Consider the following 113452-nt stretch of genomic DNA (forward strand, 5'->3'; position numbering starts at 1 on the left):
GTCGATGTCACCGGGCTTGCGGCCGGCCAGGGGGCAGGGCACGCCCTCGAACAGGCGCACGGGGCGCAGGTTGATGTACTGGTCGAACTCGCGGCGGAACTTGAGCAGCGAGCCCCACAGGGAGATGTGGTCCGGCACGGTGGCAGGCCAGCCGACAGCGCCAAAGAAGATGGCGTCCATGCCCGAGAGCTGCGCTTTCCAGTCGTCGGGCATCATCTGGCCGTGGGAGGCGTAGTAGTCGCAGCTGGCCCATTCGAAGGTGTGGCATTCGAGTTCGAAGCCAAAGCGTGCTGCGGCGGCTTGCACCACGCGCAGGCCTTCGGGCATCACTTCCTTGCCTATGCCGTCTCCGNGGTGTGGCATTCGAGTTCGAAGCCAAAGCGTGCTGCGGCGGCTTGCACCACGCGCAGGCCTTCGGGCATCACTTCCTTGCCTATGCCGTCTCCGGCAATGACTGCAATGCGGAACGCGGGGATCATGGATTTTTCCTTCTTCGTTCTCAATGAAGCATTCAGGCGGCCACAGCCAGGGTGGGTGCCACCACAGGGCGCGGCACGTCGCGCTCTTCCAGCCAGCCCTGGCGCAGCTCAGGCACCGAGGCGGCCAGCAGCTCGTAATACGGATGGTGGGGGCCCCGGTCAAAGTCGGCACGCGCCACCTGGTCCAGCTTGCGGCCGTGCTGCATGACGATGATCTCGTCGCACACCGACCGCACGGTGTGCAGATCGTGGCTGATGAAGAGGTACGACACGCCCAGTTCGCGCCGCAGGTCGGCCATCAGGTCGAGCACGGCCGCGCCCACCACGGTGTCCAGCGCCGACGTCACCTCGTCGCACAGGATCAGGTCGGGCTCGGCCGCCAGGGCACGCGCCAGGTTCACCCGCTGCTTTTGCCCGCCCGACAAGCCGCCAGGCAGGCGTTGTGCCACCGAGTGCGGCAGGCGCACCAGGTCCAGCAGCTCGTGGATGCGGCGCTGGAGTGCAGGTCCTTGCAGCCCCTTGTAGAACTGCAGCGGACGCGCCAGGATGCGTTCAATGGTCTGCGACGGGTTTAGCGCCGTGTCCGCCATCTGGAAGACGATCTGGACCTGCCGCAGCTCTTCCTTGCTGCGCTGGCGCAGGTCAGGCAGCAGCTCACGCCCGTTGAACAGCATGCTGCCCTTGCACGGAGCAATCAGCCCGGCGATGGCACGGGCCAGAGTGGTCTTGCCCGAGCCGGATTCGCCAATCACTCCAACGGCCTGGCCCCGGTAGAGCTTGAAGTTGATGTCCTCCAGGATCAGCGTGGCGGGCTGCCCCTTGGAGTCCACAGTGCCGTAACCGGCGGAAAGCTCGCGCACCTCCAGCAGCAGCTCGCCCTCGCCCTTGCAGTGCTCGGCGGCACGGGGTGCCGGACGGGCGGCCGCCAGCAGGCTCTGGGTGTATTCGTGCGCGGGTTCGGACAGGATGCGTGCCGTGGTGTTGACCTCTTGCGCCTTGCCGCCGCGCAGCACCAGGATGTGGTCGGCCATCTGCGCCACCACGGCCAGGTCATGGCTCACGTACACCGCCGTGGCGCGGCGCTCGCGCACCACGCGGCGAAAGGCGCGCAGCACTTCGATCTGCGTGGTCACGTCGAGCGCCGTGGTGGGCTCGTCCAGAACCACCACCTCGGGGTCGGTGATGAGCGCCATGGCCGCCATGAGCCGCTGCAGCTGCCCGCCCGAGACCTGGTGCGGGTAGCGCTGGCCGATGGTGTCGGGGTCGGGCAGCGCCAGTTCACGAAACAGTTGCACCGCCTTGGCCTCAGCCTCGGCGCGGGACAGGGTGCCATGGATGCGCGCAGGCTCCACCACCTGGTCCATGACGGTGCGCGAGGGGTTGAACGAGGCCGCCGCGCTTTGCGCGATGTACGACACGGTGCGGCCGCGCAAGGCCCGTTGCCCCGCAGCCGAAAGCTTCAGCACATCGGTGTCACCAATGCGCACGCTGCCGCCCGAAATGGCACAGCCGCGCCGGGCATAGCCCATCAAGGCCAGGGCCGTGGTGGTCTTGCCCGAGCCCGACTCGCCAATCAGCGCCAGCACCTCGCCGGGTTGAATGACAAAGCTCAGGTGATCGACCAGAGTCTGATCCCCCGCCGTGATGTGCAGACCTTCTACGATGACCGAAGCACCCATCTATAGCTCCTTATTAACGTTCACGGGCGGCACGGCCCGGCAGGTTGTCGATCACCAGATTGACCGCAATCGTGAGGCTGGCAATGGCCATGGCCGGTGCGATCACCGACGCACTGCCCTCGGGCAAGGCGCCGATGTTTTCGCGCACCAGCGAGCCCCAGTCGGCCTCGGGGGGCTGGATGCCCAGGCCCAGAAAACTCAGGCTGGCCAGCAGCAGCACCACGTACACAAAGCGCAGGCCCAGGTCGGCCAGCATGGGCCCCAGGATGTTGGGCAGGATCTCGCGCAGCATGATGTAGAGCGTGCCCTCACCCCGCGTGCGGGCCACGGTCACATAGTCCAGGGCATTGATGTTCACGGCCAGCGAACGGGCAATGCGAAAAGCGCCAGGCACGTAGATGAGCGCAGCGGTGAACACCAACATGCCAATCGATGACCCAAACCCCGCCACCAGCACCAGCGCAAACATCTTGCTCGGGATGGAAGTCAGGGTATCGAGCAATCGGCTCAGGACAGCATCAAGCACCGTGCCGCTGGCCGCCGCCAGCAGGGCCAGCACCGTGCCCGTGCCGCTCGCGATGAGGGTGGCCACCAAGGCCACGCCCACCGTGTAGCGGGCCCCCTGCACCACGCGCACGAGCATGTCGCGCCCCAGATAGTCGGTGCCCAGCCAGTGCATGCCATCCATGGGCGCATAGACGACCGAGGCCTGCAGGTTGACCAGGTGGGCGGGCAGCAGCGCAGGGCCCGCCAGCGCTGCGAACAGCCAGAACACCAGAATGGCCAGCCCCACCAGGCCGGAGAAACCAAAACCGGCAAACCAGTGCAGCACCCCGCCCCGCAGCGGCGCATGCACCGGCGCGGGGGCGCCAGAAGAAGGAGGAAGCGTATCCATCAGAAAAGTCCCCAGTCGTTGAGCATCAGCGGTGGCGCAGACGCGGGTTGGCCACAATGCCGCACACATCGGCCAACGTGACCAGCAGCAGGTAGCCGGTGCAGAAAATCATGGCGCAGGTCTGCACCAGCGGCATGTCGCGCTGGGTGACACCATCCACCATCAGCTTGGCGATTCCGGGGTAGTTAAAGATGGTCTCGATCACGATCACACCACCCAGCAGGTACGACAGCGACAGCGCCACCGCATTCGCAATGGGGCCCACCGCGTTGGGCAGCGCATGCGCCAGCACCATCCGCAGGGGCGAAGCACCCTTGAGGCGCACCATCTCGATATAGGGGGCTTCGAGCTGGTCGATAACCGCCGCACGCGTCATGCGCATCATCTGCGCCACGATCACGCAGCACAGGCTGAGCACTGGCATGGCAAAGGCGCGCAGCATCTGCCCCACCGATTCGATGTCGCTCACATACGAAAGCGCGGGCAGCCAGCGCAGCTGCACCGCAAACACCAGCACCGCCAGCGTGGCCACCAGAAACTCGGGCACCGACACCACCGCCACCGACAGGCTCGACGCTATGCGGTCCAACCACGAACCCCGCCAGACTGCGGACGAGATACCGAACAACAGGGCGATGGGCACGGAAAACAGCGCGGTCACCGCAGCCAGCAGCAGCGAATTGGGCAACCGGCTGCCCACCAGGTCGGCCACGGGCATCTGTGTGGTCACGGACTGCCCCAGGTCACCGCGCACCGCACCCCAGAGCCACTTGAGGTAGCGCTCGGGGGCGGGCACATCGAGCCCCATCTGCGCACGCAACGCAGCCAGGGCCTCTGGGGTCGCTTCCTGGCCAAGCTGCTCTTGCGCGGCGTCGCCCGGCAAGACGGCAGTGATCGAGAACACGATCACCGACACCGCCAGCAGCGACAACAGCGCAATGAGCAGGCGCTTGGCCAGCAGCGAGAAAATCACGCGGTTCATGCAAAACCTTCCGTTGCAGATTGCCAGCCCGGCGCGTCAAGCATCGAGCCAGACGTGCTCGGCGAAAGCGTAGCCCATCAGGCCGCCCAGCGGAATGGGTGCGAGCCCCTTGAGCTTGGAGCTGTGCCCGTCAATGCTGGCCAGGAACAGCGGGATGCCGATACCGGCTTCGGTGTGGATCATGGTCTGCATGTCGGCATACATCTGCTTGCGTTTGGTCAGGTCCGTTTCGGCGCGGGAAGCGAGCAGCAACTGGTCGAACTGAGCGCTCTTCCAGCGCGACTCGTTCCAGGCGGCGTCCGACTTGAAGAACTGCGTGAGGATGGTGTCGGCACTGGGACGGGGGTTGACGTTGCCAAAGCCGACGGGGCTGTTCAGCCAATGGTTGGACCAGTAGCCATCGGCGGGCATGCGCTTGACATCGATGTCGAGCCCGATTCGCTGCCCGGCTTGTTGCAGCAGCAGCGCAATCTCCACCGAGTACATCGCGGCGGGCGAAGTCACCATGGGCACCTTGCCCGTCACGCCAGACTTTTGCAGATGGAACTTCGCCTTGTCCAGGTCGAAGGGGCGCTGCGGCAGGTCCTTGAAGTAGAAACGGTTGGTGGGGTCGATGGGCTGGTCGTTGCCCAGCACTGCGTAGTCGAGCGCAATGGTCTTCTTCATCTGCTCGCGGTCGAACAGGAACTTCATGGCCTGCGCAAAATCAGGGTTCATGCCGGGGCCCATATCCTTGCGCATGATGAGGTCGGAATACTGGCCCGACTGCGTGGTGAAGATGCCAAAACCGGGTGTGCCCTTGACACGCGCCACCGAGCGCGGATTGACCGATGCCACGAGGTCCATGCCCCCCGAAAGCAACGCATTCACGCGGGCCGTTTCGTCGCCAATGCCCACGAACTCGATTTCATCCAGGTACGGTTTGCCAGGCTTCCAGTAGGCATCGTTGCGCACCACCAGCGAGCGCACGCCCGGTTTGAACTCCTTGAGCTTGTAGGGCCCCGTGCCAATGCCAGCATTGAAGTCGGTGGTGCCCTCCTTGACGATGTGGAAGTGGAAGGTACCCAGGATCACCGGCAGGTCGGAGTTGGGGGCCGACAGCACGACAGTCACTTCGTTGGGGCCGCTGGCGCGCACGGCCTCGATCTGGTCGGCCAGCACCTTGGCCTTGGATGCGGTGGCCGGGTCCTTGTGGCGCAGGATGGAGAACACCACGTCGGCGGGCGACAAGGCCTTGCCATCGTGGAAGACCACGCCCTTGCGCAGGGTGAACACCCAGGTCTTGGCATCCAGCGTGTTGAAAGATTCGGCCAGCGCGGGCTGGGGCGTGAGCGAACCATCCAGCGCGGTCAGGCCGTTGTAGAGCATGTTGCCGCGCGAGTAGTCGGTCTGGTTGGACTGCTTGGCCGGGTCCAGCGTGTCGGTGGCAGCGGCCGTGGCGCCCGCCACGCGAATGCGCCCACCGCGCCGGGGCGTCTGGGCATGGGCCGATGTGGCCAACCCGGCCATGCTGCCAGCCACCGTGGCCTGCATGCCACAAGCGGTCAGCATGGCCAGCACGTCACGCCGGGTAGCCCCCCGCTTGAGCGAGTCCATCACGCGAAGGCTCTCGCTGGGACCGACAAGTTTCTGGAACTGTTTGTGGCTATCGCTCATGGTCATGCTCCTGGTTGAAAAAAAGGGAGGGGGTCGTGGGATCGTTGTCGTCAAAAAATCAAACGGATGTGGGCTCTTTCGGTCGTCTCGCCGTCAAGCCAACCGGTCTTTGAGCCGGAAATACAGGCCCACCGCGGGCAGGAACCAGGGGGGCCCGAAGTGGCCGGGAATGGCAGGCCAGTCGCGGCCCTTCCAGGGGTTGGCCCTGGCATCACCCGCCATCACGTCGGCCATGCACTGACCCATGTGGACGGACATCTGCGTTCCATGGCCGCTGTAGCCCATGGAATAAAACAGGCCATCGCGTTCACCCGCATGTGGCAGGCGGTCCTGGGTCATGTCCACCAGGCCGCCCCAGCAGTAGTCCAGCCGCACCTTGCCCAACTGAGGGAACGTGGCAGCCAGGCCTGCACGCAGGACCTCGCCACTGGCGGCATCGGACTGCGGGCTGGAGATGGCAAACCGTGCACGACCGCCAAATACCAGGCGGTGGTCGGCCGTGAGGCGAAAGTAATGGTGGATGTTCGCAATGGTGGTGTAGGTGCGGCGCTCTGCCAACAAGGCGCTGGCACGGTCGGCACCCAGAGGCTCGGTCACCACGATGAAGCTGCCAATCGGCACGATGCGCCGCCGCAGCCAGCCAAAGCTGCCGTAGCCGCCGTGGCGGGATGCACCTGTGGCCAACAGCACCTGGTTGGCCCGCACCACCCCACGGTCGGTGTGCAGGCGGTGCACCTGCCCCTGCACACGTTCCACGCGGTTCACCCGCGTACCGGTGTAGACCTGCGCCCCATGGCGCTGTGCGGCCTGGGCCAGGCCCTGGGCAAAGCGCCCCATGTGCATCTGCGCGCTGCGCTTGTACAGCAGCCCGCCCATGAAGCGCTCACTCTGCACTTCGGCCTGCACGTGTGCGGCATCGAGCACCTGCACGTCGGTGTCCACACCGTCGGCCACCAGGCGCTCGGCGCTGCGGTGCAGTGCGTCCATCTGGTAGGCCTTGGTGGCCAGCTTGAGCTTGCCGTGGCGCAGAAAGTCGCAGTCAATGCCTTCCTCGCGCACCAGGCGGTCCACGGTATCCACCGCGTCGTCGTAGGCGTGGTACCAGGCGCGGGCCTGGTCGACACCCACCCTGGCGGCCACATCGGCGTAGTCCACCGCCAGGCCATTGTTGACATGGCCGCCATTTCGGCCTGAGGCCTCGGGGGCCACCGTGGCGCCGGCTTCCAGCACCACCACACGGGCACCACGCCGGGCCAGCGCCAGGGCCGCAGACAGCCCCGTGAAGCCGCCACCCACAATGGCCACATCGACCTGCGCAGGCAGCGCCGGGGCCGCCGCGCCAGGCAAAGCGGGCAGCGAGTCGTTCCAGTAGGAGTCGAGCTTCATGGTGTGCCGTGGGTTCGTGGTTTCGCGCCAGGGATCAAAGGCCCACAACACCGGGCAGGCCGCCGATGTCCTGGATCTCGGTGTAGCCGTAGGCTGGGTTGCCGGGGCCGTGGCCACGGTTCACAAACACCTTGTTCTTGATGCCGATGTCGTCGGCCGACATGAGGTCGTAGCGCAGGCTGGAGGACACATGCAGCACGTCCTCGGGGTTGCATCCGAGCGAATCGAGCATGTATTCAAAAGCCTTGAGGCGGGGCTTGTAGGCCTGGGCCTGCTGCGCGGTGTACACACGGTGAAACGGTGCGCCCAGCATGGCCACGTTCTTCTGGATCTGCGCGTCCGCTGCGTTGGAGAGGATGACCAGCGGGATCTCCTTGGCCACCTTGGCCAAACCGGCGGGCACATCGGCATGCGGGTCCCAGGTGGGAACGGCGTCGTAGTATTTTTGGCCGTCGGCGTCGAAGTATTGAATCTTCCATTTCTTGCACAGGCGGCGCACGGCGTTCTTGAGCACCACCTCGTAGGGCTGCCAGTCGCCCAGCACTTCATCAAACCGGTAGGCCGTGAAGTCGGCAATGAACTGCTCCATGCGCTCGGCCGGGATGCGGTCGGCAAACAGCTCGCGCGTCATCTCGCCCATGCGAAAGCGGGTGAGCGTGCCGTAGCAGTCAAAGGTCACGTACTTGGGGCGGAAAGTCATGGTCTCGAATCCTTGTTGGAACGGTCACCGACCGTGGCGGGTCGCATCGTTTAATCACCGTTTGCGACAGAGTTATTACAAATTCATTGGAGCACGCAAGCGCGCAGAACATGTTGGGAAATGGGGGGCGTCCACGCGAGAAAGTTGCGCATTGCGTGGGGGCCTGCGGCATGCCGTGCGGTGTGCACTGCATGCGTGCACCTCCGCACCATTAGTGCGCCGCAGCAAAGTCGATCAGCACACTTTTGAAGCGCAGATTGGCTTCCACCGCCTGGCGCCCCAGGTCCTTGCCAATGCCCGACTGGTGGTACCCGCCCGTCGGAATCACAAAATCCGCGCTGCGGCCATAGCGGTTGATCCACACCGTGCCTGTCGAGAGGCTGCGCATGGCACGCAGGGCACGGCCGAGGTCTGCGGTGTGTACACCCGCTGCCAGACCATAGTGCTCGTGCGCGGCCAGCGACAGGCCCTCCTCTTCGGTGTCAAAGGTCTGCACGGTCAGCACGGGGCCGAAGATTTCCTCCTGCACCGCGGGGTTGGTGGCCGTCACGCCTTCCACCAAGGTGGGCTGAAAATACGCTCCACCGGGACCGCCGTCAAACAGCCCCCCGCCGCAGCGCAGTTGTGCACCCGCATCCCGCGCGCGCTCCACGATGTCCAGAATCCGTGCGGCCTGCGGCGCGGAGATGATGGGCGGCAAGGTGGCCTGCGCATCCCAGGTCGCGCCGGGCCGCAGCGCCGAAAAGCGCTGCGCAATGCGATCAACCAGCGCCTCTGCGATGCCACGCTGCACGATCAGGCGCGAGCCAGCCACACATACCTGACCCGCATTTCCCGTGATAGCCCCCGCCACCATGCCCGCCAGGCGGTCTACATCGGGCGCATCGTCAAACACCAGCTGCGGGCTTTTGCCACCCAGCTCCAAGGTCACAGGCTTGGGGCCCTGCAGGGCACAACTGGCCATGATGGCGGCCCCCGTGCGGGTGGAGCCCGTGAACGTCATCTTGGCGATCAGCGGGTGGCGCGTGAGGGCGTCACCAGTGGTGCGGCCATCGCCCTGCACGATGTTGAAGATGCCAGCGGGCACCCCGGCCTCGATGGCCAGCTCCGCCAGGCGGATGACGGAATACGGCGTCATTTCCGAGGGCTTGAGCACCACGGCGTTGCCTGCTGCCAGGGCCGCGCCCACCTTCCACGACACCATGACCAGGGGGAAATTCCACGGGGTAATGGCACCCACCACGCCATAGGGCTCAGCCACCACCATGCCCAGGTGGTCGTGGCGCGTGGCTGCCACTTCGCCCCCCAGCTTATCCGCGTATTCCGAAAAGAACCGCAGCCCCTCGGCCGTGAACGGCACATCCCACGCCATGGCATCGCGCACAGGACGGGTGGAGCACACGGCCTCCAGCGTGGCCAGATGCTCCCCATTGGCCTCGATCAGGTCGGCCCATCGCCGCATCACCCGGGCCCGCTCGCGCGGGGCACGCCGCGCCCAGTCACTGCTGCGCCAAGCCTGCCAGGCGTTCTGCACAGCGGCATCCACGGTGCTGGCGTCGGCCAGTGGCAGGCCGGCGTGCTCTTGCCCGTCCGAAGGGCGCAGCACGCTCAGGCGCGCGGTGTCGGGCACCACACGGCCACCGATGAAGTGGCCGCTGGTGACGGCAATGGAGCGGGGATCAAATAACTGCATACAGGCACCGAAGAGGAAGATGAGCAAACTTGGAGGCGAAAAACCCGCCGCCAGGCGCGTGAACGCACTGGCGAAAACTGTCATTGATGCTAGGCAGTAAGCCCCAGCATTTGTGGCCGTAAGAGCCTCTTGCGCCGCAGCGAATTGCAAAAGCCACGGGCCACACAGGCAAAGCTTGCAAGTTGCTGGCAAACCCTTATTCGCACTGGTGTGCAGGCGCGTTGTCGTCCAAGATAGACAGCAATTTCAATGACACAAGGTTGCTGTTCATGCGCTTGAAGTCCCCTTTCCCGGCCCTCGAAAACGCCACGGCGACCGACGACGGCGTGCTGCTGCGCCCCATGACCGAAGCCGATCTCCCCCACACCCAGGCGCTGTCGGCAGAACTGCGCTGGCCCCATCGCCCGATCGACTGGGAGCAGGTGTTTGCGCATGCCGAAGGCCTGGTGGCCGAGCGCGACGGGCAGATCATCGCCACAGCCCAGCGCTGGCGCTGGGGCGAGCGGCACGCCACGATGGGCCTGGTCATCGTGACGCCCGCGTGCCAGGGGCGCCGCATCGGCCACCGGCTGATGACGGCCCTGCTCGATGGCCTGGACGATTGCACGGTGCTGCTGCACGCCACGGCCGAGGGCCGGGGCCTGTATGAACGGCTGGGCTTTGTGCGCATTGGGGAAGTCCGCCAGCACCAGGGCGTGGCGCAACCCACGCCGCTGATCGGGCTGCCTGCCGGTTGGCGCCTGCGCCCAGCAGGCCTGAACGAGGCGCATGCCCTGCACCAGCTGGACGCCGAGGCCCGTGGCATGCCGCGTCCCGCCCTCATCGACGACCTGCTGGCGCAGGCAGACGCCTGCGTGGTGCTGGACCACGATGGCACCCAGAAAGGTTTTGCGATGCTGCGCCGCTTTGGTCGCGGGCACGCGATCGGCCCCGTGGTGGCCCCCGATGCCGACAGCGCCAAAGCCCTCATCGCCCACCTGGCGGGCATGAACGCCGGGCACTTCACCCGCATCGACATTGACTTTGACTCCGGCCTGGCCGAATGGCTGGAGAGCATTGGACTGCTGCGTGTAGACGCGCCCACCACCATGGTGCGTGGCACGCCCCTGCAGCACCCGGAAGGTGCCTCCCGGCTCTTTGCCATCGTGACCCAGGCCGTGGGCTGACCGCTCCCGGGCCACATTCCGCCCGCCACACGGCCAGGCCACCTACGCTCCACTCCTTTTTCGCGCATGAGCTCCACAGCCCCCCTCCCTCCGGCCACCTTTCTCTACAAGTCTGACCCGGTGCGTGGTCAGCAGTGGGCGGATGTCTTTCGCGAACGCGCCCCAGAGATCGACTTTCGCATCTGGCCCGACATTGGCGACCCGGCCAAAGTCCGGTTTCTGGCAGCTTGGGAACCGCCCGAGCAACTGGCAGAACGCTTCCCCCACCTGGAGGTGCTGTTCTCTTCAGGCGCAGGAGTGGACCAGTTCAATTTCAATGCACTGCCCACCCACTTGCCCGTTGTGCGCATGGTGGAGCCGGGCATCGTCCAGGGCATGGTCGAGTACGTGACCCGTGCGGTGCTGGACCTGCACCGCGACATGCCCCAGTACCGCCGCCAGCAGCAGCGCGGCGAATGGCGCCCGCTGCCCGTGCGCCCCGCCAGCCAGCGCCGCGTGGGCGTGCTGGGCCTGGGCTCGCTGGGCCAGGCGGTGCTGCAGCAACTCCAGGGCATGGGCTTTGCCTGCGCGGGCTGGAGCCGCTCGCGCCACCACCTCGAGGGCATTGGCTGCTATGCAGGCAATGACGAGCTGCCAGAATTTCTGGAAAAGCTCGACATCCTGGTGTGCCTGCTGCCGCTGACCGATTCGACCCGGGGATTCCTGAACGCCGACCTGTTCAGCCGCCTGCCTCCAGGCACATCGCTCGTGCATGTGGGGCGCGGCCCGCAGCTTGTCACCTCCGACCTGCTGGCCGCCCTGGCCACGGGCCAACTGGCCGAGGCAGTGCTTGACGTGACCGACCCGGAACCCTTGCCCGCGTCGCACCCGATGTGGCTCCACCCCCACGTGCAGATCACCCCACACATCGCCAGCATGACGCAACCGCTGAGTGCAGCCGCGGTGGTCATCGACAACCTGCACCGCTTTCACGCAGGCACGCCCATGACAGGGCTGGTGGACCGCACGCGGGGCTACTGAAAAGGGGGCCACCACACTGCGCATGCAGCAGCTCCGTGCACCACGGCGGTAACCACCAAACGATGTGCTGTACAGCCCCCAACAACCGCAGCGTGCTGTGCGCAAGGCCCCCAAAGCAGCACCACGTTGCCCGGCAATCCCCCTAACCTTGGTCCCATGAACAGGTGCAGCGGCACCTGTGGCCTCCGCCCTTTTTGTCCCTTGCACTTTGCCACCAACGGATACCGCCATGACCCACTCCGAAGCCCTTCCCCAGATTGCCGCGCTGGACGCGCTGGACCGTGCCCACCTCATTCACCCCGTGGCCCCCTGGCGCACGCATGAAGAACGCGGCCCCAACATCCTCACCGCCGCGCAGGGTATCTGGCTGACCGACGGCAAGGGCCACCAGCTGCTCGATGCCTTCGCGGGCCTGTGGTGCGTGAACGTGGGCTATGGACAAGAGAGTGTGGTGCAGGCCGCAGCCGAGCAAATGCGCAAGCTGCCCTACGCCACGGGCTACTTCCACTTCAGCAGCGAACCCGCCATTCGCCTGGCCGACAAGCTGGTGCAGATTTCTCCCGCATCGCTGCAGCACGTGTACCTCACGCTGGGAGGCTCGGAAGCGGTGGACGCTGCGGTGCGCTTTATCGTGCAGTACTACAACGCCATTGGCAAACCCGCCAAGAAGCACTTCATCGCGCTGGAGCGTGGCTACCACGGCTCATCGTCCACCGGCGCAGGCCTCACGGCGCTGCCCGTGTTCCATCGCGGGTTTGACCTTCCGCTGCCCACGCAGCACTACATTCCCTCGCCCAACCCCTACCGCGCCGCCAACCCGGCCGATGGCCAGGCCATCATCGATGCGTCGGTCGCGGCCCTGAAGGCCAAGGTAGCCGAGCTGGGCGCCGAGAACGTGGCGGCCTTCTTCTGCGAGCCCATCCAGGGCTCGGGCGGCGTCATCGTGCCGCCCAAGGGCTGGCTCAAGGCCATGCGTGATGCCACCCGCGCGCTCGACATCCTGTTCGTGGTGGACGAGGTCATCACCGGCTTTGGCCGCACTGGCCCCATGTTTGCGTGCGACGCCGAAGGTGTGGACCCCGACCTGATGACCGTGGCCAAGGGCCTGACCTCCGGCTACGTGCCCATGGGCGCGACGCTGATGAGCGACAAGGTCTATGCCGCCATTGCCGATGGTGCCCCCAAGGGCACGCCCATCGGCCACGGCGCCACCTACTCGGCGCACCCCGTGAGCGCGGCGGTGGCGCTGGAGGTGCTGCGCCTGTATGAAGAAGGGGGCGTGCTGGCCAACGGACAGCGCGTGGCCCGCGCCTTTGGCCAGGGGCTCGACGACCTGCTGACCCATCCGCTGGTGGGCGACTCGCGCCACCGGGGCCTCCTGGGTGCGCTGGAGCTAGTCAGCAACAAGACCACCAAGGCTGGTTTTGACCCCGCACTGGACCTGCCCGGCCGCATGGCAGCCACCAGCTATCGCAACGGTATCGTGTTCCGTGCGTTTGGCGACAACATCCTGGGCTTTGCCCCGGCCCTGACGTTCACCGAAGCGGACTTTGGCCTGATGTTCGAGCGCCTCAAGAAGACGCTGGACGACATGCTGGCCGCACCCGACGTGCGTGCCGCATTGAAGGACTGACCCCGCGCCAATTGGCAGGTGTAAACCACATCGCAACAGCCCCCTGCGCAGCCGCAGAATGGAAGCATTTTCTTCTTCACGCCCCCGCACACCATGATGAACGAAGCCTTCAAGATCGACCGCCTGGATTTGCGCATCCTGGCGCAGCTGCAAAAGAACGGGCGAATGACCAATGTGGACCTGGCCGACGCAGTCGGCCTGTCGCCCAGCCCCTGCCTCATCCGCGTCAAGCGGCTGGAGCAGGCGGGCTACATCGCAGGCTACGGCGCACACCTGCGGCTGGAAAAACTGGGCGACACGCTCACCGTGTTCACCGAGGTGACCCTGTCCGACCACCGCCGCGAGGACTTTGCCCGCTTCGAAGCCGCGCTGCGCGAGGTGGACGAGGTGCTCGAATGCCATCTGGTGAGCGGCGGCTACGACTACCTGCTGCGTTTTCTGACCCGTGGCGTGAACCACTACCAGGAAGTGATCGAAGACCTGCTGGAGCGCAACCTGGGCATCTCCAAGTACTTCAGCTACATCGTCATCAAGTCGCCCTTCATCAAAACGCACTGCCCCATCGAACGCCTGTTTCCGCACCAGCGCTGATGCACTGATTCGTGAATGCACGGATGACCTGAAGCCCTGATCCAGCGCTGCCCCACTGGCACACCTACCCATGTCTGCACCCGCCCACACCCCACCACCGCGCTTTGTGCGGCTGGCCGAGGCCGACCGGCCCGCCATCCCCCTCGCCATTGACGGCCAGCCCTGCACCGCTCTCGAGGGCGACACCCTGCTGGTCGCCCTGATGTGCAATGGCCGCCGTGCCCGCGACAGCGAGTTTGGCGACGGCCCGCGCGCAGGCTTTTGCCTGATGGGCGCTTGCCAGGACTGCTGGGTGTGGACCCCGGGCGGCGAGCGACTGCGCGCCTGCTCCACGCCCGCCACGGCAGGCATGGCCGTGCTGACGCGCCACCCGGCGCTGCACTGGCCCATGACCCAGGACTTGCGGGAATCCCTGGCCCGCCACGGCCAGCCTGTGTCCACCGGGAACACCCCATGACAGCCCCCCGCATCGTCATCGTAGGCACCGGCCCCGCCGGCGTGCGCGCCGCCCAGGCCGTGGTCGAAGCCGGCCTGCGCCCCACCGTGGTGGACGAAAGCCGCCGCGACGGCGGCCAGATCTACCGCCGCCAGCCCGATGGCTTCAAGCGCCCGTACAGCAAACTCTATGGCACCGAGGCCGACAAGGCCCAGGCCCTGCACAGCAGCTTTGATGCCCTGCGCCCCCACATCGACTACCGGCCCGACACCCTGGCCTGGAACCACACGGCAGGCGAGCTGCATGTGGTGAGCAACGGCGAGCCCGCCACGCTGGCGTATGACGCGCTGCTCATCTGCTCCGGCGCCACCGACCGGCTCATGCCCGTGCCCGGCTGGCACCGCGCGGGCTGCTACAGCCTGGGTGCATCGCAAATTGCGCTCAAGGCACAGGCCTGCGCCATTGGCTCACAGGTCGTCTTCATGGGCAGCGGACCGCTGCTGTATCTGGTGGCCTCGCAGTACCTGCAGGCTGGCGCCAAAGTGGCCGCCGTGCTCGACACCGCACCAGCACGCAAGCCCTGGAAAGCCCTCATCGGCCTGTTGGCCCGGCCCACTCTGGCGCTGCGCGGGCTGGGTTTGATCCGCAGCCTGCGCACTGCAGGTGTGCCCGTGCTGCAAGGAGCAACCCCCGTGCGGATCGACGGCGACGACGCCCTGGGCGTACAGGCCGTCACGGTGCGCACCGCCCAGGGTCAGCCACGGCGCTTTGAATGCGATGCCGTGGGCCTGGGCTGGCACCTGCGGCCCGAGACCCAACTGGCCGACCTGGCGCAGTGCGAATTCGCGTTTGAACCCCTCAGCCGCCAGTGGCTGCCCCGCATTGACGAAGATGGCCGCAGCACCACCAAAGGCGTGTACCTGGCGGGAGACGGCACGCGCATCCTGGGCGCCGATGGGGCCGAGGCTGCTGGCCGCCTGGCTGCACTGGCCGCATTGAGCGACGTAGGCCATGCTGCAGGCCAGGCCGCCTTCCGCGCTCAGGCCCCAGGCTTGCGCGGCACGCTGACCACCATGGACCGCTTCCGCCAAGGGCTGATCCACGCCTTTCCGTGGCCGCACCAGCAAGCGGCGGCTCTGCCCGATGACGCCATCGTCTGCCGCTGTGAAGCCGTCACGGCGGGCGAGCTGCGCCGCTGTGTGACCGAATTGGACAGCCAGGAAGTCAACCGCGCGAAGGCCTTCAGCCGCGTGGGCATGGGCCGCTGCCAAGGGCGCTTCTGCGGCCATGCGGCAGCCGAGGTCATCGCTCACACCTGCCGCATTCCCATTGAACAGGTAGGCCGCCTGCGCTCGCAAGCCCCCGTCAAACCCCTGATGATGAACACCCGCGAGGTGCAGCCATGAACAGCGCGTACACCCCTCAGAACACTCAGGAGAGCGACGTGCTGGTGCTGGGAGGCGGCCTCATGGGCACCACCACCGCCTTCTTCCTGCGTCAGCATGGCAAGTCCGTCACGCTGCTGGAGCGCGAGCTGGTGGGCCGGCAGGCCAGCGGCACCAACTTTGGCAACGTGCGCCGCCAGGGCCGCGAGCTGCACCAGCTGCCCCTGGCCAACCGCGCCCGCGCCGTGTGGGGCCGCCTCCGCGAGCTGCTGGGAGAAGACGCCGAGTTTGTGCCCTATGGCCACCTGCGCGTGTGCTACACCGAAAAGCAGGCCGCCATCATCGAAAAGCACACGCACGACGTGAGGCCCTACGGCCTGCACCTGGAGATGGTCACCGCCGAGCAACTGCGCACGCGCTGGGGCATCTTTGCGCCGGGCGTGGTGGCGGGCTCTTACTCGCCCGAAGACGGCCACGCCAACCCGCGCCTGGCGGGCCCCGCTTTTGCCCGCGCCGCCCGCCGCGCCGGGGCGAACATCGTGGAGCATGCCGAGGTAGTGAAGGTGGAACACGATGGCCACGGCTTTACCGCCCACACCGCCGACGGCCGCCGCTACCGCGCAGCGCAAATGCTGGTGGCCTGTGGCGCCTGGTCTAACCGCATGGCCGAGCAGTTTGGCGAAGGCGTCTACCTGGAACCACGCGGCCCCCAGATGGGCGTGACCGAACCTCTGCCCTACGCCATCGGCCCGTCCATCGGCCTGTCGTCACCCATCGAGCACGAAGGCCTGTACTTCCGCCAGATTTCGCGCGGCAACATCGTGTTTGGCGGCGGACTCAAAGGCCCGGCCTATGCCGACCGCATCCGCGCCTACGCCAGGCCGGACAACATCCTGCGCCAGCTGCGCGAACTGCGCCGCTTTGTGCCGGCTTTCGAGCAGGTGCAACTCATCCGCGTGTGGAGCGGCATCGAGGGTTACACCCCCGACTGGCAACCCATCATGGGCCCTAGCTCCAAAGTGCCCGGGCTGCACTACGCGTTCGGCTTCAATGGCGAAGGCTTTGCCATCAGCCCCGGCGTGGGCGAGACCATGGCGGAGTTGATGGCGACGGGGTACACGGAGATTCCGCTCTCGCCGTACTCGATTGGCCGCGCCGGGGCGCAGAGGACAGAGGCCGTGAAAGCAGCTTGAAATTGACGTGGGGGTAGCTCAGCCCCAGCCGTTGCTTCACACCCCGTCCCGCCCATCACTCAGGCCTTGAGCAGCGCAACGCGTGCCTCGTCCAGCACCTCGACAAGTTCTGCAGCAACGAACCCTGCATTTTCACTATCGCACGGTTGGACGTTCTGAAGCACCAGCGCCAACCGATACGCCCGCTCGAGCAGGGCGGCAGCCGCCTGCAAATTCGCAACGGGGCTCATGCCCGCCTCATCCGGCCTGCACGAGGTTGGCCACCCCGAGTGCAGTAAAGACCAAGAACAGCGTTTTCTGGAAAGCCGGCCCCGCGAGCCGGCCCCGCAACACCTCGCCGAATGTCAAACCAGCAAACGCCCCCATCAATGCGCCGCACAGTGCGACCCCCATCGACACCGACCACCATTCGGCCTGCGTTGACGCATGCAACCGCGCCCCCAACGCCAAGGTCGCCACGGTGAATGAAAGACCCAGGGCCTGCACCATTTCGTCCTTCTGCAGACGCAGAGATTGCAGGTAGGGAACCCAGGGCACCACGAAGACGGAGGTTTGCGAAGTGACGAACCCCGTTGCAGCCCCCACCACTGCGCCGGCCCAGCGCCCCCATCCCGAAAGGTCCGGCAAGGTGGGCCGCCACAGGCCCCACAACCCATAACAGACCAGCACGGCGCCCAGCCAACGGCCGGCAGAGCCACCGGCCCCTCCCGCGCCGAGGCCAGGCGTGAAGGCCGTGACCGCCACGATCGCGGCCCATCCCGGCCACAGGCGCCGGGCAAGTGGCCACAGGTGCGGCCCCCGACACTGCGCGATGTTGGTCGCCAGTGATGGAAGCACCAGCAGCGCCGTCGCCTGCGCTGGCGCCATCCACAGCCCCAGCAGACTCACGGCCACCGTCGGCAGTCCCATTCCGGTAATGCCTTTCACACCGCCCGCCAGGGCGAACACCAAGACCACGAGCAGCACCTGATTGGTTTCCATGGCGGCATGGTGTCGGCCGCACGGTGCCTTGTCCATTCAGTAGATCACCGCCTATCCTTCGGCTTTTCAAGAGGAAGACGACGACCATGGTTACCGCCGCCCGCCGCACCACCGACTACCGCGTGGATCCTTTCGACCTGCACCTCTTCTCGGCAGTGGTGGAGCACGGCACCATCACCTCGGCCGCCGAAGCGGTGAATTTGTCACTCGCAGCGGCCAGTGCACGCCTCAAGGCACTGGAGGCGGCCACTGGAGCCCGTCTGCTGGACCGTTCGAAAGCCGGTGCGGTGCCCACCGACGCAGGCCGGGCCTTTGCACGCCACGCCAGCCGGGTGCTGGCGGAGCTGGAGTCCCTGCACGTCGAGATGGCGAGCTTTGGCAACGGCTTGCGCGGCACCGTGCGCCTGCTTTGCAATACCGCAGCGATGTCGGAGGCCCTGCCACGCGTACTCGGGCATTTCCTGGTCAGCAACCCCGAGCTGGATGTCGATGTGCAAGAGCTTTCCAGCGATGCCGCGCTGGATGCGCTGCGCCGTGGAACGGCAGACCTCGGCATCCTGGCGGACTATGTAGACACATCGGGGCTTGTTGTGCAGCCCTGGAAGGACGACCGCCTTGTGGCACTCCTGCCCCGGCGCGGGCCCTGGGGCTCGCAGCGTTCCCTAGCTTTTGGCGAGCTGCTGCAGCATCCGCTGGTGGGCCTGTCCCGCGACAGCGGGCTCAGCCGCTTCCTCGCATCCCAGGCAAGCCGCAGTGGCCGTGTCCCGCGCCACCGCGTAAGGCTTGGCGGCTTTGATGCCATTGCACACATGGTGGCAGCCGGTGTGGGTGCAGCGGTGGTTCCGGAGAGCGCAGCGTCGCGCTTCAGCGATCCAAAGAAAACCCGAATTGTTGCGCTGTCTGACACGTGGGCCCGAAGGAAACTGCTCATCTGCATGACACCGCAGGGCGCCGAGCTCACAGGTGTCAGTGCGCTCGCCGAAGCACTTGCGAGTTCTTGACCCGGATCTCTGCGAGCCAGAAGACGATGTGCATGACGAAAGAAAAACAAGGTTCCAGTGGTGACCAAAAATGCATTTCAAGTGCTCTGCAATATCCAATCACCGCGGTCATTTGCGCCATACTCGAATCCGCTTAGCGAAAGCTCGTACGGATACTGCGGCAATCATTTCGGGTTCATGGACCGGGCCGATTTGATCGAACGGCGCAGGGGACCATAGAGCTTGCTTTTTTCGTCCCTCCGCCAGGCCACACAACACCCACCCTGTCCACATGAAAGCCATGGAACACACCATCAAACACCAGGAGCACGACGCCAAAGGAGCCTTCTATCTGGAGAAGGACAGTCAGCGCCTTGCCGAGATGACTTATAGCCGCACCAACGCAACGATGGTCATCGTGGACCACACCGAGGTGGACCCTTCGCTCAGCGGACAGGGCGTGGGGCGCGCGTTGCTGGGCGCACTGGTCCAGTGGGCCCGGACGACGGGCACGAAGGTGGTTCCGCTGTGCCCGTTTGCCAAAGCACAGTTTGATAAGGACGGGTCTATTCGGGACGTACTGGTCTGAGACGGCAGATGCTATTGAATGAATAGCTTTTGACGCTTTACAGATAAGCGCTGGAGGCCAATGTATTCATATTTTTTAGTGCTGCTTGCTACATGAAAGACAGGGCTCGATTACGCAGTTTGTGGAAAGGATCTGCTCAGGGCCCAACGCAGTCGGTCACAGGTTCTGGCGAGCGGTCATCCGGCGCGCGCAAAAAATGAACGACCAGCCCCAAGACGGAGCTGGGGAAATTGACGCGTCCTCAACCGTCTTGACGAGTGAGAAGCTTGGCCCCGCCGTGGTGCCTAGCCATCAACCGGCATTGCCGGAGATGCCAATAGCAGTTGATAAAAGGCGGCGTCCAACCACTTCCCAAACTTGAACCCGACCTCTTTGAATGTACCGGCATGGGTAAAGCCAAGCCCCTGATGCAGCGCGATGCTGCCTTTGTTGCTTGCGTCGATGCAGCCAACCAATGCGTGCACCATGTCGCTCGCACGCGCACGGTCTATCAACTCAACCATCAGCGTCTTGCCAAGGCCCCGTCCTCTGTGCTCATGGTGCACATACACGCTATGTTCCACCGTGTACTTGTACGCGGGGAAAGCGCGGAAAGTTCCCCAACTTGCAAAGCCGACCAGTTGCCCCGTTGAGTCGATTGCACCGACAACAGGAAAGGCTTTCGCACGCTTTGTCGCGAACCAGGTGCTCATTGCCTCCGGTTGGCGCGGCACGTAGTCGTAGAGTGCGGTGGAGTTGACGATCGCCTCATTCAGGATTTCTAGAATCGCGCCCGCGTGTTCTTCTTCTGAGCAGTCAATCAGCCTCAGGCTTTGGTCCGTGATGGTCATGTCGTTGTCCTTGCTTGTATCAGTAGGATTGGCGCTGGATCACAGATCGCAACGATGTACTCAGCGGCCCGCGTTGTTGGGTTTGCGTAAACGAGCGGTCGATCAAGGCGCATGGCGAGACAGTCTCCGCTTCTGAGGGAAAACAGCTGGTCGCCCAACGTGACCTCGATCTTCCCTTGCATGACCCAAACCTGTTGCTCCTGCGCGGGTTTTCTCGCGCCCGACTCGTAAGTCACTCTGGCACCAGCGGGTAAGTGCACTTCTACGATTTGGATAGGAGTGGGCCAGTTTGGTGGGGTCAAGGCCCGGCGCATGTAGCCAGATTCCGGGTCCTTCCAGATCATTTGATCAGAACGGCGCGAGAGAGGTTCTAACTCGGCAGCAGCGTCATCTGGACCAAAAAGGGCCGCCATCGATACACCGAGTCCAGCGGCCAATTTTTCAAGAGTGGCTGCAGTGGGACTTGCCTCGCCGCGCTCAATCAGCGAAATCATCGATTTGCTGACCCCACATTGCGAGGTCAATGCATCCAACGATGCGCCTCGCAGTGCACGTAGTTCACGTACCCGGCTAGCTATCCGCAAATTAATGTCCGGCTGCTTGGCACTTCCGTTTGGTGATTTTGTGTTCTTCATGCTGGACAAAGTATCCAACATATTGGATTTCATCGTCAAGAGCTTGTGGTGATGAGCGGCACCTCCTGGCCAGGTACAGCCGTTCGATCGAAAAAACGGCACTCTCACCTGCCCATCCACCCCTCGACCTCTCCCATCAAATGCCCCCGAAACACCTCCGCAATCGGTGACAGCTGTTTGCCCTTGGGCCAAACCAGGTGCCATTGCGACTGAATGGGGAAACCCGACACGTTGAGCACGGCCAGCCCTTCATGGTGGGGGCCAAGGCTGTGGCGGGAGACGATGGAGACGCCCAGCTGGCCTTCCACCGATTCCTTGATAGCCTCGTTGCTGCCCAGCTCCAGCACGGCGTTGGGGGTAAAGCGAAGCTGGCGCAGGTGCGCGTCCGTGGCCATGCGGGTGCCGGAGCCTTTTTCGCGCAGGATGAAGCGCTCTTCCTGCAATTGCTCCAGCCGGATACGCTTTTTTACGGCCAGCTTGTGGCCTGCAGGGGCAATGACGACCAGGGGGTTGGGCATGAGGATCTGGTCCTCCAATGGCAAGTCGGCGGGCGGCATGGACATGACGTAGAGGTCGTCCTGGTTGGCGCGCAGGCGCGTGATGACGTGGTCGCGGTTGAGCACTTCGAGCGAGATGTCGATCTGCGGATGCAGCTTGCAGAAGCTGCCCAGCAGGCGGGGCACAAAGTACTTTGCGGTGCTGACCACTGCGACCTTGAGGCGCCCGCTGGTGAGGCCCTTGGCGCCTGAAACCCGCTGCTCAAATGCATCCCACTCGCCCGCAATGGCGCGCGCGGTGCGGGCCAGGGCATGGCCCGCCTCGGTGAGGTGCACGCGGCGCGAGATGACTTCGTACAGCGGCAGGCCCACGGCCTGGGTCACTTCGCGCAGCTGCATGGAGGCGGTGGGCTGGGTGACATGCATGACCCGGGCGGCGGCGCTGACGCTGCCGGTTTCGGCCAGTGCCAGAAAAAGGCGCAGCTGGCGAAAGGTGATGTTCATAGATTTTTATCTATAGATAAGCACAATCAAATCGATTTTACTTTGCACCCAGCCCTGCATAGCATTGCTGCCCAAGGAGTTGAATGATGCAAAGCTTGCTGGACCCGGCGATCCTGTTTTTTGCCCTGGGCGTATTTGCGGGCCTGGTGCGGTCGAACCTGGAGATGCCCGCAGCCATCTCGAAGTTCTTGTCCATCTACCTGCTGATGGCGCTAGGTCTCAAGGGCGGGTTTGCGCTGGCAGCTTCTGGATTCACGCCCAGCGTGGCCAGCAGCCTGGGGCTGGCGGTGCTGCTGGCCGTGGTCGTGCCGCTGATGGGCTTTGTGTTGTTGCGGCGGGTGCTGTCGGGTTTCAACGCGGCGGCGGTGGCGGCCACGTATGGGTCAGTCAGCGCAGTGACGTTTGTGACGGCCACGCAGTACCTGGAGTCGCAACACATTGCCTACGGTGGCTACATGGCGGCGGCGATGGCGCTGATGGAGTCGCCCGCCATCATCCTGGCGGTGCTGCAGGCCAATGCAATGCGGCAAAAGCAGACGGTAGCCGCTAGCGCTCCGCAGGTGGTAGCAATGGCGGCTGCGGGTGCAGCCGCATTGGGCTGCCACAGCCCTGCCAAGGTGGGCCCCAGCCTGTCGGTGGGCAAGATCCTGCACGAGTCGTTTACGGATGGCACGCAGTTGTTGCTGCTGGGCGCGATGGTGATCGGCCTGCTGACGGGCGACGCGGGCAAGGTGGCCATGCAGCCGTTTTCGGGCGACCTGTTCAAGGGCATGCTGTGCCTTTTCTTGCTGGACATGGGTCTGTCGACCGCGCGGAACCTGCCTTCGGTGCGGCAACAGTCGCCTTGGCTGCTGGCGTATGCGGTGCTGGCCCCCATCACGCATGCGGCGCTGGCCCTGGGGCTGGCGTGGCTGGCAAATGTGCCCGCAGGTGACGCAGTGCTGCTGATGGTGCTGGCGGCCAGCGCGTCGTATATCGCCGTGCCTGCGGTGGTGCGCTATGCCATCCCGGAGGCGGACCCGTCGCTGTATGTGAGCCTGTCGCTGGGGGTGACGTTTCCGCTCAACATCGTGCTGGGCATTCCGCTGTACACGCAGATGGTGCAGCGGCTGTGGGTGGGGTAGCGCAGGCTTTGTGGTGCCACGCTCATTTAATATTATTTTTATATCAATTAACGCTTTACCAATAAGCGCTGGAAGCCAATTTCCTTGAATTTCGATACCCCGTAGGTAGCCTACTGCGCCACGATGAAGAACACCTTGCGCAGGGTTTGGGTGATGTGCCATTCGCCCGTGGTGTGGGCGGGGAAGAACAGCGTGTCGCCCGCCTGGATGTGCTGCGGCTCGCCGCCGGTGGGGGTGAAGGTGCAGGCACCGCTGACGATGTGCATGACTTCGGCGTTGGGCAACTGGCGTTCGAACCGGCCAGGGGTGCATTCCCAGATGCCGGTTTGGTGGGCGCCCACACCGGGCAGGTCGATGTCGAGGCCGCTGAAGGCGCACGGTGGCTGGGTGATGGGGCGTGCAGGGCCACCCTGCGTTTGCAGGCCGTTGACGGTGGCGGTGTTTTGAAGAATGGTGATGCTCATGGCGGGTGTCTGAAAAAACTGAGGCTGGCAAACCGTGCAAAGCAGGGTTAGCGGGACGTGGGCTGCGCCGCCAGGGTGCGGGCGGCGATTTCGCAAAACCAGCGCACCCCCAGGGGCAGCGCGTCGTCGTTGAAGTCGTAGCAGGGGTGGTGCAGGGAGCGTTCGCCCTCGGGACCGGGGCTCGCGCGGCCCTGGCCCAGCCACAGGTAGGCACCGGGCTTGCGCTGCAGCATGAAGGCGAAGTCCTCCGATGTGAAGGCAGCGCGGGGCGCCACCTTCGACTGCAGGCCCACGGCCTGGGCAGCCTGCAGCGCCAGCGCGGCCTCGGTGGAGGTATTGATGGTGGCGGGGTAATAGCGCTGGTAGCTGACCTGCACCTCGGTGCCGCTGGCCAAGGCCACGCCCTGGGCGGTGGCGCGCAGGGCGGCTTCGATGCGGTCTTGCGCAGCGGCATCAAAGCTGCGCACGGTGCCGGTGATCTGCACCTCGGCGGGCAGCACGTTGTGGCTGTGGCCACCTTCGATGCGCGTGACGGACAGCACGGCCGATTCGCTGGGGTCGATGCGCCGGGCCACGATGGTGTTGAGCTGCGCCACCAATTGGCTGGCGGCCAGGATGGCGTCGGGTGTGTGGTGGGGCTGGGCCGCATGGCCGCCCTTGCCACGCACGGTGATGTCAAACCGGTCGGCCGCTGCCATGATGGGGCCGGGGCGCGTTTGCGCGTGGCCCAAGGGCAGATCGGGCCAGTTGTGCAAGGCATAGACGCTGTCGCATGCAAAGCGATCGAACAGGCCGTCTTCGATCATGCGGGCGGCCCCCGCCTTGCCCTCTTCGGCAGGCTGGAAGATGAAGTGCACGATGCCACACAAGCCCAGCGCCTGGTGGGTGCGGGCCAGCTGGCGCGCCGCACCGATGAGCATGCTGGTGTGGCCATCGTGCCCGCAGCCGTGGTGTGTGCCAGGGTGGCGACTGGTGTAGGCGTGCTGGCCCAGTTCCACCATGGGCAGGGCGTCCATGTCGGCCCGCAAACCTACGCTGGGGCCCGCACCGGCACCACCGCAATGCAGCGTGCCCACGACGCCGGTGCCGCCCACGCCTTCGGCCACCTGCAGGCCCAGCAGGCGCAGCGACTGCGCCACGATGCCTGCGGTGCGGCGCTCTTCGTAGGCCAGCTCGGGGTGGGCGTGCAGGTCTTGCCGCAGGGCGACCAGATCGGGCAGCAGGTCTGCCACAGGCTCGGCCAGTGCGGCCACATCCAGCGCCTGGGTCATTGGCCCGCTTCCACGGCGTCCGCCAGTTGGGCCAGGGTGTGGAAGTGGTAGTCGGGCACGGTGTGCTCGGATTCGATGGTGCCGCCGGAGCTGGCCAGGCCGTGGCGGCGTTCGATCCAGCAGGTGGTGATACCGAGCTTCTTGGAGATGCCGATGTCGTGGTACTGGCTTTGCGCCACGTGCAAATTGCCGGCCTGGGTGTAGCCCCAGGCACCTTCGTAGCGGCCCCGGGCGTAGGCAAAGTAGCGGGCATCGGGTTTTTCGCACAGGGCGTCGTCGCAGCTGAGCAGCAGGTCAAACGGCGAGCCCAGCGTTTTCTGGAAGTGCTGCAACGCCCAGGTTTGCGCGTTGGTCATGGTCACAAGTTTGAAGTGCTTGTGCAGGCGGGCCAGGGCTTCGATGGAATCGGGGAACGCGGGCCACTGCGCGACCGAGTCGCGAAAGCCTTCGGCCAGCGCGTTGCTGTCGGGCAGGCCCAACTGCGGGGCGATGGCGTGCCAGCAGCGCACCAGGTCGTTGGGGTACCAGTCAGTGTCGGGGCTTTTGCGGGCGGCGCGGTAGGCGGCCAGAAACTGCTCATCGGTCACAGGGCTGGCGGGGACCGCCTGGCGCAGGTAGGCCAGCATGCCACCTTCAAAGTCGATCAGGGTGCCAACCACATCAAAGGTCAGCACTTTGAAATCACGCAAGGCCATGGGTACTCCTCAAATAAGCAAACTTTTGTCGACGCGGCCAGCGCCACATCGGGGTGTAAGAAGCTTAGGAGCGGACGTCCGCCAGCGGGCACTGAACCAGCGGGGTGCCGCAGCAGCGAATTGCGTTTTTGAGGGCCTGCTGCGCAGATTGTGAGAAGGGCACCAGGGCAAGGCGTGGCGTCACCTTGGTGGTGCAGGCCCGGAGAGTCCGGAAGCAGGCTTCTAAAAAAGGCTGCCCTGCCCTCGCAGCAGCCCGGGCCTGAACTGGCCCAGGTCCAGGCCTTCGCGCTCGCGGTTCAGGCCCAGGCGGCGGCAGGTGGTGGCAAAACGCTGGCGCACCAGGTCGGCCCACAGGCCGCTGCCTTTCATGCGGGAGGCAAAGTCGCTGTTGTAGGCCTTGCCTGCGCCACGCTGTGCGTCCGTGAGGTTGTGCAGGTCTTGCACGCGCGCCATCACGCGGGCGGCGCGCTGCGGGTAGTGCACCGTGAGCCATTCGCGAAACAGGGTGTCCAGCTCCCACGGCAGGCGCAGCACGGTGTAGAAGGCGGTGCGCGCTCCCGCATCGCGAGCGGCCTCCAGCACCTGTTCCATGTCTTCGGTGATGAAGGGGATTTGCGGCGCCACACTCACGCCCACGGGCACACCCGCCTCGGCCAGCGCACGGATGGTGCGCAGGCGCCGGTGGGGCGCTGCGGCGCGCGGCTCCATGCGGCGGGCCAGGGCGGCATCGAGCGTGGTGATGGTGACGTACACCGCCGCCAGGCGCTGCGCGGCCAAGGGGGCGAGCAAATCCAGGTCGCGCTCCACGCCGCTGGATTTGGTGATGAGCGAAAACGGGTGGCGTGCGTCGCGCATCACCTCGATGAGGCTGCGGGTGAGCTTCAGTTCGCGCTCCACAGGCTGGTAGCAATCGGTGGCCGAGCCGATGTTGATCAGCCGGGGCACGTAGCGCGGTGCGCTCAGCTCGCTGCGCAGCACCTCGGCAATGTTGTGCTTGGCCACGATCTGCGTTTCAAAGTCGAGCCCTGGCGAGAAATTAAGGTAACTGTGCGTAGGCCGTGCGTAGCAGTAAATGCAGCCGTGCTCGCAGCCCCGGTAAGGATTGACGGACAGCTCGAAAAAGATATCGGGCGAATCGTTGGCGCAGATGGCACTGCGCGCCGTCTCCAGATGCACCGTGGTAGCGGGCACCGGCGCGCAGTCCTCGCCAGCATCATCATCACCATTTCCCTGCCCGCCAGCGTCCTGGCCAACGCGCCCCCAGCCATCGTCCACCACCTCCCGCACATCGCGTGTGAACCGGTGCGGCATGGCTGTGGCAGCGCCCCTGCCACGGATGGCCTGGACCGGTATGCGTATTTCCACCGGCCCTTCTGGCAGGTCAGGATCGGTGGCGGATCTGTGCTTCATAACTGTATAAATATACAGTTATTTGACTCGCCATGCACGCACCGAGCCAGGAAGGGCCGCAGCCCTACTCCCTGAAGAGTTTTTCGATCAACCCGCGCATCCACTGGTTGCCGGGGTCGCTTTCAAAACGGCGGCTCCAGTGCAGCGACACCGTGAAGTCACGCAGCGGCAGCGCGGGCTCGATGATGGTGTAGCCCGCGTCGGCGGCAAAGGTCTGGGCGATGTTGCGGGGCATGACCACAGCCAGGTCCGTGCCGCGCACGATAGAGGGCAGCGCCATGAAATGCTCGGTGGTCAGGCGCAGGCGGTCTTGCAGCTGTTGCATCTCCAGGATGCGCAGGGTGTCCGAGTGGGTGCGCACCGCCACAAACTCCAGTTGCCGCAGGTCCTGGAGCAAGGCGGGCCCGCTGCGCCGGCGCAGGGTGAACGGATGGCCCGCGCGCAGAAGCACGATGTAGCGGTCCCGGAGCAGCTCCACGCGCTGGGTGTCTTTCACGGTGGGCAGAAAACCGAACGCAAAGTCGATGCGGCCGCTGTCGAGCAAGGGCGCAATGTCACTGCGCGGCGCAGGCTGCGTCTCCAGCCGCACACCAGGCGCCTGGGCCTGCAGGGCGGCCATCAGGGCAGGCAGAAATCGCCCCTCGCCGATATCGCTCATGTGGATGCGGAACACCTTGCGCGACTGCAGGGGGTCGAACAGGGCCGACTCGTTGAGGGCCTCTTCCAGCAAACCGAGCGCGCTGCGCACGGCGTCAGCCAGCCGGTCGGCCTTGGGGGTGGGCTGCACGCCGCCGCCCGCGCGCACAAAGAGCGGGTCTTTGATCAGCAACCGCAGCCGCGTCAGCGCCTGGCTGGCGGCTGGCTGGGTCAGGTCCAGCATTTCGGCGGCCCGGCTCACGTTGCGCGTGCGGTAGACCGCATCGAACAGCCGCAGTAGGTTGAGGTCGATGTCCTTGATATGCATTGATTGAATACTGCTTAGTCATTTCATTGTATTGATGGATAGAGCATGCAGGCCGAAGATCAAGGCCTTCATCACGCAACACCCCCGCCATGCACCAGGCCTCTCCTCAAAAAGCCGCAACCGCCACGCGCCCAGCATCCGTCCGCCCTTCGGTACGCGAGGTGGTGCTCGACCTGCTGCGTGGATTCCAGATCAACACCATCTTTGGCAACCCGGGCTCCACCGAGTTGCCGCTGTTCCTCGATTTCCCCAGCGACTTCCGCTACATCCTGGGCCTGCAGGAATCGGTGGTGGTGGGCATGGCCGATGGCTATGCGCAGGCCACCCACAACGCCGCGTTTGTGAACCTGCATTCGGCGGCCGGTGTGGGGCATGCCATGGGCAACATCTTCACGGCGCACAAGAACCGCACGCCCATGGTGATCACCGCCGGCCAGCAGGCCCGGTCCATCCTGCCGTTCGACCCATTCCTGTTCTCGGGCCAGGCCACCGAGTTGCCCAAGCCCTATGTGAAGTGGAGCGTGGAGCCCGCCCGCGCCGAAGACGTGCCGCTGGCCATTGCCCGGGCCTACTACATCGCCATGCAGCAGCCGCGCGGGCCGGTGCTGGTCTCCATCCCTGCCGACGATTGGGACAAGCCTTGCGAGCCGCTGAAGGCCCGCACGGTCAGCACCGAAACGCGACCCGAGCCCCGCGTGCTGGACGCCATTGGCAACGCGCTGGACACCGCACAGCGCCCCGTGCTGGTGGTGGGTGCGGCAGCGGACCGCGACCACGCGTGGGATGCCGTGGTGCAGTTGGCCGAGCGGCACCACGCAGCCGTGTGGATTGCCCCCATGGCGGGCCGATGTGGTTTTCCGCAGGACCACCGTCTGTTCGCCGGGGTGCTGCCCCCCATGCGCGAGAAGATCGTGTCGTTGCTCGCGGGCCATGACCTCGTGTTTGCGCTGGGTGCCGCTGCCTTCACATACCACGTGGAGGGGTTTGGCCCCCATGTGCCACCCGGTGCACAACTTGTGCAACTGATCGAAGACCCCGGCACCGCCGCCTGGACGCCCGAAGGCACCTCGGCCGTGGGCGGCATCCGCCTGGGGGTGCTGGACCTGCTGGCACGCCCGGCACCACCGCCGCGCGCCCTGCCCCCACCCCGCCCGGCGCGACCGCGCGTGGAACCCTTGGGGCCGCTGATGAGCGTTCCGTATGTGATGCAGTCACTGGCCGAGGTGCGCGACGCGGCGTCCATCGTGGTGGAAGAAGCCCCCAGCTCGCGCGCGGCCATGCAGGCCTACCTGCCCATTGTGCAGAGCGAAACCTTCTACACGATGTGCAGCGGTGGCCTGGGCTATGGCATGCCCGCCGCCGTGGGTGTGGCACTGGCCAAACCGGACAAAAAGGTGATCGGGCTGCTGGGCGACGGTTCGGCGATGTACTCCATTCAGGCCCTGTGGAGTGCGGCGCAGCTCAAGCTACCCATCACCTTCATCATCCTCAAGAACCGGCGCTACGCGGCGCTGCAGGAGTTCGCGCCCACCTTCGGATTCCACGAAGGCGACAAGCTCGAAGGCACAGACCTGCCAGACCTCGACTTCCTTGCGCTCGCCCGTGGCCAGGGCTGCGAGGCCGTGCGCGTGAGCGACCCCGCCTTGCTGCACCAGGTGCTGCGCGACGCGCTGGCCAGCCAGCACGCCATCCTGGTCGAGGTGGATGTGGCCTGAAAGCCCCCACACGACCCGACCCTCCCTGCTCACCGCATCACCCCGACACACCAGACCCGGCACACCCGGGCACTCACCTTGACCGGAGACAAACATGCAAACCGTACACAACCCGCCCGCCCCAACCACCCGCCACCTGCTGAGCGCGCTGGCATGCGCCGCCGCCAGCCTGCTGCTCACCACCGCAGCCATGGCAGACACCTGGCCCAGCAAGCCGATCAAGGTCATCGTCAATTTCCCCGCCGGGGGCGCAGCCGACCAGATTGCGCGCGCCGTCACCCAGCCCCTGCAGGCCGCGTTGGGCCAGCCGGTGGTGGTGGAAAACCGTGGCGGTGCGGGCGGCAACATCGGCGGGGAGGCCGTGGCCAAGTCCCCGGCCGATGGCTATACCTTGCTCATGAGCTCGGGCGGCATGGTGTCGGTCAACCCGCACCTGTATCCCAAGATGCCGTTTGATCCGGTCAAGGACCTGACACCCGTGGCCGCCGCAGCGCGGGTGCTGGTGTTTCTGGAGGTGAGGCCCTCGCTGCCGGTCAACACCATCCAGGAGTTTCTGGCCCATTTGAAGGCCAACCCTGGCAAGCTGAGCTTTGGCACCCCGGGCAATGGCAGCTCGCCCCACCTGGCAGCAGAGATGCTCAAGGCCCAGGCCAATCTGTTTGCGGTGCATGTGCCTTACCGGGGCGCGGCACCCGCCATGCAGGACCTGCTGGGGGGTCAGCTGGACTTCATGTTCGACCCCGGCATCGGCCTGCAACACGTGAAGGCGGGCAAGCTCCGGCTGCTGGCCGTGGGCAGCGCCAGGCGTTCGCCCCTGTTCCCCGACGTTCCCACACTGGACGAAGTGGGCCTGAAGGGCTTTGACGCAGACACCTGGTTTGGCTTTTATGCACCCGCGGGCACTCCGCCCGACGTGGTCACACGCCTGAACCGGGAGATCAACAAGGTGCTGGGCACGCAGGCCGTCAAGGACCGCATCGCGGCGCTGGGCGGGGTACCCGCCCCCATGTCGCCCGCCGACTTCAACGCACGGGCCTCCATCGACAGCGCGCGGTTTGGCGCACTGATCAAGGCGCGCAACATCCAGGGAGATTGACCGCGCACGGCAGTGCGAGATTCGCGATGGTCTACAGTCCCGCGCTTTGCAACCACCTACCGAGGTACCGCCATGGCGCGCAAGCCCCAGATCATCCTGTCGTCGCTCGACGTTGACCGCATCGAGGCCCTGCTGGCCGCGATCCCGGCCAGCGTCTTTCCGGGCAAGGCCGAGTTGCAGGCAGAGCTGGACCGGGCAGACGTGGTGGCGCCCGAAGAAATTCCGCCCCATGTGGTCACGATGAACTCCACCGTGCAGTTCTCGATTCTGGAGACCGGCAAGGAGTTCTGCCTGACGCTGGTCTACCCGCGCGACATGGATGGCAGCACGGACAGGCTCTCGATCTTTGCGCCCGTGGGCAGCGCCTTGCTGGGCCTGGCGGTGGGCGATGAACTGGCCTGGCCCGGGCCAGGCGGCAAGTCGATGACGGTGCGGGTGAAAGACATCTTGTACCAGCCTGAAAGTGCGGGCGAGCTGCACCGCTGAATTTGTCCCCTGAGGCCGTACGGACCTTCCCCTCGCTCCCGCATCGCTACGCTGAGCCCAGGGATACGCCGCCCTCGCCGCGGGGCAGCCCTTGCTCGGCGGCCCTGGCCAGGAAAGCGCCGGTTTCGCAGGTGGGGGGTAGCGCGCAGTGCCATGTGCCGCGACAATGGCACCCGCCATGACCACGCCGCCCCCTCCAGATCCCACCGCGCTGCCTGAAACGTTCGATCCGGATTCCACCCTCGCATTCCAGCGGCGGATGGAACGGGCCCCCGAGTGGTTCTGCTCCTTCCTCGCCGGCAACAGCCGCGAAAAAAGCCGTCTCAAACGCGAGATGGCGACAATGAAAGGTTCTGTGGTGTGGCTCGTGCAGCAGCGGCGCCAGGGCAACTGGGACGCCACGGAACGCGCCCATTTGCGCGATGTGATGCGGTCGGCGTCTTCCGTCAGCCCCTACCTGTTCATCTGGGTGATTCCAGGATCGATGCTGTTACTGCCCTTCATGGCCTGGTTTCTGGACCAGCAACGCAAACGCCGCGAGCGCTTGCCGCCTACCTGACGCGTACTCCGGTTTTACCGCCCCTTTGCGGCCCACGGTGTGAACACGTCCAAGGGCCGCCCCGCCGCACTGGCTGCGCCCTCCTTCCCCAATGTCGGAGCCATTCGGGAGAATGGGAGATGGTGCGCAGCGCCTCCGGGGAATGGTCCGAATGCTAGGCCCAGTTGTTCGAGACCGCCACCAACAAACCCGTGCCCACCAGTCCCGCCTGCCAGCGCAGGGCCGTGGCCCACGACGGCACATGCCGCTCCACCCGCAGGTACAAGAGTCGCCCCGCTGCGAGCGAAAGTGCAAAGGCCAGCAGCATGCCCAGCGCATTGAGCACCGGCGAGTCCGGCCACAACTGGCTGACGACTGCGTTGACCAGCAGGCACACCGAGAAATGCACCAGGAAGACCGAGTAGGACATCTGTCCCAGTTGCACCAGTGGCGCAATCCCTGTCCATGACCGCACACGCTCGGAGCGCATGGCGGCGACCAGGCAGAGCGCCGTGACAACGGCCACAGCAATGCGGCCCCGGAAATCCATCGCCAGCGCGGCACCACCCAGCAGCACCATGGCCGCCAGCCAACCCTGCGCCTGGTGCCCATGGGGCGCCCGCACGGCCCAATACGCCAGCATGCCCAGCCCGTAGGCTCCAAAAAAATACAGCGCCCACATGTCAAGGGCCCCCATGCGGTTGAACACCCACAACGAAGCCGCCGTGCCCGCCACCACAAGCACCTGGGCCAGGGCAGCCGCATGCCGCCGCGCCCAGGCCCCTGGCAGCGCCTTGACGCCCGCAAGCAGCAGCACGGTCAACGCAAACAACTGGAAGTCGATGGCCACGTACCAGACCCCTGCGGACAACGCGTCTTCACCCACAATGTCCTGCAGCAGCAAGGCGTTCGCCACCAATTGGGACAGCGTGGGCTGCTCAGGCACCGAAGGGTGCTCCATCCAGTGCCGGACCAGCGCGGACACCACCACCGACAGGAGCAATGCCACGGCATAAGGCACCACCAACCGGACAAACCGTTTGGCAATGGCATTGCCCGCATGGTCAAAACGTGCCACACCCTGTGGCGCCAGGCTGGCGGCGGCCAGGTAGCCGCCCAGCACCAGAAACACCTGCACGGCCATGCGACCGTAGTCATACAGCCAGGCCATCAACGTGGGCGCCAGCGGATGGGCGATGTCTGACATCGGGCCGTAAAAGGCCAAGTGGTGCCAGACGATGGTGGCGCACGCCATGCCTTTGATCATGTCGATCAGCGGTGTGCGGGAGGTGGGGGAAGACATGTTGTTGTGGATGGACTCAACCAGCCAGGGCGCGGCATGACCCTGGGGCAGACCCGGTATTGTCCTCTGTCAGGGGGTTTTTTGCATGCCCTTCGTGTCTCCGCCTTGTCAATGCGATGCACTCCATAATTTACTGAATTTTCAGTAAATACTGAAATTACAGTAAATTGGCGCACAATACGCCTCCATGACCTATGTCAAAACCCTTCCCCCCCTGAACCGCCAGTTCGTGGCCCACTTCGGCGAAATGGGCAGCCGCTGGGGAATCAACCGCACCGTGGGGCAGATGTACGCCCTCATCTTCCTGTCGCCGCGCCCGCTCAATGCGGACGAGATCGCCGAAACTCTGGAGTTCTCGCGCTCCAACGTGAGCATGGGGCTCAAGGAACTGCAGGCCTGGAGGTTGGTAAAACTGAGCCACCAGCCGGGTGACCGGCGCGAATATTTCGAGGCTCCCAAGGATGTGTGGGAGATCTTCCGCGTGCTGGCTGAAGAACGCCGCCGCCGCGAGATCGAACCCACCTTGTCGATGCTGCGCATGGCGCTGCTCGAAGAACCCTCCTCCGATGAGGAACGCCACGCCCAGGAGCGTATGCGCGAGATGCACGAACTCATCGACCGGCTCATGACCTGGTTTAACGATGTACAGCGCCTGGCGCCCGAGACGGCGATGCAGCTCATGGGCATGGGCACAGCCGTGACCCGCGTGCTCGAGTTCAAGGACCGGCTCACCGGCAAGGGCGGCAGCGCGACCGGCAAGGGCGGCTGAGCATGGATGCATTCACACTGTCGCGCATCCAGTTCGCGGCCAACATCAGCTTTCACATCCTGTTCCCCACCATCACGATCGCGCTGTGCTGGTTTCTGGTGTTCTTTCGGCTGCGCCACACGGCCACACGGGGCACACCGGCCGCACAGGGCTGGGAGCAGGCTTACTACTTCTGGACCAAGGTGTTTGCGCTGACCTTTGCCATGGGTGTCGTGTCGGGCATCACGATGAGCTTTCAGTTCGGTACCAACTGGCCGGGCTTCATGGAGCATGTGGGCAATATTGCCGGACCGCTGCTGGGCTATGAGGTGCTCACGGCCTTCTTCCTGGAAGCCACGTTCCTGGGCATCATGCTGTTTGGCCGGGGGCGCGTGTCCGAGCGAGTGCACCTGATTGCCACGCTGATGGTGGCCTTTGGCACCACGCTGTCAGCCTTCTGGATCCTGAGCCTGAACTCATGGATGCAAACGCCCGTGGGCTACCAAATCATCGACGGCAAGTTCCACGCCGTGGACTGGCTGGCGATTGTGTTCAACCCGTCCTTTCCCTACCGGCTGGGCCACCAGCTGCTGGCATCGGCCCTCACTGCGGGATTTCTGATCGCCGGGGTGAGTGCCTGGCAGCTCATCAAGGGCGTGGCCAACGAAGGCACGCGCAAGGCACTGCGCACGGCCATCGCCGCAGTGGCCATGGTGATCCCGCTGCAGATCTTCATGGGCGACCTGCATGGCCTGAACACGCTGGAACACCAGCCGGCCAAGATCGCCGCCATCGAAGGCATCTGGCATACCGAGAAGGGTGCGCCGCTCACGCTGTTTGGCCTGCCCAACGAAAAGGAAGGCCGCACGGACTACGCCCTGCAGATCCCCAAGGCTGCCAGCCTGATCCTGGCGCATGACATCGACGCGGAGCTGAAAGGGTTGAACGAATTCCCCGGCGCCCATCCGCCAGTGGCGCCCGTGTTCTGGGGATTCCGCGTGATGGTGGGCGTGGGCATGCTGATGCTGGCCGTGGCCTGGGTAGGTGCTTTTGTGCTGTATCGCCGCCGAAAGCAAGACCTGGCCACCCTGCCCCGGCCCCTGCTCGTCACGCTGGTGGGTATGGCGTTTTCGGGCTGGGTGGCCACGCTGGCCGGGTGGTACGTGACCGAAATCGGCCGCCAGCCCTATCTGGTCTATGGCCTGTTCAAGACCGCCGACGCCGTGGCCCCACACGCGCCCGCCTTGGTGGCCAGCACGCTGGCCGCCTACCTCATCGTCTATGGACTGCTGCTCGTCGCCTATGTGGGCGTGATCAAGTACATGGCCGAACACCCGGCCATGCCCACGCCTGCAGTGCCCCACCCCGCGCCGGCCCCTCGCACCGCTTAAGGAAGGTCCCCATGGATGCACTGAACTGGGCCACCGCCCTGCCCCTGATCTTCATGGCCGTGATGGGCCTGGCCCTGCTGGCCTATGTGATCCTCGACGGCTACGACCTGGGCGTGGGCATCCTGCTGCCTTTCGCCAGCGACACCGAGAAGGACGTGATGGTGTCCAGCATCGGCCCCTTCTGGGACGCCAATGAGACCTGGCTGGTGCTGGGCGTGGGCGTGCTGCTGATCTGTTTCCCGACAGCGCACGGCGTGGTGCTGTCGGCGCTGTACCTGCCCGTGGCGGTCATGCTGGTGGGCCTGATACTGCGCGGTGTGGCGTTCGACTTTCGCGTGAAAGCCCGCGACACGCACAAGACCACCTGGAACCGCCTGTTTGCGGCAGGCTCGCTAGCGACCACTCTGGCCCAGGGTTGGATGCTGGGGGCGTACATCACCGGTTTTCAGAATGACACCTGGGGCCTGCTGTTTTCAGCTGGCATTGCCATCACCCTGCCTGCGGCCTACGCGATGCTCGGCGCAGGCTGGCTCCTCATGAAGACCGATGGCGATCTGCAGCGCAAGGCCGCCCGGTGGGGCCAGGGGGCACTGTGGCCCATGGGGTTTGCGCTCATGGGCATCTCACTGGCCACACCGCTGGTCAGCCCCACCGTGTTCGCCAAGTGGTTTGTGCTGCCCGAGCTGTTTGCGCTGCTGCCCATCCCGCTGGCCTGCGTGGCGGCCTTCTTTGCCATCCGCCACGTACTGGGCACACCACGGGTAGTGCAGGCGGGCTACGGCTGGATCGTGTTCGGGGCCACCGTGTTGATCTTTGTGCTGGCCTTCCTGGGCTTGGCCTACAGCATCTATCCCTACATCGTGATCGACCGCCTGACCGTTTGGCAAGCCGCCAGCGCCACCGAATCGCTGGTGGTGATCGGCATCGGCATGGCCATCACGCTGCCCGCGATCATTCTCTACACCATCTTCATGTACCGGGTGTTCTGGGGCAAGGCGCGGGAGCTGACATATGGGTTGTGAGCGGCGCGCAATCCGGCTGACACGGTGCCACATCCCGCCCCAGCCTGTGTGACGAGCGCTGCCCGGAGGGTTGGAACGAAATCCCTTGCGAGATCGTGAACAGGCTCCAAGGGGGCTCAATATCTCAAGCTACCCTCGGCATCCACGATCGCCAGCTCCACATAGGTGGAGCCGTTGTGGCTCTTGGGCGAGTATTTGACGTTAAAGCGCCCAAAGGATATTTCGCCGGCATCTTCCATCGTCTTGATAAAGGACTCCGTGGTCAGGTTGCGCCCGGTGCGGCGCAATCCCTCCACCAGCAGCCGGGCATGCACGAATCCCTCGAACTGCGAGGCCGAAGGCTGGGCGCTTGGTGACTTGGCGCGCAGAAGGGCCAGGTATTCTGCCACCACGGGCACCGTGGTGCTGCGCAGCGACGGCATGATCTGCGCCAGGATGATGCCGCGCGCCTTGTCCTTGAGTTCGCGGTGGATCACGTCCATGCTGGCCACGGAGAATCCGTAGTACGCAGGCCGCGCCGCTGTTGATTGCACAGCCTTGATGTAGCTGGTGAACGTGGTTCCTGCGGTCGCCACGATCACTGCCTGGGGCTGGGCAGCTTCGGTGGCCCGGGCCGCGGCGGCAAAGTCGGGCTGCTTGGGGTCTACCTTGATTTCTGCCACGAAGGCCAGTTTTTCCTCGTCGGAGGCTTTCTTGAGCTCTGCCAGCAAGGTCTTGCCCAGCCCGTCATCCTGGTAGAACACGGCCACGCGGCTCATGCCCTGCTGGCGCAGCTGCGAGACGATTTTTCCTGCCTCGCTCGCATAACCTGCACGCACGTGAAAGACATAGGGGTTGAGGGTTTCGCGAAACACCGAGGCCCCGGTGACCGGACCAAACAGCAACGTGCGGTGCTCCTTGATCAGCGGCAGGATGGCCGCTGTTTGCGCCGTGCCGGTGCTGTTGTAGATCATGAAAACCTTGTCGGCTTCCACCAGCTGGCGCGTGTTCTCCACCGCTTTTTGTGGGTCGAAACCGTCGTCGAGTGTGGTGTAGCGGATCATGCGGCCATGCACGCCGCCCTGAGCGTTCACCGCGTCGAACATGAGCCGCGAACCTTCGCCGTATTGGGCAGTCTGGGGCCCCAGCGGGCCCGACAGCACAGCCGATGCCCCGAGGCGAATTTCATCGGCGGTCACGCCCTCGTTGCGGGCCTGCACCCAACCACTGGCGCCAAGGGCCAACAACAGCACCAAAAACGGACGAAACATCACAGGCCCCCAGCTTTCAAAAAGTTGCCCAGCGCCCCACCGATCAGCACAGCCCGGAGTGGATTTCTGGTTATAAACCATCATCATCATCCGCAACCAAACCGTCTATTGGGGGTTTGCCCTGTCGCGCTCAGCCTACAAATGGCTTCGCCCGCAACACGCACATGATGGCGCGATGCGGGCGATGAAGGGGGAAACGCAACGAGCCGTGGGTCAGAGCTTCAGCCGTGCCCGGGCCGCCTCGTATTCGGTGCGCAACTTGGCGACCAGCTCGGCCGTGCTGGTGACGGCATTGACGGCGCCAATGCCCTGGCCGCAGCCCCAGATGTCCTTCCAGGCTTTCTTGGCGTCGCCGCCAAAGTTCATCTTGCTCGGGTCCGATTCGGGCAGGTTGTCGGGGTCCATGCCAGCCGCGCGGATCGATGGGGCCAGGTAGTTGCCGTGCACGCCGGTGAACAGGTTGCTGTAGACGATATCGTCGGAGCTGCCCGCAACGATGGCCTGCTTGTAATCATCGCTGGCACGCGCTTCGTGTGTGGCGATGAAGGCCGAGCCGATGTAGCCAAAGTCCGCACCCATGGCCTGTGCCGCCAGCACCGCATCACCGCTGGCGATGGAGCCACTGAGCGCGATGGGGCCGTCGAACCACTGGCGGATCTCCTGGATCAGCGCGAACGGGCTCTTTACGCCCGCATGGCCCCCTGCACCGGCGGCCACGGCGATCAGGCCGTCGGCGCCCTTCTCGATGGCCTTGTGCGCGAACTTGTTGTTGATGATGTCGTGCAGCACCACGCCGCCCCAAGCGTGCACGGCCTGGTTCACGTCCTCGCGCGCGCCCAGGCTGGTGATGATGATCGGCACCTTGTACTTGGCGCAGACCTGCATGTCGTGCTCGAGGCGGTCATTGCTCTTGTGCACGATCTGGTTGATGGCAAAGGGCGCGGCGGGCTTGTCCGGATTCGCCTTGTTGTAGGCGGCCAGCGTCTCGGTGATCTCGGCCAGCCATTCGTCGAGCAACTCGGCTGGGCGGGCATTGAGCGCGGGCATGGAACCCACCACGCCGGCCTTGCACTGCTCGATCACGAGCTTGGGGTTGCTGATGATGAACAGCGGCGACCCGATGACGGGGAGCGAGAGGTTCTGCAAAACGGGAGGCAGTTTGGACATGGCAACAACTTCCAGGAACAGGTTTTCGATTGAAATAAGCCTCTAGCGCTTATTCAACAAGCGCAAGTAGCTATTATTTTTATAGCAAAAGCCTGTACCCTGTACAGGCCTTGCCTCACTCCTCAACGGCTGGCGGCTGCGGCCCTCAGAACGCTTCCAGCGCCAGCTCGGTCACACTGGCGGCCCCTTCCACAATGCTGTCGCGCAGACCGGGGGCCTTCACCAGGATGTGGTCGGCATAAAACTGGGCCGTGGTGATTTTTGCGCGCATGAAGGCTGCGTCCTGTCCCTTTTGCAACAGTTCCTGCGCCACCAGCAGGCTGCGCGCCAGTTGCCAGCCCGCGACCACATTGCCTGCCAGCATCAGGTAGGGCACGCTGCCCGCGAACACGGCGTTGGGCTGGGCCTTGGTGCCACCGGCCACAAAGTCGATCACGTCGAGCAGCGCCTTGCGTGCGGCAGTCAGGCGCTTGGCCACGGCCAGGGCGGCTGGGGTGCCGCTGGCCAGCAGTTCGCTTTCAGTCTTCTCGATCTGCGCGGCGATGCCCTTGGCCACCTGGCCGCCATCGCGTGCCGTCTTGCGGCCCACCAGGTCGTTGGCCTGGATGGCGGTGGTGCCTTCGTAGATGGTCAAGATCTTGGCATCACGGTAGTACTGCGCGGCGCCGGTTTCTTCAATGAAGCCCATGCCGCCGTGCACCTGCACGCCCAGGCTGGTCACTTCCAGGCTGGTCTCGGTGCTGTAGCCCTTGACCAGCGGCACCATGAATTCATAGAACGCCTGGTTCTGCTTGCGCGTGTCGGCATCCGGGTGGTGGTGCGCGGCGTCGAACGCGGCAGCTGCCACGGTGGCCATGGCGCGGCAGCCTTCCACCGTGGCGCGCATGGTCATGAGCATGCGCTTCACATCGGGGTGGTGAATGATGGCAGCGCTGGCGGCAATGGAGCCGTCCACCGGGCGGCTCTGCACGCGGTCCTTGGCGTACTGCACGGCCTTCTGGTAGGCGCGCTCGGAGATCGCGATGCCCTGCATGCCCACGGCGTAGCGCGCGGCGTTCATCATGATGAACATATATTCGAGGCCGCGGTTTTCCTCGCCGACCAGATAGCCCACCGCACCACCGTGGTCGCCGAACTGCAGCACCGCCGTCGGCGATGCCTTGATGCCCAGCTTGTGCTCGATGCTCACGCAGTGCGCGTCGTTGCGCGCGCCCAGAGTGCCGTCCTGGTTGACCATGAACTTGGGCACGACGAACAGGCTGATGCCCTTCACGCCTTCAGGCGCGCCCGCCACACGGGCCAGCACCAGGTGGACGATGTTCTCGGCCATGTCGTGTTCACCGTAGGTGATGAAGATCTTGGTGCCGAAGACCTTGTAGCTGCCGTCGGCTTGGGGCTCTGCGCGCGTGCGCACCAGGGCCAGGTCCGAGCCCGCCTGGGGTTCGGTCAGGTTCATGGTGCCGGTCCACTCGCCGGTCACCAGCTTTTCAAGGTAGGTGGCCTTGAGCTCGTCGCTGCCGGCCGTGAGCAGCGCCTCGATGGCGCCGTCGGTCAGCAGCGGGCACAGTGCAAAGCTCATGTTGGCGCTGTTGGTCATCTCGATGCAGGCCGCGCCAATGGTCTTGGGCAGGCCTTGGCCGCCAAAGTCGGCCGGGTGCTGCAACCCCTGCCAGCCGCCTTCACCGTACTGGCGGAAGGCTTCCTTGAAACCAGGGGTCGTGGTGACCACGCCGTCTTTCCAGCTCGACGGGTTCTTGTCGCCCTCGAAGTTCAATGGCGCCAGCACGCCCTCGTTGAACTTGGCGCACTCTTCCAGCACGGCGGCGGCCGTGTCGAGGCCCGCGTCTTCAAAGCCGGGGATTTGGGCGATCTGTTCAATGTTGGCCAGGTGCTCGATGGCGAACAGCATGTCCTTGAGGGGTGCGGTGTAACTCATGGATGTCTCCGGGAAATTTCGTCAAAAAAAAGGCATCGCAAGCGATGCCTTTGTATGCACAAGGGTGTTCTTACAGGGCCTTGACCAGCTCTGGCACCGCCGTGAACAGGTCGGCTTCCAGGCCATAGTCGGCCACGCTGAAGATCGGGGCTTCGGGATCCTTGTTGATCGCCACGATCACCTTGGAGTCCTTCATGCCGGCCAAATGCTGGATCGCGCCCGAGATACCCGCTGCGATGTACAGCTGGGGCGCCACGATCTTGCCGGTCTGGCCCACTTGCCAGTCGTTGGGGGCGTAGCCCGCGTCCACTGCCGCGCGGCTGGCGCCCAGGGCGGCACCCAGCTTGTCGGCCAGCGGAGTCATGATTTCGTCGAACTTTTCCTTGCTGCCCAGCGCCCGGCCACCCGAGACAATGATCTTGGCGGCGGTCAGTTCGGGGCGGTCGCTCTTGGCGATTTCGCTGCCCACGAAGGTGCTCTTGCCTGCATCAGCGGTAGCGGCAGCGGTTTCGACGGCGGCAGAGCCACCGGTGGCGGCTGCGGCGTCAAAGCCGGTGGTGCGCACGGTGATGATCTTCACGCTGTCCGCGCTTTGCACGGTGGCGATGGCATTGCCAGCGTAGATGGGGCGCTCGAAGGTGTCGGCAGCAATCACCTTGGTGATGTCGCTTATCTGGGCCACGTCGAGCTTGGCCGCCACGCGGGGGGCGATGTTCTTGCCGCTGGCCGTGGCAGGAAAGAGGATGTGGCTGTAGCTGGAAGCAATGGCCAGCACTTGTGCCGCCACGTTTTCGGCCAGGCCGTGTTCGAGACCAGGCGCGTCTGCATGGATGACTTTGGCAACGCCAGCGATCTGGCCCGCGGCGGCTGCGGCAGCGCCCGCGTTGTGGCCAGCCACCAGCACATGCACGTCGCCACCACAGGCCACGGCAGCCGTCACGGTGTTGAGGGTTGCGCCCTTGATGGAGGCGTTGTCGTGTTCAGCAATAACGAGTACCGACATTTAGATCACCTTCGCTTCGTTCTTGAGTTTCTCGACCAGGGCGGCCACGTCGGCCACCTTGACGCCCGCGCCGCGCTTGGCGGGCTCGGTGACTTTGAGGGTCTTGAGGCGAGGAGCCACATCCACGCCGAGGTCTTCGGGCTTGAAGGTGTCCAGCTGCTTCTTCTTGGCCTTCATGATGTTGGGCAAGGTGACGTAGCGGGGCTCGTTCAAGCGCAAGTCGGTGGTAATGACCGCAGGCAGGGTCAAGGCCAGGGTTTCCAGACCGCCGTCCACTTCGCGGGTCACGTTGACCTTGTCGGCCGACAGTTCCACCTTGTTGGCGAACGTGGCCTGGGGCAGGTCGGCCAGGGCCGCCAGCATCTGGCCGGTCTGGTTGGCGTCGTCATCAATGGCTTGCTTGCCCAGGATCACAAGGCCGGGCTGCTCCTTGTCCACCAGGGCCTTCAGGATCTTCGCCACGGCGAGAGGCTGCAACTCGACGTCGGTTTCCACCAGGATGGCGCGGTCGGCGCCAATGGCCATGGCGGTGCGCAGGGTTTCCTGGCACTGGGCCACACCGCAGGACACAGCGATGACTTCGGTCACCAGGCCTTTTTCTTTCAGGCGCACGGCCTCTTCGACGGCGATTTCGTCAAAGGGGTTCATGCTCATCTTCACGTTGGCGATGTCCACACCCGTGTTGTCCGACTTGACTCGGACTTTCACGTTGTAGTCCACCACGCGCTTGACAGGGACCAAGACCTTCATTGCTGCGGCTCCTAGAGTTGGTTGAATTGACGTTTACGTAAACTAGAACATTCTATGCCGCACTGCAACGAAAGCGCTACGGGGCCAGGACACAGACCACACAATCAAAAAAACGAACGATCGTGCTTTTTGTGGATTATAGGCGAGTGAGCACCGCATCTGTCTAGAGTTTGCTGTCGCCTGGGGCACCCGGCGGGAGCATGGCAAGGGGCGATACGACTTACTCTGTGCCGGATGCCGCCCGGCCCACAGCGGCGCCCTGCATCGCGGCGGGAAACGGCCCTTCGACCTGCACATGCATGACCCGCTGCGGGTACGGGATATCGATCTTGTGGGTGCGCAGCGCACTCAGGATGGCACGGTTGATCTCCGAGCGCAGGCCCAGCGAGCCGTTCTCGGGATCGGCGATCCAGAAACCCACGGTGAACTCCAGCCCGTCGGCACCAAACGCCGACAAGGCCACACTGGGGGCCGGATCGCGCAGCACGCGGCTGCTGGCAAGGGCTGCCTCGCCCAGCAGGCGGATGACTAGGTCTACATCACTTTCATAGCCCACGCTCACCACGGTGGACAGCCACACCCGGGGGTCTGCCAGCGACAGGTTCTCCACCCGCTGGATGATCAGCATCTCGTTGGGCACGATGGACTCGCGCCCCGTGGACGAGCGCACCACGGTGTAGCGCGCGTTGATGTCGGTGATGCGCCCCTCGAAGTTGTCCACCCGCACGTTGTCGCCAATGCGCATGCTGCGCTCGGCCAGAATCACAAAGCCGCTCACGTAGTTGGACGCCAGCTTCTGCAGGCCAAAGCCAATGCCCACGCCCACGGCACCACCCAGCACCGACAGCGCGGTCAGGTCAATGCCCACGGCCGACAGGGCCATGATGAGCCCGACAAAAATCAGCAGCGCCCGCACGGCATTGCTCACCGCCTTGCGCAGTGAAAGCTCGGCCCCGGTGGCAGAGCGCAGCAGGCGCGACTCGATGGCTGCAGAAATCCACAGCGCGATCAGCAACACGGCAGCAGCCGTCAGTGCCCCTTCGATCATGGTGCGCACCGACAGGGTGGCGCCCCCTACCTTCCAGTGGATCTGGTCCAGCTCATCGAGCACCAGCGGCAACAACCCCGTGACCCAAAGCACCATGCCCAGCCAGGCCAGCCAGGAGATAGAGCGCTCGATGGGCCGCACCCAGGCAGCCTCCGGGTATGCCACCTGCAACACCTTCACCCCGATGCGGATGACCACCAGGGACACTAGCACCGGCACGGCAACCTTGAACACGGCCAGCGGAATCCATTGCAGCAGCACGGTTCGCGCCACATAGGCGAGGCTCAGCAGCGCGAGTGGAAACAGTGCGCCATCGACAATCCGCGCGCCGAACAGGATGGAGCGCGGGTCACCCCGGTGCAGTCCACGCTGCAGCAGCGACACCAGCAACCAGGCCAGCCCCAGGCAGGCGGCCAGGGCGGCCAATTCCACCAGCACCGTGGGCCGAAGGAACGCTTCGGCCCAGCGGCCCACATCTTCGAGCATGGAAATTTCTGTCGTCGCCATGGCTCTCAGCGCTTCCAGGTGGGCTGGCGCTTTTCGGCGAAGGCACGCGCGCCCTCCTGCGCGGCGTCGTCCATCATGTTGGTGGCCATGGCCTGGCCTGCCAACTGGTAGGCCGCGTCCATGCCCAGCTCACGCTGCTGGTACACCAGCGCCTTGCCCATGGCCACGGCCACACGGGGCTTTTGCAGGATGGACTCCACCAGCTTTTCGACCTCGGCATCCAGCGCGTCGGCGGGCACCACACGGTTCACCAGGCCCTGCGCCAGCGCGGTGGGCGCATCGATGAAATCGCCGGTGAGCAACATTTCCATCGCCCGCTTGGCGGGCACATTGCGCACGAGCGGCACGCTCGGCGTTGCGCAGAACAGGCCGTAGTGGATGCCACTGGTGGCAAAACTCGCGCTGTCGGCCGCCACGGCCAGGTCGCACTGCGCCACCAGCTGGCAGCCCGCCGCCGTCGCCATGCCTTGCACGCGCGCGATCACGGGCACGGGCAACTTGTGGATGGTCAGCATCATGCGGCTGCATTGCGCAAACAGCTTTTGGTAGTACGCCAGCTCCGGGTTCGCCGCCATGTCCTTGAGGTTGTGCCCCGCACAGAAGGCCTTGCCCGCTGCGGCCAGCACCACCACGCGCACAGATTCGTCGCGGCCCGCTTCGTCCAGCGCCTGTTGCAGGGCTGTCAGCATTTCAGAGCCCAACGCATTGAAGCGTGCAGGGTCGTTCAAAGTGAGGGTGACCACACCGTGCGCATCACGGGTGATCAGCAGCAGCTCGTCAGAATTTGGAATCGTCATGTTGTTTCTCCTGTGCACAGCAATGCGAGGGGCGTTTGAAACAGGCGCGCATGAGGCCAGTGCCACCGTGGAGCTGGCTCCGCCAGGCCACGGGTGGCGTCCCCCTCAGGGGGAAGACGCCGCAGGCGGCTCAGGGGGAGTCAAAGATCAGCCAGGACCCGCAAATGCGCCTCCACACTGCGTGCCAGCGGTCCCATCACATAGCCGCCCTCCAGGCACGACACGATGCGGCCTTGGGAATAGCGGCGCGCCACATCCTTCACGCGCTGGGTGATCCAGGCATAGTCCTGCTCGGTCAGGCCCAGCTGGCCCATGTCGTCCTCGCGGTGGCCATCAAAGCCCGCACTCACAAAAATCATCTCGGGCTTGAAGGCCTCCAGCCGGGGCATCCACATCATCTCGATGATTTCGCGGATGTCCATGCCCCGTGTGTATGCAGGCACGGGCACGTTGACCATGTTGGGCGCGGGATCGTGGTCGCCGCTGTAGGGGTAGAACGGGTGCTGGAAGATGCTGACCATCAGCGCCCGCGGGTCGCCCGCCAGGATGTCCTCGGTGCCATTGCCGTGGTGCACATCAAAGTCCACCACCGCCACGCGCTGCAGGTTGTAGCGCTGCAGCGCGTACTTGGCCGCCACGGCGACGTTGTTGAAGAAGCAGAACCCCATGGCCTTGTCGCGGCAGGCATGGTGGCCGGGGGGGCGCACCGAGCAGAACGCGTTTTCCACCTCGCCCGCCATCACCGCGTCGGTGGCGGCCAGCGCTGCCCCGGCGGCGCGCAGCGATGCCTTCCAGGTGTGGGCATTGATGGAGGTGTCGGTGTCGATCTGCGCGTAGTTGGGGCCACCGGCCATCAGCTCTTCATTGAGCCGGTCGGACATGCCGCGCAGTGCCGCGATGTGCATGCGGCCGTGGGCCAATTCAATATCGGCCAGCGAGGCCTCGGGGGCGTCATAGCGCTCCAAGGCATCGCCCACTCCGGTGATCAGCAAGCGGTCTTCAATCGCATCCAGCCGCTCGGGGCATTCGGGGTGACCCGGGCCCATCTCGTGCTTCCAACAATCCCGATGGGTGAAATAGCCCGTCTTGCTCACAGTCTTGTCCCCGCGTGTCGCATTTTTCTCGGTTTTTCGGATAACGTCGTGCCATGAACGCACAGCACAAAATCAAATCACTTCTGGATCAGCTTAACACGGTGATCGTGGGCAAACAGGCCCAGGTACAGGACTGCGTAGCCTGCCTGCTGGCGGGTGGGCACCTGCTGATCGAAGACGTGCCGGGGGTGGGCAAGACCACCCTGGCCCACGCCCTTTCGCGCACGTTTGGCCTGCAGTTCTCGCGCGTGCAGTTCACGGCCGACCTGATGCCCAGCGACCTGACCGGCGTGTCGGTGTACGAACGCGGCAAGGAGGCCTTCGTGTTCCACCCCGGCCCGGTGTTCGCCCAGGTGTTGCTGGCCGATGAAATCAACCGCGCCAGCCCCAAGACGCAGAGTGCGCTGCTGGAAGCCATGGAAGAAAAACAGGTATCGGTGGAAGGCGAAACACGCGCCCTGCCCCACCCGTTCTTCGTGATCGCCACCCAGAACCCCCACGACCAGCTGGGCACCTTTGCGCTGCCCGAATCGCAGCTGGACCGTTTTTTGATGCGCATCTCCATCGGCTACCCCGACCGCGCGGCCGAACGCGTGCTGCTGGCGGGCGCCGACCGGCGGGACATGGTGGACACCATGCTGCCCTTGTTGTCCGACGAGGAGCTGGCCGAGTTGCAGCGCCAGGTGCAGGCCATCCACACGGCCGACCCGCTGCTCAACTATGTGCAGGACCTGATTGCCGCCACGCGCTCGGGCCGGTGGTTTTTGCAGGGCCTGTCGCCCCGCGCGGGCATTGCGCTGGTGCGTGCTGCCAAGGCGCAGGCCCTCATCAGCGGGCGCGACTATGTGGCCCCCGACGACGTGCAGGCCGTGCTGCCCCAGACCATCGCCCACCGCCTGGTGCCCGTGGGCGACGCCGGGCGCGGCGCGGTGGAGCAAGTCCGAGCGATGGTCGAAGCGGTGCCCTTGCCCTGATCCATGGAATCCGCTGCCCCGCTCTCCCTGTCACCCACTGCCCGCTGGCGCAGCCTGGCTGCCCGGCTGAATCCCTTTGCGCCACTGCGCCGCCGCTTCCAGCGCTGGTGGCAGGCGCGGTTGCCGCTGAGCGACACGCTCGCGCTCACCCAGCGCAATGTCTACATCCTGCCCACGGGCTCGGGCTGGATGCTGGCGTTGACGCTCATCGTGTTGCTGGTCGCATCCATCAACTACCAGCTCAACCTGGGCTACCTGCTGACCTTTTTGCTGGCGGGCAGCGCCGTGGTGGGCATGCACATCTGCCACGCCAACCTGCGCGGCCTCACGCTGCACCTGAAGGCCCCCGAGCCGCACTTCATGGGCACCAGCACGGCGTTTGACATCCAGCTGTCCAGCGAACGCAAGACCCCGCGGTACGGCATTGCGCTGTCGGTGCACGGCACGGGCAAAGAGGCGCACCACTGGGCCTGGACCGACGTGCCTGCGCAGGGGCAGTCCAGCGTGCAGGTGGCCTTCAGGCCGCCGCGCCGTGGCCTGCACCGCGTGCCCACATTGACCGCCGAGACGCGCTTTCCGCTCGGCACTTTCCGCGTCTGGACCTACTGGCGCCCCGCCGCCCAGGTGCTTGTCTACCCTGCGCCCGAGACCCCCGCACCGCCCCTGCCCCCTGGCGAACCCCGCGCGGGCGGCACGGGCAACGCGCAATCCCAGGGCATTGGCGAATTCGACGGCGTGCGCGCCTACCGCCGGGGTGATCCGCTCAAGCTGGTGGTCTGGAAGAAGGCCGCCAAATCGCTGGGCACCGGCACGGACGACCTGGTGAGCCGCGACGCCCAGCAGGCCCAGCGGCACGAGCTGTGGCTGGACCTCGCCCGCGCGGCGCTGCCCGACCATGAAGCCCGCATCTCGCGCCTGACCGCCTGGGTGCTGCAGGCCGACCGGCTGGGGCTGGACTATGGCCTGCGCCTGCCGGGTGTGGAGATCGCCCCGGACACGGGGGCCGCACACCGAAGAAATTGCCTGGAAGCGCTGGCACTGTGCTGATCCTCTCGTCAAAATTCGCATCAAATTGGCACCTAGCTTTTACCAGCAATGCGTCAATAGCTATATTTTCAATAGCACACCAATCCCCACCAGCCGGGCGTGAACCTTTGCCATGAACCTGCGCCAGACCCTTGTTTCCCTGCCGCGCGACGCCCGCGACACGCTTTTTCTGCTGTTCGTGATCGTGTGGGTCATCGCGCCGCAGATGTCCAACCTGCCGGTGTGGACCAGCCTGCTGGCCAGCGGCCTGCTGCTGTGGCGCGGCTGGCTGGCCTGGGTGGGGCGCCCACTGCCCAGCCGCTGGACCGTGGCCGCCCTGCTGATGGTGGCGGTAGCGGGCACGCTGTTCACGCACCGCACCATCCTCGGGCGTGATGCGGGCGTTACCCTGGTCGTCATGCTGCTCGCGCTCAAGATGCTGGAGCTGCGCGCGCGCCGCGACGCGATGGTGGTGTTTTTCCTGGGCTTCTTCACGATGCTCAGCAATTTCTTCTTCTCGCAGTCGCTGCTGACCGCCGCCGCCATGCTGGTGGCGCTGCTGGGCCTGCTCATGGCGCTGGTCAATGCCCACATGCCAGTGGGGCGCCCGCCCCTGGCGCAGACCTTCCGCATGGCGGGCACCATGGCGCTGCTGGGGGCGCCCATCATGGTGGCGCTGTTCATGCTGTTTCCACGCATGTCGCCGCTGTGGGGCATGCCTGGCGAAAACCTCACCGGGCGCAGCGGCCTGTCGGGCACGATGAAGATCGGCGAGATGGCCGAGATCGCGCTCGATGAGCGCGTGGCCATCCGCCTGCGCTTCGAGGGGGCGCCCACCGACGTGCCCCCGCAGTCCACGCTGTACTTTCGCGGCCCCGTCATGACGGCATTCGATGGCCGTCAATGGCAGGCCGAGCCGTTTCGGGAAGACAGCGCCTGGGCCGCGCGCGCAGCCCTGCCCGCCAACCTGCAGGTGAGCGGCCCGGCCGTGCGCTACGAAGTGACGCTCGAACCCCAGCGACAACCCTGGCTGATGGTGCTGGAGGCGACGCCCGAGGCGCCACAGCTGCCCAATCAAATGCAGGCCTACATGACCCAGGACCTGCAGTGGATGACCACACGCCCCATTACCGAGGCGCTGCGCTACCAGGCCGTGAGCTACCCCGAGTACCGCCATGGCCCCCAGCAATCCGTTCGCCAGTTGCGCGTGTACACCGAGCTGCCGCCCGGCTTCAACCCCCGTACCCTGGCGCTGGCCGCGCAGATGCGTGCCGACCCCGCACTGGCCAATGCCAGCACCGGCACGCTCGTCAATGCAGTGCTGGAGCGCCTGCGCACGGGCGGCTACAACTACTCCCTGGATCCCGGCGTTTTTGGCGAACACACCGCCGACGAATTCTGGTTTGACCGCAAGGAGGGCTTCTGCGAGCACATTGCCTCGGCCTTCGTGGTGCTGATGCGCGCCATGGATGTGCCCGCACGCATCGTCACGGGCTACCAGGGGGGTGAGCGCAACCCGGTGGATGGCTATTGGACCGTGCGCAATGCCGATGCCCATGCCTGGGCCGAAGTCTGGATGGAAGGGCGCGGCTGGGTGCGCGTGGACCCCACAGGCGCCGTCTCGCCGGGGCGCGTGGGGCAGTTCCAGCGCCTGCGTGCACCCCAAGGCGCGTTCGCCAGCGCCCTGGGCACCCTCAGCCCCGGCATGGTGCAGAACCTGCGGGCCGTGTGGGAAGCCGTCAACAATGGCTGGAACCAGTGGGTGCTCAATTACACCCAGAGCCGCCAGATGGACCTGCTCAAAGCGCTGGGGTTTGAATCTCCCAGTTGGCAGGACCTCACCACCGTGCTGGGCACCCTGGTCATCGCGGCTGCACTGGGAGGCATGGGCTGGAGCCTGTGGGAGCGCAGCCAGCACGACCCCTGGCTGCGGCTGCTGGCCCGCACGCGCCAACGCCTGGCGCGCGCCGGGCTGCTACTGCCAGAAACCCTGCCCCCACGCGCAATGGCAGAACGGGTGCGTGCACAATTCGGGGCGCCGGCCGCTGAAGTGGCAGACTGGCTGCTGCGGCTGGAGCGACTGCGCTACGCCCCCCACCCCGACTCCGAACTGGGTGCCCTGCGGCGCGAGTTCCGCACCTTGCCCTGGCCAAAGAGATGAATCATCCCCCTGAGCGGCTTCGCCGCTCCGTGCAGCCGTCAGGGATGGCAGCCCTCAGTCCCTTCTCTCGGCTTCGCCGGGAAGGGGGACGCCGCTGGCGCGGCGGGGCTGCCCTTGCGCGGCGGCCCTGGCCTGGGTCGCGCCGGTTTCGAGGCGCAGGGACACAACAAAGTAACGAACACCCGAAATGACGAAGACAGCTCCATGGACCACGGTTGCTATATTTTTAATAGCATTTTGCACAATACCAGTAAGCGCAAGCCCCCAAAAACCCTCTAAAACCGCCACCACAAAGCAAAAACCAGCGGTGCTCTACGCATCGCGCACCGAGGCGCTGCAGTTTGCCGACGATCTGGCCGCACGCCGCGACCTGGACCGCGAGTGGGTGCGCCAGGCCATTGGACAGGCGCACTTCCTGCCACAGGTCCCACGGCTCATGCTGCCGCCGCCCAAAGGCACCGCCAAGAACTGGCGGGTGTACCGCAGCCGCTTCATCGACCCCATCCGCATCCGCGCCGGCCAGCGGTTCTGGCAGGAGAACCAGGCGACGCTGGAGCAGGCCGAGCGCGAGTACGGCGTGCCCGCCGAGATCATCGTCGGCATCATCGGTGTAGAGACCATCTACGGGCAGCAGATGGGCACCTTCCGTGTGATGGACGCGCTGGCCACGCTGGCGTTTGATTTCCCGTCAGCCCATCCGCGCGCCAAAGAGCGCACCGAATTTTTCCGCCGCGAACTGGAGCAGTTCCTGAGCCTCACCAACCGCAGCAACACCGACCCGTTCGAGCCCCGCGGCAGCTACGCCGGTGCCATGGGCCTGGGGCAGTTCATGCCGTCGAGCTGGGTGCGCTATGCCATCGACTTCGATGGCGACGGCCGCGTGGACCTGTTCAAGAGCCCGGCCGACGCCATCGGCTCGGTGGCCAACTACTTTCGCGGCCACGGCTGGACGCCGGGCATGCCCACGCACTTCGGCGTGCAGTTCGACACCGCGCGCCTGCACCTCGATGAGCTGATGGCACCTGACATCCTGCCCACCTTCAGCGTGGCCAGCATGCAGGCCAAGGGCGCCGTGCTGGACGCCGCGGGCGTGCAGCACACCGGCCCGCTGGCCCTGATCGAACTGCAAAACGGCGGTGATGCAGCGAGCTACGTGGCAGGCACCGAAAACTTCTACGCCATCACCCGCTACAACTGGTCGAGCTACTACGCGATGGCCGTGATCGAGCTGGGCCGCGAAGTGGCGGCCGCGCGCGCGGGCCAGTGACCGCCAGGCGCCCCGGGCTCAGCCGCAGCCGGTGACCAGCCGAGTTCCGGCGCGATGTACCGCGCGGTGTCGCTCAGGATCTGCGCATATTCGTCGACGCTGAAGTCGTACGGCAGCTCCAGCCGCAGCGCCTGAACCTGCGGCACGATGGGGTCCTTGCGCAGGCTCTCCAAAATCTCGTCGGACGTGCCCACCAGGTCGCGCGCGAACAGCGTGCGGCGGTCGCCTTGCGGCCCCAGCGTGCGCGGCAGCCGCAATGCAGCCCAGGCACGGTAGCGCGCGCGGGTCGCGGCGTCGGCACCGTCCAGCGGCACGATGACCCGCCCCAGCGCCACGCGCGGTGCGTAAGGCGCCGACCAGTTCGCGTGGAACAGGTCCAGCTGGCTGCGCTGCGCCGCAAAGAAGTCGTCGGTCTGCTCCCCACGGTTGAGGTTGCCGATGAGCAGGTGGTAGCCCTGCGCGCCCGCCCACTGCGCAGACTTCAGCGACCCGCCGCCGTACCACAGGCGCTCCACCAGCCCCGCGGCATGCGGCTGCACCCGCGGGCGCTGGCGGCCTGCGGGCGACTCCACGAAGAAGTCGTCGTCGCCGAAGAAATCACCGCGCAGGTTGCTGCGCAGCCGCTCCACCCGGGCGTGCGAGAAATCGATGGCCTGCGCATCGCCGTCGAACAAGCGCCCGCCCAGCAGCGGCCCGTACTGCGGCGCCCCCGCACTCAGCCCCACCTGCAGGCGCCCGCGCGACAGCACATCCACCGTGGCCAGGTCCTCGGCCAACCGAAAAGGGTTCTCATACCCCATCTGGATCACCGCCGTGCCCAGCACGATGCGCCGCGTGCGCTGCGTGGCGGCAGCCAGCAGCGTGGCCGCGGACGACACCGCCCGCTCCAGATGCCGCTGACGCACCCACGCGCCCTGGTAGCCCAGGGCTTCCCCGTACTTGAACAACCGCAGGGTGTCTTCCAGCCCTTGCAGCGAGCTGTCCTCGGCATAGTTGCCAGGGGTCAAGAATGCGAGATGCGCGATGGCCATGGTCAAAACTTCGGTAGTCCTGGGGGGTTGGTTTCGGACTTGGGCAAAGCCTCCTCCAGCAGGCTCCAGCGCTGCAGCGCCTGCGTGTACTTGCCGTTCTTGATGAGCCCGTTGGTCGCCAGCGTCAGCGCATCGGCCAGACCCGAGCCCTTGCGCGTGGTGATGGCCACGTCGGACTTGAGCGGCCAGCCCGCGTTCACCGTGCCCACGAGCTTGATCTTGCCGTCCTTGGCCGCGTGGTAGGCCTGCGGTGCATTGGGGTTGAAGTTGGCGTCGGCCCGGCCCGACACCACGCCCAGCAGCCGCGCGGCGTCGTCGTCGAAGTACACGGGCTCCACGGGCTTGAGGCCCGCGGCGATGTTCTGCTTGTTCCACTCCAGCAGGATGCGCTCCTGGTTGGTGCCCGATCCGGTGATGACCTTGAGCCCGGCAATGTCCTTGGGCTCCTTGATGGACGTGATCTTGCTGTCGGCGCGCACATAAAAGCCGTGCAGCCCCAGGCGGTAGGTGGAGAAGTCGTACTTCTCCTTGCGCAGCTCCGTCACGCCCACGTTGGAGATCACCGCGTCGTACTTGCCCGACGTGAGCCCGAGCGGCCAGTCGGCCCAGGCAATCGGCAGCAGTTCGAGCTTGAGCCCCAGCGCGTCGGCAATCAGCTGTGCATAGTCCGGATCGAACCCCACCACGGTCTTGGCGTCGCTGGCATAGGTAGCGATGGGCGGCGCAAACGGCGCGATCGCCACGGTGAAGACGCCCTCCTTCACGAACTTGAAATTCTTCGGAATGGCCTGAACGGCCGCCGCGTCTTTCTCGGCGCGGATGCGGCCTTTTGCTCGGGGCTGAAGTCGAACGCGGTGGCAGCACCGGCCACGGTCCACGCGCAGCACAGGGCGCACGCGGAAGCCAGGGCCACGAGGCTGCGGCGCGACAGGGAATGGAGAGTCATGAATAGTCCTTGAAGGCCGCAGCCTTACTTCTTGGGCAGGCCGGGAGGGTTGGTGCGCGAGACCTGGATGGCCTCGGACTGCAGGTTCCAGCGCTCGAGCGCCTTGGCGTAGTTGCCGTTCTTGATCTGCGCATTCAGTGCTGCGGTGATCGCGTCGGCAATGCCCGAGCCCTTGCGCGAGGTCACGGCAATCTCGGCCGCCTGCGGCCATCCGCCCGAGAAGGTGCCCACCAGTTTCGTCTTGCCATCGCGTGCGTTGTGCGCGGCGATGCCGTTGGGTGCCAGGTAGGCGTCGGCACGGCCCGAAGCCAGCGCAAGATACAGCACCACATCGTCGTCGTAGTACTGGATGTCCACGGGCTTGAGGCCCGCGGCGATGTTCTGCTGGTTCCAGCGCAGCAGGATTTGCTCCTGGTTGGTGCTCGCGCCGACCACCACCTTCAATCCCGCCACATCCTTGGGCTCCTTCACGGACGTGATCTTGCTGTCGGCCTTCACGTACACGCCCAGCTGGTCGTTGCGGTAGGTCGAGAAGTCGAACTTCTCCTTGCGCTCTTCGGTCACTGTGACGTTGGAGATCACCACATCGAACTTGCCCGACTGCAGGCCCAGCGGCCAGTCGGCCCAGGCCACCGACACCAGCTCCAGCTTGCGCCCCAGGCTGTCGGCCACCAGCTGCGCGATGTCCGGCGCGTTGCCCACGGGCGTCTTGTTGTCGGTGGCGTAAGCGCCAAACGGCAGGCGGCCGGTGGTGGTGCCCACGGTGAGCACGCCCTCCTTCGCAAACTTGAAATCCTTGGCGACGAGCTTGATCGCCTCGTCCACCTTCTGCGAGCGGGGACGCGTGGGCTGCTCGGGACTGAGGTCGATGGCCTGCGCAGCAGCATGGATGGGCGCCAGTGCGGCGATGGAGGCAGCGGCCAGTGCCAGGGCTGCGAGGGTTCGGTTCACAAGGGTCATGGATCGGCTCCGGGGATGAAATGGATGGGTCAGGAAAACAGGCGATGGAAGGAAGCAAAAAATCGGGTAGATCACAGCGGCGCCCATGCCGCAGCCCGGCCTGGGCTACAGGCCGGTTGACCCAGAAAGGCCACTGCGGGTGGGGGAATGTGAGGCGGGCGGCGGCTCAGAGCACCTTGGCCAGGAACTCCGCCGTGCGGGGGTGGTCGGGCTGGCTGAACACCTTGGCGGGTGTGCCGGTCTCCAGCACGCGGCCCTGCTCCATGAAGACCACCGTGTCGGCCACCTCGCGGGCAAAGCCGATTTCGTGCGTCACGACGATGAGCGTGGTGCCGGTGCGCGCCAGCTCCTTGATCACGTCGAGCACCTCGCCCACCAGCTCGGGGTCGAGCGCAGACGTGGGCTCGTCGAACAGCAGCACCTTGGGCTTGAGCGCCAGCGCCCGGGCAATCGCCACGCGCTGCTGCTGCCCGCCGGAGAGTTGCCGCGGATAGCTGTGTGCCTTGTCGGACAAGCCCACACGCGCCAGCAGCTCCAGCGCCAGGGCTTCAGCTTCTGCACGCGGCAGCTTGCGCACGGTGACCGGCGCTTCGACGATGTTCTCCAGCACCGTGAGGTGCGGGAACAGGTTGAAGTTCTGGAACACCATGCCCACGTCCACTCGGCGTTGGAGGATGTCCTTCTCGCCCAGCTCGTACAGGGTGTCGGCGTCCTGGCGGTAGCCGATCAGCTCGCCATCGATGGCGATAAAGCCATCGTCCACGCGCTCCAGGTGGTTGATGGTGCGCAGCAAGGTCGACTTGCCCGAGCCCGACTGCCCCAGGATCACCGTGACGCTGCCGGGTGGCACCGTCAGCGTCACGTCCTTCAGTACGCGCAAGGCGCCGTAGCTCTTGGACACGCGGTGGATGGTGACCTCGCCACCGCGATTGCGCTCGCCCGTCCAGCGCGGCACTTCGGCAACTGCGGGTTCAGGAGCAGGCACTGCTGCAGGTGCCGCCACTGCAGCATCTGCCTGGACAGCCACGCGCCGCGCAGGCCACAGGCGCTGCGCAACGCCGCTGAAAATCGACGGCGGCGGGCTGCGCAGCGCGCCCTTGGAAAAATGCCGCTCGATGTAGTACTGCAGCAGCGACAGCACCGTAAGGATCACCAGGTACCACACGGTGGCCACCATCAGCAACGGGATCACCTCCAGGTTGCGGCGGTAGATGATCTGGATGGTGTAGAACAGCTCGGGCAGGGCCAGGATGTACACATTGGACGTGCCCTTGGCCAGCCCGATGATGTCGTTGAAGCCCGCGGGCAATATGGACCGCATCGCCTGCGGCAGCACGATGCGAAACGCCTGACGGCGGCGCGGCAAACCCAGGGCGGCCGCCGCTTCCAGCTGCCCCTGGTCCACCGACAAAATGCCGCCGCGCACGATCTCCGACGCAAAGGCTGCCTGGTTCAGCGTGAGGCCGATCAGCGCCGCCACGAACGGGCTGATGAGTTGCGTGGTGGGGTATGAGAAGAATGTCCAGCCGGTGAACGGCACGCCCAGGCTCACGGTCTCGTACAGGTAGCCCAGGTTGTTGATGATGAGCAGCAGCACGATGACCGGGATGGACCGGAAGATCCAGATGAAAGTCCACGACAGCCCCGCCAGCAGCGGCGAGCGCGACACGCGGGCCAGCGCCAGGGCCGTGCCCAGCGTGAAGCCGAACAGCGCCCCCAGTGCGGTCAGCAGCAGCGTGCGGCCCAGGCCCACCAGCACGGGCTCCGAGAAGAAATACTCGCCGAAGATGCTCCATCCCCAGCGCGGGTTGGTGAACACCGAATACAGCACCAGCGCGATGACCACGGCGGCAAACACCGTGCCGGCCGCCCGTGCCCGGTAGCGCGCGGGTACGACTTTGTAGTGTGAATAGTCGCCCTTCACCGGGGCAGGGGCCGGGGAGGACGAGGGTGTGAGGGCAGACGCGCTGGGCCCATGGCTGTGGGCACCAGGGGGTGCGGCATGGCCGGAGCCCAGCGGCAGACCGGCAGCGGCGTCCAGGGTGGTGGAGGTGGACATGGTGATGAGGTCTCGCGGGCTGTCGGGGTTCGTGGAAAAGAGCGGGGGCAGGCGGGGCCGGTGTCCGTGGCGGCTTTCAGGCCGCTTGCGCAACGACCGCGGCGCGCCCTACGCCCAGGGCTTGCGGTGTGGCGGGCGCCGTCGTCAACGTGGCGGTGGACTCCAGGCCCTCCACGGCGCGCAGAGTCTTCTCGAACGGCAGATGGCGGTACGTCTCGTGCGGCAGCGATGTGTCGAACAGCGCCGTGTAACCGTGGCCCAGATACAGCCCGACGGCCTCGGGCTGGCGAAAGCCGGTGGTGAGGTACAGCCGCGCATAGCCCTGGCGCAGCGCCTGGGCTTCGAGCTCCCGCAGCACCTTGGCGGCGAGGCCCTGGCGGCGGTGGGCCGAGTGCGTCCACACGCGCTTGAGCTCCGCCGTGTGCGCATCGCTGTGGCGCTTGAAGGCGCCGCCGCCAATGGCCTGCCCGCCGCGCAGCAGCAGCACGAAGTTGCCGCCGTGCTCCGGCGAGAACAGCTCGGGCGGGTACTTCTCCATCTCGCGCTGCCCACCCTCGCGGTCGTAGAACTCGCCGTAGCGCGACTCGTACTCGTGCGACAGCTCGTCGATGAGCGGGCGGGCCAGGGGATCGGCAGGCGAGGTGTAGATGAAGCTGTCACTCATGGGGAGGGCTTTCTCGTGAAAGGGTCTCAGGCCAGAAACCGCTCGGCCAGCCGCACCCAGTACGTGGCCGAGGGCGCCAGGATGGCGTCGTTGAAGTCGTAGTACGGGCTGTGCAGCGATGCCCCATCGCCATTGCCCACGAACACGTAGCTGCCCGGGCGCTTGAGCAGCATGAAGGCGAAGTCCTCGCTGGCCGTGCGCGGGCGAAAGCCGGCGTCCACGCGGGCTGCGCCAAAGGTGTCCAGCGCCACGCTGCGTGCCAGCTCCGTTTCTGCCTCGTGGTTGAGCACGGCCGGATAGCCGGGCCGGTACAACACATCGGCCGTGGCGCCAAAGCTCTCGGCCTGCGCGCGGGCGATGGCCGGAATGCGCTCTTGCAAGACCGCGCGCACCTCGGGCTTGAAGGCGCGGGCGGTGAGCTTCAGTTCCACACTCTCGGGCACCACGTTGGGCGCGTTGCCGCCATGGATGGAGCCCACGGTGACCACGCCCATGTCCAGCGGATCGACATTGCGCGAGACCACCGTCTGCAGCGCGGTGATGATGTGCGCGCTGGCCACCACCGGGTCCACCGTCTCATGCGGTGCAGCGCCGTGGCCGCCCTTGCCGCGCACGGTGATGGTGATCTGGTCCACCGAGGCCATGGCAGGCCCGGTCACGCAGCCGAAGTGCCCCGCGCCCACGCAGGGCCAGTTGTGCAGGCCGAACACCGCGTCGCACGGAAAGCGCTCGAACAGGCCCTCGCCGATCATGTGCTGTGCACCGCCGCCGTTCTCTTCGGCGGGTTGGAAGATGAGGTTCAGCGTGCCGTCAAAGCGGCCCGACTCGGCCAGGAAGCGCGCGGCCGCCAGCAGCACCGTGGTGTGCCCATCATGTCCGCAGGCGTGCATCACCCCGGCATTGCGGCTGGCATACGGCAGGCCCGTGGCCTCGGTGATGGGCAGTGCATCCATGTCGGCACGGATGCCCAGGGTCTTGGTGCCCTGCCCTTTGCGCAGCGTGCCCACCAGGCCGGTGCCCGCGATGCCGGTGGTTACTTCGTAGCCCCAGGACGCGAGGCGCTCGGCCACAATGGCCGAGGTGCGGTGCTCCTGGAACGACAGCTCGGGGTGCTGGTGCAGGTCCCGGCGCAATGCCTGGAACTCGTGGATGAAGGCGGCAATGCCTTCCTCCACACTTTTCACCCGCTGCACGTCCTGCGCCGAAGCCGCTGCTGGCAATGCTGCGCCCATCACGCGACCTTCTTCTCTGGCGCCGTGGCGGCATCCGCATCGGCCTGCGCATACCGGCTGGCCTTGCGCGGCAAGCCCAGGTGGTCGCGCAGCGTATGGCCCGGCAGCGTGCGCTGGTAGCGGCCGCGCGCCTCCAGCACCGGGATCACATGGGCGATGAAGTCATCAAGCCCCTGCGACAGCACGGGAAAGCCCAGGATGAAGCCATCGGCCGCGCCCTCGTCCACCCAGCGGATGATCTCGTCGGCCACACGCTCGCCGGTGCCGACGAACTGCGAGCGCGGCGTGGCGGCCTCCAGCGCCACCTGGCGCAGCGTCAGGCCGCGCGCCGTGGCATCGGCCTTGATGCGGTCCGTGGTGGAGCGAAAGCTGTTGCGCCCGATCTCGCCCAGGTCCGGGAAGGGCTCGTCCAGCGGGTACTGGCTGAAGTCGTGGTGGTCGAAGTAGCGGCCCAGGTAGGCCAGCGCTTCATCGACCGTGAGCAGCTCGCGGATGGCCTGGTACTTGGCCTCCGCCTCTTCCTGCGTGGCGCCCACCACGGGCCCGATGCCGGGGAAGATCTTCACATCGTCGGCCTGGCGGCCATGCACCACGGCACTGGCCTTGACCTTGCGCAGAAAGCTGCGCGTCCCCTCCACCGACGGCGAGTGGGTGAACACCGCATCGGCGTACTTGCCCGCGAGGCCAATGCCCGCATCCGAAGAACCCGCCTGAAAGATCACCGGCTGCCCCTGCGGCGACCGGCCGATGTTGAGCGGCCCCGCCACCTGGAAGAAGCGACCCTTGTGGTCCAGCGTGTGCAGCTTGGCGGGGTCGAAGAACTGGCCCGTGGCGCGGTTGCGCACCACGGCGTCTTCATCCCAGCTGTCCCACAGGCCTTGCGTCACCTGCAGGTATTCGTCGGCGATCTCGTAGCGCAGCGCATGGTCGGGGTGGTTGCGGCTGTAGTTGCTGGCCGTGCCCTCCAGCGGCGTGGTCACCACGTTCCAGCCGGCGCGGCCCTTGCTGATGAGGTCCAGCGACGCGAACTGCCGCGCTACCGTGAATGGCTCGCTGTACGAGGTGGAGATGGTGCCCGCCAGACCGATCTTCGACGTCGCCACGGCCAACGCCGACAAGATGGAGATGGGCTCGAACCGGTTCAGAAAGTGCGGGATGGACTTCGCATTGATGAACAGCCCGTCGGCCACAAAGGCGAAGGCGATGCCGTTGGCCTCGGCCTTCCGCGTGGTCTCGATGTAGAAGTCGAGGTTGACGCTCGCGTCCGCGGGGCCTGCGGGGTGCTTCCACGAATTCATGTGGCCGCCTGCGCCATGCAGCATGACGCCGAAACGGATGGGGGATGGGGTGTTGCTCATGGTGTCTGTTCCTGGGGAAAGGAGGGGCGGCCGGCGGGTCAGGCCTCGGCGGTGGCGTAGGCACCGGCCAGCAGTTCGACCGAGGCCAGGCGATCGGCAAAACCTGTGACGGGCGTGTCGACCACGAACTCTTCGATGCCGTAGCGCTCGCTGAGCGCATCGAGCTGCTCGCGCACCGTGTCAGGCGAGCCGGCGATCACATGGGGCCGGGTTTCTTCGAGCCGGTAGTCCGCCACGCCGGCCTGGCGCGCAAACTCCGCGGCGGCCTGGGCGCTGGGCAGGTTCACGCTCTGCCCGGTGGACAAATGCAGCTTGAAGACACGCAATGCGCCCACCAGGCTGTCGGCCTGCGCCTGCGTGGGGGCCACCAACGCATAGAGCGCCAGCGAGGGGGCCCGGCCCGCGGCTTCGCGGTACACGCGCACCGTGCGCTCGATGTTCACCGGGTCGCCGTTGAAATGGCCCGCGTACGTGAAGTGCCAGCCGTGGCGCGCCGCCAACGCCGCGCTGTCGGGGCTGCCGCCGAGCAGATGGCGCTCGGGCAGGCTGGGTGGCGCGGGGTAGGCCACAGCGCCCGCCAGCGCGTGGTCCGGGTCCAGCGTTCCGTGCAGGAAGGCGTCCAGCTCCGCAAAGCGCGCGCTGAAGTCGGATGGCCTGGATTTGTCGTGCAGCGCCTGCAGCGCCCGGGTGGACAGCGGCAGGCCGCCGGGCGCCTTGCCTACGCCCAGGTCCACGCGGCCTGGGGCCAGGGATGCGAGCACCTTGAACGCCTCGGCCACCTTGAACGGGCTGTAGTGCTGCAGCATCACGCCGCCGGAGCCGATGCGGATGCGCGAGGTACGCGCCAGCAGGTGGGCCACCAGCACTTCGGGCGCCGAGCCGGCCAGGCCCGGGTTGCCATGGTGCTCGGCCACCCAAAAGCGGCGGTAGCCCAACTGCTCGGCGCGCTGGGCCAGCGCTACGGTGCGCTGCAGCGCCTCGGCCGCCGTGGCCCCTTCGGGGATGGGACTTTTGTCGAGCAGGGAGAGGGCGTAGGACACGGTGGAGGCAGCGATTCGCGCATGGGTGATCAATGCAACAAATTCTGTGGCCCGACGGCCTGCACCGGTTGCGCTAACTTTTCATATCGATATGCGGCGCGCGCTGCGCCGCATACCGCCCACGCCGTGGGTCAGGGCCGCTGCATTGTGCAGCTGTGCGGCTGCTGTGCCTTGGCGGCGGAGATCTGGCGCACCACGCGAAAGCCGTAGCCCGAGCCTTCCACGTCGAACTTCACCCCGGGCGCGCCCTTCTTGTCCATCACGCCCACCACCAGCGCTTGCTGGAACTGGTGGTCCGCCGCGCGCATGCTGCCGCCCTGGCCCGACAGCTGCACGTTGGCGTTCTCCATCTGCCGCGCCACGGCCACGGCGTCGGTGCTGCCCGCGCGTTCGATGGACTGGGCCAGCGCCTCGACCATGAGCTGCATGCGCATGTGCACGTAGTCATCCTGCGGCTTGGGAAAGCGCGTGCGGAACGATTGGTAGAACGCCTCGCTCTGCGCGCCCGGCACGTTGGGCAGCCAGTCGGCTACGGCCACTACCTTGCCGATGCCCGCATCGCCGATGGCAGCCGGCGCACCCAGCGCGTTGCCGTAGAAGGTGTAGAAGCTGCCTTCGTAGCCCACTTCGCGTGCGGCCTTCACCAACAGCGTGAGGTCGTTCCCCCAGTTGCCGGTGACTACGGCCTGCGCGCCGCTGGTCTTGATCTTCACCGCATAGGGTGCGAAGTCCTTCACGCGGCCGATGGGGTGCAGTTCGTCGCCCACCACGGCCACGTCGGGGCGCTGGGCGGCCAGCTGCTTCTTCGCCTCGCGCAGCACGGCCTGGCCGAAGCTGTAGTCCTGGCCGATGAGGTAGACGCTCTTCAAGGCCTTGTCTTCGCGCATCACTTCCATGAGCGCGGCCATGCGCATGTCGGCATGGGCGTCGAAGCGAAAGTGCCAGAAGCTGCATTTCTCGTTGGTGAGGATGGGGTCCACCGCCGAGTAGTTCAAAAAGATCACGCGCTTGTTCGGCTCGCGCTCGTTGTGCTTGTTGATGGCTTCGATCAGCACCGCCGCGGTGGCCGACGAATTGCCCTGCAGGATGACCTGCGCGCCGTCGTCGATGGCTGCGCGCAATGCCGACAAAGCCTCTTCGTTCTGGCCCTTGCTGTCGTAGCGCTCCAGCGCCAGCGGGCGGGGGCCGCCGTTGCTGGCCGGAAGCTGCACGCCGCCGCGTGCGTTCACACGCTCCATGGCCCAGTAGACGTTGCGGTAGACCGCCTCGCCGGTGTTGGCGAACGCGCCGGAGAGACTTTCGATGAGCGCCACCTTCACCGGCCTGGCGGGCGCACTGGCAGGTGTTGAAGCGCTGCCTTGGGCGGCCGCCGGGGTCACCGAGAACAACACCCCGGCGATGCCGACAACTGCGGCAAAAACCGCTGGACGTAATGCCGTGGCGCCTGTTTTCAAGCCCCCGGATCGCAATTTATTCATGCCACTTTTTCCCTTGAAAAGCGATGCGGCCGTACACAACTCCTGTCCATGCGGCGACCACGTCGAGAGCCGCGCAGTGTATAGGAGTACTTTCCATGATCTTCGCCCCCGTCGCCCGCCGTTCCGCCTTCAACGCACCCCGCTCTGCCGACCTGGCGCTGCAACGCTTTTTGCTGGGCAGCTTCACCAATGCAGCCCCTGCAGGCTCTGCCGGCGTGAGCGTGACCCAGGACGAAAAGACCACCACCTTGCAGCTCGATGTGCCCGGCCTGGCCCGCGAGCAGCTGTCCATCCAGATCGAAGGCAACCAGGTTCGCCTGCAAAGCGTGGAAGGCGCGCCCCGCCAAGTGCAGCGCGCCTGGGAGCTGGCCACCGACATCGATGCCGCCAACAGCTCCGCCAAGCTGGAAAACGGCGTGCTGACCCTGACGCTGGCCCGCCTGGAGCCCGTGAGCCGGGCCACGTCGCTGAACATCCAGTAAACGGCTGCGCTTGTTGCACAGTTGCCCGCCCACACAGGGCGGGCAGCCAGCCACCAGCATGACTGCTATTGATTCAATAGCTGAAAGCGCCCTTACCGCAAGCGGTAGGGGCGTTTTTTCTTATGAAACGACCTGCCGACAGGCCTGCGCAGCGGCCCGGGCACGCTCAGTGTGGCAGTGCAGGCACCCGAGCCCGCACACGGTACTCGCTGGGGCTGCAGCCCACGTGGGTGCGGAACACGCGGCTGAAATGCGCGCTGTTCGAAAAGCCCCAGGACAGCGCGATGTCCGTCACCGACCGCTGCGCCTGCGCGCTGCTGCGCAGGTCGCGCAGGCAGGCCTCCAGCCGCCGCCGCTGGATCATGGCGGCCAGCGTTTCCTCGTCGTCGGCCACTGCGTTGTACAGGTGCCGCTTGCTGCAGTTGAGCGCCTGTGCCATGCGGTCGATGGTGAGCTCGGGGTCGCCCAGGTGCCGGTCGATGAACTGGCCGATGCGGTCGCGCAGGGCCTCGCGCTGCGACACGGCGCTGTGCTGGCCATTGCGCTCCAGCAGCGACAGCTGCACCAGGTGCGTGATCACGTCGGCCACGCCGTCGGCAGCGGCGTCGGACATGCTGGGCAGCTCGGTGAACGCCGCGCGCATGGTGTCCCACGCCAGGCGCGACACGCCCGTGGTGCCTGAAAACCGCTGCACCATCAGGTCGTCGAGCTTGAGCTTGCGCTCGGGCAGTTGTTCCTTGGGGATCATCAGCACCATCTGGCGCACGGCTTCGGGGTTGCTCACGGCGTAGGCGCGCGTGGTGTCGTACACGCTCCATTCGCCGGGCGACAGCCACACCTGCCGGCCGTTCTGCTCGAAGCAGGCGCGCCCTTCAAGCTGCGCCACCACCTTGATGTAGGCCCGGTCGCTGCTGCGGATGAGGCTGGGGGTGCGCACCACACGGTGGCGGCTCACGTCCAGCTGGCACAGGTTGATGTAGCCCGCCTGGCCCGACGTGATGTGGCCCGCAAATGCCTCGTCGCCGAAGGCATCGGACTCCAGCCCGCCAATGAGGCGCCACACCGCATCGCCCCACAGGTGCAGGCGGTCGCGCGGTGGCACGGTGTCGGTCGATACCTCGGTCAGAGGGTGGGCCATGGTTGTCTCCAGTCGTCATGCAGACGGTGCCGCCTGTCTCAGCGGGATTATCGGCCGCGCCGCTATTCCTGCGGCGGGCACGGAAATCCGGGTAAACCCCCTGCGCCGTGCACGCTGGGACAAGGCTTTTGTGCACGCTCAGCCCAGCGCACCGGGCAGCGTCTTCCTACGATCCGGGTACGGCCTGCACTGCGCGGGCCTCCCATCCGAGGAGACACACAATGACAACGCATTCACCGTCCCAACCCTCCAAGCGCCAATGGATCAAGGGGGCCGCCGCCACCGTGGGCGCGCTGGCCGTAGCGCCGCAGCTGCTCGCGCAAGGCAGTGGCAGCGGCCCCGTGCGCATCGGCTACGCGATTGCCCGCACGGGCCCCTGGGCCGCAGGCGCACAGGTCAGCCAGGAGCCCAACTACCTGCTGTGGGCCGAACAGGTCAATGCGGCGGGCGGCCTGAGCATCAAGGGCGCCAAGCGCCCCATCGAACTCATCGGCTACGACGACCGCAGCGAGACCGAGACCTGCGTGCGCACCTTCGAGAAACTCATGGGCAGCGACAAGGTGGACCTGATCCTGCCGCCCTGGGGCTCGGGCGCCAACTTCGCCATCGCCCCGCTGGCCAACCGCTTCGGCTACCCGCTGCTGGCGCCCACCGCCCTGTCGCGCAAGCTGATCGACATGAACCTGCCTTACTTCTTCTCCCTGCTGCAGCAGCCCGACAAGATGATGGGCGCGCTGGTGGACATGCTGGTGGCCAACGGCGTGAAGTCGGTGGCCATCGTCTACATGGACGACCTGTTCGGCCTGGAAAACTTCGCGGCGCTGAACAGCGCGCTCAAGAAGACCAGCATCCAGGTGGTGGAGAGGAAGAGCTACCCGCTGGGCGTGAAGGACCTGGCGCCCGTGCTGCGCGGCATCAAGGACCTGAACCCCGATGCCTTCATCGGCATCACCTACCCGCCCGACACCATCCTGGCCAGCCGCCAGGCGCGCGAGGTGGGGCTGAACCCCAAGTTCTTCTACGCCTCGGTGGGCACGGCCTTCCAGTTGTACAAGAACGTGATGCAGGCCAACACCGAAGGCGTGATCGGCATGGGATCGTGGAGCGTGAAGACCAGCCCCGAGGCCACGGCCTACTTCGATGCCCACGTGAAGAAGTTCAACAAGGAGCCCGACCGCTGGGCCAGCGGCCATGCCTGGGCGGGCCTGCAGATCCTGCAGCAGGCCGTGGAGAAGGTGGGCCTCGACCGCAAGGCGCTGCGCGAGCACATCGCCAAGAACGAGTTCAAGACCATCCTGGGCGGCATCCGCTTTGCGGGCAGCGAGAACGCCTCCATCCCCGGCACGGTGAGCCAGTGGCAGGGCAGCGACTTCGAAGTGGTGTGGCCCAAGGACCGCGCCACAGCGCAGTTGAACACCAGCAAACCAGCGTGGAAATAACAAAGTGTCTCTGACTTCCTGGGCCGAACTGGTCGCCAGTGGCCTTATTACCGGCGGCATCTACGCGCTGGTGGCCATGGGCCTGAACCTGCAATACGGGCTGATGCGCATCATGAACATCTCGCATGGCGAGTTTCTGATGCTCGGCGCCTTTCTGACCTGGTGGGCACACACCGCCTGGGGTTGGTCGCCGCTGTTGCTGATGCCCATCGCCTTCATCGCGCTGTTCGTGCTGGGCGTGGCGGTGCATGCGCTGTGCTTCAAGCGCCTGGCGGCGCGCGCGCCGAACGTGGACGTGTTCGAGGCGCGCAGCCTGATGGTGGGCTTCGGCCTGATGTTCCTGGTGCAGAACACCGCCCTGCTGATCTGGGGTGGCGACCTGCGCGGCTACGAGTACCTGGCCGACCCGGTGCAGGTGGCGGGCATGCGCTTCACCGAGAACAAGCTGGTGCTGTTCGGCGTGGCGCTGGCGCTGTCGGCCGCGCTGATCGCCTTGCTCAAGCTCACCTTGCTGGGCAAGGCCGTGCGGGCGCTGATGCAGTCGCCCACGGGGGCGCAGCTGGTGGGCATCAACACCCGGCGTCTGCACCCGATGATGTTCGGCATCGGCCTGGGCCTGTCGGGCGTGGCAGGGGCCCTGCTGTCGATGACCTACGAGATCTCCCCGTCGATGGGCGAGCCCTATACCGTGACGGCGCTGATCGTGATCACGCTGGGCGGCTTCGGCAGCCTGGCGGGCAGCCTGGCCGGTGGCCTGCTGCTGGGTGTGGTCGAAGCCCTGGGCATGCATTTCAGCAGCCCCTCTCTCAAGATGCTGCTGAGCTATGCGGTGTTCATCGGCGTGCTCATCTGGCGCCCCAACGGCCTCTTCTCCAAAAAATGAAATCTTTCCATTCCAACAAGCCCTGGCTTGCGCTCGCCGCGGGCACGGCCGTGGTCGGCACCCTGCCCTGGCTGGTGTCCGAGTTCATGGCCTCGGTGCTGCTCAGCTGCCTGATGTACATCGCGCTGGCCACCAGCTGGTCACTGTTCTGCGGAGCCACGCGCTACCTGTCGCTGGCCACGTCGGCCTTCTTCGGCATCGGGGCGTATGCCAGCGCCACGTTGCTCGGCAGCCTGCCCTGGCCGCTGGTGATCGTGGCCGGCGCGCTGATCGCCGCCGTGGTGGCCATCGTGATGGGTGCGGCCGTGCTGCACCTGCGCGGCACCTATTTCGCGGTGCTGACCTTCGGCATGACGGAGCTGATCCGCCATGCGGTGACCTTTGTCGAGAAGCAGGTGTCGGGCACCGTGGGCCGCGTGCTCACGGTGGTGCCCAGCAACGAGACGGTGTACCTCACGGTACTGCTGATCGCGGCGGCCGCCATCGCCACGGCCATGGCCGTGAAGCACAGCCGCTTCGGACTAGCGCTCTCGGGCATCGGCGCCGACGAGCAGCGCGCCCAGACCCTGGGCGTGGACACGCGCCTGGCCAAGATCGCGGGCTTCGGCATCACGGCCGCGTTTGCGGGCGCCGTGGGCGCGGCCATGGCCGTGCGCTGGACCTACATCGAGCCGGCCGCCGTGTTCAGCCCCTTCATCGGCTTCCAGACGGTGCTGATCGCGCTGATCGGCGGCGCGGCCAGCATCGGCGGGCCGGTGCTCGCGGCCATCGTCTTCAGCCTGCTGGCCGAGACGCTGCGCCTGCAGCTGCCCTATGGCTACATGATGGTGCTGGGCCTGCTGCTGATCCTGTGTGTGATGTACCTGCCCAACGGGCTGGCCACGCTGTGGCAGCGCAAGCGGGCAGCCACGCCTGCAACGGAGGCCGGCCATGTCTGAAGCCCTGCTGACCATCGACAGCGTGACCGTGCGCTTTGGCGGGCTGACCGCCGTGGACGGCGTGAGCGCCACGCTGCATGCCGGCGAGCTCATCGGCATCATCGGCCCCAACGGCGCGGGCAAGACCACCTTCTTCAACGCCATCTCGGGCGTGCAGCCCCCCACCTCGGGCACGCTGCACTGCGCTGCCGACAACCTCACCGGCAAGGGCCCGCACCACTATGCGGCCCACGGCATCGCGCGCACCTTCCAGACGCCGCGCGTATTCCCGGACATGACGATGCGCGACAACGTGCGCTTCGGCATGCAGTTCGCGGGCCGCCACCGCCAGGGGCCTGTGGGCCTGCGCAATGAAGACGAGATCCTGGAGATGCTGGGCCTCGCGGCACTGGCGCAGCGCCCTGCCGCCGACGTCACACCGTCGCAGCAGCGCCTGCTGGAGATCGGCATGGCCTTGGGCACACGCCCCCGTCTGCTGCTGCTCGACGAGGTGGCGGCCGGGCTAACCGAGGCCGAGGTGGACGCCATGGCCCAGCGCATCCGCAGACTGCGCGACGACTATGGCCTGACGGTGGTGTGGATCGAGCACGCGGTGACCACGCTGTTGAAATACGTGGAGCGCGTGCTGGTGCTGCACCAGGGCCGCAAGATCGCCGACGGTACACCCGCAGAGGTCGTGCGCGACCCGCAGGTGATCGAGGCCTATCTGGGTGACGAGATGGCAACGGGCCCGGAACAAGGAGCCACCGTATGAGCGGCGCACACCTGCAAGTGCAGAACCTGACCACGGGCTACCACGGTTTTCAGGTGCTGCAGGACCTGTCGCTCGAAGCAGCGCCCGGCATCACGGTCATCGTCGGCCCCAACGGCGCGGGCAAGACCACGCTGCTCAAGGCGCTCGCAGGCCTGTTGTCACGCGAGGGCACGGTGCTGCTGGATGGCCAGAAGGTGCCTGCCACGAACGCCACCGCTTGTGTGCAACGCGGCCTGGCCCTGGTGGCCGAGGGCCGCCAGTTGTTCCCGCAGATGACGGTGACAGAGAACCTGGAGCTGGGCGGCTGGTTGGTGCCCTCACGGGTGCGCACAGACCGCTTGGCCCAGGCCTTCGAAGACTTTCCGCGCTTGAAGGAACGCGCCCAGCAGTTGGCCGGCACCATGAGCGGCGGCGAACAGCAGATGGTGGCCGTGGCCCGCGCCATGATGAGCGGCCCGCGCCTCTTGATGCTGGACGAGCCCTCGCTGGGCCTGGCCCCGCGCATGGTGGACGAGCTGCTGGCCATCGTGCAGCGCATCGCGGCGCAGGGCATCACCGTGCTCATGGTGGAGCAGAACGTGCGCAAGGCGCTGCAGGTGGCCCAGCGCGGCTATGTGCTGGAGCGCGGACGCATCGTGGCGTCCGGCGATGCCGCGACCTTGTTGCACTCGGATGCAGTGCGGCAGGCGTATCTCGGCGTAGCCTAGCCGCTGCCCTATTCCCCCTCTTTCTTTCTTGATCGAACTTCCTTCGTTCTTGTTGTCCAGGAGACTTTTCCCATGACTGCCATTTCCATGCTGATCCACGGCGAGCGCGTGCAAGCCACCGGCGGCGCGACTTTCGAGCGCCGCAACCCGCTCGACGGCTCCGTGGCCACCACTGCCCCAGCGGCCACCGTGGCCGATGCCAAAGCCGCTGCAGACGCAGCCGCCAAGGCCTTCCCGGCCTGGTCGGCCCTGGGCCCCAACGCCCGCCGTGCACTGCTTCTCAAGGCCGCGCATGCGCTCGAAGCCAAGGGCGAGGCCTTTGCCACCGCCATGGCCGCCGAGACCGGAGCATCAGGCCTGTGGGCCGGCTTCAACGTGCACCTGGCCGCAGGCCTGCTGCAGGAAGCCGCGGCCCTGACCACGCAGATCGCGGGCGAGGTGATCCCGTCCGACGTGCCCGGCAGCCTGGCCATGGGCGTGCGCCAGGCCGCGGGCGTGGTGCTGGGCATCGCGCCGTGGAACGCGCCCATCATCCTCGGCGTGCGCGCCATTGCCACGCCGCTGGCCTGCGGCAACACGGTGATCTTGAAGGGCTCGGAGCTGAGCCCTGCCACGCACGGTCTGATCATCGAGGCCCTGCAGGAAGCCGGCCTGCCCCCGGGCGTGGTGAACTTCGTGACCAATGCCCCGGCCGATGCCGGCGCCGTGGTCGAGGCCATCGTGGCCCACCCGGCCGTGCGCCGCGTGAACTTCACGGGCTCCACCAAGGTCGGCCGCATCATCGCGCAGACGTGTGCCAAGTACCTCAAGCCCGTGGTGCTGGAGCTGGGTGGCAAGGCCCCGCTGCTGGTGCTGGACGATGCGGACGTGGATGCCGCCGTGGCGGGCACCGTGTTCGGATCGTTCGCCAACTCGGGCCAGATCTGCATGTCCACCGAACGCATCATTGTGGACAACGCGGTGGCAGACGAGTTCGTGGCCAAGCTGGGCGAGCGCGCCAAGGCTCTGCCCCTGGGCGACCCGCGCAAGGGCCCGGTGGTGCTGGGCTCGGTGGTGGACATGACCACGGTGCAGCGCTGCAACGCCCTGATCGACGACGCGCTGGCCAAGGGCGCCACGCTGGTGTGCGGCGGCAAGAGCGAGAACACGCTGATGGCCGCCACCATCCTCGACCACGTGACGGCCGACATGGACATCTACCGCGAGGAGTCTTTCGGCCCGGTCAAGCCGGTGGTGCGTGTGAACGGCGTGGAGGAGGCGATCGCGTGTGCCAACGACAACGAGTTCGGTCTGTCCTCCGCCGTGTTCAGCCGCGATGTGGCGAAGGCGTGGAATGTGGCGGCGCGCATTGAGTCGGGGATCTGCCATATCAACGGCCCCACGGTGCACGACGAAGGGCAGATGCCGTTCGGGGGGGTGAAGAGTTCGGGGTACGGGCGGTTTGGGGGGATGGCGGGGGTGCGGGAGTTTACGGAGCTGCGATGGATTACGGTGCAGACGACGGCGCGGCACTATCCGTTCTGATTTTTTGGTAGTTCTTTTGGGCTCTGGCGCTTATTCATCAAGCGCTGGAGGCCATTTTTAATCGCAATTCAGTCACCCAGCAACCGTAATCGCATCCAACGGCCACCGTGGCTTCACATCAAACGCATAGTTGCTGCTGGCCTCCTGCTGCCCCGCCTGCAAACGCATTGCCGCCGCCATGGCAATCATCGCGCCGTTGTCCGTGCACAGATGCAGCTCCGGGTAATGCACCCGCACCTTGGCGGCGGCACAGGCGGCATTCAGCTGCGCCCGCAAGTGCCGATTGGCCCCCACGCCACCCGCCACCACCACCCGCTTCAAGCCCGTCTGCTTCAACGCAGTGAGCGTCTTCTTCACCAGCACATCCACAATCGCCGCCTCGGTGCTGGCCGCCAGGTCGGCCTTGCGCACTTGCAGCTCGTCACCCAGCTTTTTGGCCTGCGTCAGCACAGCCGTCTTGAGCCCGGCAAAAGAGAAATCAAGGTTGCCGCTGTGCAGCAGCGGGCGCGGCAGCTTGAAGGCCGCCGGGTCGCCCTGCTCGGCCAGGCGTGAGAGCGCTGGCCCGCCGGGGTAGCCCAGGCCCATGAGCTTGGCGGACTTGTCAAACGCTTCACCGGCGGCATCGTCGATGGTTTCGCCCAGGATCTCGTAGCGGCCCACGCCATCCACACGCATCAACTGGGTATGCCCGCCAGAGACCAGCAGGGCCACGAAGGGGAACTCGGGCGGGTCCGCGCTCAGGAAGGGCGACAGCAAATGCCCCTCCAGGTGGTGCACGCCCAGCACCGGCTTGTCCAGCGCCGCCCCCAGCGCGCAGGCCACCCCTGCGCCCACCAGGAGCGCACCAGCCAGACCCGGGCCGCGGGTATAGGCCACCACATCCACATCCGCCAGCGTCTGGCCGGATTCGGTGAGCACCTGCGTGGCCAGTGGCAGCACGCGGCGGATGTGGTCGCGGCTGGCCAGCTCGGGCACCACGCCACCGTAGGCCTGGTGCATCTCGATCTGGCTGTGCAGCGCATGCGCCAGCAATGTGGGCACGGCATGGCCCGTCGAACGGACCAGTGCCACGCCCGTTTCGTCGCACGAAGATTCAATACCGAGTATCAGCAAGCTCATGCCCCGAGTGTAAAACCCGGCCTCGCGCAGGGCCTGATGCAAAAACCCCTGCTGGCGCTGGCCAGCAGGGGTTGTTCAAAGCCATGCCGCCTGAAGAACCGGCCGGCTACCAGCGGTCCGAACGCATGCGCAGCTCCCAGCTGCCGCTGCGCAGTTCGTACACGCCCACGGCGCCGTAGCGCTGTTCGCCCTTTTCGTCCCAGCTCATGGTGCCGATCACGGGGGCATAGCCGTTGATGCCGTGCATGGCCTTGGTGATCTCTTTGGGGTCGGCAGACTTGGCCTTCTGGATGGCGGCGGTCAGCACGTAGGTGCTGTCGTAGCTGTAGTGGCCACCATAGGCGGGCGGCTTCTTGTAGGCCTCGATGTACTTTTCAAGGAAGGGCTTGCCGGTGGTGAACTCTTTGGCTTCGAGCACGGGCGACGTTGCATACAGCCCCTCGACAATGCCAGCGCCCTTGGCCATGTCGGTGGTCTTGATGGTGTCGCCGCCCAGCAGGCTGACCTTGGTGTGGCCCACCTTGCGCAGCGACTCCAGCAGTGCCAGGGCCTGGAAGTCGTTGAGGGTGGAGACGATCACCTCCACCTTGGCGGCCTTCAGTTCGCCCGCGAGTTCGTCGAATGCCGTGGTCTTGTCGTCAAACGACTTGCGCACCACCACCTCTTTCTTCTCGGCCTTGAGCTGCGCAGCGGCCCCGTCGGCCAGGCCCTTGCCATAGGGCGTGCCATCGTCCAGCGCGGCGTAGCGGGCGGCGCCCAGCTGCGTCGCAGCAAACGAGCCGATGGCGCGTGCCTGCAGGGTGTCGTTGGCTACCATGCGGAACGTGGTGGGAAAACCCATCTGGGTGAACTTGGGATTGGTCGAGATGGCGATCTGGGGAATGTCCTTGGCCGCATAGATCGGCGCGGTCTCGATGCTCACCCCTGAATTCAGATGCCCGATCACGGCCACCACGCCGGAGTCCACCAGCTGCTGTGCCACGGTCTTGCCGGTGGCGGCGTCGGCCTTGTCATCCACCGACACCACCTCCAGCGTCACGCGTTTGCCGTCCACGCTGTAGCCGCCCTTGTTGAGCTCTGCCACGGCCAGATTCACCCCGTTGAGCAAATCCTGCCCCAGCGCGCCCAGCGGGCCGCTCAACGGCTGGGCCACACCGATCTTGATGGTGTCGGGCACCTTGCTGCAACCTGTCAACACCAGCAGCGCGGATACCGCCACGGTGGTCAGGGCCAAGCCGGCAGAGATATGCCGCCGGTCAATGTGCTTGTTCATGCAAATCCTCTTGAATAGGTCAATGTGAGCAGATGTATATGCGACGCAGCCGGGGAGGTGCTATCGGGTATGCCCTGCCCATCGCCAAACTATTAGCAAGTTTCAGGCCCCGCAAGGTGAAAAAGCCTGCCCTGGGCGAAGAACCCTTGGCGTGCACCGCTTCGATGCACCAATTTATGGCGTAAAAATTGCTTATGCTCCAGGGTATGAACGAGTCTTTGCGCATCGTGGTGGTTGCCCCGGATCTGGCGGTCGCCGACCCCGCCGACGAGCATGCCGTGCTGCAGGCGGATCGGTCGCGGGCGCTGCGCATCGGGCTGCTGGAGAACAATTTCAACCTGGTGGCCACGCTGCCCGCTGACGTTTTTCTGAGCGAGCGCATCGCCCAGCTGCAGCCCGACCTCATCATCGTGGACGCCGAAAGCGAAGCCCGCGACGCCCTCGAACACGTCGTGATGGCCACGCGCAATGAACGCCGCCCCATCGTGATGTTCACCAACGATGAAGACACCTCGCACGTCAAGGATGCGGTGGCGGCGGGCGTGTCGGCCTACATCGTGGCGGGCCTGGCCCCCCAGCGCATCCGCCCCATCCTGGACGTGGCCATGGCGCGGTTCCAGCACGAACAGGCCCTGCGCGCCGAGCTGGCCGACGCCAAGACCGAACTCAAAGACCGCAAGACCATCGACCGCGCCAAGGGCCTGCTGATGCAGCGCCAGGGCCTGACCGAACAGGCCGCCTACGAAAAGCTGCGCAAGACCGCCATGGACAAGGGCCTCAAGCTGGTGGACGTGGCCCAGCGCATGCTCGATGTGATGGACTTGCTGGGCTGAGCAGGCCACATCCCCGTGAGGCGCTGCGGGGCGGCCCTTGCTTGATATCCCTCGTCTGGACCACGCCCAGGCCCTCCGGCTTCTCCCAGATGGTGCGCCGCACAAACGCAGTGCAGTCCGCGTGCACGCACCAGCCCTGACCATCTCAAGCAAAAAAGGCCTCTTGCGCCTATCCAGCAATCCAAGATTGCTATCAAAAACATAGCAAAAGCAGCGCCAAACTGGAGCAACACAGGCTGGCACGCTGCTTGCATAACCCATGGCGAGACCAATGACGGTCCCACCACTGACAGCACTGACCCAATGGCGGGCCGGTGCTGGCTCAAAGCCCCCCAATGGGCTTTGCCATGGACAAAGGCGTCCCTCTCCGCGGCCGGTTTGCAAATGCAACCAGCCCAGGGGAGGACGCCTTTTTTGCTTTGTAACGACGCGAGGAAATGCCCCATGACCGATCTGTTGAAAACCAGTCTCAACCGCCGCACCGTGCTGCAGGCCGCTACCGTTGGCGCCGTGGGCGTGAGCCCCGCCCTGCGGGCACTGGTCCACGCCCAGGGCTCGGACGCCCCCGAGAAAAAGGAGGTCAAGATCGGCTTCATCCCACTGACCGATTGCGCCAGCGTGGTGATGGCCTCGGTGCTGGGCATCGACAAGAAATATGGCGTGACCATCATCCCCACCAAGGAAGCCTCGTGGGCCGGTGTGCGCGACAAGCTGGTGAATGGCGAGCTCGACTTTGCCCACGTGTTGTACGGCCTGGTCTACGGTGTGCACCTGGGCCTGGCTGGCCCCAAGAAGGACATGGCCGTGCTGATGAACTTGAACCAGAACGGCCAGGCCATCACGCTGTCCAAGAAACTCGCCGACAAGGGCGCCGTCAACGGAGCGGGCCTGGCCAAGCTGATGGCCAGCGAGAAGCGCGAATACACCTTTGCGCAGACCTTCCCCACCGGCACACACGCCATGTGGCTGTACTACTGGCTGGCGGCCCATGGCATCGACCCGATGAAAGACGCCAAGGTCATCACCGTGCCGCCGCCACAGATGGTGGCCAACATGCGCGTGGGCAACATGGACGGTTTCTGCGTGGGCGAGCCCTGGAACCACCGCGCCATCATGGACGGCATCGGAGTGACCGCCACCACCACGCAGGACATCTGGAAGGACCACCCCGAAAAGGTGCTGGGCACCACGTCCGAATTCGTGCAGAAGTACCCCAACACGGCGCGCGCCGTGACAGCCGCCATCCTGGAGGCCAGCAAGTGGATCGACGAAGGCCTGGCCAACAAGAACAAGATGGCCGAGACCATTGCCGGCAAGGCCTACGTGAACACGGGTGTCGATGCCATCAACCAGCGCATCCTGGGCCGCTACCAGGACGGCATGGGCAAGACCTGGGACGACCCCAACCACATGAAATTCTTCAACGAAGGCACGGTGAACTTCCCGTACCTCACGGACGGCATGTGGTTCCTCACGCAGCACAAGCGCTGGGGCCTGATGAAGGACCATCCCGACTACCTGGGTGTCGCCAAGGCCGTGAACCGCATCGACGTCTACAAGCAGGCCGCAACGGCCTCCAAGACGCCGTTGCCCAAGACCGAGATGCGCAGCAGCAAGTTCATGGACGGTGTGGTGTGGGACGGCAAAGACCCCGCCAAGTACGCCGACAGCTTCAAGATCAAGGCGTAAGCGCCCTGCCCCGTCCACCCAGCACAGGAGAACACCATGGTCAGTGCCGTCTTTCACTCCCCGTTGGATGCAGCCCCCGTGGTTGCACAGAATGCTATGAATAATGTAGCTACCAGCGCTTCACCTGCAAGCGCCAGAAGCCAAAAACAGCTAAAACCTGCACCGCTGGCGCCCCCCGCACCAGCGGTGGCTGCTGCCGCGGCCCCAGCCAGCCGCGACTGGGCGGCGCTTTCGCGCAGCTTCTGGATGGCGGTGCTGCCGCCGCTGTGTGGCCTGGGCTTGCTGGTGGGTCTGTGGGCCGTGGTGTCAGCCACCACGGGCAACAGCATTCCCGGCCCGGTGGAAACCTGGAAGCAGGCGCTGGAAATCTTCAGCAACCCGTTCTACCGCAACGGCCCCAACGACCAGGGCGTGGGCTGGAACGTGCTGATGTCGCTCGAACGCGTGGCCGTGGGCTTTGGCATGGCGGCGCTGGTGGGCATTCCGGCCGGCTTCGTGATCGGGCGCTTCAACTTCCTGTCGCGCATGTTCAACCCGCTCATCAGCCTGCTGCGCCCCGTGTCGCCCCTGGCTTGGCTGCCCATTGGCCTGCTGGTCTTCAAAGGTGCCAACCCGGCCGCCATCTGGACGATCTTCATCTGCTCCATCTGGCCCATGATCATCAACACCGCCGTGGGCGTGCAGCGTGTGCCGCAGGACTACATGAACGTGGCCCGCGTGCTCAACCTGTCGGAGTGGAAGATTGCCACCAAGATCCTGTTCCCCGCCGTGCTGCCCTACATGCTGACCGGCGTGCGCCTGGCCGTGGGCACGGCATGGCTCGTGATCGTGGCCGCCGAAATGCTGACTGGCGGCGTGGGCATTGGCTTTTGGGTGTGGGACGAGTGGAACAACCTGAACGTCAAGAACATCATCATCGCGATCTTCGTGATCGGCATCGTCGGGCTGGTGCTGGAGTTTGCACTCATCAAGCTGGCCACCGCATTTACGTTTGAAGAGGTGAAAGCATGAATCCCACCGCAGCATCCACACATCCCTCCATGACCACCAAGTTCATCGAGATCCATGGCGTCGAGCAGACCTTCAAGACGGCAAAGGGCCTGTTCCCTGCGCTGCGCGACATCAACCTGACGATTGCCAAGGGCGAATTCGTGGCGCTGATTGGCCACTCGGGCTGCGGCAAGTCCACCCTGCTGAACCTGATCGCGGGCCTGACCACGCCCACCAACGGTGCGCTGCTGTGCGCCAACAAGGAGATCAAGGGCCCGGGGCCAGAGCGCGCCGTGGTGTTCCAGAACCACTCGCTGCTGCCCTGGCTCACCTGCTTCGACAACATCTACCTGGCCGTGGAGCGCGTGTTTGGCGGCAAGGAAACCAAGGCCCAGCTCAAGGCCCGCACCGATGCCGCGCTGGCGCTGGTGGGCCTCACACCGGCAGGGCAAAAGCGCCCGGGCGAGATCTCGGGCGGCATGAAGCAGCGCGTGGGCATTGCCCGTGCGCTGAGCATGGAGCCCCAGGTGTTGCTGATGGACGAGCCCTTTGGCGCGCTGGATGCACTGACCCGCGCCAAGCTGCAAGATGAACTGCTGGAGATCGTGGCACGCACCCAGAGCACCGTGGTGATGGTGACGCACGACGTGGACGAGGCCGTGCTGCTGTCCGACAAGATCGTGATGATGACCAACGGCCCCGCTGCCACGATTGGCGAGGTGCTGGCCGTCAACCTGCCCCGCCCCCGCCGCCGTGTGGAACTGGCCGAAGACCCGCAGTACGTGCACTACCGCAAGGCAGTGATCGACTTCCTCTACACCCGCCAGGGGCACGTCGAAAAAGCCGCTTGAGCAGCCGGGTCGGCCGCGACCCGGACACCCAAAACAAAAGGGCTCTGACCAGATCGGTCAGAGCCCTTTTTTTCAGCGTTGCGCCAAAGAAAGCCGCCCGCAGAACGCGCACAACCCAAGCCAGTGTCCCCGCGCAAGGGCCGCCCCGCCGGGCTGGGGGCGTCCCCCTTCCCGCGCGCAGCGCGAGAGAAGGGGGAAGGCGCGCAGCGCCTCAGGGGGTTGTCCTTAGTGAGTTCCAGTGATGTAGTGCTCCAGCTGCTCGATGATGAATTTCTGCTCGGAAATGATGTCCTTGACCAGATCGCCAATGGAGATCATGCCCACGAGCTTGCCACCCTCGACCACCGGCAGGTGGCGCAGGCGGTTGTTGCTCATGATCTGCATGCACTGCTCGCTGGTCTGGTCGGGCCGCACAAACAGCACAGAGGTTGTCATCACGTCACGGACCTGCGTGACGGCGGAGGTACGCCCCATGAGGGCAATCTTTCGCGCGTAGTCGCGCTCGGTAAAGATGCCGGCGATGGATTCGCCCTCCACCGCCAGCAACGCGCCGATGCCCTTGTCGGCCATGAGCTTGAGCGCCTCAAACACGGAGGCGCCGGGGGCAATGGTGTGGACGATGGCGTCCGGTTTGGACTGAAGAATCTTGGCGACGATGGTCATGGGAACCTCCCTCTGTATACCTGAAACAGGCGTAGAGAGATTTCAGCCCATAAGCCCAACGGGCGCAACCCGCGCAAGCCCGATTTGTCACGCTTTTGGGCCGGGTGTGGCAATGGCGATGCATATGTTTCGGCTCTGTTGCATTCGGCCGGACGCGAAACAAACTGAAAAGAACCGAAACCGCGACGAGACGACGCCGGGGCAGTGGCCGGGCACGATACAGCCCATGTCCAACGCATTTCCAAAGGAATCAACGCCCACCCTTCTTGCCTCGGATCGATCGCTTGCGACCGGCTGCGGGCCTTTGGCCACAGGCAGGAAACAGGCGCCTGGATTGTTTCCAAAACTGGAACAGTTAGTTTGCGACCAGCTGGTTTTTCTTTACCCCCCTGCGGCGTACAGTTCATCCCATCGATGAGCCGAACCCGCAAGGCGACTCACCGAACCCGGTTTGAAGCAGCTTTCATTTTTGTTCTTTGCTCCGGTTTTTTTGAGACGCTTTTTTAACTTCAAGGATTTTCATCATGAACAAGACCGCACGTTTCCTCTCCCTGGCCGCAGTGGCCGCTTTCGCCTCTTTTGGTGCCCAAGCCGACGAAGCCGATGCTTCGCAGTTCGCTACCAAGTTCGACACCAGCCGCACCCGTGCTGAAGTGGTTGCCGAAGCCGCATCCTCAGTCCAGATGCGCAGCCAGGAGCCTGCTGGCTCCCGCGTGGTGACCTACAAGTCCACGGCCGACCGCGCTGCAGTGCGTGCCGAAGCGGCTGCACAAGCCATGCGCACGGGCCGTGTTGGCCCCGCTGAAGGCGGTTGATTCTTTCTGAATCCACGGCTTTTCCCTTTGCGTATTCCAAGTACCTCACCCCATTTTCTGAATTTCACTGGAGTTTCACCATGAACAACACCGCACGTTTCCTCTCCATCGCCGCCGTTGCCGCTTTCGCTTCTTTCGGTGCCCAGGCTGACGAAGCCGATGCTTCGCAATTTGCCACCAAGTTCGACACGAACCGCACCCGTGCCGAAGTGGCTGCTGAAGCCTCTACGGTGGCACTGACCAGCAGCACCATCCCCGTGGGCTCGCGTGTCTTGTCTTTCACCTCCACGGCTGACCGCGCCGCAGTGAGCGCCCAGGCTGTCGATGCCCTGCGCACCGGCAAGATCTCTTCCGGCGAAATCGGCTCCCTGTAATTTGCCGCCCTGCACCGAGGTGCAGGTGGACAATTGCCCATGGAAAAGGCCGGGGCTCCTTTGGGAGCCCCGGCCTTTTTTTGCTTTCGTGCTGAGGGGCTAAGGGATGCACGCGGGCATCACTGCCCTGCAGCCCCCCTTCACCACACAGGTTTATTTACCAGCGCGTGCCTGGGCCACAGCACCCTGCACGTCCTTCCACAGCGCTTCCCCCACATTGGTGGCAATGCTGGCGTTCACGGCACCCAGCTTCTCGCGCATGCGATTGGCCTCGGTGGCAGGCAACTCATTGACCTGCATGCCCTTGGCCTTCAGGTCCGCCAGCGCCTTGTCGGCCTCGGCGCGCGTGTCCTGGCGCTCGAAGTCGCGGCTTTTCTTGGCGGCATCGAGCAGCACCTTCTGCTCAGCCTTCGAGAGGCCGTCCCAGTACTTCTTGCTGACCAGCACGATCCAGGGGCTGTAGACGTGGTTGGTCACCGTCAGGTACTTCTGCACTTCATAGAACTTGCTCGACAGGATGGTGTTGTACGGGTTCTCCTGGCCGTCGACCGTGTTGGTTTCCAGGGCCGTGAACAGCTCCGAGAACGGCAGCGGCACGGCGTTGGCGCCCAGGGTCTTGAAGCTGTCGAGGAACACGTTGTTTTGCATCACCCGCAACTTGATGCCGTTCATGTCCTCCAGCTTGGTCACGGGGCGCTTGCTGTTGGTCAGGTTGCGAAAACCGTTCTCCCAGTACACCAGGCCCACCAGGCCCTTTTCTTGCAGCTTGTCCATGACCTTCTGGCCCACCGGGCCGTCGAGCACCACGTCGGCTTCCTTGGCGTTGTTGAACAGAAAAGGCGTGTCCCAGATGGCCATTTCCTTGGTGATGCCCACCAAGGTGGCGGTGGAGCCCACCATCATCTCCTGCGCGCCGCCGATCAGCGCCTGCTGCATCTGCACGTCCGAGCCCAGCGCGGCGGCGCCGATGGCGCGCACCTTCATCTTGCCGCCCGAAGCTTTTTCGACTTCTTCTGCGAACAGCTTGGTGGCACGCCCCTGGTTGGACACCTCGTTGAGGCCATAGCCGAAGCGGATGATGCGCGGCTTGAAGTCCTGGGCTGCGGCCTGGAACGAGGCAGCAAGGGCGGCCACCGACAGGGCGGCCAGCAGGGTACGGCGGAAAGTCTTCATGGTTGTCTCCATTGGCAAGGGAAAGAAAGGCACGGAAAAACGGGGGCTCATCGGCATCACCGCATCCAGAGGACGGGCGCGGTCACGATCTGCGGGAATGCCACCAGCAGCGCCAGGATCAGCACGTAGGTGAACAGGAAGGGATTGACGCCCTTGATGACGCTGTGCATCGAGATGCGGCCCACGCCGGCCACCACGTTGAGCACGGTGCCCACGGGCGGGGTGATGAGGCCGATGGCACCGTTGAGCACGAACATCAGGCCGAAGTAGACCGGGTCGATCCCCGCCTTCACGGCAATCGGCAGCATCACGGGCGCGAAGATCAGGATGGTGGGCGTGAGGTCGAGCGCCGTACCGATGAGCACCAGCACGATCATCATCACCGCCATCAAGACGCGCGGGTTCTCCACCAGCGGGCCGAGCCAGCCGGTCAGCACGGTGGGCAGGTCGGCCAGCGTGATCATGTAGCTGGCCACCTGGGCGCCAGCGCACAGGAACATCACGATGGCGGTGGTCTTGGCGGCGCGCACCAGCACGCCGTAGATCTCGGGCACCTTCATCTCGCGGTGCACGAACAGGGCCACGGCCAGTGCATAGAAGGCAGCCACCACGGCGGCTTCGGTGGGCGTGAACACGCCCGACTTCATGCCGCCAATGATGATGAGGGGCATCAGCATGGCCCAGAAGGCCTTGACCGTGGCACGCAGACGCTCGCGCAGGGGCAGCGGCGCGCGGCTCGGTGGCAGGTCGATTCCGCGCAGCACCCAGCGCCACGCGAAGATCAGGCCCACACCCATCATGAGGCCCGGCACGATGCCCGAGACGAACAGCGCCGAGATCGAGGTGTTGGTGGTCACGCCGTAGATCACGAAGGGCATGGACGGCGGAATGATGGGCGCGATGATGCCACCCGAGGCGATCAGCCCGGCCGAGGTGTTCATGGGGTAGCCCTGCTGGCGCATCATGGGCAGCAGGATGGTGGCCAGCGCCGCCGTGTCGGCCAGGGCTGATCCGCTCATGCTGGCCATGAGCACCGCCGCGCCGATGGCCACGTAGCCCAGCCCGCCGCGGATGTGGCCCACCCAGGCCTGCGCCATGTCGATGATGCGCCGGCTGATGCCGCCGGAATTCATCAGCTCGCCGGCCAGGATAAAGAAGGGCACGGCCAGCAGCGGGAAGCTGTCGACCCCGGCCACGAGGTTCTGGGCCAGCAGCTGGGTGTCGAAGAAGTCGAGCACCCAGGCCATGCCGGCGCCGGTGAGCACCAGGGCCAGGCCCATGTTCATGCCGGTGCCCATGAACACCAGCATGCCCAGCGAAAAGACGATGAAAGCCTGAGCTTCGGGACCCATGTGCATCACTCCACTTCTGCGCCGTGACCCAGGTCCAGCGGCTTGCGTTGAATCAGTTCGATGAAGGCCATCACACCGATGGCCATCGCGCAGAGGAAGGCCGGTAGCGGCAGCAGCGCGGCCGAGTAGCCGAGCACCACCGAGTGGCTGCCCAGACCCACCACCACCTGCTGCAACGCTCCCCAGGCCAGCATGGCGCAGGCTGCGATCACCAGCAGCCGGATCAGGGCGCTGAGCAGTGCAAAAGCCAGCGGCCGCCGGGCCAGCAACCCGGCCAGGCTGGTAAAGGCCATGTGTTCACCCGCGGGGTAGGCAGCCGCCGCGCCGATGAACACCATCCACACGAACAGCAGGCGCGACAGCTCTTCGCTGGCCACCACGCCGCTGCCAAAGCCATAGCGCAGCACCACGTTGACGAAAACCGCCACGGCCATCACGCCCAGGCAGGCGGCCATCAGGGCCTCGGCCGTCCGGGTGAAGCGGCCCACCGGCCGGGGTGTGGGGGAATCGGGCGGGTGTGGTGTGTTGCTCATGCTGCCTCCGTGGCTGCAATCCAGGCGGACGCCTGTTGTTGAAGGGTTGCCAGGTCCACCGTGGCATCGAGCCGCAGCACCCCGGGCTCGCCCACGGGGGACTCCAGCGTGGCGAACTGGCTGTCCACCAGCGCGGTCGAGAAGAAGTGGGTGCCAGCCCGTGCCGCCACGCGCTGGCCGGCGCTGACACGGTCGATCTCCAGGAACACGAAGCGCAGGCCGGGGCACGCAGCGCGCAGGCGATCGCGGTACGCCTTCTTGAGCGCCGAGCAGGTCAGCACCACGCCCTGCGGGTGCGCCTGCAGCAGCTGGCCCAGGGTGACGAGCCAGCCCTCGCGGTCGGCATCGGTCAGCGCGACGCCTTGGCGCATCTTTTCGCGGCTGGCGGGACTGTGGTGGTCGTCCCCTTCGATCAGGGCCAGGCCCTCGGCCCGCGCCAGGGCGGAACCCAGACTGGACTTGCCGCAGCCTGCCACCCCCATGACCACCAGATAAACCGTTGACGGCAAAACACTCATATTGGTAGCGCTATCCAAACAACCCGTAAAAAAGGCATCCAATCCGGATGCCGCCAAAACTGTGGCAATTGATGTAACTTCGTCCAAAATGGCAAGCATTGCGTTGCTCCATTGCTTGGACAGCGCTATCCTAACCAAATCCACCCCTACATCAACGAGGGTTAACCCTTGAGCAAACCCGAGACAAAACGCCGTTCCAGCGGCCGCATCACGCTGAGCGACGTGGCCAAAGCCGCCGACGTGAGCCCCATCACCGCATCCCGCGCCCTGCGCGGCGAACGCGGCGTGGCCCAGGACCTGGTGCAACGCGTGAAGGACGCCGCCCAGCAACTGGGCTACGTGCCCGACCCTGCCGCCCGCGCACTGGCATCGCAGCGCAGCGTGCAAGTGCCGGTGCTGGTGCCCCTGCTGTCCAACGCGTTGTTCGTGGATGTGCTGGAGGCCGTGCACCGCACGCTGTTCCCCCTTGGCTACCAGGCGCTCATCGGCGTGACCCACTACGACCCCCAGGAAGAGGAACAGCTGCTGCGCACCTACCTGGCCCACCGCCCGGCGGGCCTGCTGGTCACCGGCTTTGACCGCACCGAGGCCGCGCGCCAGATGATTGCCGCCAGCGGCGTGCCCTGCGTGCACCTGATGGAAATGACCTCAGCCACTGGCGTGTACTGCGTCGGCTTTTCGCAGCAGGAGGCGGGCCACAGCATGACGGCCCACCTGCTGGACCGGGGCCACCGGCACATCGCGTTTGTGGCCGCCCAGCTCGACCCGCGCACCATGCAGCGCGCCGAAGGCTACCGCCGCTGCCTCAGGGAAGCAGGCCTGTACGACCCCAAGCTGGAGCTTCTCAGCCCCCAGCCCTCATCCATGCGCCTGGGCGGTGAACTTCTGGACGAGCTGCTGCGCACCCGCCCCGGCGTGGACGCCGTGTTCTTCTGCAACGACGATTTGGCCCAGGGCGGCCTGCTGGCCGCGCAACGGCTGGGCCTGTCGGTGCCCAGTCAGGTGGCGATTGCAGGCTTCAACGACCTGGCGGGAAGCGACCAGATGCTGCCGCCCCTGACCACCGTGCGCACGCCCCGCTCCGCCGTCGGCGAGGCCAGCGCAGGGATGCTGCTGGCGCTGATGCGCGGTGAGGTGCCGGAGCGCAATTCGGTGGATCTGGGGTTTGAATTGACGGTGCGGGGGAGTACGTAAGAACCTGTTCAAGATCTTTTCGGGGTCGCGCAAGCGCCTTGCAGGGAGGGGGTGCAAGGCGCGGTGCGCTGTGGATAGCCCGTGCTATCGGCAAGCGCCGCAACGCCGCAGACCGCCCGGCAAGGCACTTGCCCGAAGGGTTGGGGTGAAATCGGGCCAATGACCTCGGAGCTTTGGCGCCTCGGCTGCCTGCATGGGCATGAGCCCATGCGGCGCATCCAAGGCATCCACTCATCCCGATTGCACTCCAACGCGACCCCCGAAAAGATTTTGAACAGGTTCTTAGGGGGTATCGGGCTGTCACCCGACCGCCTGGAAATTTCTGGATGCCCCCTGGCTCCGGCGCTCAAGAAGCTTGCCCCCCATTTATCGTCAGGGCCGCGCTTGCGCGCGGGCCTGCAGGTAAATGGCGTCCCCTTGGTGTGGCGACTTGGGGGGTAGCACCTCGAGCACGGCAGCATCGCGCTGCAGAACCAGCACCCCCGTGCTGGTCTGAAAGTTTCCATTGCGACGGGAATGAAACACGTACTGAGCCTCTTTGCCCTCGTTGATAAATACCAGGAGATATTTGCCTTCAGGAACCGATGGCGGAGCATCCTTGAGACAGCCCGGCGCCAATCCGCCCAAGTCTTTGCACACAGCCTTCCGGGTGGTGTAAGGCGTGTAGATGCGCAATTGTGTCCACGCAAAGTCCGCGGCTTGGGTCATGTCCACCACACCCGTGCTGCGCGCTTGGGCGCCGATGTGGTCTGACACCGAAGATCCACCACAAGCGGCCAGCACTGACAAAGCCGCAGACACCGCAAACCGCCGCGACACCAGCACCCAAGGCGAATGGAACAAGCCCCGGTATGGCTTGCAGGTTCTAGCAAGCATTTTTCACCCCCAACAGCGAATGCAGCTCTTGGCACTCCACCTTGGAGAGCTCACGCTGGTGCATCCCAGCGACCAACACCTTTTGCATGAGGTTGACGGTGGACGTGGTGCCGTCGGAATGCGTCAGCGAAATCACGACCCCAGGACGGTAAGTGGCGGTGACAGGATGCCACCCCCAACGATGGCTCTGCAGCCATGCGGACCATTGCGCGACTTGTTCCGCCGAGAGTACTTGGGCGTCAGTGTGGGGTGCGCCACCCTGCCAATGGGTCACACGTGCCGAGGCAATCGGAGTGAACGTCTCATAGCATCCTGCAAGCAGGAGGCACAGCGCCGTGATCGGGACATGACGAAAGAACAATCGCATAGTGGGTGAATGAAATTCTCGAAGTCGAACTGTGCTGTGTTTTCAGCTACCCATCCCATCCCGTCTGGCGCCGCTCGCGCCGCGCTTCGAACCAAGAGGGCTCGACAACACCGCCCGGGCTTGGCTGGTACCGAAAGCATCATCTCCCTGGACATCGCCCCCTTTGAGACAGCGGGGCAGAAGAATCCTGATAATTATCTTGCGAGGCGCGAGCGCATACTTTCACAGCGGCGTGACCAGGTGCTGCAAATGTGCGAACCCTGCAGCCCGGGCAAAGCTTGGCAACGTCCAGATCGCGCCATTGACCCCCCAGGAGCCATCGTCGACTTCATGCAGGACGACGGAAGTGGCGAGATGGCGCGTTTCATCCAGCGGCATCGATTGCCTGAACGCTTCGTGCATCAAGCGCACGTAGTCGGCTCGCGACACCTTGTCGAGCACACCCACAGGCAGGTAAATCATCGCCATGCAAGGCAACATCTGAGAACCCACATCAGCGCCACCGCACGTCCAGCTGCTGACGGCGACTTCGCGGATCAACACCCAGCACAGTGCGCGTTTGCGCGGCTCGTCAGGAATTTGCTCGGCATGGGCTGCGGCTTCGTTGACGCGGCGAATCAAAGAGACTCGGGCATCGCCGGAAAAAGAACCTTCTGGCACATGGATCAGGATGGTTGGCATGGTGGGTCGCGGGATCACAGGGTTGTAGAAGACAACCATTGAACCGAATTTCCGAATGCGCTTAAAGTGTCTTTTTTGACATTTTTCACGCCAAATCAGCCATGCTCGATTTCACCATCCTGGTGCTTCCAGGGGCCTACGCAGCCAGCGTCGCCGCAACGCAAGACATGCTGCACGCGGCTTCGGTATTGGCACCCCGCATGGGCGATCGCAAGCCAGCGTGGAAGGTGGTCTCCCCGGATGGCGGCTCCACTGCACTCAGCGGTGGCCTGTGCATTGAAACGCGCCGTGCGCCGCTTCGGGCTGGCCGGGACACTTCCATCTGGGTCGTGCCTGGCCTGGGCCTCGACAGCATCGAAGCTGTTGTGCCGCGCTTGGCACAAGCAGATGCTCAGCGGGCAGCTAGCTTGTTGAGGCAGCACTCTGCCGCTGGGGGTATCGTGGCCGCGTCCTGCTCAGCGGTCTTCCTGCTTGAGCACGCGGGCCTGCTGCAAGGGCGCCGCGCTACGACCTCCTGGTGGCTGGCCACAGAACTACAGCGCATGGCACCAAAATGCTCGGTCAATGCGGATCGCATGATCGTCAGTGACGGCCAGGTGATCACGGCTGGTGCCGCATTTGGGCATTCGGACCTGATTTTGCATTTGCTGGGACTGCGTTTTGGCTCGAGCCTTGCCCAGGCGGTTGGCAAGTTGCTCTTGATCGAAGGGCGCCAAGCCCAAGCGCCGTTTGTGGTGCCGTCGATGCTGGCCAACGGGCATGAGTTGATCGGCCTGCTGATGCGGCGGATCGAATCCTCCCTACTGCACCCACCAAAAATCTCGGAGCTGGCCAGGGAATTTGCCATGTCCGAGCGCACGCTGGCGCGCCGCGTACGTGCGTACACAGGTCATGGCCCGTTGGCACTGGTGCAGAACGCGCGGCTTCAACAGGCGCGCCTGCTGATTGAGAGCAGCCGCATGACCATGGACCAGATTGCCGCATCCGTAGGCTACGAGGACGCTACAGCACTCAGGCGGATGGTGCGCAAGGTGACGGGAGCCAACCCGAGCCAGTTCCGGGGAGCGAGCAAAACAATCACCGACTGAACTGGAGAACCGGCCCAGCGTCACGAAGAACCAACCACCCCGCCCCACAACCACAGCAAAAACCATAGCGGGTAGCGCTTTCTGCAAAAGCGCTGGAGGCCCAAACCACTCCACAAGTTCTTCACACTACACCGCTGCCAGCGCCCGCTCCGACGACACTGCCTTCATCTCCTTGCGCAGCGCCACCGCATCCCGCACCTGCGCAGGCGCCGAGGCATCGACGCGGAACACCTTCACGGTCTCGGTCATCGTCTGGGCTTGGCCGTTCAGCTCCATCGCAGACGCTGCGTTTTCCTCTACCAGCGCGGCGTTCTGCTGGGTAATGGTGTCCAGCTGCGCAACGGCGGCGTTGACCTGCGAGATACCGCTGAGCTGTTCGTCGGACGCACTGTGGATCTCGCCGATCAGCGTGTTCACGCGGCGCACCAGCTCCAGTGACTCGGTCATGGTCTTTTGGGCCGCGTCGGTCTTTTGGTGCCCTTCGCTCACCTTGGCGGCCGAGTCGTCGATGAGCTGGCGGATTTCCTTGGCGGCCGACAACGTGCGGTGCGACAGGCTGCGCACTTCAGACGCCACCACCGCAAAACCCCGGCCCTGCTCGCCGGCGCGCGCGGCCTCCACCGCAGCGTTGAGCGCGAGGATGTTGGTCTGGAACGCGATGGAGTCGATGAGCTGCGTGATCTCGCTGATGCGCCCGGACGCGGCCTGGATCTGCTTCATGGTGCTGGCCACGCCGTCCACGGCCTCGCTGCTGCGCTCGGCCACCTGGGTGGCCTGGGTGGCCAGCACCGTGGCCTGGCGCGCCGATTCAGCCGTCTGCTTGACGGTGCCAGTGATTTGCTCCATCGACGCCGCGGTCTGCTCCAGGTTGCTGGCCTGCGCCTCCGTGCGCGATGAGAGGTCCTGGTTGCCTTGCGCGATCTCGCGCGTGGAGACCTGCATGTGCTCACTCTCCTGGCGCGCGTCCCGCACGATGGACAACAGGTTCACGTTGAGCTGGGCCAGCGCTTTTTGCAGCTGGCCCACGGTGTCGTTGCGGGACGCCGCGATCTTCTGGGTGAGGTCACCCGCCGCCATGCGGTTGGCCCAGCGCAGCATCTGCAGCAGCGGCGCCACGGTGGCGCGGTGCAGGTACACGGCCATGCCCACGGCCAGCAGCACCACCCCCATCCAGGCAGCCCCGCCCGCCAGGGTCATCGTGTGCCCGCCCAGCAGCGCTGCGCACCAGGACGCGACCACCAGCAGCAGTGTGCACAGCATGATCTTGCCCAGGGGCCCCGGTTGCAGCGCCCGGGCGATGCGGCCCGGCAGGCTGCGGGTGATCACCTGCCCTTCGCGCAGGGTGTGCACCAGGGTTCCGGCCTGTTTTTCAGCCTGCATCTGGCGGTAGAGCTGCTCAGCAGCCTGGACCTGTTCACGGGTGGCTTCGGTGCGCACCGACATGAAACCCGTGGGCTGGTCGCCCTGCATGAGCGGCGTGACGTTGGCCATCACCCAATAAAAGCTTCCATCCTTGCGCCGGTTCTTGACGGGGGCCGACCAGGGGTTGCCGCTGGCAATGGTTTCCCACATGTCCCGGAACGCTTCTTCGGGCATGTCGGGGTGGCGGATCATGTTGTGGGGTTGGCCCAGGAGCTCCTGTTTTTCGTACCCGCTGACCTCGATGAACATCGGGTTGCAGTACAGGATGCGGCCCTTGAGATCGGTGGTGGACACCAGGGTCTGGCCTTTGGGAAACGCATATTCCTGCGTGCTGACCGGGAGATTGACGCGCATGGAGAACCCTTTCGTGGAGGTGCCTTGCGCTCGCCCGGAGCACGCGGCCATTCAACTAAAAAAGCCGTTGCCATGCTAGGCCCAGGATTGGCAATAGGGAAACACTGAATGCGCATGGCGGACGCGCCCGCCACATATCACCAACATGGTGCACCGCACCAATACCATGCCCACCCTCCACGCAGCCACGCACCATTCCAGGGGCTTGCTCGCCAATTACTATGATTTATATAGCAAATAATCGATAACAGATAAGCGCTAGGGCCCGTTTCCTTTCAAAAATCCATCCCCACAGGCGCTGGCATAACCATTGCTTGATCACCTGCGCAGCCAACGCAGGCTGCGTGACAGCCCGGTGCAACGGCGGATTGGGCGAACAAGACGTTGGCGTCTTCATGGGGTGTGCTGGGGCTGGCAAACAACCAAGCCCGCAGAGCCCGTGTTGGCGTCTTTTTGTTTTCTGCCCGGCTGCGGGTGTGCTGGCAACAGCACAGCAGCCTCTTTGCGCAAGATCGCCATGCTTCAATTTCGAGACTTTCTCAAGTCAGGCCACGCCCCCACGCTGTGGTCGTCGTTCCTCTATTTCGGCTTCTCGTGCGCAATCTGGGTGATCAACGGCGCGATGGCACCTTTCATCCGCGAGGCCTTCCAGCTCACGCCGACGCAGATGGGCATGATGCTGTCCATCCCCATCTTTGCGGGTGCGCTCATGCGTTTTCCGCTGGGCATCCTGGCGCAGTACATCGGCCGCAAGAACGCCACGTTGGTCGAGATGGCGGGCATCTTCCTGGCCATGGGCTACGGTTTCCTGTTCGTGCACACCTACAACGACCTGCTGGCCATGGGCATTCTGCTGGGCGTGGCGGGAGCCAGCTTTGGTGTGGCGCTGTCGCTGGGCTCGGGCTCGTTTCCGCCGCGCTACAAGGGCCTGGCCATGGGCATCGTGGGTGCCGGCAACGTGGGTACGGCGGTGGCCGCCCTGCTGGCCCCCGCGCTGGCGCAAAAGTTCGGCTGGCAGGCCGTGTATGGTTTTGCCGCCGTGAGCGTGGCCATCCCCGCGCTGGTGATGGCCATCTACGCCAAAGAACCTCCAGACCTTGCGGCCCACAGCAGCTTTCGTGAACACATTGCCTGCCTGTTCGAAAAGGACGGCTGGGCCTTCAGCCTGATCTACGCCGTGACGTTTGGCGGTTTCATCGGCCTCACCGCCTTTTTGCCCAGCTACTTCTACGACCAGTTCAGCGTGAGCAAGGTACAGGCAGGCCAGCTCACGATGATGGCGGCCTTTCTGGGCGCGGCCCTGCGCGTGTTTGGCGGCTGGCTGTCGGACCACTGGGGCGGCGTCAACACACTGACGGGTGTGCTCGCCATCACGGCCGTGAGCATGGTGCTGTGCGGCCTGGCAGAGAACTCACTGCCCATCACCATGCTGCTGTTCCTGGTGTGTTTTGCAGCGCTGGGCGCTGGCAACGGCGCACTGTTCCAGCTGGTGCCGTTGCGCTGGCCACTGACCACGGCGGTGGCGGGCTCGATGATCGGCGAGATCGGCGCGCTGGGCGGTGGCCTTATCCCCAACGGCATGGGCATTTCGCGCCAGTACACCGGCACGTACCTGTGGGGCTTTGTGGGCATCGCAGTGTGTGCACTGGCCATGCTGCTGCTGCTGCGCGTGATGCAGATCCGCTGGACGCGGACCTGGGCCGAACGCGGCGGACGGGCCAGGACTTCTTCCTGAGGCGTTGCGGCTTCCTGCCTGCCCCTCTGGCGTGGGGGCATGGGCCGCGCCGGTTTCAGAGGCCGCGCACCACCTCGGCACTCTGAAATCAAGCAAAAACAGGACCCAGCGCTTATCCCATAAGCGCTAGTAGCTATATTTTCAGTAGCAAATCACCACCACCGGCCCTTACCGGGGCAGGAACAGCAACCAGTAGATCAGCAGCAGATTCACCAGCACGCTCACCGCAAGCGCGATCTTCCACAAGGCGGTGGCGTCGCGCTGCATCAGCGGCTGCGGGCCGGAGGCCGACAAGGGCCGGGAGGCACCGCGCTCCAGGGCCAGCAGCAGCTCCTCCGCCGTTTCGAAGCGCTGCGTGCGGTTGCGGGCCACGGCCTTCAAGGCGATCTGGTCGAGCCAGATGGGAACGCCCGGGTTGTGGCGGCTGGGGGCCACGGGGTCGCGGTGGTAGCGGCCCAGCTGGTACTGCACCACTTCGCCATAAGGCAGGCGCCCCTGGCTGAGCAGCTGGTACAGCGTGACACCCAGCGCAAACAGGTCGCTGCCCGCATCGGGCAACTGGCCGGACGGGTCTCCGTTGCGTTCGTAGCCCGGCCACTGCTCGGGGTTCATGTAGCTGGGGGTGCCCGCGTGCAGGCGGCGTGTGGCCTCGGGTTCGCGGCCGGAGAGGGCCACGCCCAGGTCCAGCACGCGCAGCACACCGTCGTCGCCCAGGTGCAGGTTGTCGGGCTTGATGTCGCGGTGCACCACGCCCTGGCGGTGCAGCCAGCCCAGCACGCGCGCGGCCTGCACGGTCACCGTCACGGCCTGCCCCACGGCCAGGTGCTGGCGGTGGCGCAGGCGCTGCCCCAGCGTGTCGCCAGAATGCCAGTCGTACAGCAGGTAAAACGCGCTGGCCCCCGCGCCGTCGCCCGTGCCGGTGGCGCCCAATGGCCAGTCGTTGAGCCGCGCCAAATGGGCTGCGGCCTGGCCCGACTGCATGCGCCGCGCCACCCAGGCCTCGTGCGCCAGCGTGGCGCGCTCTTCCACGTCGTGGGCACGCGCGGGCAGCAGGGTCTTGAGCGCATACAGCCGCTGCGTGGCCCCGTCGCGCACCTGGTAGATGCGGTGGATGCCACTGTCGGCCACCAGGGCCGTTACCGTGAGGCCATCCACGGTGTCGCCCACCTTGAGCAGGGGCAGCACGGGCAGATCCTGCGCGCGGCGGGATTCGTCCTGCAGTGTGGCCTCCAGCGCGCCCTGCACCCGCACCACCAGCGCAGTCACGTTGTCGCTGCTGCCACGGCGCAGCGCGGCCTGCACCAGCTCGTCGCAGAGCGCCTGGGCCGCCACGTCCTGGCGCAGCAGCTGGCGCAGTTCGCGCTCGGGCAGGCTGCCGTGCACGCCGTCCGACAGCAGCACAAACAGGTCGCCGCTGCGCAGTTCGCCCTGGCTGTAGTCCACCACCACATGGTCATCCAGGCCCATGGCGCGGGTGAGCTGGTGGGCAAAGTCGCGCTGCGACATGACATGGTCGGTGGTCAGCTGCTGCAGGCGGCCGTCGCGCACCAGGTAGGCCCGCGTGTCGCCCACGTGGGCCAGCGTGTACGACTGGCCGCACAGCACCAGCGCGGTCAGCGTGGTCAGCCCCACCGCAGGCTGGCGCCGCCGGTTCATGGAGGCCAGCCAGCCATTGTGGGCGGACAGGATGCGGTCCAGCGCCACCGTGGTGTCCCAGGTGTCGGGCGTGGCGAAGTAGTCGTTCACCAGCGTGTTCACCGAGGTCTGCGCGGCCTCGCGGCCATTGCCTCCGGTGCTCACGCCGTCGGCAATGGCGGCAATCGCGCCGCGCTCGCGGTCGCGTCCCTGGCCCTGCACCAGCGCGGCGAAGTCCTCGTTCAGCTCGTTGCGCCCGGCCTGCGAGGCGTGGCCGAAATCCAGTTCAAAACTCATGCACCAGCTCCATGCAGGTTCCGTGCCCAAGGTGGTGCGCGCCGCGCCAGGCCAGGGCGCACACCCACGGCCGCTGCGCGGCGCCGGGGCAGCCCTGCACCGCCCACCCGCACACAGGCCTCTTCACCCCCCAAAAGCCGCCCCACATCAGTGCAAACCGACTGGCACAAGCATTGCTTAACCCCAGCAACGACCTCACGAGGTCACGCAATTCACCCGTGCAATGGCGCACTGATGGGTTGTACGGACGAAGGCGTCCGCACATGCGGTTTCGAATGAAAGTCGAAGCAGCATCGTGTGGACGCCTTTTTTGTTTTTCGAATCGCCCAGGCGATAGAACCGACGGAGTCACGATGAAAAAGCTCAAGCTGGTGATGGTAGGAAACGGCATGGCCGGTGTGCGCACGCTGGAAGAGCTGCTCAAGATTGCCCCGGATCTTTACGACATCACGGTGTTCGGTGCCGAGCCGCACCCCAACTACAACCGCATCCTGCTCTCGCCCGTGCTGGCCGGCGAGCAGACCATCGACGAGATCATTCTGAACGATTGGTCCTGGTATGCCGACAACCACATCACGCTGCACACCGGCTTCACGGTGACCGACGTGGACCGCGTGCGCCGCGTGGTCAGCGCGACCAGTGCCGCAGGCGACGTGATCACCGCCGAATACGACCGCCTGATCATGGCCACCGGCTCCAACCCGTTCATCCTGCCCGTGCCGGGCAAGGACTTGAAGGGTGTGCTGGCCTACCGCGACATTGCCGACACCCAGGCCATGATCGACGCCGCAGCCACCTACAAACACGCCGTGGTCATTGGCGGCGGCCTCTTGGGCCTGGAGGCTGCCAACGGCCTCATGAAACGCGGCATGCAGGTCACCGTGGTGCACGTGGCGCCGTGGCTCATGGAACGCCAGCTGGACGACGTGGCGGGCAAGATGTTGCAGGATTCGCTGCAGCAGCGCGGCATGCAATTCTTGATCGGCGCGCAGACGCAGGAACTCGTGGGCAACGCCGACGGGCGCGTGGCGGGCATCAAGTTCAAGGATGGCACCGAGGTGCCCGCCGACCTCGTGGTGATGGCCGTGGGCATCCGCCCCAACACCGCGCTGGCTGAAAAGATGCGCCTGCACGTGAACCGCGGCATTGTGGTGAGCGACACGCTGCAGACCACCACCGACGCACGCATCTACGCCGTGGGCGAATGCGCCGCGCACCGGGGCATCGCCTATGGCCTGGTGGCCCCGCTGTTCGAGCAAGGCAAGGTGCTGGCCAACCACCTGGCCGAGTTCGGCATTGGCCGCTACCAGGGCTCGCTGACCTCCACCAAGCTCAAGGTCACCGGCATCGACCTGTTCTCGGCCGGCGACTTCCAGGGCGGCGAGGGCACCGAGGAAATCGTGATGAGCGACCCCTTCGGCGGCGTGTACAAAAAACTGGTGATCAAGGACGACAAGCTGGTGGGCGCCTGCCTGTATGGCGACACGGTGGACGGCAGCTGGTACTTCAAGCTGCTGCGCGACGGACGCAGCGTGATCGACCTGCGCGACAAGCTGATGTTTGGCGAATCGCACCTGGGCGACACGGGCCACCAGGGCCAGAGCAAGGCCGCCGCCATGCAAGACAGCGACGAGGTCTGCGGCTGCAACGGCGTGACCAAGGGCTCCATCTGCAAGGCCATCAAGGAAAAAGGCCTGTTCACGCTGGATGAAGTGCGCAAGCACACCAAGGCCAGCGCATCGTGCGGCTCGTGCACCGGGCTGGTGGAGCAGATCATCATGTTCACGGCGGGCGGCGACTACAGCGCCACGCCCAAGACCAAGGCCATGTGCGGCTGCACCGACCACGGCCACCAGGCCGTGCGCGACGCGATCCGCAGCAGCAAGCTGGTGACCATCGCCGACGTGTTCAAGTTCATGGAATGGAAGACGCCCAACGGCTGCGCCAGCTGCCGCCCCGCGGTCAACTACTACCTCATCAGCACCTGGCCCAAGGAGGCCAAGGACGACCCGCAAAGCCGCTTCATCAACGAACGCAGCCACGCCAACATCCAGAAAGACGGCACCTACAGCGTCATCCCGCGCATGTGGGGCGGGGAGACCACCGCCGACGAACTGCGCCGCATTGCCGATGCGGTGGACAAATACAAGATCCCCACCGTCAAGGTCACGGGCGGCCAGCGCATCGATTTGCTGGGCGTGAAGAAGGAAGACCTGGTCAACGTGTGGAAGGACATCGGCATGCCCAGCGGCCACGCCTACGCCAAGGCGCTGCGCACGGTGAAGACCTGCGTGGGCAGCGAGTGGTGCCGCATGGGCACGCAGGATTCCACCCAGATGGGCAAGGACCTGGAGCGCGCCATGTGGCGCATGTACGCGCCGCACAAGGTGAAGTTCGCGGTGTCGGGCTGCCCGCGCAACTGCGCCGAGGCCGGCATCAAGGACGTGGGCATCATCGGCGTGGACTCGGGCTGGGAGATGTACGTGGCCGGCAACGGCGGCATCAAGACCGAGGTGGCGCACTTCTTTACCAAGCTCAAGACGTCGGAAGAAGTGCTGGAGTACACCGGCGCGTTCTGCGAGCTGTACCGCCAGGAAGGCTGGTACCTGGAGCGCACCGTGCACTACGTGGACCGCGTGGGGCTGGACTACGTGAAAAAGCGCATCCTCGACGACCACGCGGGCCGCAAGGCCCTGTGGGAGCAGCTGCAGTTTGCACTGGATGGCGAGCCCGATCCCTGGTTCGACTTTGACAAGGCGGCGGTGGACACGCGCCAGTTTGCCCCTTTGGGCGCCTGATGGGCACCTGATCGCCCGAGCCCCTAAAGAACCCCACCATGCACCGCAGAACCCTCCTGACCGCCGCCAGCTGCACCGCCGCGTGCAGCGCCCTGGCCCCGCTGGGCAACGCCCACGCCCAGATCAGCGACCTCAACGACGCCATCAACAAGGCCGGGCGCCAGCGCATGCTGAGCCAGCGTGTGGGCAAGGCCTGGCTGGCCCTGTCCCACAAAGCCGACACGCCCACGGCGCGCCAGGTGCTGGACCAGTCCATGGCACTGTTCGAGCGCCAGCTGGCAGAGCTCAAGGCCTTTGCGCCTTCGCCCACCATCCGCGAGACCTATCTGAAGCTGGAGACCGCGTGGGCCGCCCACAAGGTCACGCTGGCGGCCGAAACCTCGTCCACCGACAACGCCAGCGCCATGCTGCAGGCCGATGCCAAGGTGCTGGCCCTGGCCCATCAGGGCACCACGCAGTACGAAGCCGCCCTGGGCAAGCCCGTGGGCCAGCTGGTCAATGTTGCGGGCCGCCAGCGTATGCTGAGCCAGCGCATGGCCAAGTTCTACCTGGCCGCCATGCTGCCCGTGGACGCGGCCACCGCCACCACCGAGATCGCCAAGGCCCGCGGCGAATTCATCGCAGCCACCGAGCTGCTGCGCAACGCCCCCCAGGCCACCAACCGCATCCGCCAGGAACTGCAGCTTGCCGACGGGCAGTGGGTGTTTTTTGACGCCGCGCTGCAGCGCATGCAGGGTGGTGGCAACGTGAACCGCCAAGTGGCCGAGGTGTTCGTGGCCAGCGAGAACCTGCTCTCCAGCATGGACCGCGTGACTGGCATGTACGCGGCGCTGGCGGCCTGAGAAGCTGCCACAAGCCCCAACAAATAACGAGCCGCCCCACGAAAACCCTGGCAGGCTCCCCCACAACATCCAAAGACACCGAAGGAACCGCGATGACCACGACCCACACCCCGCAATGGAAGCTGATCTGCCGCGTGGAGGACATCCCCGAGCTGGGCTCGCGCCGCGTGGCGCGCCCCCAGGGCCTGGATGTGGCCGTGTTCCGCAACGACGCCGGGGGCGTGTTCGCGCTGCTGGACCGCTGCCCGCACAAGGGCGGCCCGCTGTCGCAGGGCATCGTGTTTGGCACCCACGTGGCCTGCCCGCTGCACAACTGGACCATCGGCCTGTGCGACGGGCAGGCGTCCGCGCCCGACGAAGGCTGCACGCCCAAGTTCGCCGTGAAGGTGGAAGATGGCGCGGTGTACCTGGATGCCCTGGAGCTGGATTCGCATGCGCTCGATCTGGCACGGCCCCTGGCAGGGCCGGTGCGGCGCGGCCTGGCGGCCTGAACACCCGCCCCGCCCCCTCTGTCCGCAGGTCCAAAGGCCCATCGACCACCAACGCTATCAAATAAATAGCTTCCAGCGCTTTATCAACAAGCGCTGGAGTCCAAAAATATCTGGAATCCACGCCATGCAAGAAACCAAATCCACCTGCCCCTACTGTGGCGTAGGCTGCGGCGTGATCATCGAAAGCGACGGCCCCCAGATCACTGGCGTGCGGGGCGACCCAAACCACCCCGCCAACTTTGGCCGCCTGTGCACCAAGGGCTCGACCCTGCACCTCACCGCCAGCAGCCCCATCACGCTGCAGACCCGGCTGCTGCAGCCGCAGCAACGTCTGCAACGCAGCGATGCTCCACGCGCCATCTCATGGGACGCGGCCCTGGGCCTGGCCACCGAGAAGTTTGCCCACACCATCCAGCAGCACGGCCCCGACGCCGTGGGCTTTTACGTGAGCGGCCAGTTGCTGACCGAGGACTACTACGTCTTCAACAAGCTCGCCAAGGGCCTGATCGGCACCAACAACATCGACACCAACTCGCGCCTGTGCATGAGCAGCGCCGTGGCGGGCTACAAGCAGACGCTGGGCGCCGACGCGCCCCCCGCCTGCTACGACGACGTAAAACACGCGCAGTGCCTATTCATCGTGGGCAGCAATGCAGCCTGGGCGCACCCCATCTTGTTCCGCCGCATCGAAGACGCACGCGCCGCCAACCCCGGCATGAAGGTCATCGTGGCCGACCCGCGCCGCACCGACACGGCCGGCATGGCTGACCTGTTCCTGCCTATCCAGCCCGGCAGCGACGTGATGCTGTTCAACGGCATGCTGCACATCATGCTGTGGGAAGGCTGGATCGACGCCGCCTACATCGGCGCGCACACCACGGGCTTTGACGAACTCAAGGCCCTGGTGCGCGAAGCCACGCCCGACCGTGTGGCCCAGGTGTGTGGCATTTCGGTGGCCGACCTGACCACGGCCGCCAAGTGGTTTGCCACGTCCAAGGCTACGTTGAGCCTGTACTGCCAGGGCCTCAACCAGAGCAGCAGCGGCACGGCCAAGAACGCAGCGCTCATCAACCTGCACCTGGCCACCGCGCAGATCGGCAAGCCCGGCGCAGGCCCGTTCAGCCTGACGGGCCAGCCCAACGCCATGGGCGGCCGCGAAGTGGGTGGCCTGGCCAATTTGCTGACAGCCCACCGCGACCTGGCCAACCCGCAGCACCGCGCCGAAGTGGCCGCGCTGTGGGGCGTGGCCGATGTGCCCAGCAAGCCCGGCAAGACGGCGGTGGAGATGTTCCAGGCCGCCGCCGATGGTGAGATCAAAGCCCTGTGGATCGCCTGCACCAACCCCGCGCAGAGCATGCCCGACCAGGCCACCGTGCGCCGCGCACTGCAGCGCGCCGAGTTCGTGGTGGTGCAGGAAGCCTTTGCCACCGCCGCCACCTGCGCCTATGCCGACCTGCTGCTGCCCGCCACCACCTGGGGCGAAAAGACCGGCACCGTGACCAACAGCGAGCGCCGCATCTCGCGCGTGCGCTCTGCCGTGTCCGCCCCCGGCGAAACACGCCACGACTGGGCCATCGCGGTGCAGTTTGCGCACCAGCTGGAGGCACGCCTGCGCCCCGGCCAGCCCACGCTGTTCCCCTACACCACCGACCATGCCGACCAGGGCGCCGAAACCGTGTGGAACGAACACCGCGAAAGCACCCGCGGCCGCGACTTGGACATCACCGGCCTGTCATGGGACATGCTCGAATCCCAAGGCCCGCAGCAGTGGCCGCTGCCCGAGGGCGCCAGCACCGGCAAGGCCCGCCTGTACGAAGACGGCGTTTTCCCCACCGCCGATGGCCGCGCACGTTTTACAGCACACGCCTGGTTGCCTACGGCCGAACAACGCGAATCGCGCTACCCCTTCAGCCTGACCACGGGCCGCCTGCGCGACCAGTGGCACGGCATGACCCGCACCGGCACGCTGGGCCGCCTGTTTGGCCATGTGGCCGAGCCCAGCGTGCAGCTGCACCCGCAGGACATGGAGCGGCGCGGCCTGAAGAACGGCGACCTGGTCTATGTGACGAGCAAGCGCGGTACCATCGTGGTGCCCGCGCAGGCCGACACCACCGTGGGCCTGTCGCAGGCCTTCATGGCCATGCACTGGGGCAGCGAGTTCTTGAGCGGCTGCTCGTCCACCGGCGAGCGCTTGGCAGGCGTGAACGCGCTCACCACCTCGGCCTACTGCCCCACGTCCAAGCAGCCCGAGCTCAAGCACGCGGCCGTGAAGGTGCTCAAGGCCGAGCTGCCCTGGACGCTGCTGGCCATGGCCTGGCTGCCCGCCGACAGCGCCCAGGCCACGCGCGAGGCGCTGTCCGCACTGATGGCGCAGTTCCCGTTTGCCAGTTGTGTGCCCTTCAGCAACAACACGCCGCTGGGCGAACCCGGGCGCGAGCGCGTGGGTGTGCTGCTGCGCGCAGCCGCGCACGAAGCCCCGCCGGACGCCATGGTGGAACGCATCGAAGCCCTGATGGGACTGGCCACCACCGACACGCTGCGCTACGCCGACAAAAAACGCGGCCAGCGCCGCGCCGCACGGCTGGCACGCCACGGTGACACCACCACGCTCGAAGGCATCGTGCTGGCAGGCGACACCAGCGCCGAGGGCTGGCTCAAGACCCTGCTGCAGGAAGAACTGCCCGCGCAAACTTATGGCCGCCTGCTGCTGGTCCCCGGCGCCAAGGCACCCGTGGCCGTGCAGTCGCGCGGCAAATCGGTGTGCACCTGCTTCAACGTCACGGACACCGCCATCACCGCCGAGCTGGCGCGCTGCCACGGCACCGACGACGACCGCCTGGCCCAGCTGCAGGGCAAGCTGCGCTGCGGCACCAACTGCGGCTCGTGCCTGCCCGAACTCAAGCGCATGGTGCGCGCTACGGGGCCGCTGGCGTCCAAGCCCCTGGCGCAGGCCGCCATATAACGAAAAGTTCTCTAGGTTGCAGGAAAATAGCGAACATATCCCCCAAGACACCAGGATGGGTGCAACAGGGCTCCAGCTAGGCATCTCGGCGCAGACAGTACTTGCGTACGGCAAGCCGAGATAACGACGCTGGAGCCCTGTTTCACCGATCCGCCAAAAAAAGACCATGGGCATTAGCCAGTACATCAAAGAGATCGGCCGTGGCGCACGCGGCGCCAAGCCGCTCACGCGTGAGCAGGCCACGGATCTGTTCGGCCAGGTGCTGGATGGTCAGGTGAGCGACCTGGAGATCGGCGCCTTTTGCCTGGCCATGCGCATCAAGGGCGAGACCTCGGAGGAGATGTGCGGCTTTCTCGATGCCACGCACCAGCGCCTGGCCCTGCTGCCCGCCACCGACCGCCCGCTCATCGTGCTGCCCAGCTACAACGGTGCGCGCAAGCTGCCGGTGCTGACGCCGCTGCTGGCCCTGCTGCTGGCACGTGAGGGCCTGCCCGTGCTGCTGCACGGCATGCGCACCGAGGCGCGCCGCATTTTGGCATCGGATGTGCTGCTAGCGCTGGATATACCTGCGCTAACAGCTCCTGAAAAGATAGCAAATGGCACAGTGCGCCACATCCACACCCAACACCTGCACGCGGGCCTGGCGCGCCTGCTGTCGGTGCGCGAGGTGGTAGGCCTGCGCAACCCGGGGCACAGCGTGGTCAAGCTGATGAGCCCGTGCGCAGGGCCCTCGGTCGTGGTCACGGCCTACACGCACCCCGAATACTTCGAGATGCTGCAAACCACGTTCGGCACGCTGGGCATGACAGCACTGCTCTCGCGCGGCCTGGAAGGCGAGGTCGCCACCGACCCCCGCCGCACGCCCCGCTACGACGGTTTTGTGCGCGGCGTGCACCAGGTGCTGGAATCCCAGCAGCCTGGCACGGCCAGCGAGGTGCCCGGCCTGCCTGCAGAGATCGATGTAGCCACCACGGCGGCCTACACGCGCCGCGTGATGGCCGGCGAGTTGCCGATCCCGCCGGCCATCAAACGGCAGGTGGAACATATCTTGCGACTTGCCGATCAAACAGTTTCGGAGACATCCCCATGAGCCGCCCCACGCCCACCACCACCCTGCCCCCCTCCACACCCCACCTGGGCACCGGCGGCAGCTGCACGCTGGTCGGCGCAGGCCCGGGCGACCCAGAGCTGCTGACTATCAAGGCGCTCAAGGCCATCCAGGCGGCCACCGTGCTGCTGGTGGATGACCTGGTGAGCGATGCCATCGTGGCACACGCATCCCCCACGGCCCGCATCATCTACGTGGGCAAGCGTGGCGGCTGCAAGAGCACCCCCCAGGCCTTCATTGAAAAGCTGATGCTGATGGCGGTGAACGAAGGCGAGAACGTAGTACGCCTCAAGGGTGGCGATCCGTTCATCTTTGGCCGTGGTGGTGAAGAAGTGGAGCACCTGCGCGCCGCCGGTGTGCCCGTCACTGTGGTCAACGGCATCACGGCGGGCCTGGCGGGCCTGACCTCGCTGGGCGCACCGCTCACCCACCGTGAGCATGCCCACGGCGTGGTGTTTGTCACCGGCCACGCCAAGCCCGGCGACGCGGGCACCGACTGGCGCCAGCTGGCCGCCACGGCCCGCGACGCCAAGCTCACGCTGGTGATCTACATGGGCGTGAGTGGCGCTGCCACCATCGAGCAGGAACTGCTCACCGGCCTGCCCGCCAGCACACCCGTGGCCATCATCCAGCACGCCAGCCTGCCACACCAGCGGCATGCGGTCACCACCCTGGGTGCGCTGCACGCCACCATCACGCGCGACGGGCTGGCCAGCCCGTCGGTGATCGTGGTGGGCGATGTGGTGCGCGGCGTGGCCCTGGCATCGCAGGATGCCGCCGCTGACGCCCCGCTGGCGCGGCGCGCCGTGTAGAACCCCGCAAGGCAGGGCCTCCCGACGTACCGGCAACTCTGGTGCACGGGGTGCGCGCCATGCCGGTGCACCCTGGCCCGCTTCCCACGCTTGTTGGCCGGAGCAGGCCTTGCTTGCCCCTTTGCGACGAGGCACTTGTACTGCCCCGCCTAGCGCCGCCACAGAGACGCGCGGCAAGCACAGAAAACTCCCTTTTTTGCAACACGCATCCAGCACATTGGCCCGGGTATTGCTTGAAACATGTATCTGAATGCAATGCGCGAAAGGACCCCCATGGCAGCCTATTCCCTTTCCCCACGCACCGGCACCGCTCCAGCGCCCTCCACCCCCTCCGTGGCCCCGTCATCGGCACCCCGCGACAACGAGATGTCGCTGGTCAACCTCGCAGCGCGCCAGCGCATGCTGTCCCAACGCATGGTGCTGCAGACCGTGCTGGCAGCGGGCGGCAGCGACCTGCATCTGAAAGCAGCACGCAGCACGCTGGCACTGTTCACCACCAGCCAGGCCACGTTGGTAGATACGCCGCGCCACCTTGATACCGCCGATGCCGACCGCATCCGCAAGGTGTACCAAGGCCCCAGCGGCGTGGGCGCCACCATCGACGCCTTTGCACAACAGGTAGGCACCGCGCTGGACTTCACGGAACGCCGCAGCCCACGCGTCGAGGAAGTGCTGGACCGGCTCGTACAAACCACCGACAGTGTGCTGGAGGCGCTCAATACCGCCACCACGGTGTTCGACCAGGTGGGCAAGGCGAAGTCCGAAACCCTCATGAAGGAGCTGGCAGGCATTGTGGCGTCGATCCAGACGGTGGCCCGCGAGGCCAAGGTGGTCAGCTTCAATGCCCAGGTCATGGCGGCCCGCGCAGGCCAGCACGGACGGGAATTCGCCGTGGTGGCGAACGTACTTTCCGGCATCACCAACGAAATCGACGGACTTTCGCTGCAGGCGGTCTCGCTGGCCGGACGCAGCCGTGGAGCAGCCTGAAATGGGTGCAACAGGCACTTACAATTGACAGCCATTGGAAACGGTGGCGGATGGGCAGAGCGCCCACACTCCGCCCACGGACAGGCGGTAGCCCGGCTGCAGCGGACCCGCCCCTTTTTCACGCCAGACACACAACACTTTCGGGAGACGCGTAAGCCATGAAGATCACCACCCTGTGCAAGAGCCTGGCGTTGGCCGGTTGCCTGCTGGCAAGCACCAGCATGGCCTGGAGCTACGAAATCAATGCAGGCAAGGTGCTGGACGGTGCAGGCAAGGCCATCCAGCTGCGCGGCGTGAACTGGTTTGGCTTTGAGACCAACAACCACGTGGTGCATGGCCTGTGGGCACGCAACTGGACCGACATGATCACGCAGATGCAGGCCCAGGGCTTCAATGCCGTGCGCCTGCCGTTTTGCCCCGCCACCCTGCACGGCTCGGCCCCGCCCGACAGCATCGACTACAGCCGCAATGCCGACCTGCAGGGCCTGTCAGCCATCCAGGTGATGGACAAGGTCGTCAGCGAGCTGAGCAACCGTGGCATGTATGTGCTGCTGGACCACCACACCCCCGATTGCCAGACCATCAGTGAACTCTGGTACACCCCCGGCTACAGCGAGCAGCAGTGGATCAGCGACCTGACCTTTGTGGCGCAGCGCTACGCAGGCGTACCCGGCGTGATCGGCCTGGACATCAAGAACGAACCCCACGGCGCGGCCACCTGGGGCACCGGCAACAACGCCACAGACTGGAACCGCGCGGCCGAGCGCGCCGCAGCGGCCGTGCTGCAAGTGGCGCCTCAGTGGCTGATCGCCGTGGAAGGCATCGGCGAGAACCCCAGCTGCTCGGGCGGCAACGCGCACTTCTGGGGTGGCAACCTGGAACCCCTGGCCTGCACGCCCCTGAACATTCCGGCCAACCGCCTGCTGCTGGCGCCGCACACCTATGGGCCCGATGTCTATGTACAGCCCTACTTCAACGCCTCCAACTTCCCGAGCAACATGCCGGCGATCTGGGACCAGCATTTCGGCCAGTTCGTGCAGGCGGGCTATGCCGTGATGCTGGGCGAGTTCGGCGGCAAGTTTGGCCGTGGCGATGCGCGCGACGTGTTGTGGCAGAACGCGCTGGTGGACTACATGGTCGGCAAGGGCATGCGCAGCGGCTTCTACTGGTCGTGGAACCCCAACAGTGGCGACACCGGCGGCATTCTGGATGACGACTGGACCACCGTGCGCACCGACAAGGTCCAGCTGCTGCAGCGGCTCTGGGGCGATGGCACGACGCCCACCACCCCGACAACACCAACCACTCCCACGACCCCAACCACGCCCACCACGCCAACGCCTGCCGGCGGTTTCTCGGTGCAGGAGATGATGGACAGCGTCTGGAACTCAGGCTATTGCCAGCGGGTTCGGGTCACCAACCAGGGCAATGCCGCGGGCAACTGGGCCATCACCATCCCCGTGAGCGGCACCGTCAACAACCTGTGGAATGCCACCTGGTCGCAGGCGGGCAGCAACCTGAACGCGTCCGGTGTGGACTGGAACAAGACCCTCGCCCCCGGGGCAGCGGCCGAATTCGGTTTCTGCGCCGCGCGCTAAGCAACTTTTTCCCCCATTGAACAAGGGCTCCTGCCATGCAGGGGCCCTTTTTTGTTCCGGGTTCCCGGCCTACCCGCCAGCGGTCTCGCGCACCTGCCTGAAACGCTCCGCCAGCTCCTTGCGCAAGGACTTGCGCAGCAGTGCCGCATCCCAGCGGCGGCGTTCGTCGGGCGTGGAAGGCGACAGCGGCGGCACCTGCACCGGCTTGCGCGCCTCGTCCACGGCCACCATCGTGAAGAAGCAGCTGTTCACATGCCGCACCACCTGCGAGCGGATGTCTTCGGCCACCACCTTGATGCCGACCTCCATCGACGAGGAACCGGTGTAGTTCACGCTGGCCAGGAAGGTCACCAGCTCCCCCACATGGATGGGCTGCAGGAACATCACCTGGTCTACGCTCAGTGTCACCACATAGCAGGCCGAATAGCGGCTTGCGCACGAATAGGCCACCTGGTCCAGCAGCTTGAGAATGGCCCCGCCGTGCACATTGCCGGAGAAATTGGCCATGTCGGGAGACATCAGCACCGTCATGCTGAGTTGGTGTGAAGGGATGTTCATGCCACGATTTTAGGGCTCCACCGTGTTGCAGGCACAACGCCGCAGGCCGCTACACTCGCGCCACACAAGCCAGATCACGGCCCATCAAAAAGCCAAGCAGGCCGGGAGGCCAGAGGGGAAAGCATGCTCGAAATCGACAAACTCAATGAATTCACCGAAAGCCATGGCGCGCTGCGGCGCGGGCGGGGCCTCGTGTCCGGCGTGATTGCGCTCACGCTGGCCATCCTGTGTTTTCTGGGCGTGCTGGCCTTCCACTTCCCCGAATACCTGACCACGCCACAACTGCGCAAGAGCTACGACGTAACGGTGATCCGCTACATCATGCTGACCGCCATGGCCATCGCAGGGGGCATCTCCCTCGTCAACATCCTCTTCAACCGCTCGCGCTGGCTGGCCACGTTTGCCTTTGCCATGGTGGCGCTGGCGGCGTTCCTGGGCGGCCACAAAGTCGAGGTGGACCCGAACTTCCCCGACAACACCCCGTACATCGGCCTGGACTGGTTCATCCTCGACCTGCTGGGCAGCTCCCTGATCTTCATCTTCATCGAGAAACTGTTCGCGCTGCGCAAGGACCAACCCATCTTCCGCGCCGAGTGGCAGACGGACTTCCACCATTTCATCGTGAACCACATGGTGGTGGGCTTCGTGCTGCTGGCCACCAACCTCATCGTGCACCGGTTTTTTGGCTGGGCGGCCAACGACGGTATTCGCGGCTGGGTGCAGGGCCTGAACTTCTGGGTGGCGCTGTTCCTCATTGTGCTGGTGGCCGACCTGGTGCAGTACTGGACCCACCGTGCCTACCACGAGGTGCCTGTGTTGTGGCGCCTGCACGCCGTGCACCACAGCGTCAAGAGCATGGACTGGATGGCGGGATCGCGCCAGCACATCCTGGAGCTGATCATCACGCGCACGCTGGTGCTGGCCCCCATCTACGTGCTGGGGTTTTCCAAGGAAGTGATCGACGCCTACATCGTCATCGTCGGCTTCCAGGCCGTGTTCAACCACGCCAACGTGAGCGTGCGCCTGGGCCCGCTGCGCTACGTGCTGGTCACGCCCAATTTCCACCACTGGCACCACAGCCAGGACCAGGAGGCGCTGGACAAGAACTACGCCGCGCACTTTGCCTTCCTTGACTACCTCTTTGGCACCGCCGTGAAAAGCACCAAGCTCTGGCCCGAACACTATGGCGTGCTGGGCGACTATGTGCCCAACGGGTTTGTGAAGCAGTTCAAGTTTCCGTTCACCTGGAAGGGCTGAGGTAGGCCCGCCCGAAGCATTACAGCTTGCCGAGTTCGGCTTCGAGCGACTTCAGCTGGTTGCGCAGCTCGTTGGTTCGAGCCTCACACGCGGCCTTGTCCTTGTCGGCCCCGGCCGCACGCTCCTGCGCGAACTGGGAACCTGACGCCAGGGTGCTGCGCCGCAGCGGGCCCGCATGGGCCACTGCGGTATCCGGTGCCATTGCAGCGCATTCCTGCTGGTTGCGCTCGACGGCCGCGCGCGCCTGGGGCACGCCCTGGTTCTGCAGATAGTGCTTGCGCTGCCAGGTTGCGCCGAAGACGCCTTCCTTTGCGGTGGAGGTGCCGGGCTGAACGGGGCTGGCGCCCTGCATGGCAGGCCGTACCTCGATCTTCTCGCCCTGGCCCGCGCAGGGCTCGTCCTGGAACGACACCTTGCCATTGGCATCCGTACATTTGTTGATGGCCCACGCCGGGGCCAGAAAGCCCAGCGCCAGGGCGCAGGCGGCACAGTGGATCGGTTTCATGGAGCAGTCCTTGGCGGGTGGATGCGACATGCTAACGCGCCGCGCGCAACCTGCCCGCCGCCTCCGCGATCACACCGGGCCCTGGCCCACGAAGCACGGCGTGCGGAGCGGCTGCGTGCCCCATGGCTTTGGACAGCCGTCCAGGTTTCCGCTCCTGCGCAAGGGATAGGGATAGGCGCCTGTCCCTAACTTGACGCAGCCCCGGTAAAAACCCGGTGGGTGCGCAGCCACCGCCCTCCTACCATCGCCGCACCTTGTGGCCACGGTGGCCGACACCAGGAGGAGCTGTTTGATGAAGACCCACGTTGCCCTGCCCGCTAGCCAGCGGCTTTCCCTGGCGCGCCGCCGCAGTCTCGTGCTGGCGCTGGCAGGCGGTGCGGCCCTCGCCAGCCTGTCCGCCAGAGCACAACCCGCTCCAGGCAAGGGCGACATTCTCATTGGCCGGTCTACCGCGTTGTCGGGTGGCATGGCCCCTTTTCTCGCGCCCATCCATGAAGGACAGGACGCCGCGGTGGAAGACGCCAACGCCAAGGGCGGCATCGGCGGGCGCAAGGTCCGGCTGGTGTCGCTGGACGACGGGTTCGATCCACGCCGCACGCTGGAGAACGCCAAGCAGCTGAGCGAAAAAGAGGGTGTGCTGGCCCTGTTTGGCGTGTCCGGCACGTCTCAGGTGATGGCGCTGCTGCCCTACCTGGCGCAAGCCAGGCTGCCGCTGATCTCGGTGTACACCGGCAGCCCCGCCATCCGGGCACAGCAGCACCCCTATCTGTTCACCACCCGGGCCAGCTACGCCGATGAGCTGGTGAAAATTGTGCGCAACCTGGTGGCCGTGCAAAGTGCACGCATCGCCGTGGCCTACGAGAACAATGACTTTGGCAAGCTGCTTTTGCCACTGGTCGAAAAGACCCTTGCCGCCGAGGGCGCAACGCTGGCCGGCTCGCATGCCCTCGCCCCGACCGGAGAAGACGCCAACGAAGCCGCCAAGGCCCTGGCCGCCCAGAAACCACAAGCCGTGCTGCTGGTGGCGGCGGGCCCGCCCGTGGTGGCCTATGTACGCGCCAACCGTGCGAACCTGGGCGTGCCGGTCTACACCCTGTCCCTGGGCGCGGGCACGGCGGTGCTCAAGGCGCTGGGCGACGATGCGCGCGGCCTGGCCGTAGCGCGCACCGGCCCATCGCCGAGCAAGCCCACGATTGCACTCACGCGCGAATTCCAGGCATCCATGAAGCGCCACGACAAGCCCGTGGACTACGACCGCTATACCGGCTACATGGATGCGCGCGTGCTCATTGAAGGCCTGCGCGCGGCAGGGCCCGGCGTCACCCGGGCCAGCCTGGTCCAGGCCATGGAAGGCCTGGGCAACCTCGACCTGGGCGGCTACAGCTACCAGTTCAGCGCACAGAACCACCACGGCTCGAATTTTGTGGACATTGCGGTGGTGGGCTCCGGCGGGGTGTACCGGCAATGACGGCGTGATCGCCCCGATGAACGCTGCGGCGACAATGGCGGCCCCGCCACCGCTGCCTGTTCATCACTGTGTCCCACACCCCCCCTGTTTTTGACGCCGTCATCATCGGCGCCGGTGCCGCCGGCCTGTTCTGCGCCGCCCAGGCGGGCCAGCGGGGCCTGAAGGTATTGCTGATCGACCATGCCGAGAAGGTGGCCGAGAAGATCCGCATCTCGGGCGGCGGGCGCTGCAACTTCACCAACCGCGACCTGGACCCTGCCGCGCCCCACAAACATTTTGTGGGGCAGAACCCGCAGTTCTGCCGCTCGGCGCTGTCGCGCTATACGCCCGCCGACTTCGTTGCGCTGGTGCAAAAACACGGCATTGCGTTCCACGAAAAACACAAGGGCCAGCTGTTTGCCGACCGCTCGGCCGAGGACATCATCGCCATGCTGCTGGCCGAGTGCGCGGCGGGCCAGGTGACGCACTGGCAGCCTTGTGCGGTCAAAAATATAGTGTTTTCAGCCCCTGGCGCTGATCCATCAAGCGCTTACAGCTATCAAATTGATACTGACCGAGGCCTGGTGCGGGCGCGCTCGCTGGTCGTCGCCACGGGCGGGTTGTCCATTCCCAAGATCGGTGCGACCGACTTTGGCTACCGCCTGGCGCAGCAGTTCAACATCCCACTCATCGAGCGCCGCCCCGGCCTCGTTCCGATGACCTTTGATGGCGCTCTCTGGGCGCCGTATGCGCAGTTGGCCGGGCTGGCATTGCCGGTGCAGATCAGCACCGGCTCCAAGAAGAACCGCATGGTCTTCGACGAGGATCTGCTGTTCACCCACCGCGGCCTCTCGGGCCCCGCAGTGCTGCAGATCTCCAGCTACTGGCAGGAGGGCACGCCGCTGGCCATCAACCTCGCGCCCACCGTCGATCTACCGGCTGCGCTGGCGCAGGGCAAAGCCCGCTCGCGCAAGCTGATTGCCAACGAGCTGGCCACCCTGGTCCCGAGCCGCCTGGCCGATGCCTGGGCCCAGCGCGAGCCCGACTGGCAGCGCCCCATCAACGAGGCCAGCGACAAGGCCCTGGCGCGGCTGGCCGAACAGCTGGCGCGCTGGGAGCTGACGCCCACCGGCACCGAGGGCTACAAGAAGGCCGAGGTCACGCTGGGCGGTGTGGACACGCGGGTGCTGTCGCAGCAGACCATGGAGTGCAAGACGCAGCCAGGCCTGTATTTCATTGGCGAAGTGGTCGATGTGACGGGCTGGCTGGGGGGCTACAACTTTCAGTGGGCCTGGGCCAGCGCCGCGGCGTGCGCGCAGGCACTGCCGCCAGCGGACCACTGACGCACTCCGTTCGCAATCGGGAGGGACATCGCACCTAAACTCCCGGCAACAACGCATCGCTTTACCGGTGACACGGCGGGAGCCACGGCATGGATGGATTCGAACGCGCAGAAAAGTACCAAGCAGCCGCAACGGCCGTGGGCGCACTGATTGCCCTCGTCCCTGCAGCAAGCATTGGCGGAAACATCTTCATCGCGATCCTCGCGGCCCTGGGCGTGGGCTCACTGGCCGGGGGCGCGGTGATGGTGTGGTGGCTGCGCACTGATGAGGGCGATGCCTACCTGCGGGCAGACTCGCGCATCTCGGGCCGCTCGACCTCACGCACCTCACTATGGCTGGGCAATATGGCCCCGGGCGCCATCCTGGTCGGACTGGCCGCCGCGCTGCACATCCGGCTTGCCTGACGGGTGCGGACGGGCGCTGAGGGCCGGATCACCCCCACAGCGGTGCAGGCTGTGTGCTGCCAAAACCCGGCCCCCGCACCGATGCGGCCTGAAGCACGCCGTGCTCCAGGGCCCAGGCGTGCAGCGCCTCGGGCGGCAGCGGGCGGCTGAAGTGGTAGCCCTGCAGCTCCTCGCAATCCAGCGCGCTCAGCACCTGCGCCGTGGCCAGATCTTCGACGCCCTCGGCCACGATCTTGAGGCCCAGCGTGTGGCCCAGGGCGATGATGGCGCGCGTGATCGCCATGTCGGCGGGATTGCTCAGCATGTCGTGGACGAAGGACTTGTCCACCTTGAGCCGGTCGATGTCAAAACGCTTGAGGTAGGCCAGGCTCGAATACCCGGTACCAAAGTCGTCGATGGACAGTTGCACACCCAGCGACTTGAGCGCGGCCAGTTGCTGCTCGGCCGCATGGGCGTTGTCCATCAGCTGCGATTCGGTGATTTCCAGCTCCAGCCGGTGGGCCGGCATGCCGGTGCGCGCCAGCAGCGCCTCGATGTCCGTCACCAGCACCGGGTCGGCCAGCTGCGCGGCCGAGAGGTTGACCGAGATGGAGACATTCGCCAGCGGATGGGCCAGCGCACGTGCTGGATGGCCCGCCAGCGGCGCCTGCCAGCGCGCCCATTGCTCACAGGCCTGCTGCAGCACCCAGCCGCCGATCGCGCGGATCATGCCGGTCTCCTCGGCAATGGGGATGAATTCGCTGGGCGGTACGTTGCCCAGGGTGGGGCTGCTCCAGCGCAGCAGGGCCTCCACGCCCAGCAGGCTGCCGCCCTTGGCGGCCAGGCGCGGCTGGTAGTGCAGGCTCAGTTCCTGGCGCTCCAGTGCGCGGCGCAGCTGCTGCTCCAGGGTCTGGCGTGCCAGCGCGCGCTGGTCGGTCTCGGCCGAATAGAACAGCGCCATGTCGCGGCCCGTGGTCTTGGCCTCGTACATGGCCGCGTCGGCGCGGCGCATGAGCTCGTCGATATCGCTGCCGTCCTCAGGGTAGACGGCGATTCCCACGCTGCACGACACGTTCAGCTCGTGCCCCTCCACCGGGTGGCTCTGGCGGATCAGCGGGATCAGCCGCCGCTCCACCAACTGCTGCACGTCCTCGCGCCCTGCCACATCGCGCATGACCACCACGAACTCGTCGCCGCCCAGGCGGCTGACGGTGTCGCGGCTGCGCACGGCCTGCGTGAGGCGCCCGGCCACCGAGCGCAGCAGGCCGTCGCCGATGTGGTGGCCCAGCGTGTCGTTGATGGCCTTGAAGCGGTCCAGGTCGATGAAAAGAACGGCCACCTTTTCACCGGTGATCGGCGCCTGCGCCAGCGCCAGTTGCAGGCGCTGCACGCACAGCGACCGGTTGGGCAGCTCGGTCAGCACGTCATGGTGCGCCAGGAACTGGATGCGCTCTTCGCTGCGCTTGCGGTCGGTGATGTCGATGGCGATGCCGATGTGGTTGGCCACCGCGCCACCCTTGGTCTCGCGCACCGCAGACACCATGAGCCAGGCCGGGTAGGTCTCGCCCGAGCGGCGGCGAAAACGCACCTCGCCCTGCCAGGACTCCTTGTCGAGCATGGTGCGGTTGATCTGCGCCGACAGTGGCTCGCCACCGGCTTCTTCCAGCAAGAAGCCCAGGTCCTCGCCGATGACCTCGTAGAAGTCGTAGTGAGTGCTGCGGCAGAACGCCTTGTTCACGCTGATGATCTGCTGCTCGGCGTTCATGATGATGATGCCCTCGGACGAAGCCTCGAACACCTTGGCCCACAGCTCCAGCCGCTGCTCCATGACCTTGAGCACGTTGATCGGCGTGAACGCCGTGAGCACCGCGTCGCGCCCCTGGAATTGCAGCCGCCGCGCCGACAGCACGGCCCACGAAGGCTCAGTGCTGCCCTTCCAGCGCACCTCGAATTCATCCACCGAGCCCTGGTCCGCCAGGCGCTGGAAGAACCGCGCCCGCACGCCGGGCTCCAGCCCCACGGCCCAGGGGTCGGTCTTGCGGCCGCCCAGCCAGTGGCCGGCCGGCGCGTTCGAATGCAGCACCTCGTGCTCGGGCACCGAGGTGACGACCATCGGGATCGGGAACGCCTCCACCAGCTCGCGCTGCGCCTCGGCCGCGCGGGCGCTGGCGGCCAGCTCCTGCTGCAGCAGGCGGTCGCGGTCGAGCTGGGACAGCATCTCGTTGAAAGCCGTGACCAGGCGGCCGATCTCGTCGCGGCTCGACCAGTGCGCGCGCAGGGTGTGGTCGCCGCTTTGGCGCACCTGGTCGGCCACCCGCGCCAGCTGCTGCAGCGGCTTGGCGATCTGCCGGGCCACCAACGTCACCAGAGAAAGGATGCAGCCCAGCAGCACCAGCGCGGTGCCCAGGTGCAGCCACATGCGGGCATAAAGCCCGTCCACGCGGCGGTTCAGCAGCCGCTCCAGGTCGGTGATGCCCACGCCCCAGGCGTCGCGCAGGGCGCCCAGCACCTGCGCCTGCTGCGCGCCCACCTGGGCCAGCGTCAGGCGCGACTCCCCGGCCGCCACACCCTGCAGCAAGGCCTGAAACCCCTCCAGCGAGGCCTTCAGCGCTTCGCGCTGCCCCCCCAGGGCAGCCCGCATCTCGGGCGAGCCCGCGATGAACGCCTGGTTGTAGTCCGACTCGATACCCTGCATCACCGCGTCCAGCCGCCCCACGAGCGTGAGCAAATCAAAGGACCACTGCGGCCCGCGCCCGGTTTGCGCCGCGTTCAAAAACACCACCGTGTCGTGCACCGCCTGGAGCAACTCCGGAAAACGCAGCACCACCAGCGACATGCCGTAGTAGCTGTCCAGGTCCGGGTCCAGGATCAGGTTGGACTGGTTGCCCACCGTGGTGAGCAACTCACGGCCCTCGCGCAGCAGCTGGCTGCGCATGCCGGTCAGAACCTGCGCATCCGTTGCAGACGGCGGCTGGGAGGCCAGCTGCTCCAGCACCGTGCTGAAGCGTTCGCCCACTTCCTGCGTGCGCAACTGCTCGTCATGGGCCTTGCGCACCCCCGTCAGCCGTGCAATCACTTCGGCCGCCAGCGGCGGCTGCTGGGACGCATCCAGAAACTGCCCCATGAGCCCGTCGCGCAGCACCGCCGCATACGTGGTGCCGACGATTTCCTTGCGCGTGAAATCGATGGCCACGTACTTTTCGTGGATCAGGATGCTGGACACATAGATCACCGCCGACAGGTCCAGCAGATAGATGAGCATGAGCTTGCGGCCCACACTGAGGCGGCCCAGCCAACCCGATACGCGGTGCATGAATGCCATGGTGTCTGCGGCGAAGGCCTGCCCGGGCGGATGACCTGGGCAGCCCACCGACGGTGGAAAATGATTGTTACAACGTGAAGCAATTTCCACGCCATTTACGGCCTTCCCAGCCACGGATGCAGGGATGCGCAGTCATTGAGACTGCCGACACCCGGTAAGACTGGCAAGCCCCTGGCCAGTGCCACCGTGGAACTGCCTTTGCCAGGCCGCCGGCGGCGTCCTCCTCCCGCGCAGCGAGAGAAGGAGAAGCCGCGAAGCTGCACCGGGGGTGCTTCCCATTCACGCCACAAAGGCTATAATCTCCGGCTTTGCTGGCAATGCCCCGTCGGCCAAATACTAGTTACAGACGGGGAAACCGCTTTGTACGGACTTGAGGCCCGATCTCCCCAAGCCCCTCTGCGAGCAACATTTTGGAAAACCATTAGCTAATGACTACGATCCGCGTAAAAGAAAACGAACCCTTTGACGTTGCACTGCGCCGCTTCAAGCGCACCATTGAAAAGCTCGGCCTGCTGACCGACCTGCGCGCCCGTGAGTTCTACGAAAAGCCCACCGCCGAGCGCAAGCGCAAGAAGGCAGCCGCCGTGAAGCGCCACTACAAGCGCGTTCGCAGCATGCAACTGCCCAAGAAGATGTACTGATCTTCGGCCCCAAGCCTTGTTCGCTTGGGTCCCAAAACCCGCGCTAGGGACGCCAAGCGCGGGTTTTTGTTTTTTAGGGTCTGCACAAAGCCCCTCTGGCGTCGTTGCAGCGCCTTGCCGTAGCAAGACTACTGTCTGCGGCGCTGCGCCTAGCCAGAGGGGCTTTGTGCAAACCCTCCGTCCCTGCCTGAAACCCAAAAAAGGAAGCCGCCATGAGCCTCAAGGACCAGATCACCGAAGACATGAAGACCGCCATGCGCGCCAAGGACAGCGAGCGCCTGGGCACCATCCGCCTGCTGCTGGCTGCACTCAAGCAAAAGGAAGTGGATGAGCGCGTGGTCCTGGACGATGTGGCCGTGGTCGCCATCGTGGACAAGCTGATCAAGCAGCGCAAGGACTCCATCGCGGCCTTCGAGCAGGCAGCGCGCCAGGACCTGGCCGACAAGGAGAAGTCGGAACTCGTGGTGCTGCAGGCCTACCTGCCCGAACGCATGTCCGCCGAAGAAACCCTGGCCGCCGTGAAAGCCATCGTGGCCGAACTGGGCGCCGCTGGCCCTGGCGACATGGGCAAGGTCATGGGCGTGGTCAAGACCCGCCTGGCGGGCAAGGCCGACATGGGCCAGGTGTCGGCAGCGGTGAAGGCCGCGCTGGCAGGCTGATCCACCGACGGCCAGAACCTCGATAACACCACACGGTGGGCCGCACGGCGGCCTGCGTTGCGGTCAATATCATTTTGATAGCTGCTTGCGCTTACCAGATAAGCGCTGGCGGCTATTTTTACTTCAAACCGCACCGTTTTCACTGGCGCCGTCACTT

Annotated in this window: 103 protein-coding genes (1 of these 103 cut by a window edge); 51 read left to right on the top strand and 52 right to left on the bottom strand. The window is 65.6% G+C overall.

The features are described from left to right. The 8 genes from ASE39_RS07455 to ASE39_RS07490 all read right to left on the bottom strand — a co-directional run. Nucleotides 1-352: isocitrate/isopropylmalate family dehydrogenase (locus ASE39_RS07455; RefSeq protein ID WP_242421380.1), on the bottom strand; the 352-nt coding region annotated here is incomplete at both ends. A 159-nt stretch (nt 353-511) separates the two neighbouring features. Beyond that, a complete protein-coding gene (locus ASE39_RS07460) occupies nt 512-2158 on the bottom strand; it encodes an ABC transporter ATP-binding protein (RefSeq protein WP_057270714.1) in 1647 nt (548 codons plus the stop codon). Between the two features lie 13 nt (nt 2159-2171). Continuing rightward, the gene (locus tag ASE39_RS07465; RefSeq protein WP_057270715.1) at nt 2172-3053 is read right to left on the bottom strand and encodes an ABC transporter permease; all 882 of its coding nucleotides are present in this window, start codon (nt 3051-3053) and stop codon (nt 2172-2174) included. 25 nt (nt 3054-3078) lie between these two features. Then, nucleotides 3079-4035: an ABC transporter permease gene (locus ASE39_RS07470; protein WP_010460169.1), complete on the bottom strand. Its 957-nt coding sequence runs from the start codon at nt 4033-4035 to the stop codon at nt 3079-3081. A gap of 36 nt (nt 4036-4071) precedes the next feature. After that, a complete protein-coding gene (locus ASE39_RS07475) occupies nt 4072-5691 on the bottom strand; it encodes an ABC transporter substrate-binding protein (protein ID WP_057270787.1) in 1620 nt (539 codons plus the stop codon). A gap of 93 nt (nt 5692-5784) precedes the next feature. After that, nucleotides 5785-7077 carry an FAD-binding oxidoreductase gene (locus ASE39_RS07480; protein WP_057270716.1) on the bottom strand — a complete coding sequence of 431 codons (1293 nt, stop codon included), beginning with the start codon at nt 7075-7077 and terminating at the stop codon, nt 5785-5787. Nucleotides 7078-7111: 34 nt separating this feature from the next. Beyond that, nucleotides 7112-7777: a haloacid dehalogenase type II gene (locus ASE39_RS07485; protein WP_010460163.1), complete on the bottom strand. Its 666-nt coding sequence runs from the start codon at nt 7775-7777 to the stop codon at nt 7112-7114. A 211-nt stretch (nt 7778-7988) separates the two neighbouring features. Further along, nucleotides 7989-9470, bottom strand: a complete 1482-nt coding sequence (locus ASE39_RS07490; protein ID WP_057270788.1) for an aldehyde dehydrogenase family protein — start codon at nt 9468-9470, stop codon at nt 7989-7991. A gap of 269 nt (nt 9471-9739) precedes the next feature. Between ASE39_RS07490 and ASE39_RS07495 the strand changes: the two genes are divergently transcribed. From ASE39_RS07495 to ASE39_RS07525, 7 genes are all read left to right on the top strand, one after another. Beyond that, nucleotides 9740-10636: a GNAT family N-acetyltransferase gene (locus ASE39_RS07495; RefSeq protein WP_035197303.1), complete on the top strand. Its 897-nt coding sequence runs from the start codon at nt 9740-9742 to the stop codon at nt 10634-10636. A gap of 66 nt (nt 10637-10702) precedes the next feature. Beyond that, entirely contained in the window at nt 10703-11656 is a 954-nt protein-coding gene (locus tag ASE39_RS07500) for a glyoxylate/hydroxypyruvate reductase A (RefSeq protein WP_057270717.1), read from the top strand. 229 nt (nt 11657-11885) lie between these two features. Further along, on the top strand, nt 11886-13289 hold the full coding sequence (locus ASE39_RS07505) for an aspartate aminotransferase family protein (protein ID WP_057270718.1): 1404 nt from the start codon (nt 11886-11888) through the stop codon (nt 13287-13289). A 96-nt stretch (nt 13290-13385) separates the two neighbouring features. Beyond that, a complete protein-coding gene (locus tag ASE39_RS07510) occupies nt 13386-13880 on the top strand; it encodes an Lrp/AsnC family transcriptional regulator (protein WP_010460153.1) in 495 nt (164 codons plus the stop codon). Between the two features lie 70 nt (nt 13881-13950). Then, nucleotides 13951-14337, top strand: a complete 387-nt coding sequence (locus ASE39_RS07515; protein WP_057270719.1) for a (2Fe-2S)-binding protein — start codon at nt 13951-13953, stop codon at nt 14335-14337. Then, nucleotides 14334-15722, top strand: a complete 1389-nt coding sequence (locus tag ASE39_RS07520) for an FAD/NAD(P)-binding oxidoreductase (RefSeq protein WP_057270720.1) — start codon at nt 14334-14336, stop codon at nt 15720-15722. The genes ASE39_RS07515 and ASE39_RS07520 overlap by 4 nt, the downstream gene beginning before the upstream one ends. Continuing rightward, nucleotides 15719-16894: an FAD-binding oxidoreductase gene (locus tag ASE39_RS07525; RefSeq protein WP_057270721.1), complete on the top strand. Its 1176-nt coding sequence runs from the start codon at nt 15719-15721 to the stop codon at nt 16892-16894. Before ASE39_RS07520 ends, ASE39_RS07525 begins: the two co-directional genes overlap by 4 nt. 59 nt (nt 16895-16953) lie before the next feature. Here ASE39_RS07525 and ASE39_RS26750 read toward each other — a convergent pair whose 3' ends face one another. Further along, nucleotides 16954-17124 carry a hypothetical protein gene (locus tag ASE39_RS26750; RefSeq protein ID WP_010460146.1) on the bottom strand — a complete coding sequence of 57 codons (171 nt, stop codon included), beginning with the start codon at nt 17122-17124 and terminating at the stop codon, nt 16954-16956. A 7-nt stretch (nt 17125-17131) separates the two neighbouring features. Further along, nucleotides 17132-17875, bottom strand: coding sequence for a sulfite exporter TauE/SafE family protein (locus ASE39_RS07530; RefSeq protein WP_082615361.1), 744 nt, complete (start codon nt 17873-17875; stop codon nt 17132-17134). 86 nt (nt 17876-17961) lie between these two features. Here ASE39_RS07530 and ASE39_RS07535 point away from each other — a divergent pair, with 86 nt between their 5' ends. Continuing rightward, nucleotides 17962-18876, top strand: a complete 915-nt coding sequence (locus ASE39_RS07535; RefSeq protein ID WP_057270723.1) for a LysR family transcriptional regulator — start codon at nt 17962-17964, stop codon at nt 18874-18876. A gap of 271 nt (nt 18877-19147) precedes the next feature. Continuing rightward, nucleotides 19148-19444, top strand: coding sequence for a GNAT family N-acetyltransferase (locus tag ASE39_RS07540; protein WP_348981573.1), 297 nt, complete (start codon nt 19148-19150; stop codon nt 19442-19444). A gap of 284 nt (nt 19445-19728) precedes the next feature. Here the strand turns inward: ASE39_RS07540 and ASE39_RS07545 are convergent, their stop codons facing one another. The 3 genes from ASE39_RS07545 to ASE39_RS07555 all read right to left on the bottom strand — a co-directional run bounded on the left by ASE39_RS07545 (nt 19729) and on the right by ASE39_RS07555 (nt 21910). After that, nucleotides 19729-20274 carry a GNAT family N-acetyltransferase gene (locus ASE39_RS07545; protein ID WP_057222978.1) on the bottom strand — a complete coding sequence of 182 codons (546 nt, stop codon included), beginning with the start codon at nt 20272-20274 and terminating at the stop codon, nt 19729-19731. Beyond that, entirely contained in the window at nt 20271-20909 is a 639-nt protein-coding gene (locus ASE39_RS07550; RefSeq protein ID WP_057270790.1) for an XRE family transcriptional regulator, read from the bottom strand. Before ASE39_RS07550 ends, ASE39_RS07545 begins: the two co-directional genes overlap by 4 nt. A 104-nt stretch (nt 20910-21013) precedes the next feature. After that, nucleotides 21014-21910 carry a LysR family transcriptional regulator gene (locus ASE39_RS07555; RefSeq protein ID WP_057270724.1) on the bottom strand — a complete coding sequence of 299 codons (897 nt, stop codon included), beginning with the start codon at nt 21908-21910 and terminating at the stop codon, nt 21014-21016. A gap of 86 nt (nt 21911-21996) precedes the next feature. Between ASE39_RS07555 and ASE39_RS07560 the strand changes: the two genes are divergently transcribed. After that, nucleotides 21997-23034: a sodium-dependent bicarbonate transport family permease gene (locus tag ASE39_RS07560; protein WP_057270791.1), complete on the top strand. Its 1038-nt coding sequence runs from the start codon at nt 21997-21999 to the stop codon at nt 23032-23034. A gap of 110 nt (nt 23035-23144) precedes the next feature. On the opposite strand, the gene ASE39_RS07565 is transcribed toward ASE39_RS07560, so the two are convergent. From ASE39_RS07565 to ASE39_RS07585, 5 genes are all read right to left on the bottom strand, one after another. Next, the gene (locus ASE39_RS07565; protein WP_010460134.1) at nt 23145-23498 is read right to left on the bottom strand and encodes a cupin domain-containing protein; all 354 of its coding nucleotides are present in this window, start codon (nt 23496-23498) and stop codon (nt 23145-23147) included. A gap of 47 nt (nt 23499-23545) precedes the next feature. Next, a complete protein-coding gene (locus tag ASE39_RS07570) occupies nt 23546-24757 on the bottom strand; it encodes an amidohydrolase (RefSeq protein WP_140426718.1) in 1212 nt (403 codons plus the stop codon). Nucleotides 24758-24765: 8 nt separating this feature from the next. Continuing rightward, nucleotides 24766-25464: an HAD-IA family hydrolase gene (locus ASE39_RS07575; protein ID WP_057270726.1), complete on the bottom strand. Its 699-nt coding sequence runs from the start codon at nt 25462-25464 to the stop codon at nt 24766-24768. Nucleotides 25465-25686: 222 nt separating this feature from the next. Further along, complete coding sequence (locus ASE39_RS07580; RefSeq protein WP_057270727.1) at nt 25687-26874, bottom strand: PA0069 family radical SAM protein; 1188 nt, start codon at nt 26872-26874, stop codon at nt 25687-25689. Nucleotides 26875-26938: 64 nt separating this feature from the next. Beyond that, nucleotides 26939-27838, bottom strand: coding sequence for a LysR family transcriptional regulator (locus ASE39_RS07585; protein ID WP_199864254.1), 900 nt, complete (start codon nt 27836-27838; stop codon nt 26939-26941). An 89-nt stretch (nt 27839-27927) separates the two neighbouring features. On the opposite strand from ASE39_RS07585, the gene mdlC reads away from it, so the two are divergent. The 4 genes from mdlC (at nt 27928) to ASE39_RS07605 (ending at nt 31694) form a co-directional block, all read left to right on the top strand. Beyond that, nucleotides 27928-29553 (top strand): benzoylformate decarboxylase, encoded by a 1626-nt coding sequence (gene mdlC, locus ASE39_RS07590; protein WP_057270729.1) that lies wholly within the window; start codon nt 27928-27930, stop codon nt 29551-29553. Nucleotides 29554-29647: 94 nt separating this feature from the next. After that, nucleotides 29648-30649 carry a tripartite tricarboxylate transporter substrate binding protein gene (locus ASE39_RS07595; RefSeq protein ID WP_010460122.1) on the top strand — a complete coding sequence of 334 codons (1002 nt, stop codon included), beginning with the start codon at nt 29648-29650 and terminating at the stop codon, nt 30647-30649. A gap of 72 nt (nt 30650-30721) precedes the next feature. Continuing rightward, entirely contained in the window at nt 30722-31135 is a 414-nt protein-coding gene (rnk, locus tag ASE39_RS07600) for a nucleoside diphosphate kinase regulator (RefSeq protein ID WP_010460120.1), read from the top strand. A gap of 178 nt (nt 31136-31313) precedes the next feature. Beyond that, on the top strand, nt 31314-31694 hold the full coding sequence (locus ASE39_RS07605; RefSeq protein ID WP_010460118.1) for a hypothetical protein: 381 nt from the start codon (nt 31314-31316) through the stop codon (nt 31692-31694). A 154-nt stretch (nt 31695-31848) separates the two neighbouring features. Here ASE39_RS07605 and ASE39_RS07610 read toward each other — a convergent pair whose 3' ends face one another. Next, a complete protein-coding gene (locus tag ASE39_RS07610) occupies nt 31849-32976 on the bottom strand; it encodes an acyltransferase (RefSeq protein WP_057270730.1) in 1128 nt (375 codons plus the stop codon). A 187-nt stretch (nt 32977-33163) separates the two neighbouring features. Here ASE39_RS07610 and ASE39_RS07615 point away from each other — a divergent pair, with 187 nt between their 5' ends. Genes ASE39_RS07615 through ASE39_RS07625 form a run of 3 tightly spaced genes read left to right on the top strand, consistent with a single transcriptional unit; the run spans nt 33164 to nt 36137 of the window. Continuing rightward, on the top strand, nt 33164-33745 hold the full coding sequence (locus ASE39_RS07615) for a GbsR/MarR family transcriptional regulator (RefSeq protein WP_057270731.1): 582 nt from the start codon (nt 33164-33166) through the stop codon (nt 33743-33745). 2 nt (nt 33746-33747) lie between these two features. Continuing rightward, the gene (locus ASE39_RS07620) at nt 33748-35115 is read left to right on the top strand and encodes a cytochrome ubiquinol oxidase subunit I (RefSeq protein ID WP_057270732.1); all 1368 of its coding nucleotides are present in this window, start codon (nt 33748-33750) and stop codon (nt 35113-35115) included. Between the two features lie 11 nt (nt 35116-35126). Next, nucleotides 35127-36137, top strand: coding sequence for a cytochrome d ubiquinol oxidase subunit II (locus tag ASE39_RS07625; RefSeq protein WP_057270733.1), 1011 nt, complete (start codon nt 35127-35129; stop codon nt 36135-36137). Between the two features lie 116 nt (nt 36138-36253). On the opposite strand, the gene ASE39_RS07630 is transcribed toward ASE39_RS07625, so the two are convergent. The 8 genes from ASE39_RS07630 to ASE39_RS07665 form a co-directional block, all read right to left on the bottom strand. Continuing rightward, nucleotides 36254-37387, bottom strand: coding sequence for an ABC transporter substrate-binding protein (locus ASE39_RS07630; protein WP_057270734.1), 1134 nt, complete (start codon nt 37385-37387; stop codon nt 36254-36256). 213 nt (nt 37388-37600) lie between these two features. Then, nucleotides 37601-38554: a nitronate monooxygenase family protein gene (locus ASE39_RS07635; protein ID WP_010460107.1), complete on the bottom strand. Its 954-nt coding sequence runs from the start codon at nt 38552-38554 to the stop codon at nt 37601-37603. Between the two features lie 145 nt (nt 38555-38699). Next, entirely contained in the window at nt 38700-40490 is a 1791-nt protein-coding gene (locus tag ASE39_RS07640) for an acyl-CoA dehydrogenase (RefSeq protein ID WP_057270735.1), read from the bottom strand. 70 nt (nt 40491-40560) lie between these two features. Next, on the bottom strand, nt 40561-41493 hold the full coding sequence (locus ASE39_RS07645; RefSeq protein ID WP_010460103.1) for an FAD-binding protein: 933 nt from the start codon (nt 41491-41493) through the stop codon (nt 40561-40563). Continuing rightward, entirely contained in the window at nt 41494-42243 is a 750-nt protein-coding gene (locus ASE39_RS07650; protein WP_010460101.1) for an electron transfer flavoprotein subunit beta/FixA family protein, read from the bottom strand. Between the two features lie 220 nt (nt 42244-42463). Continuing rightward, on the bottom strand, nt 42464-43798 hold the full coding sequence (locus tag ASE39_RS07655; RefSeq protein WP_035197236.1) for a mechanosensitive ion channel domain-containing protein: 1335 nt from the start codon (nt 43796-43798) through the stop codon (nt 42464-42466). A 5-nt stretch (nt 43799-43803) separates the two neighbouring features. Continuing rightward, nucleotides 43804-44595, bottom strand: coding sequence for an enoyl-CoA hydratase (locus tag ASE39_RS07660; RefSeq protein WP_057270736.1), 792 nt, complete (start codon nt 44593-44595; stop codon nt 43804-43806). Between the two features lie 140 nt (nt 44596-44735). Beyond that, nucleotides 44736-45641: a histone deacetylase family protein gene (locus tag ASE39_RS07665; RefSeq protein ID WP_050812458.1), complete on the bottom strand. Its 906-nt coding sequence runs from the start codon at nt 45639-45641 to the stop codon at nt 44736-44738. A 101-nt stretch (nt 45642-45742) separates the two neighbouring features. Between ASE39_RS07665 and ASE39_RS07670 the strand changes: the two genes are divergently transcribed. The 4 genes from ASE39_RS07670 to mltB all read left to right on the top strand — a co-directional run bounded on the left by ASE39_RS07670 (nt 45743) and on the right by mltB (nt 51117). Then, entirely contained in the window at nt 45743-46663 is a 921-nt protein-coding gene (locus tag ASE39_RS07670) for a MoxR family ATPase (RefSeq protein ID WP_010460095.1), read from the top strand. A gap of 3 nt (nt 46664-46666) precedes the next feature. Continuing rightward, on the top strand, nt 46667-47710 hold the full coding sequence (locus ASE39_RS07675) for a DUF58 domain-containing protein (protein ID WP_057270737.1): 1044 nt from the start codon (nt 46667-46669) through the stop codon (nt 47708-47710). A 112-nt stretch (nt 47711-47822) separates the two neighbouring features. Beyond that, entirely contained in the window at nt 47823-49850 is a 2028-nt protein-coding gene (locus ASE39_RS07680; RefSeq protein WP_057270738.1) for a DUF3488 and transglutaminase-like domain-containing protein, read from the top strand. Between the two features lie 187 nt (nt 49851-50037). Next, nucleotides 50038-51117, top strand: a complete 1080-nt coding sequence (gene mltB / locus ASE39_RS07685) for a lytic murein transglycosylase B (protein WP_057270739.1) — start codon at nt 50038-50040, stop codon at nt 51115-51117. Here mltB and ASE39_RS07690 read toward each other — a convergent pair. The 9 genes from ASE39_RS07690 to ASE39_RS07735 form a co-directional block, all read right to left on the bottom strand. After that, nucleotides 51057-52148 (bottom strand): LLM class flavin-dependent oxidoreductase, encoded by a 1092-nt coding sequence (locus ASE39_RS07690; RefSeq protein WP_082615357.1) that lies wholly within the window; start codon nt 52146-52148, stop codon nt 51057-51059. The two genes, mltB and ASE39_RS07690, sit on opposite strands and share 61 nt — an antisense overlap. Nucleotides 52149-52150: 2 nt before the next feature. Continuing rightward, nucleotides 52151-53044, bottom strand: a complete 894-nt coding sequence (locus tag ASE39_RS07695) for an ABC transporter substrate-binding protein (RefSeq protein ID WP_082615358.1) — start codon at nt 53042-53044, stop codon at nt 52151-52153. 74 nt (nt 53045-53118) lie between these two features. Next, nucleotides 53119-54054: an ABC transporter substrate-binding protein gene (locus ASE39_RS07700; RefSeq protein WP_057270740.1), complete on the bottom strand. Its 936-nt coding sequence runs from the start codon at nt 54052-54054 to the stop codon at nt 53119-53121. A gap of 166 nt (nt 54055-54220) precedes the next feature. Further along, the gene (locus ASE39_RS27265; RefSeq protein ID WP_082615359.1) at nt 54221-56113 is read right to left on the bottom strand and encodes an amino acid ABC transporter permease/ATP-binding protein; all 1893 of its coding nucleotides are present in this window, start codon (nt 56111-56113) and stop codon (nt 54221-54223) included. Nucleotides 56114-56189: 76 nt separating this feature from the next. Then, nucleotides 56190-56777 carry a GNAT family N-acetyltransferase gene (locus ASE39_RS07715; RefSeq protein ID WP_057270741.1) on the bottom strand — a complete coding sequence of 196 codons (588 nt, stop codon included), beginning with the start codon at nt 56775-56777 and terminating at the stop codon, nt 56190-56192. A 26-nt stretch (nt 56778-56803) separates the two neighbouring features. After that, nucleotides 56804-58009, bottom strand: a complete 1206-nt coding sequence (locus tag ASE39_RS07720) for a M20 aminoacylase family protein (RefSeq protein WP_057270742.1) — start codon at nt 58007-58009, stop codon at nt 56804-56806. Beyond that, nucleotides 58009-59367, bottom strand: coding sequence for an LLM class flavin-dependent oxidoreductase (locus tag ASE39_RS07725; RefSeq protein ID WP_057270743.1), 1359 nt, complete (start codon nt 59365-59367; stop codon nt 58009-58011). Before ASE39_RS07725 ends, ASE39_RS07720 begins: the two co-directional genes overlap by 1 nt. A 38-nt stretch (nt 59368-59405) precedes the next feature. Continuing rightward, nucleotides 59406-60407, bottom strand: a complete 1002-nt coding sequence (locus ASE39_RS07730) for an LLM class flavin-dependent oxidoreductase (protein WP_057270793.1) — start codon at nt 60405-60407, stop codon at nt 59406-59408. A 131-nt stretch (nt 60408-60538) separates the two neighbouring features. Beyond that, nucleotides 60539-61885 (bottom strand): branched-chain amino acid ABC transporter substrate-binding protein, encoded by a 1347-nt coding sequence (locus ASE39_RS07735; protein WP_057270744.1) that lies wholly within the window; start codon nt 61883-61885, stop codon nt 60539-60541. Nucleotides 61886-61980: 95 nt separating this feature from the next. On the opposite strand from ASE39_RS07735, the gene ASE39_RS07740 reads away from it, so the two are divergent. Next, nucleotides 61981-62367, top strand: coding sequence for an Hsp20/alpha crystallin family protein (locus ASE39_RS07740; RefSeq protein WP_057270745.1), 387 nt, complete (start codon nt 61981-61983; stop codon nt 62365-62367). A gap of 166 nt (nt 62368-62533) precedes the next feature. Here ASE39_RS07740 and ASE39_RS07745 read toward each other — a convergent pair whose 3' ends face one another. Next, entirely contained in the window at nt 62534-63505 is a 972-nt protein-coding gene (locus tag ASE39_RS07745) for a helix-turn-helix domain-containing protein (protein ID WP_057270746.1), read from the bottom strand. Nucleotides 63506-63726: 221 nt separating this feature from the next. Here ASE39_RS07745 and ASE39_RS07750 point away from each other — a divergent pair, with 221 nt between their 5' ends. The 6 genes from ASE39_RS07750 to ASE39_RS07775 all read left to right on the top strand — a co-directional run bounded on the left by ASE39_RS07750 (nt 63727) and on the right by ASE39_RS07775 (nt 69750). After that, nucleotides 63727-64944 (top strand): amino acid ABC transporter substrate-binding protein, encoded by a 1218-nt coding sequence (locus ASE39_RS07750; protein ID WP_057270747.1) that lies wholly within the window; start codon nt 63727-63729, stop codon nt 64942-64944. 4 nt (nt 64945-64948) lie between these two features. Next, nucleotides 64949-65827: a branched-chain amino acid ABC transporter permease gene (locus ASE39_RS07755; protein ID WP_057270748.1), complete on the top strand. Its 879-nt coding sequence runs from the start codon at nt 64949-64951 to the stop codon at nt 65825-65827. Further along, nucleotides 65824-66765 (top strand): branched-chain amino acid ABC transporter permease, encoded by a 942-nt coding sequence (locus ASE39_RS07760; RefSeq protein WP_057270749.1) that lies wholly within the window; start codon nt 65824-65826, stop codon nt 66763-66765. Before ASE39_RS07755 ends, ASE39_RS07760 begins: the two co-directional genes overlap by 4 nt. Further along, nucleotides 66758-67519 carry an ABC transporter ATP-binding protein gene (locus ASE39_RS07765; protein ID WP_057270750.1) on the top strand — a complete coding sequence of 254 codons (762 nt, stop codon included), beginning with the start codon at nt 66758-66760 and terminating at the stop codon, nt 67517-67519. Before ASE39_RS07760 ends, ASE39_RS07765 begins: the two co-directional genes overlap by 8 nt. Next, on the top strand, nt 67516-68226 hold the full coding sequence (locus ASE39_RS07770; protein WP_057270751.1) for an ABC transporter ATP-binding protein: 711 nt from the start codon (nt 67516-67518) through the stop codon (nt 68224-68226). The genes ASE39_RS07765 and ASE39_RS07770 overlap by 4 nt, the downstream gene beginning before the upstream one ends. A gap of 72 nt (nt 68227-68298) precedes the next feature. Continuing rightward, on the top strand, nt 68299-69750 hold the full coding sequence (locus ASE39_RS07775; RefSeq protein WP_057270752.1) for an aldehyde dehydrogenase: 1452 nt from the start codon (nt 68299-68301) through the stop codon (nt 69748-69750). Nucleotides 69751-69822: 72 nt separating this feature from the next. Here the strand turns inward: ASE39_RS07775 and tsaD are convergent, their stop codons facing one another. Further along, entirely contained in the window at nt 69823-70869 is a 1047-nt protein-coding gene (gene tsaD / locus ASE39_RS07780) for a tRNA (adenosine(37)-N6)-threonylcarbamoyltransferase complex transferase subunit TsaD (RefSeq protein ID WP_010460046.1), read from the bottom strand. Nucleotides 70870-70975: 106 nt separating this feature from the next. Continuing rightward, nucleotides 70976-72142, bottom strand: a complete 1167-nt coding sequence (locus tag ASE39_RS07785; protein ID WP_010460044.1) for a branched-chain amino acid ABC transporter substrate-binding protein — start codon at nt 72140-72142, stop codon at nt 70976-70978. 206 nt (nt 72143-72348) lie between these two features. Between ASE39_RS07785 and ASE39_RS07790 the strand changes: the two genes are divergently transcribed. The 4 genes from ASE39_RS07790 to ASE39_RS07805 all read left to right on the top strand — a co-directional run bounded on the left by ASE39_RS07790 (nt 72349) and on the right by ASE39_RS07805 (nt 76505). After that, nucleotides 72349-72975 carry an ANTAR domain-containing protein gene (locus ASE39_RS07790; protein ID WP_057270753.1) on the top strand — a complete coding sequence of 209 codons (627 nt, stop codon included), beginning with the start codon at nt 72349-72351 and terminating at the stop codon, nt 72973-72975. Nucleotides 72976-73419: 444 nt separating this feature from the next. Next, a complete protein-coding gene (locus ASE39_RS07795) occupies nt 73420-74664 on the top strand; it encodes a CmpA/NrtA family ABC transporter substrate-binding protein (protein ID WP_010460041.1) in 1245 nt (414 codons plus the stop codon). Between the two features lie 36 nt (nt 74665-74700). Then, complete coding sequence (gene ntrB / locus ASE39_RS07800) at nt 74701-75675, top strand: nitrate ABC transporter permease (RefSeq protein WP_057270754.1); 975 nt, start codon at nt 74701-74703, stop codon at nt 75673-75675. Beyond that, nucleotides 75672-76505: an ABC transporter ATP-binding protein gene (locus ASE39_RS07805; RefSeq protein ID WP_057270755.1), complete on the top strand. Its 834-nt coding sequence runs from the start codon at nt 75672-75674 to the stop codon at nt 76503-76505. Before ntrB ends, ASE39_RS07805 begins: the two co-directional genes overlap by 4 nt. A 225-nt stretch (nt 76506-76730) precedes the next feature. On the opposite strand, the gene ASE39_RS07810 is transcribed toward ASE39_RS07805, so the two are convergent. Next, the gene (locus ASE39_RS07810) at nt 76731-77168 is read right to left on the bottom strand and encodes a CBS domain-containing protein (RefSeq protein WP_010460036.1); all 438 of its coding nucleotides are present in this window, start codon (nt 77166-77168) and stop codon (nt 76731-76733) included. Nucleotides 77169-77692: 524 nt separating this feature from the next. Between ASE39_RS07810 and ASE39_RS07815 the strand changes: the two genes are divergently transcribed. Both ASE39_RS07815 and ASE39_RS07820 read left to right on the top strand, forming a co-directional pair. Next, the gene (locus ASE39_RS07815) at nt 77693-77983 is read left to right on the top strand and encodes a DUF4148 domain-containing protein (RefSeq protein ID WP_057222925.1); all 291 of its coding nucleotides are present in this window, start codon (nt 77693-77695) and stop codon (nt 77981-77983) included. Nucleotides 77984-78063: 80 nt separating this feature from the next. After that, nucleotides 78064-78357 (top strand): hypothetical protein, encoded by a 294-nt coding sequence (locus ASE39_RS07820; protein ID WP_029413438.1) that lies wholly within the window; start codon nt 78064-78066, stop codon nt 78355-78357. 153 nt (nt 78358-78510) lie between these two features. Here the strand turns inward: ASE39_RS07820 and ASE39_RS07825 are convergent, their stop codons facing one another. Genes ASE39_RS07825 through ASE39_RS07840 form a run of 4 tightly spaced genes read right to left on the bottom strand, consistent with a single transcriptional unit; the run spans nt 78511 to nt 81933 of the window. Next, nucleotides 78511-79530 (bottom strand): TRAP transporter substrate-binding protein, encoded by a 1020-nt coding sequence (locus ASE39_RS07825; protein WP_010460030.1) that lies wholly within the window; start codon nt 79528-79530, stop codon nt 78511-78513. A gap of 56 nt (nt 79531-79586) precedes the next feature. Beyond that, entirely contained in the window at nt 79587-80840 is a 1254-nt protein-coding gene (locus tag ASE39_RS07830; protein ID WP_140426719.1) for a TRAP transporter large permease subunit, read from the bottom strand. A 47-nt stretch (nt 80841-80887) separates the two neighbouring features. Next, complete coding sequence (locus ASE39_RS07835; RefSeq protein ID WP_057270756.1) at nt 80888-81415, bottom strand: TRAP transporter small permease subunit; 528 nt, start codon at nt 81413-81415, stop codon at nt 80888-80890. After that, complete coding sequence (locus ASE39_RS07840) at nt 81412-81933, bottom strand: gluconokinase (protein ID WP_242421381.1); 522 nt, start codon at nt 81931-81933, stop codon at nt 81412-81414. Before ASE39_RS07840 ends, ASE39_RS07835 begins: the two co-directional genes overlap by 4 nt. A 168-nt stretch (nt 81934-82101) precedes the next feature. Here ASE39_RS07840 and ASE39_RS07845 point away from each other — a divergent pair, with 168 nt between their 5' ends. Then, nucleotides 82102-83127 (top strand): LacI family DNA-binding transcriptional regulator, encoded by a 1026-nt coding sequence (locus ASE39_RS07845; RefSeq protein WP_057222921.1) that lies wholly within the window; start codon nt 82102-82104, stop codon nt 83125-83127. Between the two features lie 372 nt (nt 83128-83499). On the opposite strand, the gene ASE39_RS07850 is transcribed toward ASE39_RS07845, so the two are convergent. Together ASE39_RS07850 and ASE39_RS07855 are read right to left on the bottom strand one after the other, a co-directional pair. Next, a complete protein-coding gene (locus ASE39_RS07850; RefSeq protein WP_140426713.1) occupies nt 83500-83841 on the bottom strand; it encodes a hypothetical protein in 342 nt (113 codons plus the stop codon). Between the two features lie 751 nt (nt 83842-84592). Then, nucleotides 84593-85051 (bottom strand): tautomerase, encoded by a 459-nt coding sequence (locus ASE39_RS07855; RefSeq protein ID WP_242421382.1) that lies wholly within the window; start codon nt 85049-85051, stop codon nt 84593-84595. Between the two features lie 101 nt (nt 85052-85152). Between ASE39_RS07855 and ASE39_RS07860 the strand changes: the two genes are divergently transcribed. Further along, a complete protein-coding gene (locus ASE39_RS07860; protein ID WP_057270760.1) occupies nt 85153-86139 on the top strand; it encodes a helix-turn-helix domain-containing protein in 987 nt (328 codons plus the stop codon). A gap of 126 nt (nt 86140-86265) precedes the next feature. Here the strand turns inward: ASE39_RS07860 and ASE39_RS07865 are convergent, their stop codons facing one another. Continuing rightward, nucleotides 86266-87915 (bottom strand): PAS domain-containing methyl-accepting chemotaxis protein, encoded by a 1650-nt coding sequence (locus ASE39_RS07865; RefSeq protein WP_057270761.1) that lies wholly within the window; start codon nt 87913-87915, stop codon nt 86266-86268. A 517-nt stretch (nt 87916-88432) separates the two neighbouring features. Between ASE39_RS07865 and ASE39_RS07870 the strand changes: the two genes are divergently transcribed. Further along, nucleotides 88433-89650 (top strand): MFS transporter, encoded by a 1218-nt coding sequence (locus ASE39_RS07870; RefSeq protein WP_057270795.1) that lies wholly within the window; start codon nt 88433-88435, stop codon nt 89648-89650. A gap of 168 nt (nt 89651-89818) precedes the next feature. On the opposite strand, the gene ASE39_RS07875 is transcribed toward ASE39_RS07870, so the two are convergent. After that, nucleotides 89819-91582, bottom strand: a complete 1764-nt coding sequence (locus tag ASE39_RS07875; protein WP_057270762.1) for a bifunctional protein-serine/threonine kinase/phosphatase — start codon at nt 91580-91582, stop codon at nt 89819-89821. A 353-nt stretch (nt 91583-91935) separates the two neighbouring features. Between ASE39_RS07875 and nirB the strand changes: the two genes are divergently transcribed. The 8 genes from nirB (at nt 91936) to ASE39_RS07915 (ending at nt 103180) form a co-directional block, all read left to right on the top strand. After that, nucleotides 91936-94380, top strand: coding sequence for a nitrite reductase large subunit NirB (gene nirB, locus ASE39_RS07880; protein WP_057270763.1), 2445 nt, complete (start codon nt 91936-91938; stop codon nt 94378-94380). A gap of 38 nt (nt 94381-94418) precedes the next feature. Beyond that, nucleotides 94419-95222, top strand: a complete 804-nt coding sequence (locus ASE39_RS07885; RefSeq protein WP_057270764.1) for a type IV pili methyl-accepting chemotaxis transducer N-terminal domain-containing protein — start codon at nt 94419-94421, stop codon at nt 95220-95222. A gap of 92 nt (nt 95223-95314) precedes the next feature. Next, nucleotides 95315-95713, top strand: a complete 399-nt coding sequence (nirD, locus tag ASE39_RS07890) for a nitrite reductase small subunit NirD (RefSeq protein WP_010459998.1) — start codon at nt 95315-95317, stop codon at nt 95711-95713. 124 nt (nt 95714-95837) lie between these two features. After that, nucleotides 95838-98675, top strand: coding sequence for a nitrate reductase (locus ASE39_RS07895; RefSeq protein WP_057270765.1), 2838 nt, complete (start codon nt 95838-95840; stop codon nt 98673-98675). A gap of 166 nt (nt 98676-98841) precedes the next feature. Further along, the gene (gene ybiB / locus ASE39_RS07900) at nt 98842-99765 is read left to right on the top strand and encodes a DNA-binding protein YbiB (RefSeq protein ID WP_057270766.1); all 924 of its coding nucleotides are present in this window, start codon (nt 98842-98844) and stop codon (nt 99763-99765) included. After that, complete coding sequence (cobA, locus tag ASE39_RS07905; protein ID WP_010459992.1) at nt 99762-100595, top strand: uroporphyrinogen-III C-methyltransferase; 834 nt, start codon at nt 99762-99764, stop codon at nt 100593-100595. The genes ybiB and cobA overlap by 4 nt, the downstream gene beginning before the upstream one ends. A gap of 273 nt (nt 100596-100868) precedes the next feature. After that, on the top strand, nt 100869-101582 hold the full coding sequence (locus ASE39_RS07910; protein ID WP_057270796.1) for a type IV pili methyl-accepting chemotaxis transducer N-terminal domain-containing protein: 714 nt from the start codon (nt 100869-100871) through the stop codon (nt 101580-101582). Nucleotides 101583-101740: 158 nt separating this feature from the next. Beyond that, complete coding sequence (locus tag ASE39_RS07915) at nt 101741-103180, top strand: glycoside hydrolase family 5 protein (protein ID WP_057270767.1); 1440 nt, start codon at nt 101741-101743, stop codon at nt 103178-103180. A gap of 69 nt (nt 103181-103249) precedes the next feature. Here the strand turns inward: ASE39_RS07915 and ASE39_RS07920 are convergent, their stop codons facing one another. Further along, nucleotides 103250-103738, bottom strand: a complete 489-nt coding sequence (locus tag ASE39_RS07920) for an acyl-CoA thioesterase (protein WP_010459986.1) — start codon at nt 103736-103738, stop codon at nt 103250-103252. 123 nt (nt 103739-103861) lie between these two features. Here ASE39_RS07920 and ASE39_RS07925 point away from each other — a divergent pair, with 123 nt between their 5' ends. Beyond that, entirely contained in the window at nt 103862-104995 is a 1134-nt protein-coding gene (locus ASE39_RS07925; protein WP_010459984.1) for a sterol desaturase family protein, read from the top strand. A gap of 19 nt (nt 104996-105014) precedes the next feature. Here ASE39_RS07925 and ASE39_RS07930 read toward each other — a convergent pair whose 3' ends face one another. Continuing rightward, a complete protein-coding gene (locus ASE39_RS07930) occupies nt 105015-105500 on the bottom strand; it encodes a DUF4124 domain-containing protein (RefSeq protein WP_057270768.1) in 486 nt (161 codons plus the stop codon). A gap of 292 nt (nt 105501-105792) precedes the next feature. On the opposite strand from ASE39_RS07930, the gene ASE39_RS07935 reads away from it, so the two are divergent. The 3 genes from ASE39_RS07935 (at nt 105793) to ASE39_RS07945 (ending at nt 108694) form a co-directional block, all read left to right on the top strand. Then, nucleotides 105793-106968: an ABC transporter substrate-binding protein gene (locus ASE39_RS07935; RefSeq protein ID WP_057270769.1), complete on the top strand. Its 1176-nt coding sequence runs from the start codon at nt 105793-105795 to the stop codon at nt 106966-106968. 68 nt (nt 106969-107036) lie between these two features. Continuing rightward, nucleotides 107037-108290, top strand: a complete 1254-nt coding sequence (locus ASE39_RS07940) for an NAD(P)/FAD-dependent oxidoreductase (protein ID WP_057270770.1) — start codon at nt 107037-107039, stop codon at nt 108288-108290. 89 nt (nt 108291-108379) lie between these two features. Next, the gene (locus ASE39_RS07945) at nt 108380-108694 is read left to right on the top strand and encodes a hypothetical protein (protein ID WP_057270771.1); all 315 of its coding nucleotides are present in this window, start codon (nt 108380-108382) and stop codon (nt 108692-108694) included. Between the two features lie 28 nt (nt 108695-108722). Here the strand turns inward: ASE39_RS07945 and ASE39_RS07950 are convergent, their stop codons facing one another. Continuing rightward, nucleotides 108723-111995, bottom strand: a complete 3273-nt coding sequence (locus ASE39_RS07950) for an EAL domain-containing protein (RefSeq protein WP_057270772.1) — start codon at nt 111993-111995, stop codon at nt 108723-108725. Between the two features lie 428 nt (nt 111996-112423). Here ASE39_RS07950 and rpsU point away from each other — a divergent pair, with 428 nt between their 5' ends. Both rpsU and ASE39_RS07960 read left to right on the top strand, forming a co-directional pair. Further along, complete coding sequence (rpsU, locus tag ASE39_RS07955) at nt 112424-112636, top strand: 30S ribosomal protein S21 (protein WP_005799779.1); 213 nt, start codon at nt 112424-112426, stop codon at nt 112634-112636. A 212-nt stretch (nt 112637-112848) separates the two neighbouring features. Beyond that, nucleotides 112849-113295, top strand: a complete 447-nt coding sequence (locus tag ASE39_RS07960) for a GatB/YqeY domain-containing protein (protein WP_010459956.1) — start codon at nt 112849-112851, stop codon at nt 113293-113295. A 123-nt stretch (nt 113296-113418) separates the two neighbouring features. Here the strand turns inward: ASE39_RS07960 and ASE39_RS07965 are convergent, their stop codons facing one another. Next, nucleotides 113419-113452, bottom strand: partial view of a LysR substrate-binding domain-containing protein gene (locus tag ASE39_RS07965; protein WP_199864255.1) — the final stretch only. The gene runs 914 nt beyond the window's last position; 34 of the gene's 948 nt are visible here — the last part of the coding sequence; its start codon lies beyond the right edge, outside the window — the gene reads right to left on this strand; its stop codon occupies nt 113419-113421.

The organism is Acidovorax sp. Root267 (assembly GCF_001429215.1).
In the GTDB taxonomy this organism is placed as follows: domain Bacteria; phylum Pseudomonadota; class Gammaproteobacteria; order Burkholderiales; family Burkholderiaceae_C; genus Acidovorax; species Acidovorax radicis.

Excerpts from the sequence above, each read along its gene's own strand:
- ASE39_RS07945 (WP_057270771.1), top strand. The coding sequence starts at position 108,380 with ATGGATGGATTCGAACGCGCAGAAAAGTACCAAGCAGCCGCAACGGCC.
- ASE39_RS07715 (WP_057270741.1), bottom strand. The coding sequence starts at position 56,777 with ATGAGTGACAGCTTCATCTACACCTCGCCTGCCGATCCCCTGGCCCGC.
- ASE39_RS07835 (WP_057270756.1), bottom strand. The coding sequence starts at position 81,415 with ATGAGCAACACACCACACCCGCCCGATTCCCCCACACCCCGGCCGGTG.
- ASE39_RS07655 (WP_035197236.1), bottom strand. The coding sequence starts at position 43,798 with ATGGCGACGACAGAAATTTCCATGCTCGAAGATGTGGGCCGCTGGGCC.
- ASE39_RS07510 (WP_010460153.1), top strand. The coding sequence starts at position 13,386 with ATGAACGAAGCCTTCAAGATCGACCGCCTGGATTTGCGCATCCTGGCG.
- ASE39_RS07620 (WP_057270732.1), top strand. The coding sequence starts at position 33,748 with ATGGATGCATTCACACTGTCGCGCATCCAGTTCGCGGCCAACATCAGC.
- ASE39_RS07910 (WP_057270796.1), top strand. The coding sequence starts at position 100,869 with ATGGCAGCCTATTCCCTTTCCCCACGCACCGGCACCGCTCCAGCGCCC.
- ASE39_RS07515 (WP_057270719.1), top strand. The coding sequence starts at position 13,951 with ATGTCTGCACCCGCCCACACCCCACCACCGCGCTTTGTGCGGCTGGCC.
- ASE39_RS07745 (WP_057270746.1), bottom strand. The coding sequence starts at position 63,505 with ATGGCCCACCCTCTGACCGAGGTATCGACCGACACCGTGCCACCGCGC.
- ASE39_RS07790 (WP_057270753.1), top strand. The coding sequence starts at position 72,349 with ATGAACGAGTCTTTGCGCATCGTGGTGGTTGCCCCGGATCTGGCGGTC.
- ASE39_RS07885 (WP_057270764.1), top strand. The coding sequence starts at position 94,419 with ATGCACCGCAGAACCCTCCTGACCGCCGCCAGCTGCACCGCCGCGTGC.
- ASE39_RS07560 (WP_057270791.1), top strand. The coding sequence starts at position 21,997 with ATGCAAAGCTTGCTGGACCCGGCGATCCTGTTTTTTGCCCTGGGCGTA.
- mdlC (WP_057270729.1), top strand. The coding sequence starts at position 27,928 with ATGCACCAGGCCTCTCCTCAAAAAGCCGCAACCGCCACGCGCCCAGCA.
- ASE39_RS07860 (WP_057270760.1), top strand. The coding sequence starts at position 85,153 with ATGCTCGATTTCACCATCCTGGTGCTTCCAGGGGCCTACGCAGCCAGC.
- ASE39_RS07665 (WP_050812458.1), bottom strand. The coding sequence starts at position 45,641 with ATGGGCCCGGGTCACCCCGAATGCCCCGAGCGGCTGGATGCGATTGAA.
- ASE39_RS07960 (WP_010459956.1), top strand. The coding sequence starts at position 112,849 with ATGAGCCTCAAGGACCAGATCACCGAAGACATGAAGACCGCCATGCGC.
- ASE39_RS07645 (WP_010460103.1), bottom strand. The coding sequence starts at position 41,493 with ATGTCGGTACTCGTTATTGCTGAACACGACAACGCCTCCATCAAGGGC.
- ASE39_RS07700 (WP_057270740.1), bottom strand. The coding sequence starts at position 54,054 with ATGACCCTTGTGAACCGAACCCTCGCAGCCCTGGCACTGGCCGCTGCC.
- ASE39_RS26750 (WP_010460146.1), bottom strand. The coding sequence starts at position 17,124 with ATGAGCCCCGTTGCGAATTTGCAGGCGGCTGCCGCCCTGCTCGAGCGG.
- ASE39_RS07505 (WP_057270718.1), top strand. The coding sequence starts at position 11,886 with ATGACCCACTCCGAAGCCCTTCCCCAGATTGCCGCGCTGGACGCGCTG.
- ASE39_RS07935 (WP_057270769.1), top strand. The coding sequence starts at position 105,793 with ATGAAGACCCACGTTGCCCTGCCCGCTAGCCAGCGGCTTTCCCTGGCG.
- ASE39_RS07670 (WP_010460095.1), top strand. The coding sequence starts at position 45,743 with ATGAACGCACAGCACAAAATCAAATCACTTCTGGATCAGCTTAACACG.
- ASE39_RS07805 (WP_057270755.1), top strand. The coding sequence starts at position 75,672 with ATGAATCCCACCGCAGCATCCACACATCCCTCCATGACCACCAAGTTC.
- ASE39_RS07480 (WP_057270716.1), bottom strand. The coding sequence starts at position 7,077 with ATGAAGCTCGACTCCTACTGGAACGACTCGCTGCCCGCTTTGCCTGGC.
- ASE39_RS07810 (WP_010460036.1), bottom strand. The coding sequence starts at position 77,168 with ATGACCATCGTCGCCAAGATTCTTCAGTCCAAACCGGACGCCATCGTC.
- ASE39_RS07765 (WP_057270750.1), top strand. The coding sequence starts at position 66,758 with ATGTCTGAAGCCCTGCTGACCATCGACAGCGTGACCGTGCGCTTTGGC.
- ASE39_RS07640 (WP_057270735.1), bottom strand. The coding sequence starts at position 40,490 with ATGAGTTACACCGCACCCCTCAAGGACATGCTGTTCGCCATCGAGCAC.
- ASE39_RS07750 (WP_057270747.1), top strand. The coding sequence starts at position 63,727 with ATGACAACGCATTCACCGTCCCAACCCTCCAAGCGCCAATGGATCAAG.
- ASE39_RS07610 (WP_057270730.1), bottom strand. The coding sequence starts at position 32,976 with ATGTCTTCCCCCACCTCCCGCACACCGCTGATCGACATGATCAAAGGC.
- ASE39_RS07540 (WP_348981573.1), top strand. The coding sequence starts at position 19,148 with ATGAAAGCCATGGAACACACCATCAAACACCAGGAGCACGACGCCAAA.
- ASE39_RS07690 (WP_082615357.1), bottom strand. The coding sequence starts at position 52,148 with ATGGCCATCGCGCATCTCGCATTCTTGACCCCTGGCAACTATGCCGAG.
- ASE39_RS07735 (WP_057270744.1), bottom strand. The coding sequence starts at position 61,885 with ATGAATAAATTGCGATCCGGGGGCTTGAAAACAGGCGCCACGGCATTA.
- ASE39_RS07795 (WP_010460041.1), top strand. The coding sequence starts at position 73,420 with ATGACCGATCTGTTGAAAACCAGTCTCAACCGCCGCACCGTGCTGCAG.
- ASE39_RS07500 (WP_057270717.1), top strand. The coding sequence starts at position 10,703 with ATGAGCTCCACAGCCCCCCTCCCTCCGGCCACCTTTCTCTACAAGTCT.
- ASE39_RS07580 (WP_057270727.1), bottom strand. The coding sequence starts at position 26,874 with ATGAAGCACAGATCCGCCACCGATCCTGACCTGCCAGAAGGGCCGGTG.
- ASE39_RS07485 (WP_010460163.1), bottom strand. The coding sequence starts at position 7,777 with ATGACTTTCCGCCCCAAGTACGTGACCTTTGACTGCTACGGCACGCTC.
- ASE39_RS07815 (WP_057222925.1), top strand. The coding sequence starts at position 77,693 with ATGAACAAGACCGCACGTTTCCTCTCCCTGGCCGCAGTGGCCGCTTTC.
- ASE39_RS07865 (WP_057270761.1), bottom strand. The coding sequence starts at position 87,915 with ATGCGCGTCAATCTCCCGGTCAGCACGCAGGAATATGCGTTTCCCAAA.
- ASE39_RS07675 (WP_057270737.1), top strand. The coding sequence starts at position 46,667 with ATGGAATCCGCTGCCCCGCTCTCCCTGTCACCCACTGCCCGCTGGCGC.
- cobA (WP_010459992.1), top strand. The coding sequence starts at position 99,762 with ATGAGCCGCCCCACGCCCACCACCACCCTGCCCCCCTCCACACCCCAC.
- ASE39_RS07605 (WP_010460118.1), top strand. The coding sequence starts at position 31,314 with ATGACCACGCCGCCCCCTCCAGATCCCACCGCGCTGCCTGAAACGTTC.
- ASE39_RS07625 (WP_057270733.1), top strand. The coding sequence starts at position 35,127 with ATGGATGCACTGAACTGGGCCACCGCCCTGCCCCTGATCTTCATGGCC.
- ybiB (WP_057270766.1), top strand. The coding sequence starts at position 98,842 with ATGGGCATTAGCCAGTACATCAAAGAGATCGGCCGTGGCGCACGCGGC.
- ASE39_RS07575 (WP_057270726.1), bottom strand. The coding sequence starts at position 25,464 with ATGGCCTTGCGTGATTTCAAAGTGCTGACCTTTGATGTGGTTGGCACC.
- ASE39_RS07875 (WP_057270762.1), bottom strand. The coding sequence starts at position 91,582 with ATGAGTTTTGAACTGGATTTCGGCCACGCCTCGCAGGCCGGGCGCAAC.
- ASE39_RS07855 (WP_242421382.1), bottom strand. The coding sequence starts at position 85,051 with ATGCCAACCATCCTGATCCATGTGCCAGAAGGTTCTTTTTCCGGCGAT.
- ASE39_RS07760 (WP_057270749.1), top strand. The coding sequence starts at position 65,824 with ATGAAATCTTTCCATTCCAACAAGCCCTGGCTTGCGCTCGCCGCGGGC.
- ASE39_RS07525 (WP_057270721.1), top strand. The coding sequence starts at position 15,719 with ATGAACAGCGCGTACACCCCTCAGAACACTCAGGAGAGCGACGTGCTG.
- ASE39_RS07490 (WP_057270788.1), bottom strand. The coding sequence starts at position 9,470 with ATGCAGTTATTTGATCCCCGCTCCATTGCCGTCACCAGCGGCCACTTC.
- ASE39_RS07660 (WP_057270736.1), bottom strand. The coding sequence starts at position 44,595 with ATGACGATTCCAAATTCTGACGAGCTGCTGCTGATCACCCGTGATGCG.
- ASE39_RS07825 (WP_010460030.1), bottom strand. The coding sequence starts at position 79,530 with ATGAAGACTTTCCGCCGTACCCTGCTGGCCGCCCTGTCGGTGGCCGCC.
- ASE39_RS27265 (WP_082615359.1), bottom strand. The coding sequence starts at position 56,113 with ATGTCCACCTCCACCACCCTGGACGCCGCTGCCGGTCTGCCGCTGGGC.
- ASE39_RS07920 (WP_010459986.1), bottom strand. The coding sequence starts at position 103,738 with ATGAACATCCCTTCACACCAACTCAGCATGACGGTGCTGATGTCTCCC.
- ASE39_RS07495 (WP_035197303.1), top strand. The coding sequence starts at position 9,740 with ATGCGCTTGAAGTCCCCTTTCCCGGCCCTCGAAAACGCCACGGCGACC.
- ASE39_RS07595 (WP_010460122.1), top strand. The coding sequence starts at position 29,648 with ATGCAAACCGTACACAACCCGCCCGCCCCAACCACCCGCCACCTGCTG.
- nirB (WP_057270763.1), top strand. The coding sequence starts at position 91,936 with ATGAAAAAGCTCAAGCTGGTGATGGTAGGAAACGGCATGGCCGGTGTG.
- ASE39_RS07520 (WP_057270720.1), top strand. The coding sequence starts at position 14,334 with ATGACAGCCCCCCGCATCGTCATCGTAGGCACCGGCCCCGCCGGCGTG.
- ASE39_RS07820 (WP_029413438.1), top strand. The coding sequence starts at position 78,064 with ATGAACAACACCGCACGTTTCCTCTCCATCGCCGCCGTTGCCGCTTTC.
- ASE39_RS07550 (WP_057270790.1), bottom strand. The coding sequence starts at position 20,909 with ATGAAGAACACAAAATCACCAAACGGAAGTGCCAAGCAGCCGGACATT.
- ASE39_RS07830 (WP_140426719.1), bottom strand. The coding sequence starts at position 80,840 with ATGCTGGTGTTCATGGGCACCGGCATGAACATGGGCCTGGCCCTGGTG.
- ASE39_RS07895 (WP_057270765.1), top strand. The coding sequence starts at position 95,838 with ATGCAAGAAACCAAATCCACCTGCCCCTACTGTGGCGTAGGCTGCGGC.
- ASE39_RS07870 (WP_057270795.1), top strand. The coding sequence starts at position 88,433 with ATGCTTCAATTTCGAGACTTTCTCAAGTCAGGCCACGCCCCCACGCTG.
- ASE39_RS07770 (WP_057270751.1), top strand. The coding sequence starts at position 67,516 with ATGAGCGGCGCACACCTGCAAGTGCAGAACCTGACCACGGGCTACCAC.
- ASE39_RS07535 (WP_057270723.1), top strand. The coding sequence starts at position 17,962 with ATGGTTACCGCCGCCCGCCGCACCACCGACTACCGCGTGGATCCTTTC.
- ASE39_RS07630 (WP_057270734.1), bottom strand. The coding sequence starts at position 37,387 with ATGTTTCGTCCGTTTTTGGTGCTGTTGTTGGCCCTTGGCGCCAGTGGT.
- ASE39_RS07725 (WP_057270743.1), bottom strand. The coding sequence starts at position 59,367 with ATGAGCAACACCCCATCCCCCATCCGTTTCGGCGTCATGCTGCATGGC.
- ASE39_RS07740 (WP_057270745.1), top strand. The coding sequence starts at position 61,981 with ATGATCTTCGCCCCCGTCGCCCGCCGTTCCGCCTTCAACGCACCCCGC.
- mltB (WP_057270739.1), top strand. The coding sequence starts at position 50,038 with ATGACGAAGACAGCTCCATGGACCACGGTTGCTATATTTTTAATAGCA.
- ASE39_RS07545 (WP_057222978.1), bottom strand. The coding sequence starts at position 20,274 with ATGACCATCACGGACCAAAGCCTGAGGCTGATTGACTGCTCAGAAGAA.
- ASE39_RS07930 (WP_057270768.1), bottom strand. The coding sequence starts at position 105,500 with ATGAAACCGATCCACTGTGCCGCCTGCGCCCTGGCGCTGGGCTTTCTG.
- ASE39_RS07460 (WP_057270714.1), bottom strand. The coding sequence starts at position 2,158 with ATGGGTGCTTCGGTCATCGTAGAAGGTCTGCACATCACGGCGGGGGAT.
- ASE39_RS07950 (WP_057270772.1), bottom strand. The coding sequence starts at position 111,995 with ATGGCATTCATGCACCGCGTATCGGGTTGGCTGGGCCGCCTCAGTGTG.
- ASE39_RS07775 (WP_057270752.1), top strand. The coding sequence starts at position 68,299 with ATGACTGCCATTTCCATGCTGATCCACGGCGAGCGCGTGCAAGCCACC.
- ASE39_RS07465 (WP_057270715.1), bottom strand. The coding sequence starts at position 3,053 with ATGGATACGCTTCCTCCTTCTTCTGGCGCCCCCGCGCCGGTGCATGCG.
- ASE39_RS07840 (WP_242421381.1), bottom strand. The coding sequence starts at position 81,933 with ATGAGTGTTTTGCCGTCAACGGTTTATCTGGTGGTCATGGGGGTGGCA.
- ASE39_RS07650 (WP_010460101.1), bottom strand. The coding sequence starts at position 42,243 with ATGAAGGTCTTGGTCCCTGTCAAGCGCGTGGTGGACTACAACGTGAAA.
- ASE39_RS07785 (WP_010460044.1), bottom strand. The coding sequence starts at position 72,142 with ATGAACAAGCACATTGACCGGCGGCATATCTCTGCCGGCTTGGCCCTG.
- ASE39_RS07530 (WP_082615361.1), bottom strand. The coding sequence starts at position 17,875 with ATGGAAACCAATCAGGTGCTGCTCGTGGTCTTGGTGTTCGCCCTGGCG.
- ASE39_RS07555 (WP_057270724.1), bottom strand. The coding sequence starts at position 21,910 with ATGAACATCACCTTTCGCCAGCTGCGCCTTTTTCTGGCACTGGCCGAA.
- ASE39_RS07680 (WP_057270738.1), top strand. The coding sequence starts at position 47,823 with ATGAACCTGCGCCAGACCCTTGTTTCCCTGCCGCGCGACGCCCGCGAC.
- ASE39_RS07565 (WP_010460134.1), bottom strand. The coding sequence starts at position 23,498 with ATGAGCATCACCATTCTTCAAAACACCGCCACCGTCAACGGCCTGCAA.
- ASE39_RS07635 (WP_010460107.1), bottom strand. The coding sequence starts at position 38,554 with ATGTCCAAACTGCCTCCCGTTTTGCAGAACCTCTCGCTCCCCGTCATC.
- rpsU (WP_005799779.1), top strand. The coding sequence starts at position 112,424 with ATGACTACGATCCGCGTAAAAGAAAACGAACCCTTTGACGTTGCACTG.
- nirD (WP_010459998.1), top strand. The coding sequence starts at position 95,315 with ATGACCACGACCCACACCCCGCAATGGAAGCTGATCTGCCGCGTGGAG.
- ASE39_RS07615 (WP_057270731.1), top strand. The coding sequence starts at position 33,164 with ATGACCTATGTCAAAACCCTTCCCCCCCTGAACCGCCAGTTCGTGGCC.
- ASE39_RS07470 (WP_010460169.1), bottom strand. The coding sequence starts at position 4,035 with ATGAACCGCGTGATTTTCTCGCTGCTGGCCAAGCGCCTGCTCATTGCG.
- ntrB (WP_057270754.1), top strand. The coding sequence starts at position 74,701 with ATGGTCAGTGCCGTCTTTCACTCCCCGTTGGATGCAGCCCCCGTGGTT.
- rnk (WP_010460120.1), top strand. The coding sequence starts at position 30,722 with ATGGCGCGCAAGCCCCAGATCATCCTGTCGTCGCTCGACGTTGACCGC.
- ASE39_RS07925 (WP_010459984.1), top strand. The coding sequence starts at position 103,862 with ATGCTCGAAATCGACAAACTCAATGAATTCACCGAAAGCCATGGCGCG.
- tsaD (WP_010460046.1), bottom strand. The coding sequence starts at position 70,869 with ATGAGCTTGCTGATACTCGGTATTGAATCTTCGTGCGACGAAACGGGC.
- ASE39_RS07915 (WP_057270767.1), top strand. The coding sequence starts at position 101,741 with ATGAAGATCACCACCCTGTGCAAGAGCCTGGCGTTGGCCGGTTGCCTG.
- ASE39_RS07475 (WP_057270787.1), bottom strand. The coding sequence starts at position 5,691 with ATGAGCGATAGCCACAAACAGTTCCAGAAACTTGTCGGTCCCAGCGAG.
- ASE39_RS07720 (WP_057270742.1), bottom strand. The coding sequence starts at position 58,009 with ATGGGCGCAGCATTGCCAGCAGCGGCTTCGGCGCAGGACGTGCAGCGG.
- ASE39_RS07585 (WP_199864254.1), bottom strand. The coding sequence starts at position 27,838 with ATGCATATCAAGGACATCGACCTCAACCTACTGCGGCTGTTCGATGCG.